The organism is Streptomyces sp. DI166 (assembly GCF_900091315.1).
Classification (GTDB): Bacteria; Actinomycetota; Actinomycetes; order Streptomycetales; family Streptomycetaceae; genus Streptomyces; species Streptomyces fuscus.
Map to the genome: position 1 here is coordinate 1 of NZ_FLSP01000027.1, position 92,083 is coordinate 92,083.

Genomic DNA, 92,083 nt, shown 5'->3' on the forward strand with positions numbered 1-92,083 from the left:
GGCCCTGTCCGGGCCGCAGTCGGCACCGGCGGCCCCGGCGCAGCCCGGCCCGCGGCCCGCGCCGCAGGTCCCCGCCCAGGGCGTCGCCTCCACCCCGCTCACCAGTGGCCCCGGCGGCGGTCAGCCCTCCTGGGCCCAGCAGGTGCACCGGCTGGCCGGTGAGGACCAGCCGGTCGCCCCCTGGAAGCCGCCGGTCGAGGACCCCTTCCAGGCCGCCGCCCGGCGCCAGGCGTCCGCCCGGCCCGCCTCCCTGGGCAGGCGGTTCGCCGCGCGGCTGCTGGACACCGTCGTCGTGCTCGGCGTGACCGGGGCGGCCGCCGTGCCGCTCGGCACCAAGGCGCTCGACCACATCGACCAGAAGATCGACGCGGCCCGCTTCTCCGGCGAGACGGTCACCGTGTGGCTGCTGGACTCCACGACCTCCGTCTACCTCGGCATCGTGCTGGGCGTCCTGCTGGTCTTCGGCGCGCTCTACGAGGCGCTGCCCACCGCCAAGTGGGGCCGCACGCTGGGCAAGAAGCTGTTCGGGCTCGAAGTGCGCGACATCGAGGCCCACGAACCGCCCACCATGGGCGGGGCGCTGCGCCGCTGGCTCGTCTACAGCGTCCCCGGACTGCTGGTGATCGGGGTCGTGGGTGTTCTGTGGTGTCTGTTCGACAAGCCGTGGCGGCAGTGCTGGCACGACAAGGCCGCGGGTACGTTCGTGGCGGGATGACCCGGTACGGCGAGCGGCGCGGATGATTCCGTACTCCGGACGGCCGCTCGCCGGATGCGGGAACCGGGGGTTCGCGGTCGACTCGGGCCATGAGCAGTGAACCGCCTCCCGGCCCCGGCGGACAGCCGCCCGAGGACGACCCGTTCAGGAAACAGCCCCCGCCCGGGGACTCCGGCGCGGGCTCGCCGTACGACAGCCAGCCGCCGCCGTACCAGGGCGGTCCCTACGGTGGTGACCCCTACGGCTCCGGCGGCTACCCGGCCGATCCGCTGGCCGGGATGCCGCCGCTCGCGGACGGCGGCCGGCGCACCCTGGCCCGGATCATCGACATGATCATGGTGGCCGTGGTGGTGTGGCTGCTCACCTGGGCGTTCCGGGTCAACGAGCTGGACATGAGCGCCGACAACGTCAACTACGGCAAGTCGCTCGTGCAGTCCGTGATCGCGGCCGTCCTCTACATCGGCTACGACACCTTCATGATGTCCCGGACCGGCCAGACGCTCGGCAAGAAGTGGCTGGGCATGCGGGTGGCCAATCTGGACAACGGAGCCACGCCCTCCGTGCAGACCTCGTTCGTGCGCGCGCTGGTGCTGTGGATCCCGTTCGCCTTCTGCTGCGCCTGCATCTGGACCGCGATCTGCGGCGGCTGGAGCTTCTTCGACAAGCCCTACCGGCAGGGCCTGCACGACAAGGCGGCCAAGACGGTGGTGGTCAGCACGCGTTGAGGCGGTGCTGCGGCGCGGGTCAGGCGGCGCGCTCGGGAACCGGTGCCGGGGCCGGCGCGTCCTCCGCCACGGCGGGGCCGGGCGGCGGATCGCGATGACGCGCGCCTTCGGCCTGGGTGCCGTCAGCGCCACCAGCAGTCCGAGGGCAACTGCCGCGACGGCGATGAGCGCGATGGCCGCACCCGAACTCGCCTGTGACAGCAGCAGCATGGCGAAGGTCGACAGAAGCACGGTGCACGAACCGTAGGCGAGCTGTGCGGCGGTCGGACGAGGCATGGTGATCGTGTCCTCGGAATCGGGGGTACACGGGGGTGTGGGCCTGGCATTCCGCCAACTTCTGGGCGTTCCGCCAGTCGACTCTAATCGCGTGCATGCCCGAGCGGAACGAACAGTAAGCGTGACCTAACCAACAGTACCGGTGCACGGGGGGCGCACGGAGTCATGGTGTCCACGAACTGGACGCTGTCACGCGCCTGTCGAGTATGCCGCGGGTGTCCGTAAAGCGGATCGCGACTCCGCATAGTGCAATTGACCTGCTCAAGTCAAGGTCTGTCTTTTCTGCTGAACCTCTAGTCAAATGTCGTCACTTGACTACACGCGTTGATCACGCGCGCGCGAATCTCCATGACCAGGAACCCTCCCGTCGCGCGCGCACAACGCGGGGGAGGATCTCAAGTGACCAGCAGACCCTGGACGTTCAGAGCGGCGGCCACCGCTGTCGCGCTCGCGGCGGCCGCCGCCACGCTGTCCGCCGCCGGCGTGGCACAGGCGGACTCGCCGGCCCGGCCGGAGGCCGTGGACCGCCACGACCCGCACCCTGGGAAGGGTACGGACTCGCACGACCTCAAAGGCCCCCTGAGCGACACTCAGGCCGCCCAGCGCGAGGAGGCCCTGAACCAGGTTCTCTCCGGCAAGGCTTCGGTGAAGGACCGCAAGGGCTCGAAGGTCGTCCAGCTGAAGAGCAAGAAGGGCGACAGCAAGTACGTCGAGCTCGGCCGTGAGAAGACCGACAAGATCTTCACCATCCTGGTGGAGTTCGGGGACCAGATAGACAGCCGCTACGGCGGCACCCCCGGTCCCCTGCACAACCAGATCGCCAAGCCGAACCGGAAGAAGGACAACTCCACGGCCTGGCGCGAGGACTACGACCAGCAGTACTTCGACGACCTGTACTTCGGCCACGGCAAGAACGTGGACTCGGTCAAGACGTACTACGAGAAGCAGTCCTCGGGCCGTTACTCGGTCGAGGGCGAGGTCTCCGACTGGGTGAAGGTCCCCTACAACGAGGCCCGTTACGGCAACAACGCCTGCGGTGACAGCAACTGCCCGAGCGTGTGGAACGTCGTCAGCGACGGTCTGAACGCCTGGGTCGCCCAGCAGAAGGCGGCCGGCCGCACCGACGCCCAGATCAAGGCGGACGTCGCTCGCTACGACGAGTGGGACCGCTACGACTTCGACGGCGACGGCGACTTCAACGAGCCGGACGGCTACATCGACCACTTCCAGATCGTGCACGCCGGTGAGGACGAGTCCGCCGGCGGCGGCGTCCAGGGCGAGGACGCGATCTGGGCGCACCGCTGGTACGCCTTCGGCACCGACGCCGGCGCCACCGGCCCCGAGCAGAACAAGCTCGGCGGTGCGAAGATCGGCGACACCGGTATCTGGGTCGGCGACTACACCATCCAGCCGGAGAACGGCGGCCTCGGTGTCTTCGCCCACGAGTACGGCCACGACCTCGGTCTGCCGGACCTCTACGACACCAACGGCGGCGAGAACTCCACCGGCTTCTGGACGCTGATGTCGTCCGGCTCCTGGCTCGGCCAGGGCAAGAAGGAGATCGGTGACCTGCCCGGCGACATGACCGCCTGGGACAAGCTCCAGCTCGGCTGGCTGAACTACGACACCGCCAAGGCCGGGGTCAACTCCTGGCACAAGCTGGGCGTTGCCGAGTACAACACCAAGCACAAGCAGGCGCTGGTCGTCAATCTGCCGAAGAAGGCCGTCACCACTGAGATCGTCACTCCCGCCGAGGGCCAGACCCAGTGGTGGAGCGGCAGCGGTGACAACCTCAAGAACACGCTGACGCGTTCGGTGGACCTCACCGGCAAGTCGAAGGCCGAGCTGACCTTCGACGGCTGGTACGACATCGAGGCCAACTACGACTACCTCTACACCGAGGTGTCGACCGACGGCGGCGCCAACTGGACCGCGATCGACGGCACGGTGGACGGTCAGCCGGTCCCGCGCGACGGCAGCGACAAGCCCGCGCTGCACGGCACGCTCGACGGCTACAAGAAGTTCGCGTTCAACCTGGACGCCTACGCGGGTCAGAAGATCGACCTGCGCTTCCGCTACCAGACCGACGGCGGCGTGGCCCAGAAGGGCTTCGCGGCCGACGCGATCTCGGTGACCGCGGACGGTGCGGCGGTGTTCACCGACAACGCCGAGACCGCGGACGCCGCTTGGAAGGCGACCGGCTTCTCCCGTATCGGCGCGTCCTTCACCAAGGACTACGCGCAGTACTACATCGCCGAGAACCGGCAGTACGTGTCGTACGACAAGACCCTCAAGGTCGGCCCGTACAACTTCGGCTTCGCCGACCGCCCGGACTGGGTCGAGCACTACGCGTACCAGAACGGTCTGCTGATCTGGAAGTGGGACACCTCCCAGGCGGACAACAACACCAGCCAGCACCCGGGTACCGGTCTGATCCTGCCGATCGACTCCCACCCGACCGCGCTGAAGTGGACCGACGGCACGCTGATGCGCAACCGCATCCAGGCCTACGACTCGCCGTTCAGCACCTTCCGCAGCGACGGCATGACGCTGCACAAGGCGGGCGTCGCGAAGTGGATTCCGGGCTCGAAGGGTGTTTCGGTCTTCAACGACCGGAAGAACGACTACTACGACGAGTCGAACCCGACCGGTGGCGTCAAGATCACTGACACCAACACCAAGATCAAGATCACCAAGGAGGCCAAGAACGGCTCCACGATCGAGCTTGAGGTTGGCAAAGCGGGCCGGTAATTAGCATCTGCCCAGGTCAGAGCGTGATCGGCGGTGACCCCCTGGCGGGTTGCCGCCGATCCGTGTTTAGGTGCGTCCTGTGGCTCTCTTATTGACACCGACGCACACGGGGGTGTGACCGCATGGCCGCAGGAGGTTTCTGCAAGCTGCCGACCGGCAGCGTGGTGGTGGCGCTGAACCTGCCCTCGCCGTCCGCCGACGGCACGGGCTCGGTCCGCGTCCTCGTCCACGCCCGCAACCGGGCCCGGGCCCTGACCAGGCTCCGGAATCTGGGTCTGCGGGCCGTCTACCTGCGCGGCAACCTGGCTCCTCCGACCCCGGACGAGATCACCGCGGTCCTGCACCATCCGGACGGACTGATATGGCGTACGGCCCCCGACCTGGGCGTCACCCCGGCCGCGGATCTGGAGCAGGAGCTGTGGCGCCCGATCAGATCCCTGCTCAGACGCCCGGCGGCACCGGCGTAGGGGCGGATGCCCGACGGCACCGGCGTGGGGCGGCTCGGGCGTGGGGCGGCACCGGCGCAGGTCGGCTCAGGCCACGACCGGCTTGCCGGTGAGCTCCACGCCCGCCTGCCGCAGCTCCTCCAGGGCCCGGTCCGTCGTCTCCGCCGCGACCCCCGCCGTCAGGTCCAGCAGGACCTGGGTGCGGAAGCCCTCGCGGGCCGCGTCCAGGGCGGTGGCCCGGACGCAGTGGTCGGTGGCGATACCGACCACGTCGACCTCGGTGACCTGCCGGGCGCGCAGCCAGTCGGCCAGCTTCACGCCGTTCTCGTCCGTGCCCTCGAAGCCGCTGTACGCCGCCGCGTACGCGCCCTTGTCGAAGACCGCGTCGACGGCGCCGGAGGCCACCGCGGGGGCGAAGTTCGGGTGGAAGCCCACTCCCTCGGTGCCCGCGACACAGTGCGCGGGCCAGGAGCGGACGTAGTCGGGGTTGTCGGCGAAGTGGCCGCCGGGCGCGATGTGGTGGTCCCGGGTGGCGACCACGTGCTGGTAGCCCGAACCGGCGGCCTGCCCCACCAGCTCGGTGATGGCGGCGGCGACATCGGCCCCGCCGGCCACCGCGAGGCTGCCCCCCTCGCAGAAGTCGTTCTGCACGTCTACGACGATCAAGGCGCGGCGCATGGTGGGTGTCCTTCGACGGAGTGTGAACTTACGAGCCTAGAGACTGGGACGGCACTGCGGGAGGGCGCACCCGCATTGGCTACCCGGGCACCCTCAGAGGTACTCCGTCGGAATGACCGGTTCCCCCCGCGACAACTGCGTCGCCGACAGCGGCAGCCCCGCCCGCGCGGCGATGTGCCGGTCCCGTACGACGTCCAGCGGCTCACGCGTCACCACGTCACCGCCCTTGACCAGCTCCACGAGCAACTGCCGGTCCGCCAGTCCGGCCGGAACCGGTCCGGTTCCGATGACCTCGGCCTCCGCGGTGCCCTCCGCGTCCACCCGCCGCGCCGCCCACTTGCGGCCGCCGATGGAGGTCTTGCCCCCGGTCGACTTCTTCGCCACCGGCACCAGCGGTGCCGCCGGATCGGCGGAGGCGGCACGGGCGACCAGCTTGTAGACCATCGAGCAGGTCGGGTGCCCGGAGCCGGTCACCAGCTGGGTGCCCACGCCGTACGCGTCCACCGGCGCGGCGGCCAGCGAGGCGATGGCGTACTCGTCCAGGTCCGAGGTCACGATGATCTTCGTGTCCCGCGCCCCCAGCTCGTCCAGCTGCTGCCGCACCCGGTGCGCCACCAGCAGCAGATCACCGGAGTCGATGCGGACCGCGCCCAGCTCGGGCCCGGCCACCTCCACGGCCGTACGGACCGCCTCGGCGACGTCGTAGGTGTCCACCAGCAGGGTGGTGCCCCGGCCGAGCGAGTCCACCTGGGCCCGGAACGCGTCCCGTTCGGTGTCGTGCAGCAGGGTGAAGGCGTGCGCGGAGGTGCCGACGGTCGGGATGCCGTAGCGGAAGCCCGCCGCCAGGTCGGAGGTGGAGGTGAAACCGCCCAGGTAGGCGGCGCGCGAGGCGGCGACCGCGGACAGCTCGTGGGTGCGCCGGGCCCCCATCTCGATCAGTGGCCGGTCCCCGGCGGCCGAGGACATCCGGGAGGCCGCGGCGGCGATCGCGGAGTCGTGGTTGAGGATGGAGAGGATCACCGTCTCCAGCAGCACGCACTCGGCGAAGGAGCCCTCGACCCGCATGATCGGCGAGCCGGGGAAGTACACCTCGCCCTCGGGGTAGCCCCAGATGTCCCCGCTGAAGCGGTAGTCCGCCAGCCAGTCGAGCGTCCGCCCGTCGACCACGGCACGCTCGCGCAGGAAGCCGAGGACGCCCTCGTCGAACCGGAAGTTCTCCACCGCGTCCAGCACCCGTCCGGTGCCCGCGACCACCCCGTACCGCCGCCCGTTGGGCAGCCGGCGGGTGAAGACCTCGAACACGCTCCGCCGTTCGGCGGTACCCGCCTTGAGCGCCGCCTGGAGCATCGTCAGCTCGTACTGGTCCGTGAAGAGCGCCGTCGACGGAACTTCCACCGGCAGCCCAAGGTCCGCTGTGTTCATGGCAACGACCATACCGCACTTCGCGTCAGTGTGACGATTTATGGGGGGCGTGGCAGCATGGGCTGTGTGACGTCACCCGCTCCCGTAGAGATCGAACGCACCGAGTCGGCGGAAGAGGTCTTCGCCGTCCCCGAGCCCGACGTCCCCTGGGTCACGATCGTCCACAATGACCCGGTCAACCTCATGAGCTACGTGACGTACGTCTTCCAGACGTACTTCGGCTATCCCAAGGACAAGGCCACCAAGCTCATGCTCGACGTCCACCACAAGGGCCGGGCGGTCGTCTCCAGCGGAACCCGCGAGGAGATGGAACGCGACGTGCAGGCGATGCACGGATACGGACTGTGGGCCACCCTCCAGCAGGACCGGAAGTAGCGACCAGCGCTGATGCCAGGAACCTTCGAACCGCTCCCCGGCGGCGGCGCGGCCGTCGCCCTCGACGACGTCGAGATCTCCATCATCCGGTCGCTGGCCGTGCAGCTCCTGGAGCTGATCGGCCCGGGCCCCGGCGCGGAGACCTCCGACGACCCGCTCGCCGAACTCTTCACCGACGGCCCGAGCGAGCCGCCCGCCGACCCCGTCCTGCGCCGCCTCTTCCCGGACGCCTACAGCGACCCCGAGGGCACCCCCGGCCCCGAGCAGGCCGAGGAACAGCGCGCCTACTCCGCCGAGTTCCGCCGCTACACCGAGAACGACCTGCGCGCGGGCAAGCGGGAGAACGCGCTCGCGGTGATCCGCACCCTGGACGGGCTCAGCGCCGAGTCCGCCGGTGACGGTGGAGCGGTGCTGAAGCTGGACCCGGACGAGTCCCGGCAGTGGCTCGGCGCCCTCAACGACCTGCGCCTGGCGATCGGCTCCCGCCTCGACATCACCGACGAGGACGACACCGAGCTGCTCTACCGCCTGCCGGACGAGGACCCGCGCAAGCCGATGGTGATGGCCTACCTCTGGCTGGGCGGCCTCCAGGAGACCCTCGTCTCCACGCTCATGCCCTGAACGTGACGGTTGTGACCGTTGTGCGGACTCGCTCAGCGGACGCTCAAATCCGGATAACGATCACGTCAACCCCTCGGCACCCTGTGCCCCTTTTATGTCCCCTTTGCGCCCTTTTCTCTGTGGAGTGCGCCACATTCGCGCCCTGAATTCCGCCGTGCGGCCGTGATAGACCTTCAACCCGCTCGGCGCGAACACCACCCGCATGTTCGGCCGGGTGCGCCACCGAGCCGACCATCGTCGGCCAGGCACCGCTCCATCATCCGGGGGGATCGAGATCCGGTCCGCGGCCGCACACACGGCCCGGGTCGGCATGGAGAAAGGCGCACGAACACATATGACCTCCGCTCAGGTCGACACGGAGAAAACACCGGAAGAGGGCTACGAGCGCGGACTCGGCAGCCGCCAGGTCCAGATGATCGCCATCGGCGGCGCCATCGGCGTCGGCCTCTTCCTGGGCGCCGGGGCGAACATCGCCAAGGCCGGCCCCAGCCTCATCGTCATGTACGCCCTCGCGGGCGTGATCATCTTCTTCATCATGCGGGCGCTCGGCGAGCTGCTCCTGTACCGCCCGGTCTCGGGCTCGTTCGCGGAGTACTCCCGCGAGTTCCTCGGCCCGTTCTTCGGCTACTTCACCGGCTGGACGTACTGGCTGATGTGGGTGGTCACCGGTATGGCGGAACTGACCGCCGCCGCGATCTACATCAACTACTGGTTCCCGGAGGTCCCGCAGTGGACGTCCGCGCTGGTGTTCCTGGTCATCCTGTTCGGCGCCAACCTGATCTCGGTGAAGCTCTTCGGCGAGATCGAGTTCTGGTTCTCGATGGTCAAGGTCACCGCCATCATCGGCATGATCGTGATCGGCCTCGGTGTCCTCACCTTCGGCTTCAGCAACGCCGGTGACAGCGCCGCCGTCTCCAACCTGTGGGCCTTCGACGGCTTCTTCCCCAAGGGCATCGGCTCGTCCCTGATGACCCTCCAGGGAGTCATGTTCGCCTACCTCGCCGTCGAGCTCGTCGGCGTCACCGCGGGTGAGTCGGAGAACCCCGAGAAGACCCTCCCCAAGGCGATCAACACCCTGCCCTGGCGTATCGCCCTGTTCTACGTCGGCGCCCTCACCGTCATCCTCTGCGTGGTGAAGTGGACCGAGTTCGCGGAGGGCGTCAGCCCCTTCGTGAAGGCGTTCGCCGTCATCGGCATCCCGGCCGGCGCGGGCATCGTCAACTTCGTGGTGCTCACCGCCGCCCTGTCCTCCTGCAACTCGGGCATGTACTCCACCGGCCGCATGCTGCGCACGCTCGCGGACAACGGCGAGGCCCCGAAGGTCTTCAGCAAGCTGTCCTCCACCAAGACGCCCGCCTTCGGCATCACCATCTCGGTGCTGTTCATGGGCATCGGTGTGGTCCTGAACTACATCGTCCCGGAGAAGGCCTTCGGCTACGTCGTCTCCGTCGCCACCGCGGCCGGCATCTGGACCTGGCTCATGATCCTCATCAGCCACGTCCTGTACCGCCGCGCGGTCGACGCGGGCCGCCTGCCCGCCTCGTCCTTCCCCGCCCCGGGCGGCGCGAAGTGCAGCTGGATCGCCATCGTCTTCCTGCTCTTCGTCACCGGCCTCATCGCCTACGACGCCGACTCCCGGGTCTGCCTCTACGTGATGGCCGGCTGGGCCGCCGCCCTCGGCATCGGCTGGCTGGTGCTGAAGTCCCGCAGCCCGGAGGTCACCCAGCGCCGCGACCCGGAATTTGAGAAGGTCGGCTGACCCCATCCCAGCCGTCCGGCATTCGGGCCGCCCCGTACCACCCATCGGTACAGGGCGGCCTGTTTGCTTATCCTGGCCAGATGCTGACCATCACCCAGGCCCTCGTCGACCAGATCGTCGCGCACGCGCGCAAGGACCACCCCGACGAGGCGTGCGGCGTCATCGCGGGCCCGGCCGGAAGCGACCGCCCCGAGCGTTTCATCCCGATGCTCAACGCGGCGATGTCGCCCACCTTCTACGAGTTCGACTCCGGCGACCTGCTGAAGCTCTACCGCGAGATGGACGACCGCGACGAGGAGCCGGTGGTCATCTACCACTCGCACACCGCGACCGAGGCCTACCCCTCGCGCACCGACATCTCCTACGCCAACGAGCCCGGCGCCCACTACGTCCTGGTCTCCACCGCCGACACCGACGGCCTCGGCGAGTTCCAGTTCCGCTCCTTCCGGATCCTGGAAGGCGAGGTCACGGAGGAGGAAGTGAAGATCGTCGAGGCGTACTGAGCGCCTGCCGATCTCGCACTGATCGCGTACTGATTGCGTACTGATCGCGTACTGATCAGTAGGACGCCCGCGCCCCGATCTCACACCCCGGATGATTCATGTCCGCCCTGTGAGATCACACTCCAGGAGCCGGTCCGGGAATCGATACGATGACCCCATGGTTCTTCTCGACGTGGGCGACAAAGCGCCGGGCACGCTGCTCGTTGCGCGGCTGCACGTCGACCTGTGCAGGCTGAACAGCGCCATCTGTTGACCCGCCCGCTGTAGCCGTACGGCCGCGCAGCCGCGGCGCGCCGATGCGCGCCCACCGAGACCAGACCACTTTTTCCGACAGGAGCCCCTTGCCATGGCCATCGAGGTCCGCATCCCCACCATCCTCCGCACGTACACCGACGGTCAGAAGGCGGTGGAGGGCAGCGGAGACACCCTCGCCGAGCTGTTCCAGGACCTGGAGACCCGGCATGCGGGCATCAAGGCCCGCATCGTGGACGGCGAGCAGCTGCGCCGGTTCGTCAACGTCTACCTGAACGACGAGGACGTCCGCTTCCTCGAAGGCATCAACACCAAGCTCACCGACGGCGACAACGTCACGATCCTGCCGGCCGTGGCCGGCGGCATGGCCTGATCCGCATGCGCTACGACTCCCCGCTGGCCGCGGTGGGCAACACCCCTCTGGTGCGCCTGCCGCGGCTGTCGCCGTCCGCCGACGTCCGGATCTGGGCCAAGCTGGAGGACCGCAACCCCACCGGCTCGGTCAAGGACCGCCCGGCCCTGCACATGATCGAGCAGGCGGAGAAGGACGGCCGACTCACCCCCGGCTGCACCATCCTGGAGCCGACCAGCGGCAACACCGGCATCTCCCTGGCCATGGCGGCCAAGCTCAAGGGCTACCGCATGGTCTGCGTGATGCCCGAGAACACCTCCCAGGAGCGCCGGGAACTGCTCGCCATGTGGGGCGCGGAGATCATCCCCTCCCCGGCCGCGGGCGGCTCCAACACCGCCGTGCGCGTCGCCAAGGAGCTGGCCGCCGAGCACCCCGACTGGGTGATGCTCTACCAGTACGGCAACCCGGACAACGCGGGCGCCCACTACGCCACCACCGGCCCCGAGATCCTCGCCGACCTGCCCTCCGTCACCCACTTCGTGGCGGGCCTGGGCACCACCGGCACCCTCATGGGCGTCGGCCGCTACCTGCGCGAGCACAAGCCGGACGTGAAGATCGTCGCCGCCGAGCCGCGCTACGACGACCTCGTCTACGGCCTGCGCAACCTCGACGAGGGCTTCGTGCCCGAGCTGTACGACGCCTCCGTGCTCACCTCCCGCTTCTCCGTCGGCTCCGCCGACGCGGTCACCCGCACCCGGGAACTGCTCCAGCAGGAGGGCATCTTCGCGGGCGTCTCCACCGGCGCCGCCCTGCACGCGGCGATCGGCGTCGGAAAGAAGGCCGTCAAGGCGGGGGAGTCCGCCGACATCGTCTTCGTCGTCGCCGACGGCGGCTGGAAGTACCTGTCGACCGGCGTCTACACCGCGGCGACGACCGAAGAGGCCATCGAGGCACTCCAGGGCCAGCTCTGGGCGTGAGCGTCCCTTACGACGCCAGGTGACGGACCTGGTCCCACAGGACCGGGTCCACCACCCCCACCTTCTTCCGGAAGCCCCACACCGGCACCTCGCGCAGCTCGTCCGTCTCCAGGAAGCTCGCCCGGCCCTGTGCGTCGCTCACCGCGCCCGGCGGCAGCGGGATCACCCCGGACCGCTCGTCGTGGTAGCGGCTGGTGATCTTCGCGACCCGGACCCGCCTGCCGTGCACCGCCAGCACCAGACACGGCCGGTCCTTCGCACCGGGCCGGTCCTCGAAGGGCACACTCGCCCACCAGATCTCCGTGGGCCGCGGCCGCACCGCCGGCCGGCGCCGGGCCGACCGCGCCGAGGACCTGCGCCCCCACCCGTCCACCAGCGCGGCGACCAGCGCCAGCAGCACCACCGCCGCGAGCGCCAGCCACCAGGACGTGTCCATACGACGACATTACCGGCGCGCGCCAAGCCGTGCGCGCCCTTCTCGCGCCTCCTGCGCCCCACTGCCAGCCGAACCGGTGACACCACAGGTGAGTTCGCCCACAACAGCCCTTGGCGGAGGAGCGACCGGGCGTTTCGCGCCTTACGCTCGACAAACCGCACGACCCCCGTCGCCCCCCATCCGGATTTCCCGCCAGCGGAGGTTTCTGCTTCATGAAGCTCACCGTCGTCGGCTGCTCGGGGTCGTTCCCGTCCGCGGAATCGGCCTGTTCGAGCTACCTCGTCGAGGCCGACGGCTTCCGGCTGCTCCTCGACATGGGCAACGGCGCCCTTGGCGAGCTGCAGCGCCACTGCGGTCTCTACGACCTCGACGCGATCTTCCTGAGCCATCTGCACGCCGACCACTGCATCGACATGTGCGGCTATTTCGTCGCGCGCTACTACCGGCACGACGGCGGCCGCTGCGACCCCATCCCGGTCTACGGACCCGAGGGCACCGAGCACCGCCTGACCACGGCCTACGCCGACACCCCGTCGGCCTCCTCGATGAGCGAGGTCTTCGACTTCCACACCGTCAAGCCGTCCACCTTCGAGGTCGGCCCGTTCACCGTGCACACCGAGCGGGTGGCGCACCCGGTGGAGGCGTACGGCATCCGGGTCGAGCACGGCGGGAGGTCCCTGACGTACTCCGGCGACACGGGTGTGACGGCGACCCTCGACGAACTGGCCCGGGACACGGACCTGTTCCTGTGCGAGGCGGCGTTCACGCACGGCAAGGAGAACATCCCCGACCTGCACCTCAACGGCCGTGAGGCGGGCGAGACGGCGGCCCGCGCGGGCGCCCGCCGCCTGGTGCTGACCCACATCCCGCCGTGGACCGACCCCGCCACCAACCTCGCGGACGCCCGCGCGGTCTACGATGGTCCGGTGACGCTGGCGGCGCCGCGGCAGACGTACGAGATCTGACGCCGCGGTGGCCGGCCGAGGTTCAGGCGGCGCTGTCCGGTACCTCGGCCAGTACCCGGGCGAGCATCTCGAAGTCCTCGGACACGCTCCGGCCGGCGCCCCGCGCGACGGACTTGCGATATGCCGGTACGACCGTCTCGTAGCGGCCGCTGGCGAGGGCCAGCGTGGCCTGCACCTCGAACAGGCGGGCCATGAGATGGCGATTGGACAGTTCCTCGTCCGCCTCGGCCGAGGTGATGGCGTCGACGAGGGCGGACAGCCGGCCCAGGAGGCGGCTCGACTCAAGGAGCGTGCCGTAGTACGTGGCCTCCACCGTCCGTCCGGCCGCCGCCAGCAGGTCCGCATACCTGCGCAGGTGCTCGGCCTCGCCGAGCTGGAGGGCCAGCTCGCACAACAGGCTCCAGGAGTCGACGATCCGTTCGCAGCGGTAGCCGGGCGGGCCCGCGGGCACAGCGTCCCCCGCCGAGGCCGCCAGCCTCGTGAAGGCATCCCTCAACTCGTTCTGGGACGGGGGCTGGCGATCGAGGGCGTCACGGATCTCGTAGTACACCCACTTCGGGTTGTCCGGTTCCTCGGCTCGGGCCTGCCGTGCCAGCCGGACGTACAGCTCGCGCTTCCCCCTCTTCTCGATCACCTCCGGCAGATAGCCGAAGTGCTCGAAGCGGACATCGACCTCGACGCGTGCCGGGGCCTGGCCCTGCGGGTCGTAGGGGTGTTCGTGGACGCGGCCACGGAAGCGGAGCGGGCCGTCCGCGCGCAGGACACGCTGCGTATTGGTGTACGCCCGGCCGCCGCCGGTGTCGGCAACGACAGGGGAGACGACAAGGGCGGAGCCGTCCAACAGAGGGTCCAGATAGTCGAGCACGGACAGGGCGCGCCTGAGCCGTCCGGCGTGCGACGGCATGAGGACCTCGTCGGCGTCCACATGGCACAGCCAGCCGTCGGTGACCTCGGTGAATGCCAGATTGCGCTGGTGGGCGAAATCGTCGGCCCACGGCGCGGACCGGATCCGGGTGCTGTCGCGAGCCCGGAGTGCCTGTTCGACGGTGTCGTCGGTGGACGCGGAGTCGATTACCAGGCAGTGGTCGACGTCGTCGGCCAGTGCAGTCAGGCACCGGGCGATGCGTTCCTCCTCGTTGAGGGTGAGCACAACCGCGGTCACCGGGCGGGGGCGGTGCGCGGCGTATCCGGCGGCCAGTTCCACGAGGTCCGGGCAGGACAGCTCCGTGGCCGCGAGATCGGGCGACAGGGAGGTGATCAGCCTCAGGTCGGCGGCGAGCGGGGAACCGGCGAGGGCTCCGTTCCCATGGGCGAGATCGAGCAGGTTGGAGAGGTTCATGGCGGGGGCGGGCTTCCCTTGTGGAGGGCGGTCGGGGAGTCGAGGGAGTGTTCCAGGTCGAAGGCGAGGTCCCGGACATGGCCGTGCGAGACCATGACCTTCGTTCCCTTGACAGTGCGCAGCGCGTCCCAGATCCGGGCGACGGTATCCCGGTCGATGCCGCTGAAGGTCTCGTCGAAGAGGTACACCCGAGGGCCGTGCAGGACCGCGCGGGCGATCGACAGCCGCTGTATCTGGCCGCGCGACAGGCCCGTGCCCGTTTCCCTTATCGGTTCGTCGAGACCCTCGGGGAGGCTGTCGAGCACCTCCAGGAAACAGGCAATCCGACAGGCATGAAGGATGTCGGCCTCGCTGCGCCGGGTGCCGAGGGTCAGGTTCTCGCGCAGCGAGGCGGTCAGCAGGACCGGGTGCTCGGGGACGTACAGGACATGGCGTGGCAGCTCGGCCGAGGGGATGCGGTTGATCTCGGCGCTGCCGAGGGTGATGCTGCCGCCGTAGTCGGGGTGTACTCCGGCGAGCAGGGCGAGGAGTGTGCTCTTACCGGAGCCGTTCGCGCCTCGCAGGAGCATGGACGTGCCGTCCGGGATGTCCAGGTCGAGGCCGTTGAGTGTGTCGTGCCCGGCGCCGGGGTGGCAAAAGCGAAGTGACCTGACGGTGATATCGGCCGGTTCGAGCGGGGACTCGGCCTCCTCGGCCGACAGGGTGAGCCGGGCGTCGTCGCGCTGGAGGACCACGTCGCGGTACCGGCCGAGGGCGGCGGACGTGCGCTGGACGGTGACCTGGAGGGACGCCACGGAGTCCATGGCACCGAGGAAATAGCCGGCCATGGTAAGGAAGCCGAAGACCTGGCCGACGGTGAGTGAACCGGAGAGCATGCGGCTCAGCGCCGCCCAGGCCGCCACCACCGTGAAAACGGTCTGGCTGGCCGTCTTGATCACCGAGTTGATGTTCTCCAGACGGCCGAGACGGGTTTCGGAGGCGATCCTGCGATCCAGTGCCCGGTTCATTCGGGAGAAGGCGAAATCCCGTTTTCCGTATCCTGTCAATTCGGTTTGTCCGCGCAGCGAGTTGAGTGTTTCGGATTTGAGTGTGGCATCCCGCTGCAGGGCCTCCTGGGAGGCATTTCTGATATGCGGGAAGAGCAGGATGGAGCTCAGTACGTTGACTGCAGCGGGCGGAATCAGAAAAAGGAAAAGAGTCGGCCCTGTGGCGAGCAGATAGCCGCCCACGGAAAGGATGACGCAGAGGTCGATGGCTGCTCGTACGGAGGCCGCGGTGACCAGTGACTGGATCTCTTGCACATCGTCGATCCGGCTGACCAGATCACCGGCCCTGCGGCTTTTGAAATAGCCGGCGGGTAGCCGCAGAAGTTTGCGCAGATAGCGTTCCGACAACTGCCGCTGGAGGGACTGGCTGAGTGCCACGACGGCGCGGCCCCGTAGGTACTGGATGCCCGCCGCCACCAGGGCGATGCCGATGAACTGGGCGGACATGACGGCCAGCGCCCGTCGGGAGCCGTCCCGCATGACGTGGTCAACGGCCAGCTGGACGAAGAGGCTGTTCAGCAGCGCCACCAGCGCCACCACGGCTGTCGCCACCAGGACGAGGGAGAGCTGTCCCCGGTGGGCACGCAGGGCCTGCCACACCAGGCTTTGGGCATGTGACGCCCGGAGCCTGGCCCCCAGTGGCAGCCGTGCCGTCGGCCGGTCGGTGACCAACGCCTCCCCATGAAACACCTCGGCGAGCACGTCGGGCGACAGCCGCATCGGACGCTGCGTCAGGGGGTCACCGATGATGAAGTGGCCGCTGTCGGTGACCTCGTGGACGACCACGAAGTGCCGATCACCGTCCTCGTCCAGCAGGATGATCGTCGGCCCCGCGAGTCGTACGGCCTGTCCGAGTTGTTCGGTGTCCAGCCTGAGCGGTTCGCTGTCGACGCCGTAGCCGCGCAGGACCTCGCGGAGCCTGAGCAGGTTGGAGCCCCGCTCGCCCAGCCCCGTGGACTCACGCAGGACCGCCGCGTCGGCCACCATGCCGTGCCGCAAGAGCACCGAGCGCACGCACGCGGGGCCGCAGTCGGTGTCTCCCGACTGCTGGGTGTGGTATCTCTGCCACTTCACCGAAGAACTCCAGGGCGAGGAAAGGAGCGCGCCCGCCTCCGAAATGAGGCGGGCGCTGATCCGTACTACAGCTTGTCGCAGCCCAGCGACTTCCAGAGCCCGTAGTAGTCCCCGTGACTGCAGGACATCGGATTGCCGATCTGAGCGAAAATCCACTCGCACCGGGCGCGGCTCGGCTTGCCCTCACCCGAGGCCGCGGCGGCCTCCTCATCGGTCAGTGCGGCGAACTTCAGGTCACGCAGAGCTTGCAGGCTCATTTCTTTCCCCACTTCTTTTGGTCGCGGCCGCTTTCGGCCTGGTCTAGACCATAGTTGGGGGTCTTCTTGGTGATCAAGGTGCGACCCTGTGATCATGATCATAGGATCCTCCGGGCTGGAATTCCCGTCTGATGAAGCGGGGGGTGTCGACCCGTTTTCCTGGGTGGACATGCAAAACTCCCCGGTCCGTCGGGCAGACCGGGGAATTTAGAGTGAAGCGGTTTTGGGGGTCTTACTTGGCCTCGGCCTTCTGTATTTCCGCCAACTCCTCGTCCGACTCCCGGCCGGGCGTGGGCAGGTTGAACTTGGTGATGGCGAAGCGGAAGACGGCGTAGTAGAGGACGCCGAAGCCCAGCCCCACCAGTGCCAGGCCGAACGGATTATTGGCGATACCCAGATTCAGGGCCCAGTCGATCGCGCCCGCCGAGAAGCCGAAGCCGTCGCGCATGCCCAGTGCCCAGGTCAGTGCCATGGAGATGCCGGTGAGAACCGCATGGACGGCGTACAGGACCGGCGCGATGAACATGAAGGTGAACTCGATCGGCTCCGTGACACCGGTGACGAAGCTGGTCAGCGCGAGCGAGAACATCATGCCGCCGATCACCTTGCGGCGCTCCGGGCGGGCGCAGTGCACGATGGCGAGACAGGCGGCCGGGAGGCCGAACATCATGATCGGGAAGAAGCCGGTCATGAACTGGCCCGCGGTCGGGTCACCGGCCAGGAAGCGGGCGATGTCGCCGCTCTTGCCCTCGTAGTCACCGGCCTGCAGCCAAGGGAACGAGTTGAGCAGGTGGTGCATGCCGATCGGGATCAGCGCACGGTTGGCGACGCCGAAGATGCCGGCACCGACCGCACCTGAACCCACCAGCCACTCACCGAAGTTGTGCAGACCCGCACCGAGGACCGGCCAGATGTAGCCGAAGGCGATACCGATGACCACGCCCGCCAGCGCCGCCAGAATCGGCACGAGTCGGCGGCCGCCGAAGAAGCCTGCCCAGTCCGGCAGCTTGGTGCGGTAGAAGCGCTGGTAGAGCAGCGCGACGACGAGGCCCATCACCACGCCGCCGAGGACCTTGGCATCCGCCGGGGCGTCCACCATGACGACCTTGCCGTCGACGGCCGTCGCCACCTTGGGCAGGTTCTCGTCGGTGAACGTGGCGAGCACGTTCTTGAAGACCAGGTAGCCGACGACGGCGGCGAGCGCCGTGGAGCCGTCCGACTTCTTCGCGAAGCCGATCGCGATGCCCACGGCGAACAGCAGCGCCATGTTGTCGAGAATCGCGTTGCCGCCGGCTGCCATGAACGAAGCGATCTTCGTCAGGAATCCGGGAAACTCCGGGCGGCCGAGCATGTCGGTGTTGCCGAGACGCACCAGCAGTGCGGCGGCGGGCAGGACGGCCACCGGCAGCATCAGGCTGCGGCCGATACGCTGCAGCACAGCCATCACGCCGGGGCCCTTCTTCTTGTCGGCCGCAGGAGCGGCGCTGGCCGTGGACACAACTTCCTCCATGGAGCATGGCGCCGCCCGGGGGTAGATGAAGGGGAGGGCGACGCAGGTGGTCTACACCACTCAGTGGTGTAGACCTGTTGTAGCACGATGAAGGCGGCATAAGGAACCCGCGATTCCTGTGCGGGAACCGCGGGTTGCGCAACCGTTATTCGGGCCGAAAAGTCAGACCTTTGTGACGTCCTCGACCTCGTCCTCCGGCTCCCGTCCGGGGGTCTTCAGATCGAACTTCGTGATCGCGAAACGGAAGATCGCGTAGTACACGACTGCGAAGCACAGACCGATCGGAATGATCGCCCACGGCTTGGTCGCCAGATTCCAGTTGATGATGTAGTCGATGAGACCGGCGGAGAAGCTGAACCCGTCGTGCACCCCGAGCCCCCACGTCACCGCCATCGACACACCCGTCAGCAGCGCGTGGATCGCGTACAGCACCGGCGCCACGAACAGGAACGAGTACTCGATCGGCTCGGTGATACCGGTGACGAACGACGTCAGCGCCACCGACAGCATCAGACCGCCGACCTCCTTGCGGCGGTGCGGCTTCGCGGTGTGCGTGATCGCCAGCGCCGCGGCCGGAAGCGCAAACATCATGATCGGGAAGAACCCGGAGAGGAACTGCCCCGCGTCCGGGTCGCCCGCCAGGAACATATTGATGTCACCGTGCACCTCGGTGCCGTCCGGCTTGGTGTACGTGCCGAACTGGAACCAGATGGGCACGTTCAGGAACTGGTGCAGCCCGATCACCAGCAGCGCCCGGTTCGCGACACCGAAGATGCCGGCGCCCCACGAACCCGCGTCGCTCAGCCAGTCGCTGAAGTCCTCCAGCGCGTCACCGATCGGCGGCCAGATCCACAGACACAGCGCCGCGAAACCGATCGCGACGAACGCCATGATGATCGGCACCAGCCGGCGGCCGTTGAAGAAGCCCAGCCAGTCCACCAGCTTGGTGCGGTGGTAGCGGGCCCAGAAGAAGGCCGTGAGCAGCCCGATGACGATGCCGCCGAACACGCCCGGGTTCTGGTAGGTGAACGCCTGCACCGTCCCGTCCGCCGTCCCCTGGCAGCCGATCCCCGGCACCGCCTCGGTGCCGCTCGGGCAGTCCTCCGGGAACTGGCGCAGCACATTGAAGTAGACGAGGAACCCCGCCACCGCCGCCAGCGCCGTCGAACCGTCCGCCTTCTTCGCCATGCCGATCGCGACACCGACGCAGAACAGCAGCGGCAGGCCGAGCGAGCCGTCCAGCAGCGCACCGCCCGCGCCGTTCATCACCTTGGCGACGTTGTCCCAGCCGAGCCCGTCGTCACCGAACACATCGGGCTGACCCAGCCGGTTCAGGATGCCCGCGGCCGGCAGCACGGCGATCGGCAGCTGGAGGCTGCGGCCCATCTTCTGCAGGCCCTGGAACGCCGTGTGCCAGCGCTGTCGTGCCGGGGAGATCTCGGAGGGCGCATTCATCAGTTGGCGACCGCCTGTCAGGTGGTGTAGACCAGTTATCCGACGATTGGGTTGCTGTGACGTCATCTTTCGGTACGTACGGCGCAATCGCTCGTAAAGTTGGGCCAACTGTGCGTAAGGAGACCGAAATGGCCAGCAAGGCGGAGAAGATCGTCGCGGGGCTCGGCGGCATCGACAACATCGAAGAGGTCGAAGGCTGCATCACCCGCCTGCGTACCGAGGTCAGCGACGCCTCCCTCGTCGACGAGGCGGCACTGAAGGCGGCCGGCGCCCACGGCGTCGTCAAGATGGGCACCGCGATCCAGGTCGTCATCGGCACCGACGCCGACCCCATCGCCGCGGAGATCGAAGACATGATGTGACCCGGCGCTCCCCGCGGAGCCCGGACCCACACGAAAGGGGCCCTTTCCCACCAGGGGAAGGGCCCCTTCCGTACGAGGACTAGGCTCATCGGCATGTCACGCATCGACGGCCGCACCCCCGAACAGCTCCGCCCGGTCACCATCGAACGAGGCTGGAGCAAGCACGCCGAGGGCTCCGTCCTCGTCTCCTTCGGCGACACCAAGGTCCTCTGCACCGCCTCCGTCACCGAAGGCGTCCCGCGCTGGCGCAAGGGCAGCGGCGAGGGCTGGGTCACCGCCGAGTACTCCATGCTGCCCCGCGCCACCAACACCCGCGGCGACCGCGAATCCGTCCGGGGCAAGATCGGCGGGCGCACCCACGAGATCAGCCGCCTCATCGGCCGCTCCCTGCGCGCGGTCATCGACTACAAGGCGCTCGGCGAGAACACCATCGTCCTCGACTGCGACGTCCTCCAGGCCGACGGCGGCACCCGCACCGCCGCCATCACCGGCGCCTACGTCGCCCTCGCCGACGCCGTCGCCTGGGCCCAGGGCAAGAAGCTCATCAAGCCCGGCCGCCAGCCCCTCACCGGCACCGTCTCCGCCGTCTCCGTCGGCATCGTCGGCGGCGTCCCCCTGCTCGACCTCTGCTATGAGGAGGACGTCCGCGCCGACACCGACATGAACGTCGTCTGCACCGGCGACGGACGCTTCGTCGAGGTCCAGGGCACCGCGGAGGCCGAGCCGTTCGCCCGCGACGAGCTCAACTCCCTTCTGGACCTGGCGGTTTCGGGCTGCACGGAACTCGCTGTCCATCAGCGCGAGGCCCTTGGTACCGTCCTGGAAAAGTAAAGGACGCGCCAAGAACAGCGTCCGGCACGGGCAACCACGCCGACCGCCCCCGCGTCATCAGGGGTACGGGCGTACGAAACCTCGTACGCCCGGCCAGGCACGGGGGCCTGACACAGGGCCTGAGCACGGGAGGGACACCAGCATGGGCGCGAGCCGACGCCGTCGGAGCCGTATCACCGTTGTCGCCGCGGTGGCGGCCGTAGGGCTGACGGTGGGGCTGACCACCGGCTGCGACGCCGTCAGCAAGGCGCTGGACTGCGTCCAGACCGCCGAGGCGGTCGCCGACAGCGTCACCGACCTCCAGCAGGCGGTGGAGAACGCCTCCAACGACCCGACGCAGATCGACGAGTCCCTCAACGCCATCGACGACAACCTCGACGAGGTCACCGACAAGACCGACAACGCCGACGTCAGCAAGGCCGTCGACGACCTCGCCAAGGCGGTCGACAACGTCCGCACCGCCATCAAGAACGGCGACGAGACGCCCGACCTGTCCCCGGTCACCGACGCGGCCGGCGAACTCACCAAGGTCTGCACCCCCTGATACTGGGGGCATGACCCGCCTGATCCTCGCCACACGCAACGCCGGAAAGATCACCGAGCTGAGGGCGATCCTCGCCGACGCAGGACTCGACCACGACCTCGTCGGCGCGGACGCCTACCCGGACATCCCCGACGTCAAGGAAACCGGGGTGACGTTCGCCGAGAACGCCCTCCTCAAGGCCCACGCCCTCGCCCGCGCCACCGGCCTGCCCGCCGTCGCCGACGACTCCGGCCTCTGCGTGGACGTCCTCAACGGCGCCCCCGGCATCTTCTCGGCCCGCTGGGCCGGCACCCACGGCGACGACAAGGCCAACCTGAACCTGCTCCTGGCCCAGCTCTCCGACATCCCCGACGCCCACCGAGGCGCCCACTTCGCCTGCGCGGCAGCCCTGGCGCTCCCGGACGGCCGCGAGCAAGTGGTCGAGGGCCAACTCCGAGGCACCCTCCGCCACACCCCCACCGGCACGAACGGCTTCGGCTACGACCCCATCCTCCAGCCGGACGGCGAAACCCGAACCTGCGCGGAACTGACCCCGGAGGAGAAGAACGCCATCAGCCATCGGGGGAAGGCGTTCCGGGCGTTGGTGCCGGTGGTGCGGGAGCTGTTGGGCTGACAAAGAGCCCGACGCCTTCGTATCGGGGCGTCGGGCTTCCTTCCTGTGGGCCCGGTGGGACTCGAACCCACGACACACCGGACCTAAACCGGCGCCCTCTAGCCAGCTGGGGTACGGGCCCGCAGCGCTGCCTACTCTACTGGTCCCCGGGGAGCCGATGTACGGCGAGATCGATTCGCGTAGGTGCCCGTCTGGCTGTGGCAGGAAGGGCAGAGATACCGGAGGTTCTCGCGACGGTTGTCCAGACGGTCACCGTTGATGTGGTCGATCTCCAGGACCAGACGCTTGCCTTGCCACATGTCGCCGATTCCGCACTCGGCGCAGATGTGCGGGACGCCGAGGTCGTCGAGGGCGCGTCGTAACAGGGCGGTCTTGGTGCGGTTCGAACCCGGCTCCTTGCGACGCAGAATCTCGTCGGGGGACTTCCGGTGCCGTGACGCCGAGCCGCGAAAGTGTCCCTGCCCGGTGAAGTGATCAGTGGGGATGCCATGTGCCTCCAGACTGCGCTTCACGCGTGCCCGAGCGGCGCCGTCGGTCTCTTGGTAACCGAGGGTTCTGAGCACACCGGCGTAACTGGTGGCTTGGGCGGCCGCCGCTGCGAGGGCGTCCCGTGGATGGGTATCAAGGCTGCGTCCATGACCACGGTTGAAGTGCGATGTGTCGATGCCGAATTCGTCCAGCCGCTTTCTGACGAGCCCGTAAGGGCTGTCCTCGGGCGGATACCCCAGGTACTCGAACATTTCCCGGATGCTGTGCGAGCAGGCTGCCGCCTCCTCCAGCAGCTCGCGTGCGTAGGACCGTTTCTCCCGGGGCGGGAGCGGCTCTTCGACGAAGTGCGAGGTGTCGATCGCGTAGTGCTCAAGTCTCCGGCGCAGGTAGCGCCGAGGACCGCTGCCCAGGGGCGTGCCCAGCCGTCGCATCAGATCCACCAGGCTGGTCGAGACGGCTGCGGTCGCCACCAGTACATCCTTGGGATACCTGGGTGCTCTCATGCCTCCCTCCGCTTCCGGCGTCCTCGATAGGTGTCGGTCGTGGCATGGCAGTTGGGGCACAACAACCGCAGGTTCTCGGGGCGGTTGTCCCACCAGTCCCCGCTGATGTGGTCGACTTCGAGACGGAGCGGTTTGCTGTTCCACTCCGGCCCTGTTCCGCACGCCGCGCAGACTTCGAGGACCCCGGTGCGCAGGAGTTCTCGGAGCAGCCGCTCGCCAGGGACCCTTCCGTCCTCAGGGCTGCGCAGGGTGAGCAGGCCGCCCAGGGATCCCTTCGGGCGTCCCTTGCGGGATGGGGTGAAGTGGGACGTGTCGATGCCGAGCGCGGCGATCCGGCGACTCACATGCGTCTGGTTGCCGCCGACCTGACTGATTCCGAGGTGGCGCACGACGTCCTTGAAGCTGGTCGAGGCCGCCACCGCCGCGCGCAGGCGTTCCTCTGTGTACCGCACTTGGTTTGTGGCCAAGTGCGAGATATCCACGCCGGCCTCGGCCATCTTCTCGCGCAGGTAGCGCCTGCTGCCCGGAGTCGGCTTGCCGCCGCACCACCGGACCGCCTCGTCGATGTGCCTCGTATTGCGGGCTGCTTCCTCAAGCAGCCCGCGGGTGTATCTGGCAGCCATGTCCCCTCCGTCCCCACCACCCGTTCGTGGCTCGTACGGAGTAACGAACCGTTTATCGGACAGTCACGCACGAAATGCGGAACGGCCCGTACCGGGGATGCCGGTGCGGGCCGTTCCGTAGAGGTGGGGGTGTGGGGTCAGATGCCCAGGTCCTTGATGATCTTGGCTACGTGGCCCGTCGCTCGGACGTTGTACAGGGCGCGTTCCACCTTGCCCTCCTCGTCCACGACGATCGTGGAGCGGATGACGCCCATGTAGGTCTTGCCGTAGTTCTTCTTCTCGCCGTAGGCGGCGTAGGACTCGGTGACCTTCTTGTCGGGGTCGGCCAGGAGGGTGACCTTCAGGGACTCCTTCTCGCGGAACTTCGCCAGCTTCTCCGGGGGGTCGGGGGAGATGCCGATGACGTCGTAGCCGGCGCCGGCCAGCAGGTCGAGGTTGTCCGTGAAGTCGCAGGCCTGCTTCGTGCAGCCGGGGGTCAGGGCCGCCGGGTAGAAGTAGACGATGACCTTGCGGCCCTTGTGGTCGGCCAGGGAGACCTCGTTGCCGTCGGCGTCGGGGAGGGTGAAGGCGGGGGCTACGTCCCCGGGCTGGAGTCGCTCGCTCATCTCGCTAGCGTAACCGGGGGTCCTGACAGTGCGGCGCGGCGCAGAGCTGACAGACTGTCCGCATCAGTATCAGCGGACTTCGGAGGCCGAACGGTGGCGGAAACGTCGGACACCAGAACCCCGGCGCAGATCGAGGCGGACATCAGGCGCCGCCGCGAGCTGCTGGCCGAGACCCTGGACGAGATCGGGGTGCGGGTCCACCCGAAGACGATCGTCGGGGATGCGAAGGCCAAGGTCGTCTCCAACATCGACCACACGCTCGGCCGAGCCTATGTGCACGTCAATCACGTCGTCAGCGACGTCAAGGCGCGGTTCGTGAACGAGGACGGCGCACCGCGTCTGGAGCGGGTCGTCCCGGCCGCGCTGCTCGTCGTGGGCGTGGTGGGGCTGCTGACCGTCGGCACGCGGCGCCGCAAGCGCTGACCCGGCGGCGTACGGACGCGGCGAAGGCAGGTAGGTTCGAGGCGTGAGCGCCAACAGAAACGACACCACCCCACACGACAAGCTGCCCATCCGGATGCTGCACGACCGGGTACTGGTGCGGCAGGACACCAACGAGGGCGAGCGGCGTTCCGGTGGCGGGATCCTGATTCCGGCCACCGCGGCGGTCGGCCGTCGGCTGGCCTGGGCCGAGGTCGTGGCGGTGGGGCAGAACGTACGGACGGTGGAGCCCGGTGACCGGGTGCTGTTCGACCCGGAGGACCGGGCCGAGGTGGAGGTCCGGGGGGTCGCGTATGTGCTGATGCGCGAGCGCGACCTGCACGCCGTGGCCGCGGACCGGTTCGAGGGGTCCGAGGACTCGACTGGCTTGTACCTGTGATTGTTCGCTTCCAAGGGGCTGGTGACCATCGTCACCGGCCCCTTTCGGCTTCCCTTTGCTAGTTTTGAAGGCAGCCCCGACGAGACGCGCCGTACCGGGTGAAGGCAAAGACGACGCACCCGTGTCCGTTCGCACGCCGTCTCGCGGAGGTTTCCATGGCCTGGGTGCTGCTTGTCGTCGCCGGTCTGCTCGAAGTCGCCTGGTCGGTCGGGATGAAGTACACCGACGGCTTCACCCGCCTCGTCCCCAGCCTGTTCACCGGTGCCGGGATCGTCGCCAGCATGCTGCTGCTGTCCTACGCCGCCCGTTCCCTGCCGATCGGTACCGCCTACGGCGTGTGGGTGGGCATCGGCGCGGCCGGTGCGGCGGTGGTCGGCATGGTCGTGCTGGGGGAGCCGGTCACCGCCGCGCGGATCTTCTTCGTCTGTCTGCTGCTGGTCGCCGTGGTGGGCCTGAAGGCGACCAGCGGCCACTGACCGGGGGCCGCTCAGTCGCGGCGGCTCGATCCCAGCGTGCCGAGGGTCGTCCCGGTGGTGACCCCGCCGCCCGTGTCGCCGCCCCCGTTGGTGGCGCCGCCGTCGGTGGTGCCCCCGTCCCCCGTACCGCCGCCGGTGGGGGTGCCGCCTCCGGTGGTGGCGCCCCCGTCGACGGTCCCGCCGTCCGTGGTGCCGCCCTCGGTGCCGCCGTCCGTCGTGCCGCCGGTGGTGGTGTCCCCGCCGGTCTGGCCCTGGGTCTGGCCCTCGTCGGCGCCCGGGGTCTGGCCGCCGGTCTCGTCGCCGCCGGTCGTGCTGTCGCCCTCGTCCTCGTCCTCGTCGGGGTCCGTGCCGGTGTCCGGCTGGGTGGGCGGGGCCTGGACGATGTCGGCGCCCTCCTGGAGTTCCAGGTCGAACTCGGTGACCGGCTTGCCCTTGAGGGCGGCCTTGGTGAACTGCGCCCAGATCTGGGTGGGTGCCCCGCCGCCGTTGACGCGTACCTGGCCCATCGCGCCGTACAGCGGCTTGTGCTCGGCGGTGACCGGGTCCTGGCCCATCACCGCGACGACGGTGGCCAGTTCCGGGGTGTAGCCGGCGAACCAGGCGGCCTTGTCCTTCTCCGCGGTGCCGGTCTTGCCCGCGACGGGCCTGCCCGCGGACTGCGCGGCGGTGGCGGTACCGGACTGCACGACGCTCTGCAGCATCGAGGTGGTGGTGTCGGCGGCGGCCCGGCTGACGGCCTGCGAGGTCTTGCGCTTGGGCAGGTCGATGACGTCGGAGCCGTCCTTGGTGATCCGTTCGATCATGGTGTACGTGCCGCGCTTGCCGTGGTTGGCGAGGGTCGCGTAGGCCTCCGCCATGTCGAGGACGCTGGCGGTGGCGGTGCCGAGCGCGATCGACGGGTAGGGGGCCATGTTCGGGGTGTCGCGGGGCACGCCGAGCTGGATCGCGGTCTGCTCGACCTTGTCGGGGCCGACGTCCACGGCCATCTGCGCGTACACCGAGTTCACCGACCTGTTGGTGGCCTCGCGGACGGTGATGTCGCCGTAGGAGTACTGGTCCTCGTTCTCCGGGTTGTAGGGGTCGCCGGGCCAGCCCTCGACGTAGCGCTTGTTGGTGCCGTCGTAGATCGTGTTGGGGGTGATCGTGCGGCCGTCCTGGGTGGTGGACTCGTTCTCGACGGCCGAGGTGAAGACGAACGGCTTGAAGGTGGAGCCGACCTGGAAGTCCCGGCGGGTGGCGTTCGGGGTGTACTGCTTGATGTAGTCGATGCCGTTGTAGAGGGCGACGACCTTGCCGGTCTTCGGGTCGACGGAGGCGCCGCCCGCGCGGACGTAGGAGTCGACCTTGCGGGCCTTGGGGTCGAGCTTGTCCATCAGCTGGTCGTTGACGGCCTTGACGAAGGCGTCCTGCTTGGACTTGCTGAGCGTGGTGGTGATGCGGTAGCCGCCGCGCTCCAGCTCCTTCTCGTCGACGATCCGGTTGTCGATCAGGTAGTCCTTGACGATCTGCACGATGTAACCGCGCTGCCCGGACAGGTTGGTGGGGACCGTCGCCTCCCTGGGCACGGGGAACTTCGCCTCGGCCCGCTGGGACTCGCTCAGCCAGCCCTCCTTGACCATGCCGTCCAGGACGTAGTCCCAACGGGCCTTGGCGGCGGCCTTGTTCTGCGGGTGGGCGGCCACGTCGTACTGGCTGGGCGCGTTGAGCAGCGTGGCCAGGTAGGCGCCCTGGGCGGCGGTGAGTTCGGAGGCGTCGATGCCGTAGTAGGCCTGTGCGGCGGCCTGGATGCCGTAGGCGTTGCGGCCGAAGTAGCTGGTGTTGAGGTAGCCCTCAAGGATGTCGTCCTTGGACTTCTCGCGGTCCAGCTTGATGGAGATGAAGAACTCCTTCACCTTGCGGGTGACGGTCTGTTCCTGTGCCAGGTAGTAGTTCTTCACGTACTGCTGGGTGATCGTGGAGCCGGACTGCTTGCCCTTGCCGGTGGCGGTGTTCCAGCCGGCGCGCACCATCGCCTTGGGGTCGATGGCGGACTCGCTGTAGAAGTCGCGGTCCTCGGCGGCCAGTACGGCGTACCGGGCCTCCTTGGAGATCTGCGAGAGGTCGACGTTCTCCCGGTTGATCTTGCCGTCCCGGGCGAGTTGGGAGCCGTCGGCGTACAGGAAGACGTTGGCCTGCTTGGTGGCGAGCGCGTTGGCCGGCGGGATCTTGACCATCGAGTAGCCGAGGAAGAAGAGGCCGACCAGGAGCAGTGTGCCGGTCACGAAGGTGCCGAGCACCATGCGCCAGGTCGGGACCAGCCGTCGCCAGCCGGTCCGCTTGGGCCGCTTGGGCTTCTCGGTCGGCTGCTCTGCCTGCGGCTGCGGCTCGTCGCTCATGTAGTGCCTGGACTCCTGTTTCGCGTCGTACGTTCCCGTACGACCTCGTACGCGTTCTGCGCCCCCCGTTGAAGACTCTCGCACCATGCGTTCCGTTCCCGGATCCACGGCACGCTTCGGCAACGGAAAACGCGTGGCGTGCGTCACTGCCTGGGCGTTAGGCTCCTGCGTTTTGACGCGCGGCGGCCTGGGAGGGTTGTGGTGGTGGGCTCCGGACGGTTGTACGGGACCGTCGCGGTGGGGGGATTCAGACGATACGCGACGTATCGGGCGGCGACCGCCGCCGGGGTGTTCACCAACACCGTCTTCGGTGTGATCCTCGTCTACACCTACCTGGCGCTGTGGGACGAGCGGCCGCGCCTGGGCGGGTACGACCAGGCGCAGGCCGTCACGTACGCCTGGCTGGGCCAGGCCCTGTACGCGACGCTGGCGATCCAGGGCGGCGGTGCCGAGAAGGAGTTGATGTCCCGGATCCGCACCGGCGAGATCGCGGTCGATCTGTACCGTCCGGCCGATCTCCAACTGTGGTGGCTGGCGGGTGACTTGGGCCGTTCGGTGTTCCAGCTGCTGGGCCGTGGTGTGATTCCTTTCACGTTCGGGGCGGTGTTCTTCACCATGGCGCTGCCCCGGTCGGCCGCCACCTGGGCGGCGTTCGTGGTCGCGGTGGCGCTGGCGATGGTGGTGAGCTTCGCCATCCGCTACCTGGCCGCGCTGGCGATGTTCTGGCTGATGGACGACCGGGGCATCAACCAGACGGTGATGATCGCGGGCGTCTTCTGCTCCGGCATGGTCCTGCCGCTGAACGCCTTCCCGGAGGAGATCGGGTCCGTGGTGCGGGCGCTGCCGTGGGCGGCGCAGCTTCAGGTGCCGGCGGATGTGCTGATGGGGGAGACCTCGCTGTGGACGGCGTACGCCTTCCAGGCGGGCTGGGCGGTGGCGCTGCTGGCGCTGGGGCGGCTGCTGCAGGCGGCGGCGACGCGGCGGGTGGTGGTGCAGGGTGGCTGAGCCGATGCGGCGGGTGGTGGTGCGGCGTGCCGAGCCGGCGCGGCTGGGGGAGGGGCTGCGTGCGTACCGGCTGATCGCGGGGATGTGGATCCGGTCGACGACGGCCTACCGCACCTCCTTCGCGCTGACCGTGGTCGGCAACCTGCTGATCACCGTCCTGGACTTCGTCGGGATCCTGCTGATGTTCTCGCAGGTCGACACGCTCGGCGGCTGGACGCTGCCCGAGGTCGCCCTGCTGTACGGCCTGGTCGCGACCGCGTTCGGCCTGGCGGACCTGCTGCTCGGCTCGATGGACGCGCTCGGCGCCCGGATCCGGGACGGCTCCTTCGACACGCTGCTGGTGCGGCCGGTGCCGGTGCTGGCGCAGGTCGGCGCCGACCGGTTCGCGCTGCGCCGCCTGGGCAGGATCACCCAGGGCACGCTGGTGCTGTGCTGGGCGCTGCTCACGGTCGAGGTGTCGTGGACGGCGGCGAAGGTGCTGCTGGTGCCGGTGGCGGTGGTCAGCGGTGCGGTGATCTTCGGCGCGGTGTTCGTGGGGGGCGCGGCCTTCCAGATCGTGGCGCAGGACGCGGCGGAGGTGCAGAACGCGTTCACCTACGGCGGCAGCACGCTGCTCCAGTACCCGCCGACGGTGTTCGGGACGGAGCTGGTGCGCGGGGTGACGTACATGCTGCCGCTGGCCTTCGTGAACTGGGTGCCGGCCGCGTATGTGCTGGGGCGGCCGTATCCGCTGGGGCTGCCGGAGTGGGCGGCGTTCGCTCCGCCGCTGGTGGCGGCGGGGTTCGCGGTGGCGGCGGGGCTGGTGTGGCGGGCGGGGCTGAGGGCGTATCGGAGCACGGGGAGCTGAGGGCGGATGTTCATCGAGGTGGACGGGGTCGAGAAGGTCTTCGAGGTGCGCCGCAGGACCGGGTTCCTGAAGCGGGAGCGGCGGCAGGTGCGGGCGGTGGACTCGATCTCCTTCACCGTGGCGCGCGGCGAGATGGTGGGGTACATCGGGCCTAACGGCGCGGGCAAGTCGACGACGATCAAGATGCTGACGGGGATCCTGACGCCGAGCGGGGGGCGGCTCAGGGTCGCCGGGATCGATCCCTCGCGCGAGCGCAGGCGGCTGGCGCACCGGATCGGGGTGGTCTTCGGCCAGCGCACCACCCTGTGGTGGGACCTGCCGCTGATCGACTCCTACCGGCTGATGCACCGCATGTACCGGATCCCGGACGGCCGTTACCGGGAGAACCTGGACCGCTGTGTGGAACTCCTGGAGCTGGGCGGCCTGTTGGACGTCCCCGTACGTCAACTCTCCCTCGGTCAGCGGATGCGCGGCGACATCGCGGCGGCGCTGCTGCACGATCCGGAGGTGCTGTACCTGGACGAGCCGACGATCGGCCTGGATGTGATCTCGAAGGCCAAGGTCCGTGAATTCCTGCGGGAGTTGAACCACGACCGCGGCACCACGGTCCTGCTGACCACCCACGACCTCCAGGACATCGAGCAGCTCTGCTCCCGGGTGATGGTCATCGACCACGGCCGCATGGTCTACGACGGCCCGCTCGCCGGACTGCACGAGGCGGGCGGCAGCGAGCGGATCCTGGTGGTGGACCTGGAGCGCGAACTGCCGCCGATCGAGGTGGGCGGCGCGGCCCGGGTGGTACGGACGGAGGGGCCCCGGCAGTGGCTGGCGTTCCCGGCGGGCGAGCCCGCGGCGGGCCTGGTGTCACAGATCGCGGCGGACTACCCGCTGGTCGACCTCTCCGTACGCGAGCCGGACATCGAGGCCGTCATCGCACGGATGTACGCGGACAAGGCGAGCGCGTAGGGGGAAGTGCGTGGATCGGGCCATCGCGTGGGGGTGGATGTACGTGGACACGGCCACCGGGTGGGGGTGGATGTACGTGGACACGGCCACCGGGTGGGGGTGGATGTACGTGGACACGGCCACCGCGTGGGGTGGATGTACCTGGACCTGGCCACTGCATAGTGCGGGGCCGGTGGAACTCGTAGTCTGAACGCATGACCGAGGAACTCCCTGAGCTTCGAGCATCCGACGCCGATCGTGAGCGGGTCGCCGAGATCCTGCGGGAAGCCCTGGCCGAGGGGCGGCTCGACATGGAGGAGTTCGGGGAGCGGCTGGACGCCACGTACAAGGCGCGTACGTACGGGGAACTCACCCCGATCACCCGGGACCTGCCGGTCGCGGGGACCGTGAACCTGGTGAAGGGGCCGGAGCCGGACGGCAGTTGGGCGAGCCGTATCACCGGCGGCGAGGGCACGTCCTCGCTGGGCGTGGCGGTCATGTCCGGCTTCGAGCGCAAGGGCCGCTGGACCGTGCCGCGCCGCTTCAACTGCTTCGCCTTCTGGGGCGGCGGCGAGATCGACCTGCGGGAGGCGAACTTCGCGGACCGCGAGGTCGTGATCAACTGTGTCGCGATCATGGGCGGTATCAACGTCGTCGTCCCGCCCGGTGTCGAGGTCTCCACCCGCGGCATCGGCGTCATGGGCGGCTTCGACCAGCGTGAGGACGGCATCCCGGGCGACCCCGGCGCGCCCCGCGTCATCATCACCGGCTTCGCCTTCTGGGGCGGCGTGGGCGTGGAACGCAAACTCCCCAGGGCCGAACGCCGCCGCCTGCGCGAGGAACGCCGCCAGGAGAAGCTCCAGGGCAAGCAGCGACAGGCCCTGGACAAGCACGGGTCGCACCACCGGCCGTACGGGGACGACGACTGAGGGAGACTGAGGGGATCCCCTCTGGGGGTTCCCCTTACAGCCGTGCCGGTGCCGAGCCCTTCAGGGACTTCAGGTCCACCGTCTCCGCCATCCGCTCGTAGCCGCGGTCGCTCATGTGGAGGTGGTCGCCGGAGTCGTACTCGGGGCGGAGTTTGCGGGGGTCGTACGGGTCGCGCAGGGCCTTGTCGAAGTCGACGACCGCGTCGAAGACCTCGCCCGAGCGGATCCGGGAGTTGATCTGCTGGCGGACCGACTCGCGGGCGTCCGTGTAACCGGGGTGGCCGCCGAAGGGCATCAGGGTCGCGCCGATGACCTTCAGACCGCGGGCGTGGGCCTGCCCGACCATCGTGCGCAGGCCGCCGACGACGCGGTCGGGGTCGGCGAGCTGCGGGTCGCGCAGGATGTCGTTGATGCCGAGGACGATGATGACGACCTTGACGTTCGTACGGTCCAGCACGTCACGCCCGAAGCGGTCCAGGCCGCTGGGGTTGTCCGCGGGGCGGCCGAGGCCCCCGGTGAGGATGCGGTTGCCGCTGATCCCCTGGTTGGCCACGCCGTAGCGCGGCACGTCCTCCCCGGCCGCCTGCGCCGCGCGCAGCCGCCGGACCAGGCCGTCGGTCCAGCGCCGGTTGGCCCCCGAGGTGGAGGTGATGCCGTCGGTCAGCGAGTCCCCGAGGACCACGACCGTGCCGTCGGCGTCCTTGGACAGCACGTCCAGCGCGGTCAGGTACCGCCAGACGCCCACCTTCTCCGTGTACGCCGTCCCGGTCGCGTCCTCGGTCCGGTCGCCCTGGGCGACGTAGGACGTCTGGCGGGCGTGCCGGTGGTAGGTGACCGGCCCGGACGGGGTCGGGGAGTACGTGGTGACCAGCACGTCCGCGTCCGCGGGCACCGCCACCCGCACGGCGTCGCTGAGCACCTGCCCGCCCGGCGGGATGACGACGGTGGTGTCGCCGCCGAAGGTGAGCCGCCGCATGGTGTCGGTCAGCGCCTGGGCCGTGTCCGAACCGGACGCGACGGCCAGCGAGGCGTGTGTGATCGTCAGCGGGGACTGGCCGTAGAGGTTGGACAGCGTCACCCGGGCGCTCGTACCGCCGACCGAGGTGTGGACGACATTGCGCACCGAGCGGCCCGCCATCCCCTCGACCTCGGTGCCCGGCTCCGCGGCGCCCGGCGAGGCCGACCAGGTGCCGACCCAGGTGCCGGTGGAGACCGGAGCGGCCTGGTTGCGCGGGCTGTTCCCCTTGGCCAGTGCGGTCCCGCGGGAGCTGCCGGAATCGGCGCCGACGGTGACGTAGATCGCCGCGGACAGCCCCACGATCAGGGCGACGACGGCGGACAACAGGGCGCGGTGTCTTGTGGGGGACACCCCCACACCCCCAGCAACACGCCTGGTCATGCGGTGTGTGTCTCCTCGGGCGAAGGGAGCCCGAGGCTCCGTTGTGATCATCTCATGATGCGTCATGAGATCAGGGGGGCATGAACTGACCCCCCATTGGGCCGTGGAGTTCCCCAGTGTGCTCCCCCCACCGGACAGACGTCGGGAACTCTCGTTTCGTTCCAGGAGTCGGTCAGGAAGGGACAATGTGTACGGGGACGGTGAACGGGTGGAGCGGATGGAACGATCGGAAACGGACGAAACAGCGGCTTCGGATCTTTCGGGCGTAGAGGATCATGCCCGGCGGGACGGCCCGGCCAATCCCGCCGGCGTCCCCGCCTCGGCCGTCCGTGCGATGACGACCTTCAGCGCCGCCGACCGCGAGAAGCAGCGCGGCGTGCGCCGGATGAAGCTCACCGCGACCGGCCTGCTCCTCTTCGTCGCCCTCGTCTACGTCCTCGCCACCTGGGCCGAGCACCAGGGCGCCGGCGCCTGGGCGGGCTACGTCGCCGCCGCCGCGGAGGCCGGCATGGTCGGCGCGCTGGCCGACTGGTTCGCCGTCACCGCCCTCTTCCGCCACCCCCTCGGCATCCCCATCCCGCACACCGCGATCATCCCCACCAAGAAGGACCAGCTCGGCATCTCCCTCGGCGAGTTCGTCGGCGAGAACTTCCTCTCCGAGGACGTCGTGCGCCAGCGCCTGCGTTCCGTCGGCATCGGCAGCAGACTCGGCGCCTGGCTGGCCGTCCCCGACCACGCCGACCGGGTCACCGCCGAACTCTCCGCCGCCCTCAGGGGCGCGCTCACCGTGCTGCGGGACTCCGACGTCCAGGCGGTCGTCGGGGAGGCGATCACCCGGCGGGCCGACGCCCAGGAGATCGGCCCCGGAATCGGCAAGATGCTGGAGAAGGTGGTGGCCGACGGCGGACACCGGCGCGTGGTCGACCTCGTCGTCTCCCGGGCCCACGACTGGCTGGTCCTGCACGACGAGCAGGTCATGGCGGCCGTCCAGGGCGGCGCTCCCGGCTGGACCCCCCGCTTCGTCGACAAGCGGGTCGGTGAGCGCGTCTACAAGGAACTGCTGCGCTTCGTCACCGAGATGCGCGACATGCCCTCGCACCCGGCGCGCGGCGCCCTGGACCGCTTCCTCACCGACTTCGCCTCCGACCTCCAGTCCGACACCGACACCCGGGCCCGGGTGGAGCGGCTCAAGGGCGAGGTGCTCGGCCGGGGCGAGGTGCAGGACCTGATCGCCTCCGCCTGGACGGCCGTAAGATCCATGATCGTCTCGGCGGCCGAGGACGAGCGCAGCGAACTGCGGCTGCGGGTGCGCGCCTCGCTGCTGTCGCTGGGCGCCCGGATGGCCGTGGAGCCCAAACTCCAGGGCAAGGTGGACAGCTGGGTGGAGGGCGCCGCGGTCTACGTCGTCACCACCTACCGCAAGGAGATCACCTCCCTCATCACGGACACCGTGGCGGGCTGGGACGCCGAGCACACCACCCGGAAGATCGAGGCGCACATCGGCCGCGACCTCCAGTTCATCCGGATCAACGGCACGGTGGTCGGCTCCCTCGCCGGACTGCTCATCTACACGGTGTCCCGGGCGTTCGGGGCGTGACGCCGGGTCGCTGCTGACGACTTCGGGCGCATAAGCGCCGGTCGGCGGGGCACTCGGGCCGGGCCAAGGTGTCCGGAAGGAGCCGTTCCGATGACTGCAGCAGCGTCCGCCCCCGTGCCCAAAGAGGCCGGCACCGTCACCACCGCCGTACCGGCCCGGCTGGACCGGCTGCCGTGGTCGCGCTGGCACTGGATGATCGTGATCGGCCTGGGTACCGTCTGGATCCTCGACGGGCTTGAGGTCACCATCGTCGGCAACGTCGCCGGCCGGATCGCCGAGGAGGGCAGCGGCCTCGACATCTCCTCCGCGCAGATCACCGGCACCGCGGCCGCCCTCTACGTGGCCGGTGCCTGCTCCGGCGCCCTGTTCTTCGGCCGGCTGACCGACCGCTACGGGCGTAAGAAGCTGTTCATGGTCACCCTCGCCGTGTATCTGGCGGCGACCGCGATGACCGCCCTGTCCTTCGAGTCCTGGTGGTTCTTCCTCTTCCGGTTCCTGACCGGCTTCGGCATCGGCGGCGAGTACGCGGCCATCAACTCCGCCATCGACGAACTGATCCCCTCCCTCTACCGGGGCCGGGTCGACCTGATCATCAACGGCAGCTACTGGCTCGGCGCGATCGGCGGTTCCCTGCTGTCCATCGTGATGCTGGACACCGCGATCTTCCCCAAGGACCTCGGCTGGCGGCTCAGCTTCGCCCTCGGCGTCGTCCTGGGCCTGGTCATCCTGCTGGTACGACGACACGTCCCGGAAAGCCCACGATGGCAGTACATCCACGGCCACGGTGAGGACGCGGACGAACTCGTCGACGAGGTGGAACGCCAGATCGAGCAGGAGAAGGGCGAGCCGCTGCCGCCGCCCGCCGGTGAGATCACCATCCACCAGCGCAAGAGCATCAGCTTCGTGGAGATCGGCCGCACGGTCTTCGCCCGCTACCCGCGCCGCGCCGTGCTCGGCCTGTCCCTCTTCATCGGCCAGGCGTTCCTCTACAACGCCATCACCTTCGGCTTCGGCGCCATCCTCATCACCTTCTACGACGTCCCGACCGGCAGCACCGGCTACTACTTCGCCGTCATCGCGGCCGGCAACTTCCTCGGCCCGCTGCTGCTCGGCAAGCTCTTCGACACCGTCGGCCGCCGCATCATGATCAGCTCGACCTACATCCTCTCCGGTCTGCTGCTGTTCGCCACGGCCTGGCTCTTCGACCAGGAGGTCCTCACCGCCACCTCCCTGACGGCCTGCTGGTGCGTGGTCCTCTTCTTCGCCTCCGCGGGCGCCTCCAGCGCCTACCTGACCGTCTCCGAGGTCTTCCCGATGGAGACCAGGGCGATGGCCATTGCCTTCTTCTACGCGCTCGGCACCGCGGCCGGCGGTATCAGCGGCCCGCTGATCTTCGCCAAGCTCACCGAGTCCGGCGTGGTCGGCGACACCGTGCTCGCCTTCCAGATCGGCGCGGGCCTGATGACGGCGGCCGGCCTGGTCGCGGCGTTCCTCGCGGTGCGCGCGGAACGGCAGTCGCTGGAGGACATCGCGCGTCCGCTGTCGGAGGTGGGGGACCGGGCCTCGCAGCAGGTGGCGTAAGTACCGATACTGGCAGGGTGGTTGAGACTCCCGAGTCTCCTCGCGCTGTCGAGACTTCCGAGTCTCCCGAAGCTGCCGAGACTTCCGAACTTGGAGGCGCGCCGCCCGATGACCATCCGCAGAATCGTCCCGAACATCCAGGTCGACTCCGAGAAGGCGCTGACCGAGTCCAGTGCCTTCTACGGCCTGCTCGGCTTCGAGGAAGCCATGGACATGGGCTGGGTGAGAACCCTCGCCTCACCGTCCAACCCCACCGCCCAGATCAGCCTGTTCACCGAGGAACGCACCGCCCCGCTCGTCCCCGACCTCAGCGTGGAGGTCGAGGACGTGGACGCGGTGTACGCCGAGGTCGTGGCCTCGGGCGCGGAGATCGTACGGGAGCTGCGGGACGAGGAGTGGGGCGTGCGCCGCTTCTTCGTCCGCGACCCGACGGGCCGTGTGGTGAACGTCCTGATGCACCGCGCGGCTTAGCTCTTCAGCTGTTGCGGTCGGCGACCGCCCAGGAGGCGAGGGCGACGGCCCCGGCCACGCCTATCACGGAGGGCCAGGCGCCGACCTTCTTGGCGAGCGGGTGGGACCCGGCGAAGGCGGCGACATAGGCGGCCGTGAGCGCACCGGCCGCCTTGCCACCGGCCCGGTGCTGCCACTGCTTGGCGGCGACGGCTCCGGCCGCGGCGAGCACGGCCCCGCCGAGCGGCCGCTTCTTCGTCCACCGGGCCACGCCGTACCCGCCGACCAGCCCGCCCGCGGCGATCGCGGCGCTGGGAATCTTCGCCATGTGTGTAGGCCTCCTGACTGTACGACTGATCGACTCGACTACTGGTAAAGAGGCTAATCGCCCGGCTCGACGATCACTCGAACCCCCCGAACTCACCCGAATGGAGCAGCGTGTGCGGCTTGTGACCGCCGACGGCACGGAGATCGCGCACGAGGACCACGAGGCTCCGGGCTCCCCAGTACTCCTCCTCCACGGCCTGGCGGGCCACCGGGGTGAGTGGGACGACCTGACGGCCCGCCTCCGGTCCGACGGCCACCGCGTGGTGACGTACGACGCCCGGGGCCACGGCGAGAGCACGCGCCGCCCGGTCTCGGTCACACGGGAGTCGTGCGTGGCGGACGCGGCGGCGCTGATGGACCACCTGTCACTGTCGCCCGCCGCCGTGACCGTGGTGGGCCAGTCCCTGGGCGGCCACACCGCGCTCCTGCTGGCGGCGACCCGCCCCGAGCTGCTGTCGTCCCTGGTCCTGATAGAGGCGGGCCCGGGCCCGATCCCCGTAGAGATGCCGGAACGCATAGGCACCTGGCTGGACAGCTGGCCGAAGCCGTTCCCGACCTCCGAGGCGGCCCGCGACTTCCTGGGCCACGAGGCATGGGCACGGGGCCTGGAGAAGAGGCCGGACGGCTGGTGGCCGCGCGTCGACCGGAACGTCATGGTCGACATGATCACCGACGCCGCAGGCCGGGACTACTGGCCGCAATGGCGCCGGACGACGGCGCGGGCGCTGGTGATCAGGGGCGGGAAGGGCTGGATGCCGGAGGAGGAGTTCCGGGCGATGGGGGTGGTACGCCCCGAGGCCGAACTGCGCACGATCGCCACGGCGGGGCATGACGTGCACCTGGAGGCGCCGGAGGCGCTGTACGGGGCGCTGAGGGCCTTCCTGACCCGGTAACCCTTCGCGGCCCCGTCCTGGGCCCCGGCCGGGGCGACAGCTCGCCCCGGCCGTGCCACTTACAACTGATGTGCGCCGATCAGAGCTGACCGGAAGCCGCGATCGTGATCTTCGCCGAGGTGGAGCCGCTGCGGGAGCCCAGGGCCTCGATCTTCTTCACGACCTCCATGCTGCTCTCGTCCGCGACCTCGCCGAAGACGACGTGCTTGCCGTCCAGCCAGTCCGTCACGACGGTCGTGATGAAGAACTGCGAGCCGTTGGTGTTCGGACCGGCGTTGGCCATGGAGAGCAGGCCCGGGCGGTCGTGCTTGAGCTGGAAGTTCTCGTCGGCGAACTTCTCGCCGTAGATGCTCTTGCCACCCGTACCGTTGCCGGCGGTGAAGTCGCCGCCCTGGAGCATGAAGGCCGGGATGACCCGGTGGAAGGAGGACCCGGCGTAGCCGAAGCCCTTCTCGCCGGTGGCGAGCGCGCGGAAGTTCTCCGCGGTCTTCGGGACGACGTCGTCGAAGAGGTTGAAGTTGATCCGCCCGGCGGGCTGGTCATTGATGGTGATGTCGAAGTAGACCTTGGTCGTCATACCCCCCATCCTGCACCCTCCACTCCCGTCCCACAGTCACAGGGGGTTTTCACGGACTTCGTGGTGGGGGTGGGGCATTCTTTGGGAGGAGTGCGGTGTCGGCCGTCCGGCGGGGTGTTCGCCCTGCGACGTGGGTGATTTGAGGCGGCGGGGCGGTGGCTCAGGGCGCCGGTCATGAGGGTGCGGTGGTTCGCGAAGAGCGAACCGAGGCCGAGTCCGAGGAGTTCCCGTGATCAGGGAGGCGTGCGATGTGCCGTCGAACGTGCCGACGAGCTTCACTGATCTGCTGGCCGCGTGTACCCGGTCGGCCGTGCACCTGGAAATGCGCGACTCCTGCGCAGTCGACTACGAGAAGGGCCCTTTCACCGAGTGGCGAGCCGGGCACCGCCCTAACCCCGACGACCGGGCCTCGTCGAGGCGGTCTGGGAAAGAGCGATTCCGCACGGTCAGTACGAGATCCAGTGACTTCTGTAGATCAGGCGTGCTGTGAGAGGTCAGACCTCCGCAGAGCGCTTGTGAAGTGGCGCCAAGCGTCGGGCGTGACAGAGATGACGGGGCCGTCAGAGTGCTTGGAGTCGCGCACGAAGGTGTGACCGTTACTCGTTGCGCACTCGACGCATTCACCGCCGGCGCCGTTGCTGTACGACGAGGTGAACCAGCCGCGGCCGGGCCCGGGACTGCTGAACTCTGGAACCTTCACTGGGCGAATTCCTTCAGGATCGACTTGACCAGCTGGGCGGAGCGCTGCGGACTCAGGGCCGCTGCCCGCAGTCCGTCAAATGCCCTGGTGTATTCACGGACATGATGCTCGCCCTCCAGGTACACGGCATCGGTGATGCCGTCCCGGTACACGATGTCGGGGTCTTCTGGGGCGGGGAAGCCCAGCATGGTGAAGGGGCCCGTCACCGGTCGCGTGCCGCAATCGAAAGGCAGGACTTGCAAGGTCACTGTGGGCAACGCGGCGGATTCCAGGACCCGTTCGAGCTGTTCGCGCATCACACCCCGATCGCCGATGACGTGGCGCAGTGCGCCTTCATTCACGATGAACCAGGCGTCGGGTGCGTCGGGCTGGGACAACATGACCTGGCGCTCAAGCCGCACACGTACGGCCCTGTCGATGTCCTCCGCGGACATGTGGGCGCCGGTGGTGTGGAGCTCGCGGGCGTATGACTCGGACTGCATGAGACCGGGGACCAGCTCGCACTGGTACTGGCGAATCGCCGTGGCGTCCTGTTCCAGACCGATGTAGATGTTGAACCACTCGGGCACGCCCGTCCCATGTGCTTGCCACCAGCCTCGGACTTTGGCCTGCCGGGCCAGTGACTTGAGGAAGTCGCGCAGTTCGTCGCTGGTGCCGTAGAACCGGCACAGTGCGTCGATGTCGGACGGCTGGATACGGCCGCTGCCCGTCTCCATCCGGTTGACCTTCGACCCGCTCCAGTCCAGGGCCGCGCCGACCTGGGCGCAGGTGAGTGCGCTCTTCTCGCGGAGCTTCTTCAGTTCGATGGACAGCCGCCGTCGACGTGCCGTCGGGGAACCGGACATCCCAACCCTCTTTCGGATAACGGACGTTCAGTCTCGCGCCAAGGGGCGCGCACGCCAATCACTCAAACGTGGGAATCCCTTTGTGCACATTGCACAGCGGGATGGGATTCCTTCACTCTGAGTGCAATACGACTCAGCGTGAGTGTCCATAACACTCCGCGACCATCCGGAGCCGACTGCAACGAGAGGGGCCTCTGTGAGCCACGGAGCATGCATGTCGCGAAAGCCGTGGGATCTGGCATTCCTGGCCGAGCCTGCGGAGGTGGCAGCCCTGCGCTGCGCGATGCGGCTGCAGTTGGGGATGTGGGGACTGCACGGCATTTCCGACCAGGCGCAGCTGTGCGTGAGTGAGTTAGTGACCAACGTCATCCGTCACGCGGGCGCCGGGACGCCGGCCAGACTGGCCGTCTCGATGAGCGGCACCGACCTGCGTATCGAGGTGCATGATCCCGACACCCGTGCGCTGCCCACTCTTCTCGATGTCAACGCCGAGTCGGAGGGCGGCAGGGGCATGGCCCTCGTGGACGCCGTCGCCGACCGGTGGGGTGTCCTGCTCCGGCCTGATCAAAAGATCACGTGGTGCGAGCTGAGTACGGGGCTCACCGCGCCGGACGGGCATGTGGAGGACCCCGGCGTGCTGCGGGCCGAGGCCCTGCTCAGCCTCTATGCCGCGGGCATGCGGCCTCGCTGCGCAGAGGACTCGGGCCGCCTTGCCGCTGCGGTGGCGGAGGAAGTCGCTACTGCGGCGATCACGGACTTCCTCCACTGGCTTCGGGCCCACGGCTGTGACGTGGACGATGCTTTGGACCGTGCGCAGACCCGCTTTGAGGCCGAAGCTGAGGCTGCCTAGTGGGCAGTCGCTTCACGGGACTTGCGCATCCACTCCCTCAGATCCGCCGGCGTGCGCCAGGATTCTCCGGGACGACTCCTGTGGCACATGCGGTGGCAGTTGGCACACAGGCAGGCAAGGTCGTCGAGCTTGGTCTCGCGAGTGCCGGAGACGTGGAGAGGGGTGACGTGGTGCACTTCGATGTAGCCGTCTCCGAGGTCTCCGTAGGTATGGGAGAAATCGAAGGCGCAGACCTCACACTGCAGCTTTCGCCCACGGCTGCGAACCTGCTTGATCTTCAGCGAGCGCAATTTGGGGTCGCGCTCCCGGGCCAGGGCGCGGCGGACCAGGAGGCGGCCTTCGATGGCCGTGGCTCCCGTTTCGTCCACTTCGTCAGGCTGTCGGGGGAGGAGGTGCAGTTCCCCAGAGGCGATGCCTTCCTCGATGGCCGCAGCGGCCTGGAGCATCTCAGCCTCACGCTGGGTGAACGCCTCGATCATGAGCAGCGTGGGCTTGCCGCACCGGGTGGCCTTGCCCTCATACCGCGGATGATTCGTCATGAAGTCGGTGGTCTTGCGGCTCACGCTGTCCGGCGAGCGGAAACTGGGCAGGGCCAACGCTTCCGGGCTGTGAATCGGCAGCGACCGAAGCAGCTCCGAGAGCTCCTGGACCTCCGGGTCTCCTGTCCGCAGCTCGCGCCACCCGTTCTTCACCACGAGCGCCCCTGCGAGCACAAGTTCATCCTCGGTCCAGGCAGGTATCCGCATGGGCCATATCGTATGAGTGTTCGGCGTGCCGGAAGGGGCGTTCAGTGAACCCCGGGGTGTGCTGCACACTTGGTTGGTCTCGTTGTCAGTGGGGTCTGTCACCCTCAGTGATGGTGGATTGCAAGATGTGTCTGCCGCTGTACGGCTGTAAGGAGGGGGCATGACCCGGACGAAGGAAGTCGGCGACGCCAGTACGGGGTCGGCGGGATCCGAGTTCACCTCGATCGAGATCTGCGCGGGGGCCGGCGGACAGGCCATCGGCCTGCACCAGGCGGGCTTCCGTCATCTGGCGCTCGTAGAGATCGATGAGCACGCGGTGAAAACACTGAAGCTCAACATTGAGGATCATGAGCTGTGGGCTTGGGAGAGGGACAACTGCGACATCCTTGCGGCTGACGTCAAGGAGTTCGACCCATACCGTGACGTCACCAAGAGCGGTCAGCTGCTGACGCCTCGCTCGCTGGATCTCTTGGCCGGTGGCGTGCCATGCCCCCCGTTCTCACACGCGGGCAAGCAACTGGGCAAGGATGACGAGCGAGACCTGTTCCCGCGCATGCTGGAGCTGGTCGAGGCCCTGGAGCCATGTGCGGTCATGATCGAGAACGTGCGCGGGATCATGGACCCCAAGTTCTCCGATTACCGTGACTGGATCAAGGCGCGGCTTGAGGGCGGTTCCTATCGCGGGGACGACGGTCAGCTGGCCTACGACGAGGGCCTCGGCTACACCGTGACCAGGTGGGATGTCCTGGAGGCCAGCGACTTCGGGGTACCGCAGCTCCGTCCACGCGCCATTCTCGTGGCGTTCCGCAACGACGTGATCAAGGATCTCAAGCACGAGTGGCCCTCGGCCACGCATGAGGAGCCGGTCAGTGTGGCCGAAAGCCTTGAGGAGTCCATGCGCGAGCGCTTCCGGGAGTGCTGCCAGGGGGCTCTGGCGGGGCTGGGCCAAGAGAAGTTCGACCGCTGGTTTGAGCAGGCTCGCCTCCGCGACGCTGAACTCAAAGGCAAGGGCGGCGGCATCGCCCCGACGCTCGTCGGCGGGTCAAAGAAGCACGGCGGCGCGGACCTCGGACCCAGCCGAGCCAAGGCCGCTTGGAAGCTGCTGGGCATCTCTGGGATGGGCGTTGCCAACGACATCGACACCTGCAAGGCAAAGGGCACCCAGGGGCGAGACCTCCTCGGCGACGACGGCCCCATGCTCACCGTGAAGCAGGCCGCCATCATCCAGGGGTTCCCGACAAACTGGGACTTCTCCGGGGGGAAGACCGCGCAGTACCGGCAGGTGGGTAACGCCTTCCCGCCGCCAGTCGCCTGTGCGGTCGGAAAGTCGATCATCGAGGTCCTGAAGGCGGCGAGGGAGCGCGACAAGAAGAAGGCAGCTTGATCAGCTCTCTGGCTTGCCTTTGCCAGTCATGGATCGCCGCAGCTTCACCTCGGCGGCGATCCGCTCGGCACAGACCCCCGACGGTTCGTGCTCCCAGAACCGAAGTACCGTCCAGCCCGCCGCTTCCAGGCGCTGATCCGTGTCCCGGTCGCGGGCTATGTTCCGGGCGACCTTGTCGGACCAATAGCCGGGGTTGGTCTTCGGGGGCACATAGTGATCCGGGCAGCCATGCCAGTAGCAGCCGTCGATGAAGACGGCCACCTTCGCCGGGCCGAAGACCATGTCAGCGGTCCGGCGAAGATCAGGCAGCGGGCGAGCGGCCACTCGGTAGCGCAGTCCCTGAGCGTGGACGAGCCTGCGGATCATCCGCTCGGGGGTCGTGTCACGACTTCGGATGGCCTGCATGTTCCGGCGGCGAGCGGCCGACGAGGCCCACGAACCCTCAGGCGGGGTCCAGTTGTCAGACACGCCCACTCTCCTTGGGAGAGATCAGTAAGCTCTGATCTGCGCTGCGGATGTTCCATGGATGGCCCGGAGTTTAGCCAACACGGGTGTGCGGTGCGGGCCGCTGGCTGACATCCAGCGCAGGGGAGATGCCGAGGCCGGGTTGGACTTGAAGTGCAGGAACTCGTTCCCGTGCCCAACCTTATTACCGGTCTCGTTTCGGGACGAGAAGGGAAGCAGTTCTGTATGGCTGCGGTGCTTACTGAGGCCAGGAGTAATTTCCATCAGGGCCTTGTCGACAGGAAGACGCTTTCCCTGTCGCCCGACGATGTGGCTTCGAATGCTGACAAGAGCCAGAGGACGAGCGTCAGTATCGCACTGAGCATCGCGCGTGCCCTGTCCGCTGAGTGCATCCCGAAGAAGCTCGACGGGCAGCGTGCTGGCAAGCAGTTCGAAGAGGCAGTAGAACAGTTCCTGAAGGACACCTTTCCGCTTCTCCAGTCCCTGCGGCCTGGACAATGGTCCATTGAAAACGTGGGCGGATCGCGGGCGGAATACCAGATCGCGCGGTACGAGCCGTACAGTCACCTGGCTGAGCTGGCCCGCGCGATTGAAGGTGACCGCAACCTGGCCTCGGTCCTGGGCAACTCATATGAGATTAGCCCTGATGTGCTGGTCCTCAGGAACCCGGAGCCAGACGAGGTCATTAACCGCGACCAGGAACTGGTTGATGAAGACTCCGGTCAGCGTGCCATCATCCGGAAATCGAACCAAGAGCGCTCCATCGTGCATGCCATAGTCTCGTGCAAATGGACTCTTCGCAGCGACCGAGCCCAGAATGCGCGCTCCGAGGCACTGAATGTGATCCGGAACAGGAAGGGCCGGACTCCGCATATCGCGGTGGTCACCGGTGAGCCCTCCCCGTCGCGGCTGGCGTCTTTGGCCCTTGGGACTGGTGACATCGATACCGTGTATCACTTTGCGCTGCCCGAACTGATTGACGCCGTTAATGCCACCGATAACGACGAGGCTGTGAGCATGCTCAGCACGCTTATCGATGGCAAGCGCCTGCGAGACATCAGCGATTTGCCGCTTGACCTGGCTATCTAGCGCATGAGCCGCTCAGGCCGGATCGACCGGGATCGTAGCGTCGTCGCGGTGCCGCGAGTCCTTGGCCCGGAACCGGACGAGCCTTCGGTCCGTGCTCGCCGCGGATGCTGGGGGAATGAGGGTGAAGGCCATCACGATCCTGGACGGGTCAGCCGCCCCGTTGCGGACGACTGCGGTCACGTCATCGTGCGCCTTGCCCTCGACCACCGGATAGAGCAGGACGACTCCCGTCGTGGGGCCCAAGGCGGACTTTCCGGGGGCGGAGGCGGCTTCGTCGATGAGTCGCTGGGCCGCCAGCCGGTGCTCGACGCCGGCAATGCGGCCGAAGACCGTCTTGCCGGCCTGCAAGCGCCGTCGGACCAGAGACAGCGGGACCGAGCCGAGGATGCCTGCCTCTACGCGAGCACCGGAGGTGAGGCGTGGAGAGATGAGCAGCCAGTTGTCGACCTTTGCCAGCGTTCCGTCGAGCTGGCGCAGATACGTGAGGTGTGGGTCGAAGTACTGTGGCCGCTCCCACTCAAGCTGGGACAGCACCTTGACGAGATCAGTGTGGCTGACGGTGCCGGTCAGGGCCTCGAACTTGCGGTCAAGGGCGCTGGAGGCGTCCGGGGGGTTGGTGAACAGCCTCGGCGTCGCGTCGAGGACGTCCAGCAGGGGGCGCCAACGCTCGGTGTTCCGCTTCAGTGCGGCGCGGTCCAGCGGGTATGAGGCAGGCTCGATGGGACGGCCCGGCGAACGGATCTCCACGAGCTCGGCGTTGAACATCTTGTTGCGAGCTGAGGGCTTGATCCACGGAAGGTGCTGTGCCACCAGAGGAGGCACGTCCCGGGGTGTGATCTGCGGTACGCCGTCCACCATCTCGGCATACCGGGCGAGCTGGTCCCGGAAGGTCTCCTCGTCCCGGCAGATACCTTCGTACGCTTCGTAGAGGTCCACCGACTTGTCCCGGCCGAACTGCTCCTCGCGGCCGATGTAGAGCCGCACGAGGTCCCGGTAGCCGGGCCGGAACCCGAACCAGCGCCCCATCTGCATGAGCGTGTCCGCCTGCTGCGTGGTCCGCCGGTAGTAGGTGACGGTGAGGCCCTCCACAGTGAAGCCCCGGGAGAGCTTCGTGCCGCCCACGAGGATCTTCCAGACGTGCGGGGTCCGGTCGAAGTCGAGGTCGAGCTGGTCGAAGTAGAGGTCGGTGTCCCCGTTCACGACGACTACCGGCTGGCCGCCCGAACCGATGCGCTGCCGCGAGGCGTTCACATACGGACGCAGTTCCTCGTACGAGGACGGCGTCGGCAGGTCGGAGGCGCGAGCCTCGCTCACCGGGGCGAAGTCCGATTCCCACAGGTCAGCGAGACGGGCGTGGCCCGCCGTGGAGCTGTAACCGGCCTGGTGCCACATGGAGTTGATACGCAGCGCCAGTTCGGCGTGATCGTCCTTCCGCACGGACTGATGCACCAGCATCGTGTGGTGACGGAAGGGGCCGTCGGGTACTCCGTGATCAGCGCGGTAGAGCTTCAGGGCGCCGGAGAGGACGAAAGAGTCCATGGCTTCTTGCAGGCGGTCACCCGTGGACTCGTAGATACCCCGGACATGGGCCTTCTCCTGCGAGTTGGCGTAAGTCCGTTCGTTGAGCGGGATCGCGGAGTCCAGGTCGTGGAAGTCCTGGGCGCCCATGTATCCGGAGGGACGGGGCAGGGAGATGAGGAAGTCGCTCGGGAAGATGTCCTGGTCGTCTCCGGGGTCGACGAAGACGTTGGCGAACGGCGTCGCCGTGTACCCGACGTACTGGGCGCGTGGCAGCAGGCCCAGGAGGTCGGATATCAGCTTGTTGATCGCGGTGCGGTCAGTGCTGCCGCGCTCCCACTTCTTCGGGTCCGAGGTGTTGATGGATGCCTGGTCGGACTCGTCGTCAATGATCAGGGCCGGGAGTTCCCCGAGCAGCCCATGAATCTGCTTGAGGTCCTTCACCAGCTTCTGAAGTACCGACTTGTTCTTCTTCACCACCAGGACCCGGGCGGCTGCGTGATGAAGGTTCGCCGGGTCGCAGAGCGGGAGCGTCGGCTCACGCTTCTCGAACTCCAGGGCCCGGATGCCCTGAGCCAGGCTCTTGTAGTCCTTGTCGCGGGTGGTCAGACGCTCAATGTCGAAGGCGCCCAGCACAGACGGCCGGCCTCCGTGCCGCACGAAATCGGGCCAGTCCTCGTCTCCGTCGCCGACGTAGTCGACACCCACCAGGGAGTCGAGGTCGTCGGGGTCCGCGCCGCGCAGGATGTTCTCCTGGCCGATCAGCTCCATGTCGATGCGGCGCTGTGTCTGGGCGCGCAGAAGATTGAGCGTTCCGCCGAGGACGATGACGAGGCGGTAGCCGGCGTCGATCGCCTTGGCGGTGACACCAGTGAAGTTGGCCGTCTTGCCGGACTGTACGTAACCGACGACCAGGCCCTTCGCCTGCCGGGCCTCGGCCTGCTCCGGATCGGCGAGCCGCTCGACGACCGCCCGGCTGGCCTCATCCAGGCTCGCGACCGCGGAATCCGACCAGCCCTTCGCGCGGAGCTTGCGCTCGTAGGCGGTCCAGTAGAAGGACCGGGCCGCCGCGCGCTCAGGCGTGTACCACGGGGTGAACTCCTTGGTGATGACCGTGGGGCCGGGCAGCTTCGCGACGGGTACGGCGTTGTCGAGCGCCTTGCGCAGATCGCTGCCGAACCGGAGCCGCTCATAGATCGCGAGGCGGCGTTCGTCAGTGCGCGCAGGACTGTCCTGCGCCCACTTCGGGCCCTCCGCGAAATCCCAGGCAGTCAGATGTCGGCTCCACAAGGTGATCAGAGCCGGGTCCCCGCTGATGAGGGCCGCCCGGAAGTGCTCCTCGCTGAGGTCGGCGTCTGGGTAGTCCTCGTCCGCGGCCAGGGCAGCCCAGCGCGCGAAGTGCTTGGGAACACTGCCCATGCCAGCCAGTGCGGACGTGTGGATGTCCAGGAGCACATTGGCCGGGGTGTAGCTCATGCGAAATCCTCAATCACGGATCGTGAAGCCAGTTCCTGTTGCCCCGACTTGGTCAGGACCCTGCCTGGGCGCGACGTGCGCGGTGTGCCTCGGCGGAGGCGAGAAGGATGGTGTTCCAGTAGTCGACGCGGTCCTGTCGGCTGCGTTCCCAGCGCCCTAGGCCGAAGCAGTCCTCAAGGAGCAGGTAGAGCAGCGTCTTGGTGACGGGCGCGTCGTTGGCTCCACCGCGCCTGCCGTCGTTGAAGTCCTCCCGGAACTCCTTGTTCAGTACGACGCTGTTGTTCTCCCGGTCCAGCTCGAAGAACCGGTCGCGGGGAAGCGAGCCCCAGCTGAAGGAGATCGGCTCCTCGCCGGGCTTCTCGGGCAGCTCTTCCTTGATGACCCTCTTGACCTTGGGGTCCAGGCCCTTGCCAGGCGGGGTGACCGCCTTGCGGACGATTTCCGTGCGCTTGGAGCCGTCCCGGTACGCGTTCTCCGCGTCAGACAGGTACTGGTGGAAGGTGTGCCCGTCCGCGTCGACCGCCTTCTCGACGCCCAGCGTGAAGGCCGGCGTGACGGTGACGTTCTCCTTCTTGACGTCGAGGCTCAGCACACTGTTCTCCTGAGCCGGGAGGTCCACCGCCACCCGGGCCAGGACCAGGTGTCCCTCGGGGTTACGCAGACCGTTCCAGCCTCCCGCCTGGACCAGGCGGTTATGACGGTAGAAGTAGAAGCCCTGCCGGTCCGCCAGGGAACCGATCTGACGGAAGCCGGCCTGCTTGGACTTGGCGGGCCAGATGTGGGCCGTGAGCCGCATCTCGCCAAGCCCCTCGACCGGCGCCGTGAAGACTTTCGGATACCCCTTCTTGCCGGGGACCTTGTATCCGAAGGGGTCCAGGGCTTCCACAGCGATGTGGTCTACCTCCTCGCCGATGCCGCCCTCGCCGCCACTGCTTATGTCCCACACGGCGATGTCCAGCTTCAGTCCCTGCTGGAGGAAACGGTGCAGGTAGAGGCCCAGGTGGGTCTCCAGGCGGGAGATCGCCTTGGACAGGTAGTGATCGCTCTGGCCCCGGGTGACCGTCTCGAAGGCGCGTACGCCGTCCCACCGGACGATCGTGCCCTGCCACTCGATGACTCCGTCGTACCGGTCGACGAGGTCCTGGGCGTAGCGCGCGTCGACCGTGTCACAGCGGAAACCGTCCGCGATGCCCTCCGCCGTCAGGCGGCGGCCCGCGGCACGGCTGCGCTTGGTGCGGCTGACGACAGTGAGGGAAGAGGCGTGCGAGAGCGACGCTGCTTTGAGGCCGGTGCCGTACATGCCAAGGGCACTGTCGTCGTACTCCCGGCGCCGTCCCACGGTCATCGCCGCATCAAGGCCGGCATCGTCCATGCCCCGGCCGTTGTCGATGATCAGGAGCGTGAGGATCCGCTCCGAATCCCGCAGGAAGTGCACAACGATCTTGTCGGCGCCCGCGTCGATGGAGTTGTCGATCAAGTCGGCGACGGCGACCTCGAACCCGTAGCCCTGGTTGGTCAGGGCCCTTCCGTAGCCGGCGTCTGGTGGAAGATGCGTGCTTCCGGTCGTGGGTACGTCGTACTGCCAGACGGAGCCGGGCTGGTAGGGCATCACATTCCTCAAATGCACAGCTCAGGGTGCCAACGCGCAGTGGCAGCCCATCAGGTCAAACGGGTGAATGTGACCGTACTGCAAAGGTTGGACATACGGGAGCGCGGATTGTGAAGTGGGTTGATTATTCCCTTATTTACCAGCTCTGATCGGGTGTACCGCAGCGTCAGCGAGCGGCCACCCTGTCCTGCTGCTTACATGGACCCATGACCACCAATTCCGTCACCGCAGAGCGTCGTATCGCCGCAGCTCAGGGCGTTGTGTGGGAGGTCGTGACCGATCTGCGGGGGATGGAGCGGACGCTGAGTGGGGTGTCGAAGGTCGAGGTGTTGGCCGGGGAACAGTTCGGGGTGGGGAGCCGGTGGCGGGAGACTCGGCGGATGTTCGGGAAGGACGCCACCGAGGAGATGTGGGTGACCGAGTGCGAGGCGCCCGAGCGGTATGTCGTGGAGGCCGAGTCGCACGGGACTCACTACGTCTCCGAGTGGGTCCTGCGTGCGGACGGGCCGATCACGACTACCGTCCGCATGACCTTCTCGGGGACTCCTACGGGCGGGGCCGCGGGGTTCCTGGCCAAGGTGATGGGGCGGCTGGGGGCGGGCGCGGTCAGGAAGGCCATCGCCAAGGATCTGGAGGACGTGGCCGCTGCCGCCGAGGGAAGGTGACTTCCCGTAGCCCCTGCTACTCCGACCCGTGGCAGTCCCCGTACGTCCCGCCCGAGCCGCACCAGCACGCCGACCCCCGCTGCGGCGGCCACTGCACCGCTCGGCCCCTCGCCGCCAGCGTCGTCGCGTACTGGGGGAGGAGGGACACCTCGCCGGGGGACGCGGCCTCCGACGCCGCGAAGGCCTCGTAGGAGGGGACCGTGCCGGTCACGATGCCCAGGTTCGGGGTGCCGGAGGCGGCCAGTTCGCGGAGGGAGGACTCTATGGTCGCCAGGTGTGCCTCGTGGGAGGGGTACTCCGCCGACAGGGACGGGTACGCCTCCAGGAGTTCGGTCAGTTCCGCCTCCGGCCAGTGCAGGACCGCCACCGGGAACGGGCGGGACAGGGCCTCCCGGTACGCGCCCAGTTCCGCGCGCAGGCGGCTGATCTCCGCCTCCAGTTCCGCCGGGTTGTTCGAGCCCAGGGACCACACGCGCTTCGGGTCGTGGAGTTCGTCCAGGGAGACGTGCGAGGACGGGGGCGCCTGGGAGAGGTGCACCGTGTCCGCCAGGGTGTCCCAGTCGTCGTGCGGCGCGCCCAGCATGCGGCGCACCCGGTGGCGGCCGTAGAGGAGGGGGTGGGTCGCGTACGGCGGTTCCGGTACGTCGGTCAGCAGCAGCCGTACCCCCTGCGTGAACGTCTCGTGCGCCGTCTCCAGCTCGTCGTGGGACTCCAGGGCCTCCGCCACGATCACCCAGGGCGCCGGGTCCCGGGGGGCCGCCGCCCGGACTCCGTCGATGATCGCGCGGGCCTCCGCCTCGTGGCCGTACTCCCACAGGTTCGACGCCTTCAGGGCGCGTACCAGGTGCGGGTTGTCCAGGGAGGAGACGGAGGACAGCAGGCGGTCGTAGAGCGTGCTCGCGGCGGGGCGGTCGCCGGCGAGTTCCAGGTGGGCCGCCGCCTGGAGGAGCAGGGCCTCGGCGTCCTCGGGATACAGGCCGGCGGTCCGCTCCAGGCGTGCCGCTTCGGCGGTGTGGTCGACGTTCTCGGCAGGCGTGTCGGGGCGCATGAGGGACACCGTACTGCGGGGGCCCGGCGAGCGTGAGGTATGCGCAGGCCAGGCCGCCCGCAGGAGATCAGATCGTCACCCCGTCCACGTGCAGTGTCTGCACCGCGCCCGCCGCGAACGGCACGCTCACCGTTTTTCCGCTCAACCGGGTGTCCGTGTAGGCCCGGTACATGTCGCCGCCGCCCGTCACCGTGTTCCAGCGCGGGACCACCCCACCCGATCCGCCCGTCACCGTCGTGAAGCGGGAGAGGTCGAAGGTCAGGGTCTGGGGGGAGGACGAGGTGTTCACGGCTACGAGCACGAGGCGGCGCGCACCCGCGTCGTACGCCGCCGCCGCGTAGCTCACGCCCGTGTCCAGGATTGTCATCCCCGGGCGGATGTGGCGGCTGAACTGGGCCATCACGTAGTACTTCGGCTGTACCGTCGTCGGCTGGAGCGTGTTCGCGTCGTACGCGATCATCGCCCAGCCCGTCGACGGGTCCATCACCTGCCAGTAGCACCAGGCCGTCGGGTGCAGCCAGCGGAAGTCGTAGCAGAGGTTGCGGGCCATGCTCAGGCCGCTGCCGTCGCTGTCGCCCGTCTCGGAGTTCCACAGTCTCTTGCCCGCCGTGGTCACCACGTCCGTGTGGAGGAGGTCCCGTCGGCCGCCCGTGCCCTGGTAGCCGTGCACGTTCACCTGGGACACCAGTGCCCTGGTCGACGCGCCGAAACTCGCCCATGTGCTGCGCGCCGTGTCGTAGTTCGTCTCGTCCGAGGCGGAGATACGTACGGCGTTCAGGCCACGTTTGTCCAACTCGCTGCGCAGGTACGGGAGTACGGCCGCCTGTACCGCCGGGTCCAGGTGGCAGCCCTCCTGTGTGCCGGTCGCCGTCCACCACGTCGACGCAGGTTCGTTGAAGGGGTCCACCGTCGCGAAGTTCACGCCCCAGTCGGTACGGGCGCGCAGGGCGACCGCGGCCAGGTGGGAGGCGTGCTGGCGGTAGTTCCAGCTCTGGAGGTTGTTGCCGCCGTCCGCGGCGCCGGACGGGTTGTGGTTGTAACACATCCACCACATCGGGGAGTTGGCGAAGAGTTCGGTGACCGCGCCCCGCTGCACCGCCTTCGTCAGCATCGCGCGCTGTGTCGCGTCCGCCGTCCAGTTCCAGGCCGAGGACGTGGGGTCCTCGTTGTTCCAGTCCTGCCAGTAGCCCTCGATCTGCTTGAACGCGGGGATGTTCGGCGATGCCACCATCCGCTCGCCGTTGACGCTGTTCCAGCCGCACGCGCCCAGGTTGTAGCGGGCGATGTTCAGGCCCAGGCCGGGCAGTGGCGTGCCGTTGTACGTGACCGACCTGGTGGTGAAGAACAGGTCGGCGAAGTCGTCCCGGGTACCGAAGACATTGCCCCACCAGGCCAGCGATGTGCCCCAGCCTTCCCAAGTGCCGTAGGTGGTGCCCGGGTTGACGGCGATCGTCGCGTCCGCGTGCGCGGTGCCCGTGGCCAGGACGCCGCCGCCGAGGACCGCTCCGGCCGTTGCTCCCAGCAGAGTTCTGCGTCGGATCATGATGCCTGTCCCCGCCCTCGCCGCTTCGACTGTCCCGTACATGCCATGAGGAAGCATCGGGGTGCCCCGCAGGGCTTGTCGAGGGTTGTGACACCCCTTTCTCAAACCGCTGTACGAAGCATCGAACGGGCCCGAAAACCTGGTGACTTCAGGCCGCCGCGCCTATCGTGCGGGCCCGCGGCCAAGGAGGCGTACGACATGCGCGGACCCCGCGTCGAGCGGCACGGCACGCGGCGCCGACGCGCCCTGCTCCGGCGTGCCCTGTGGACCGGCGGTGAACTCCTCGTCACCGTCGGCCTCGTCCTGCTCCTCCTCGTCGTCCACCAGCTCTGGTGGACCGACCGGGAGGCCAAGGCGGAGGCGCGGAGGGGGGTCGCGGCCCTTGAGCGGGAGTGGGAGCGCCGTCCGGAGACCCCAGCCCAAACACCCCGGGAACCCCAGGAATCCCCGAAGCCCACCCGTTCCCCACCGAAACAGCCCCGCCGAGCCCCCGCCTACGCCATCCTCTCCATCCCCGCCCTCCACCTCCGCGTCCCCGTCGCCGAAGGCGTCGACAAGGCCGGCGTACTCGACAAGGGCTACGCCGGCCACTATCCCCACACCCAACAGCCCGGCCGCCCCGGCAACTTCGCCCTCGCCGGGCACCGCAACACCCACGGCGAGCCCTTCCGGCGGCTCGACCGGCTCAGGGCCGGGGACGAGATCCTGGTGGAGACGGAGAGCGCGGTGTACACGTACGCCGTCGACCGGACCCTCGCGCAGACCTCCGCGCACGACACCGGTGTCATCGAGGCCGTGCCCCGCAGTCTCGTCCACCCCGGACGTGGGTACCGCGAGCCCGGGTACTACCTCACCCTCACCACCTGCACGCCCGAGTACACCTCCCGGTACCGCCTGGTGGTGTGGGGGACGTTGCGGGCCGTGCGACCGCGCTGAGGTATAACAAAGGGCAGAGCAACTGTTCGGCCAGGAGGGGGGATTGCGATGGCCACGCTGGCCGGGCGCACCGCGCGCCGCACCGCCCTCGTCCTTCTCGTCCTCCTCCTCGACGTCCTGCTCCTGGACTCGGGCAGCCTCTTCGCCACCGTCGCCCTCGCCGCGACGGCCGCCGCCGGTGCCGCGCTCCTCGTCTGCTCGGTCATCGCCGCGCGCTGCGCCCCCGCCGTACCGCCCACCCGGGTCCGTACGGCCATCCGCGACCGGGACCGGCGTACCGCCTTCCTGCCGCAGCGCGACCCCGACGCCAGGGGCCGCACCCGGCCACGGGCCCCCGGACTCGCCCTCCCGGCGACCGCCGCGTAGGGGCGCACCCTCAGCTGTGACCCCGCGCGGGTCGTCATGCCGCCATGTCCTCATCCCGGCACGACGAGACCCCCGGAGGGCTCACCCATGTCAGCTTTCGCCCGCCTTGTCGAGCAGCTCGCCGAGCTGCTCCAGCCCCTCTTCCACGGTTCCGCGGCCGCCGCCGCGATCGTCCTGTTCACCCTGCTCGTACGGTTGCTGGTGCACCCGCTCTCCCGCGCCGCCGCCCGCGGCCAGAAGGCCCGCGCCGAGCTCCAGCCGCGGATCGCCGAGCTGCGCCGCAGGCACGGGCGCAACCCCGAGAAGCTCCAGCGGGCCGTGCTGGAACTGCACGCCGAGCACAAGGTGTCGCCGCTGGCGGGATGCCTGCCGAGCATGCTCCAGCTGCCCGCGTTCTTCCTGCTCTACCACCTCTTCTCCAGCTCCGAGATCGGCGGCCGGGCCAATGGGCTCCTGGAGCACGAGCTGTTCGGCGCGCCCCTCGGAGGGCGGCTCGCCGGGGCGCTGAGCGACGGCGGTACCGCCCTGTTCGTCTACGGAGTGCTGTTCGCGCTCGTCGTGGTCGTCGCCCTCTTCACCTGCCGCCGCACCAAGGCGCAGCTCGCCGACAGCATGCCGCTGGACACCCCGGGCGCCGGGGCGATCAGCGCGGTCATGCCGTACGTCTCCTTCTTCACGCTGATCACCGTCGCCGTCGTCCCGCTCGCCGCCGGGCTGTACATGGTGACCAGCTCGACCTGGAGTGCCGTGGAGCGGGCGGTGCTCCACCGGAGCTGAGGCCTACGGTCCAGTACGTGAACCGGGTCTTGCGGAGTGGACCTCGGCCTTGGAGGATCGGCCAAGTCCTCCGGCAGCCGCACGCGTCGGCGGGCGCCCCCGCTATCGAGGGAGATGGTGACCATGAAGCTGCTGCGAGTCGGTACGGCCGGTGCCGAGAGGCCCGCGCTGCTCGACGCCGAAGGCGTGCTTCGGGATCTGTCGGGCGTCGTGCCGGACATCGACGGCGCGCTGCTCGCCGACGACGAGGCGCTCGCGCGGATCCGTGCCGCGGCCGGGGAGCTGCCGGTGCTGGACCCGGCCGGACTGCGGATCGGGCCGCCGCTCGGGCGGATCGGCAAGATCGTGTGCATCGGGCTGAACTACCACGACCACGCCCGCGAGACCGGCGCCGAGCCGCCCGCCGAGCCGGTCGTCTTCTTCAAGGCCCCGGACACGGTCGTCGGCCCGAACGACACCGTGCTGGTGCCGCGCGGCTCCACCAAGACCGACTGGGAGGTGGAGCTGGCCGTCGTCATCGGCCGGACCGCCCGCTATGTGGAGTCCGCCGAGGCGGCGCTCGGCCATGTCGCCGGGTACGCCGTCGCGCACGACGTCTCCGAGCGGGAGTTCCAGATCGAGCGGGGCGGGACCTGGGACAAGGGGAAGAACTGCGAGACGTTCAACCCGCTGGGTCCGTGGCTGGTCACCGCCGACGAGGTGCCCGATCCGCAGAACCTGTCGCTGCGGCTCTGGGTCAACGGCGAGCTGAAGCAGAACGGCACGACCGCCGACCAGATCTTCCCGGTCGGCGAAGTCGTGCGCTACGTCAGCCAGTTCATGACCCTCTACCCCGGTGACGTCATCAACACGGGCACGCCCGCGGGTGTGGCCCTCGGGCAGCCCGAGCCGAAGCCGTTCCTGCGGCCCGGGGACGTCGTGGAGCTGGAGGTCGAGGGGCTGGGCCGCCAGCGGCAGGAGCTCAAGAGCGCCTGACCCCTCGACATCCGGGTTCCTACTGGGACTTGCTGAGGTACTCCTCCAGCGCCTCCACCACGAAGCGGTGGTCCTCCAGTTGGGGCAGACCGCTCACCGTCACCGCGCCGATGACGCCGACCCCCTCCACCGTGAGGGGGAAGGAGCCGCCGTGCGCGGCGTAGACGTCGGGGTCGAGGCGGGAGGACTCCTCGAACGTCGTGCCCTTGGCCCGGGCCTTCGCGCCGACCAGGTACGACGAGGAGTGGTAGCGCTCCACCACCCGGCGCTTGCGGGCGATCCACGCGTCGTTGTCCGGAGTGGCACCGGGCAGCGCGGCGTGGAAGAGCTGCTGGCCCGCGCGGTGGATGTCGACGGCCACCGGGGCCTGGCGCTCCCGGGCCAGTTCCACCAGGAGGGAGCCGAGTCGCCAGGCGTCCTCGGCGGTGAACTCCCGGAAGACCAGGCGGCGTTCCTGCGCCTGGAGCTCTTCGATGGTCGGGGTGATCTCCGGGGTGAACCCGTTCTTGACCGTCACAGCGTCACCGTCACTCCGTCACGGGCCGAACGGCGCGCCGCCTCCAGCACATCGAGGGCGGCGGCCGCCTCCAGAGCGGTCACCGGGTTGGTGCCGCCCTCGGCGATGGCCCTGGCCACGGCCGCATAGTACGCGGGGTAGTCGCCGGGGAGGGTCGGTTCGGGGCGCCCGCCGCCGGTCAGCGGGGACTCTCCGGCGCCGACCCGGCCCCACAGCTCCTCCGGCTCGGTGCCCCAGCCCTCGCCGGGCAGCTCGCCGTCGCGCAGGGCCGCCTCCTGGGGGTCGAGGCCGTACTTGACGTAGCCGGCCCTGGAGCCGAGGACCCGGAAGCGGGGGCCGAGCTGGGCGGTGGTGGCGGAGACGTAGAGGTGGGAGCGGACCCCGTTGGTGTGGGTGATCGCGATGAAGGTGTCGTCGTCGGTCTCGGCGCCCGGACGGCGGACGTCGGACTCGGCGTACACGCTGGCGGCGGGGCCGAAGAGGACCAGGGCCTGGTCGACGACATGGCTGCCGAGGTCGTAGAGGAGACCGCCGATCTCCGCCGGGTCGCCGGACTCGCGCCAGCCGCCCTTGAGCTGGGGCCGCCAGCGCTCGAAGCGGGACTCGAAGCGCTGGACGTCGCCCAGCTCGCCCTCGGCGATCAGCTTGCGCAGGGTGAGGAAGTCGTTGTCCCAGCGGCGGTTCTGGAAGACCGACAGCAGCACCCCGCGCTCCTCGGCCAGCGCCGCCAGCTCACGGGCCTCGGCGGCGGTCCCGGCGACCGGCTTGTCCACGACGACCGGGAGGCCCGCCTTCAGGGCGGCGGTGGCCAGCGGGACGTGCGTCTTGTTCGGGGAGGCGATGACGATCAGGTCGAGCTCGTCGGCGCGCGCGAACAGCTCGTCGGGGCCGGTGGCGATCCGGACGTCCGGGTGCCCGGCGCGGGCCTGCTGCTGCCGCTCCGGGTTGGCGGTGACCACCGTGTCGAGGACCAGGCCCTCGGTGGCGGTGATCAGCGGGGCGTGGAAGACGGAGCCGGCGAGGCCGTAGCCGATCAGGCCGGTGCGCAGAGGTGTGCCAGTCATGGCTCCTACTTTCGCAACGCTGTTGCCAAAGTGCAAGCGGTGGGGAGAATGGGGGCGTGAGCAGGACAAGGGGAATCAGTGGCACGGGGGCGGGCGGCGCGGCGGCCGGGGTGAATCTGCCGGGGCTGCGCAGCCACAACGCCGCGCTGGTGCTGGATCTGCTGCGCACCGCCGGTCCGGACGGGATCAGCAGGCTGGAGCTGGCCGAGCGGATCGGACTGACCCCGCAGGCCGTCAGCAAGATCACCGCACGGCTGCGGGCCGAGGGCATGGCGACCGAGGCCGGGCAACGGGCGTCCACCGGCGGCAAGCCGCGTACCGTCCTGCGCCTGGTCCCGGAGGCCGGGCACGCGGTCGGCGTGCACCTGGACCGGGACGCGCTGCGGGCGGTGCTGGTGGACCTGACGGGGGCGGTGGTGGCCGAGCGGACGGCGCCGCTCGGGCTCGGCGCGGGCCGTGCGGCGGTCGTGGACGGTGTCACCCGGGAGGTGACGGCGCTGCTCGGGGAGCGGGCGGTCGGCGCGCTGCTCGGGGTGGGCGTGGGCCTGCCCGGCCCGCTGGACCACGCCCAGGGCGTGCTGCACAAGGTCACCGGATACCCCGAGTTCGACCGCTTCCCGCTCAGACAGGCCCTGGAGGGCGGGCTCGGGGTGCCCGTGGTGGTCGACAAGGACACCAACGCGGCCGCCCTCGGGCTCGCGGCCGGCGGTGCGGGGGAGTCCTTCGCCTATCTGCACTTCGGCGCGGGCCTCGGCGGCGGACTGGTGCTCGGGGGCGTGGTGCACCGGGGCGCGCGGACCGGGGCCGGGGAGTTCGGGCACCAGGTGATCCAGCTCGACGGACCGGTGTGCGAGTGCGGCAACCGCGGGTGCGTGGAGGCGCTGTGCCTGGCGGCCGTGGCCCGCGGCGACTTCGAGGAGGCGGCCCGGGTACTCGGCACGGGCGCCCAGAACCTGGTCGCGCTCCTCGACATCGACACGGTCCTGCTGGGCGGCCGTACGGTCGCGGCCCGCCCGGAGTGCTTCGTACGGGGCGTCGCGGACGTGCTCACGGAACGCGGCCGGAGAGTCGGCGAGGAGCCGGTCCCGGTACGGGTGGCACCCGGCGCGGGACGGGAGGTCGCGGAGGGGGCGGCGCAGCTGCTGCTGGGGCCGGTGTTCGGGCGGGGGGTCGGCTGAGGGTGAGGGGTGTTCGTTCGGGCGGGGGGTCGGCTGAGGCCGACCAGGCCGGGGGATCGGCTGAGGGGCCGACCCGCCGGGGGATCGCCTGAAGGGGAGGGGCGTCCGATCGGGCGGTTACGGAGGCGCGCCCGGTGTGGCGTACCCGAGCCCGGCCAGTCGTACGACATGGTCATGTGTCCATGCGACTGTTCACTCCCGCCTCCCTCGCCCGCTGCCGTTTACTGTCCCTGCCCGTCGCCCTCGCCGGTGCCGCGGGCCTGCTCCTGACGCCCGGAGCCGCCCACGCCGCCGACGCGGAGGACGCCTGTGCCGCGTCCGACGGGCGGGCCTTCCCGCTGAGCACCCGCATCCGGGGCGGGCCCAGGTCCTACGAGGCCGGGGGAGGGTACGGCACCTGGCAGTTGGAGCTGACCAACCGGACCGGCCGCACCTGCCGCAACGTCCACCCCGTCGTCGTGCTCGTCGACGAACGCCGGGCCCTCACACCCGCCCAGCCCCGGCTGGAGTTCTACGCCGGTGACGAGGTCCACCCCGTCCGCTTCGAACTCACCGACGAGCACGAACTCGTCGGCGCCTTCGACGACTTCCCCGGGTTCACCGTCGGCCCCCGCGACACCGTCACCGTGAAGGTGCGGCTCGCCGTCACCTCCGACGCCCGGCCCAACCGCGTCACCGTGAACGCCGCGATCGTCCAGCGCCACGACGACGACGGCGAGTGGATCGGGCAGTCCAACGACTACCGCTTCGGCATCGACACCGACCCGGAGACCCCGCTCGACCCGGAGGACACGGCGAGCCCGGCGGCCTCCACCGGGGCCACCCCGCCCCCGCGCTCCTTCGCCAACGAGCTTGCCAGCACCGGAAGTCCCACCGCGGCCGTCGCCGCCACCCTGGCCGCCGCGCTGCTGGCCGGCGGCGGCCTGCTGCTGCTCCTGCGTAAACGCCGCTGACCGCCGTGCGGCCTGCGAACTGTGTGATCGACGGGGTCAGGACGGCGACTTCCTGACTAGGCTGAGGGCGTCGGTACGCCGTGGTTCCGGCGCCTCTCGCCCATCCCGTACGTATGCCAGGAGTCCCGCACATGGCAGACCGCAAGCCGATCGAGTCATGGCTCACCGACATGGACGGTGTGCTGATCCACGAGGGCGTACCGATCCCCGGCGCCGACGCCTTCATCAAGAAGCTCCGCGAGTCCGGCAAGCCGTTCCTGGTGCTGACCAACAACTCCATCTACACCCCGCGCGATCTGCACGCCCGGCTCAACCGCATGGGCCTGGAAGTCCCGATCGAGAACATCTGGACCTCCGCGCTGGCCACCGCCAAGTTCCTGGCCGACCAGCGGCCCGGCGGTTCCGCGTACGTCATCGGCGAGGCCGGTCTGACCACGGCGCTGCACGACATCGGCTACGTCCTCACCGACCACGAGCCGGACTACGTGGTGCTCGGCGAGACCCGCACCTACTCCTTCGAGGCCATGACCAAGGCGGTCCGGCTCATCAACGGCGGCGCCCGCTTCATCGCCACCAACCCCGACGAGACCGGACCGTCCACCGAGGGCCCCCTCCCCGCCACCGGTGCCGTGGCCGCGCTGATCACCAAGGCGACCGGCAAGCAGCCCTACTTCGCGGGCAAGCCGAACCCCCTGATGATGCGCACCGGCCTGAACGCCATCGGCGCCCACTCCGAGACCAGCGCGATGATCGGCGACCGCATGGACACCGACGTGCTGGCCGGCATCGAGGCCGGGATGCAGACCTTCCTGGTGCTCACCGGGCTGACCCGGCCGGAGCAGGTGGAGAACTTCCCGTACCGGCCCTCCCAGGTCGTCGACTCCATCGCGGACCTCGTCGAGCGGATCTGAAACCTCCCTCCCGCGGAAAACAACCCGGACGGAGCAGTCGGGCCCCGCTGCGGATGCGGGGCCCGTGGCCCGGGAGGACGCTCCAGGTAACTGGAGGTTCACGATGGGCTCAATAAAAGTCACTCTCTGTGCAGGTGCTGCGGTAGTCGCCGCGGCGCTCACCCCGGTGGCGTACGCGGCGGACGGGGGAGGGGGCATCTCCGTGAACCCCGCCTCGCCCGCCCCGGGCTCCGATGTGGCACTGCGCCTGACGGGCTGCTCCGAGAAGACCGCGAGCGCGGTGTCGGAGGTGTTCGTCTCGGACATCAAGCTCACCGCCACCGACGAGGACGGCACGCTGGTCGGCGAGAGCCGCATCCAGTCCTCCGTCGAGGTCGGCTCCTACGACGTCAAGGTCACCTGCGGCAACACCGAGTACAAGGTCACGCTGCCGGTCGACAACGAACCCGACGCCCCGGCCTCCCCGGTCGCCCCGGTGAAGGCGGGCGGCGGTGGCTCCGCGGCGCACTTCGCCGGTGAGGAGACACCGTCCGCCGCGACCGGCCCCGGCGCGCCACACGCTGTGGTCGGCCTGGTTCTCGCCGGTGTCGCGGCGACGGCCGTGGCGCTCAGGAGCGCCCGCCGGAGCCGCGGGACGGAGTGACCGCGGTGTCCGGCCGGGTCCTGACCTGCACGGCCTGGGCGGTGCTGCTGCTCGCCCTGTGGCTGTGGGGGCGGGAGGTCACCGACGTACGGCCCGGGATGTCGACGCCCACCACCGGCGACATGGCGGCGGTGGGCCGCCCGCCCGACGTCGACCTGCCGCCCGCCGCCAGCCCGCTCGGCGAGGCCGGTCCGCAGCGCGTCGACATCCCCGCGCTCGGCGTCCAGGCGCCCGTGGTCGCCCGCGGCCTCGATCCGCAGGGCGCGGTCGACCCGCCACCCTTCGACCAGCCCGGCCTGGTCGGCTGGTACGCGGGAGGCGCGGCGCCCGGCGCGAAGGGGGCGGCGGTGCTGGTCGGGCACGTCGACACCGAGACCCGGCCGGCCGTCTTCTACAAGATCAGCGCGATGAAGCCCGGGGAGACGGTCCGGGTGCTCCGGGACGACGGGCGGGTCGCGGAGTTCACCGTCGACGACGTCCGCGTCGTCACCCGCGAACGCTTCGACGCCCGCCAGGCGTACGGCGCCCGCGAGCCGGGCCGCGCCGAACTGCGGCTCATCACCTGCGGCGGCGCCTTCGACCGGATCACCCGCAGCTACACCGCGAACGTGGTGGTCTCGGCGTACCTCACCGGCACCGGCCTGTGACCCACCTGACCCGGTCGACGACCCGCTCCCCTCGAAGCCGCCGACCGGGCTGGGTCCTCGACCGCGCGCGCACGGGCTGCGGGAGTAACCCGGCGACAGGCGCGGGAGGCTGGGGTGGCCATCCCAACGGGAGGCGACAGACCGGGGGCTGGGGCCGTCAGACACGACTCTAGAACGGACGTACGCCCCTGGCCTAGAGCCCGTCCGGCCCGACACGGCGCCGACGCCCACGCCCGGAATGCCGGGTCCCGGCGGCGGGACCGCACCCGCCCGGACAGGAACCGGCGCCACACGGTGCGCGGCGCGTGCGGAGGGGCAGTTCGCCGGGTGGGGATTCGGCGGGTTCGGGCCGCCAATGGCCGGCCGGGCACCGGCGCCGCACATCCCCCTACGACCTTCCGCCCGGCCCCTCCCCGGGCTCCGGCCCCCGGCGGAGCCGCGTCGCCTCCTCCGTGCGGTCGGTCACCCAGCGGGCCACCGTGTCCAGGGGGAGTTGGTGACGGCGGGCATGGCCGCGCAGGGTCAGGAAGGCCGTGTCCGGGGTCGTGTTCCAGCGTTCCGCCAGCATTCCCTTGGCCTGTTCTATGCGGACCCGGCTGGAGAGGGCCTGCTGGAGCTGGGTGGCCAGGGTGCGGCAGTGGGCGTAGGCGTGGTGGTTGGCCAGGCCCAGGGCCGTGGCGTCGGCCAGGGTCTGGGCCAGGACCAGCTGGGCGTCGGACGGGAGGGCGGCGGTGAAGACGTTCAGGGCGCCCAGCAGGGATCCGCGACCGCGCACCGGGACCGCGAACGTCACCGCCACCCCGTGCCGCAGCGCCAGCTCGGTGAAGACCGGCCAGCGGGCACCGGCATGCGCTGTGCCGAGGGACACCGGCGGCACCGGGCGGCCCGTACCGCAGCTGTCCAGGCAGGGCCCGCCGCCGGACTGGGCCCGCAGGAGGTCCAGCGCGAGGTCGCACGGCTCGCCGCTGCCCGCCAGCGAGGCCGTACGGCCCCCGTCGATCAGCATGAACCCGGCGGCCCGGGCGCCGAGCAGCTCCACGCAGCGGTCGCTGACCCGCCGTAAGTGGGCCGTGGTCTCGAACCCGTCCGTCAGTGTGTCCGCCGCCTCCACCAGAGCCGCCGCCAGGAGTGCCTCCCGGTTCTCGCACCGCATGTTTCCCCACGTCCCTTCGCCCGTCGCCCGCCTGCCCAGCGGCGCACCTACCCTCGCCCCCCTGCCTGTAACAGCTCACGGACAAGGCTCGGTCGACCTCGTTGGCCCCGGCGGGGGTGTGTCAGGATTGGGGCTTGGAACAGTGCACCCAAGGGGGAGTGGATGTACGGCAGGAGGGGGGCCCACAGGGGGGCCACCGCGATGGTGCTGGGGGCGGCGCTGCTGATCGCGGGGTGCTCTTCGTCGGACGGCGGGGGTGACGAGCCGGAGAACGCGGCCGGGATTACCCAGCAGCCGAAGGAGATAGACCCGTTCTGGGTCAACCCGGACGGCAACGCGGCCCAGCAGGTCGCCGCGTACGAGAAGGACGGCAAGGACGCCCAGGCCGACCAGATCCGCAAGATCGCCGAGCAGCCGACCGGCGAGTGGATCGGGCCGGACAATCCGGAGGACGAGGCGCGCGGCTACACCGAGGCCGCCGACAAGGCGGGCCGTACGGCGCTGCTGGTCCTCTACAACATCCCGCACCGCGACTGCGGCCAGTACTCCCAGGGCGGCGCCGCCGACGGCGACGCCTACCGCGAGTGGGTCGACGGCGTCGTCGCGGGCATCGGCGAGCGCTCGGCGACCGTCATCCTCGAACCGGACGCCGTACTGCACCTGGTCGACGGCTGCACCCCGGACGAGTTCCACGAGGAGCGCTACGACCTGCTCAAGGGCGCGATCGAGAAGCTCAAGTCGCTGAAGAACACCAAGGTGTACCTGGACGCGGGCAACGCGGGCTGGGGCAACCCGGACCAGATCTTCGAGCCGCTGCAGTGGGCGGGCATCGACAAGGCCGACGGCTTCGCGGTGAACGTCTCGAACTTCTACACCACCGAGGACTCCATCAAGTACGGCAAGACCCTCTCGGCGAAGATCGGCAACAAGCCGTTCGTGATCGACACCAGCCGCAACGGCAACGGCCCCTACCAGGAGGGCGACGCCGGCGAGCGCTGGTGCAACCCGCCCGGCCGCGCCCTCGGCGAGACCCCGACCACGAAGACCGCCGACCCGCTGGTCGACGCCTACGTCTGGGTCAAGCGCCCCGGCGAGTCCGACGGCGAGTGCAAGGGCGGCCCCAAGGCCGGCGAGTGGTGGCCGGAGTACGCGCTGAACCTGGCCAAGGCCAGCAAGTGACAGCGGGCCGAGGAGGCCGGTAAGCGAAAATCCCCGCGCCCCGGGAGGGGCGCGGGGATTTCCCGTGAGTGACCGCCGCTACGGCACGTGCACCCACTGTGCCTCGGACGGCACGCCCTGGTCGTCGACCGCGAACAGCATGTACCAGCCGGACTGAACAAGGTTCTTGTTCTTCGGCATGGTCACCGTCAGCTCGTTGCCGTCCTTCTCGAAGTCCAGCGCGATGGACCGCTGGTCGACGTCCGTGACGTGCGTGGTGGCGCTCGGCCGCATCAGCCGCATCTTCTTGATGGACGAGGCGTGCTGCGAGGTGAACGTGCCCGTCTCACCGCGCGCGATCTCCTCCGTCCCCTTGGACAGCGACGGACGCGAACCCTGGTACAGGTACGGCGGCGTGTAGATCTCGATCCGCTGCTCGAACTTGCCCGGCTTGGTGTTCGCCTTGTCCGCGAACAGCGAGTCCGAACCGAAGAACATCACACGCCCGTCGGGCAGCAGGATCGACCCGGAGTGGTAGTTGCGGCCCACCAGCGGATCGGCGACCCGGCGCATGTCGTTCTTCTCGGTGTCGTAGATCCGCGCCTGAAGGATGTTGGAGTCGCCGCGGCCGCGGTAGTCCTCCGAACCGCCGGAGATCAGCACCTCGTCGTTGGGCAGGATCGACGCCTGCGGGTAACGGGTGCCCTTCTCCAGCGAAGGACCGTCCACGAACTTCGGGTTGTCGGCCTTCAGGTCCACCAGCCGGGTCTTCTCGCTGGACTCCTTCGACTCACCGACCCCGCCGCCGCCGATGACCATGTACTTCTCGTTCTGCGCCGGAGGCAGCAGCACGGTGCCGGAGGTCTCCAGCCGGTCGGCGTCGCTCATCCCGGGAATCTTGGTGAACTTGTTGGTCTCCACGTCCCAGACACCGGGGTCGCGCCCGACGTCGTCGGGGCCGTAGCCCGCGTTGGACCCGGAGTAGAAGATCTTCCCGTTCTGCATCAGGAACAGCGCCGGATACGTCGGGAACTGGCGGACCTTGTCGGTGTAGGTCCACTTCTTGGTCTTCGGGTCGTAGACCTCGTTCTTGCCCGGCACCAACTGGCCGATGTCGTCGAGCCCGGAGACGCTGAGGATCTTGCCGTCGCTCAGTGTGGTGAGCGTCGGGTACCAGCGGGCCTCCTTCATCGGGTCGACCTTGATGTACTTCTCGGCGACCGGATCGAACTCGTAGGCGTCCCGGATGCCCTGGAAGTCCTTCTTGTCCAGGGCGAGCTTCTGCGCTATGCCGTACGTGTTACGCGCGTCCGCTCCGGACAGGCCCTGCACCTTGTAGTTGTCCTCGGTGCCGGTCTCGTACTTGGAGCCGCTCTTCTGCGCCTCGACGTAGATCCGGCCCAGACCGGGGTCGTTGCGCAGGAACTCGCCGGTCTGCTTGTCGAAGACCTTCTTCGCGCGCGGCACCAGCACCGGGTCCTTGGAGACGAACGTCTTGCCGTTCTCCTTGCCGGTGAACTTCGTGCCCGCGGGCAGCGTGATCGGCTTGTCCGGGTTCTCGTTGTGGACGATCATCAGGCCGCCGGCCTTGGTGACGTCACCCTGGAGCTTCTCGTACCGCTTGGTGCCGCCCGCGATCAGCAGGTTGCCGTTGGCGAGCTGGGTGTGGCCCGTGCAGAAGAGGTCGTTGGGTGTCGGCACCTTCTTGATCGTGCCCTTGACCGGGTCCCAGATCCTGGTGTCGAACTTCTTCGCGTCGAAGTTCTCCTGGTTGTTGCCGGAGCCCGCGACGAGCAGCACCTTGCCGGTGCGCAGCAGCGCCGCGTGGATGGTGTTCTGCCGGTACTCCTCCGGGAAGTCGACGATCTCCCAGTGGCCGTTGTCGGCTTTGTACTCCGGTCGGTTGATCTGGTACTGGTGGTATTTCTCGGTGCCGAAGCGGTAGAGCCACGGACCGTTCATCCCGGCCAGCGCGAGCACCACCGCCGTGCCTATCGCGAGTCGACGGACACGGCGGCGGCCGGCCTGGTCTTTCATTCCTTACGTCCCCCAAGTCCACCCAGAGCGATCTGCATGGTCTGGTCGTTGCCGTCCTGTGAGGCGGCCCAACTCGGCTTGTGCTGCGGGCTGTGGTGGCCGGCCGACTGGGTCGGCAGCGGCTGAGCCTGGTGCGGCGTCGTCGGCGCGACCGGTTCCGGCGTGGCCGGGACCCGCGGCTTCTTCTTCTCCTGGCGCAGCATGTGCCGCCAGGCAAAGATCGGTGTGGCGGTGATCAGCATCGCGAACGTCGCCCAGGTGACCATCGCGGGGTGCGCGTGCCCGTAGACGAAGCCGGCCGCGATGGACGCGCCGAAGATCACGATGAAGTACCAGTGGTAGCGGAAGGTTCCGAACCAGCGGTCGGGGCTGGCCGAGTCACCCTTCGGGGTCACCACGAACTTGCTCTTGCGACGCAGCAGCGAGTCGATCAGCGCCTTGGCGTACAGCGGCGCCGACAGCGCGGACATCACCATGCCGGCCACACCGCCGGAGCCCTCCGGCTCGTGCGGCGAGACGTTGTGGCGGCGGTTCCAGACGTACAGGCCGATCTGCAGGGCGGAGGCGTTGCCGTAGAGCATCAGCCAGACCACCGGGTCGATGTTCACACCCGAGGCACCCAGACCCATGAACAGCGCACAGCTGATCGCGGCCAGGATCCAGTTCATGGCCGCCATCGGGTAGAAGATGATCATCATCGTGTAGTTGAAGAGCTTGCTCGGCGGGAGCGAGTACCAGCCCTTCCAGTACTGCTTGAGGATCGTCTCGTACGTACCGCGCGACCAGCGCATCTGCTGGGTGAAGAAGTCCGTCCAGGCGCTCGGGCCCTCACCGACGGCGAGCACGTCGGGGGTGTAGACCGAGCGCCACTTCTTGCCGGTGGCCGGGTTCTTGTGGCGGTGGATCTCGAAACCGGTCGCCATGTCCTCGGTGATCGAGTCGTACAGACCGCCGATCTGCTTGAGCGCCTTGATGCGCACGGCGTTGGAGGTGCCGACGAACATCGGGGCGCCGTACTTGTTGCCCGCGCGCTGGATCAGGGCGTGGAAGAGGAACTGCTGGGACTCGGCGGCCTTGGTGACGAAGTTGTCGTAGTTGCCGTAGACCTGCGGGCCGATGACGAAGCCGACGTTCGGGTCGCGGAAGAAGCCGAGCATGCGCTCCAGGTAGTTGGGGAGCGGGACATGGTCGGTGTCGACGGAGGCGAAGAAGTCGTAGTCGTCGCCGTGCGCGTCCAGCCAGGCGTTGTAGTTGCCGTGCTTGGTCTTGGCGCGGTGCGGGCCCTTGGGCCGGTTCCACTTGGCGATGCCCTTGCGGGAGAAGTGGTGCACGCCGAGCCGGGCGCACACCTCCTTGACCTCGGGGTCGTCGCCCTCGTCCAGCAGCCACACGTGCAGCAGGCCCCGGTGGCGCAGCTTGACCGCGGCCTCCAGGGTCTTGGTGACCATCTCCAGCGGTTCTTTGCCGGGCACGAAGGAGGTCAGGAAGGCGACCCGGGTGCCGGTCTCGGGCACCACCGGGATCGGGTCACGGGCGACCAGCGTGGCGTGCGCGTTCGACAGGACGTTCATGCAGCGGAAGAACTCGATCAGACCGATCGAGACGAGCATGACTATGTCGAGCGCCGGGAGGAAGTCGTAGGCGGGGTAGTCGCGCTCGGTCCAGTGCTCGGGCTGGAGCAGCCAGGCCAGCAGCACGAGCGAGAGCAGCGGCGCCGCCGCGAGCATCAGCGCGACCCGGATGCGGTGCGGCTCCTGGGAGATCAGCGAGCGGTACTGCACGCGGTACGGCTTGTTCGGATCGGGCTGGGTGAGGGGACCCGCCAGCCGGCTGTAGTGCTCGTAGTCGTACTTCGGTAGCGTCTTCTTGATGCGCCTGAACGCTCCGGTCCGATGAGATGGCACTCTGAGCTGAGTGGTCTGTGACGGGTCGGAGTTCGGCCGGGCGCCCGTCGGCGTCGACGTCATGAGTCATCCCCCCACACGCAGGGTCACCGCGTGTCTGTCGGTTCCTTCGGCTGCTTAGGTCCCCCTCGACCTTCACAGACGTATCAGTGGTGGGTCACCGTCACCACATCTTCCACTTCTTAGACATGGAAACGCGACCTTCCGGTTGCATGATGCCCCCCTCGGCATCACCTCATGAAACGGGGCCCCCTCTCCCCGTCGATCCGGCAACCGGTTTCTTGCCCCCCAAGTGCCGCAAACCAGTAGCAGCTTGAAGCAACCAGGGTTCTACGGCGTTCAGCATGATCGCAAGATGCGAAACGCGGTGTTTACCGGTCATACGCGTTCATTGGGGTGCGTGTGGGGGAACTGTGTGCCCTTGGTGGACACCCAGTCAGGGCGGTCGATATCCGGATATACGGGAAGCCCCCCGCGTTGGCAGGGGGCTTCCCGGTCTGTGCGCCGCCAGGGACTCGAACCCCGGACCCGCTGATTAAGAGTCAGCTGCTCTAACCAACTGAGCTAGCGGCGCCTGCTGACACCATCACTCTACCGGACCCCGGGAGGTGCTTCCGACCACTCCAGCCCCACCGCGGCCCCGCTCGGCGGGGTGACGTACATCATTCGGACCGTCAGCATGCGGGCCCGGAAGACAGTTGAGAAACTGACGAATGTGTACACACGCGGACATTTCCACACGGAATGTGAGGGGTATCGCATGGAGACTCCGGTCTTCGAGGAGATCGAACCCGCGAGCGACTGCGACTGCCCCGGATGCGTTCACTGGCGGCGCGTCCTGCCCTACGCCGCCACCGGCCGCACCGGTATCCACCCCGCCCACCGGACGGTGATCGTGGCGGCCGCCGCCTCGGCGGCGCTCGGCGCGGGCCACGCCGTACCGGCGCTGGCGGCCCCGCAGGCACCCGGGCCGGCCGGTCTGCCCCGTCTCCCGGGGGCCGACGAGCCCGACACCCCGCAGGGCGGCAAGGCCCCGCTGCACGGTCCGGGCGGGGCTCCGGCCAAGCCCGCCAAGACGCCCGCCACCACCCGGGCGGAGATCATCAACCGGGCCAAGGAGTGGGTCGCGGCGAAGGTGCCGTACAGCATGTACCGCTACTGGACGGACGGATACCGGCAGGACTGCTCGGGGTTCGTCTCGATGGCCTGGGGGCTGCCCGGCAACGAGTGGACGGGCTCGCTCGACCAGTACGGCGTGCGCATCACCAAGGAGGAGCTCCAGCCCGGCGACATGCTGCTGTTCCACAACCCGGCGGACCCCCAGAAGGGCTCCCACGTGGTGATCTTCGGCGGCTGGACCGACCACACGCACACCTACTACATCGCCTACGAGCAGACACCCCCGCACGCCCGCAGGCAGTCCACCCCGTACGCCTACTGGAGCGACTCCGACCGGTACGTCCCCTACCGCTACAAGGGGCTGGTCAGTGGCGGTACGGGCGGTGCGGAACCGGCCGAGCCCGTGCCGGAGACCAAGGCGCCGTTCCCCGGGCGCGCCTACTTCGGTCCCGGCGCCAACAACAAGTACGTCACCGAACTGGGCCGCATGCTCGTGGCGCGCGGCGCGGCCCGCTTCTACACCACCGGACCCGGCCCGCGCTGGACGGACGCGGACCGGAGGGCCACCCAGGCGTTCCAGCAGGCGCAGGGCTGGCGGGGCGCCGAGGCGGACGGGCTGCCGGGGCCGCACACCTGGGAGCTGCTGGTCAGCGGCAAGGGCAAGGACATCGTCCCCGGCGCGGCCGGACCGCCCGCGCCCCCCTCCTCGCACGGGGTGCCCGGGTATCCGGGGCGGGCGATGTTCCGGCCCGGGGCGAACAACGCCTACGTCACCCGGCTCGGACAGCAACTCGTGAAGAAAGGGTTCGGCAAGTACTACACGACCGGTCCCGGGCCCCGCTGGAGCGAGGCGGACCGGCGCAATGTCGAGGCGTTCCAGCGGGCCCAGGGCTGGCGGGGCGGCGCGGCGGACGGCTACCCGGGGCCGGAGACCTGGCGGCGGCTGTTCCTCTGAGCGGCCGGACGGCCGCCCTTCTCCCGAGACCGGCCCGCCCATCCCGGCGACCGGTCCGGACCCCTTGTTGTGACGCATCTGGCGCGGAGGCTGGAGGCACGCATGAGCACGACCACTTCACCGACACCGGAGTCCGAGGGGCCGTCCCGGCCCGCGCGGCTGATCCAGAACGAGGTCACCACCGAGATCCCCGTCCACCTGCTCTTCCGTGACGACCCCGACCCGGTGACGGTCCCGCTGGCGCCCGCCGTGGTGGGCCGCCGCCAGGGCACCGGGGAGCAGCCGCGCCTGCGCCGCCCCGGCCCGGTGCAGGCCAGAGCCCTGCCCGAGGTCGACCCGGATCTGGCCGAGCGCCCGGCCGGGGTGCTGCCCGGCGCGGCCGGTGTCCTCGCCGGGGCCTGCGGGATCGCGGGCTGCGCGGTCACCTCCTGGTGGGCGGGGACCCTGCCGCACCTCGCGACGGAGGCGCTCGGGCTGCCCCTGTCCACCGCGGCGGGCCTCGGCCCCGCCCAGTGGGCGGCCTACGCCGGAGCCGGCGCCCTCGGTCTGGTCGGCTTCGGCGGACTGGCCCGCGGCCGGACCGGACGGGCCTGGGTGCTCGGCCTGTTCGGCCGCTACCGGGGGACGGTCCGGCGCACCGGGCTGATGTGGGTCAACCCGCTGCTGCTGCGCCGCCGGGTGGACGTACGGCTGCGGCACTGGCGCAGCGAACCGATGCCGGCGGCGGACGCGAGCGGGGTGGCGCTCAGGGTGGTGGTGCTCGCGGTGTGGCGGGTGCGGGACACCGCGAAGGCCACCCTCGGGGTGGAGGACCACGAGGCGTACCTGCGCGAGTGCGTGGAGGCGGCGCTGGCCCGGGTGTCGGTGGAGGCGCCGGGTTCGGGGCGGGGTTCGGTGACCGCGGCCGGGGAGGCGCTGACCCGGCTGGTCGCGGCGGAGGCGGCGCCGGTCGGGGTCGAGGTGTTCTCGGTGCAGCCGGTCCGGGTCGAGTACGCGCCGGAGGTCGCGGCGGCGATGCACCGGCGGCGGATCGCGGCGCTGGACGCCCAGCACCGGGCCTCGGTGCTCAGCTCGGTGGTGGACTCGGTGGAGGACACGGTGACCCGGCTGACCATGCGGGGGCTGGTCGAACTCGACGACTACGAGCGCAAGGCGCTGGTGAAGGACCTGACGGTCGCCTTCTGCTCCGGGCGCGGAGAAACAACCGGTTGATTGGTATGGACATGCTCAACTAACGGCAATACGCTCGAACTTGGTCTAGACCTACCTGCACAGCTCACAGAACCTCCCCCACGTTCCCAGGAGCGGCAGCATGCACAGAAAGACCAAGTTGTCCGCTGCCGTGGTGGGCCTCGCCACCACCGGAGCCTTCGTGCTCTCGTCCGGCGGGGCCACCGGCCACGGCTACACCGACCTCCCCATCAGCAGGCAGAAGCTCTGCCAGAACGGCACCGTGACCAACTGCGGCCCCATCCAGTGGGAACCGCAGAGCGTCGAGGGGCCCAAGGGCTTCCCGGGCGGCGGCCCGGCCGACGGCACGATATGCAACGCCGGGCTCGGCCAGTTCAGCCAGCTCAGCTCCCCGCGCACACCGAACGGCGGCGCCTGGCCGGCCACCAAGGTGACGGGCGGTCAGAGCTACACCTTCCGCTGGCAGTTCACGGCCATGCACGCCACGACCGACTTCAAGTACTACGTGACCAAGCCGGGCTGGAACCAGAACCACAACCTCGCCCGGTCCGACCTCAACCTCACCCCGTTCCTGACGGTGCCGTACAACGGCCAGCGGCCACCGCAGACCCTCTCGCACAGCGGAAGACTGCCGTCCGGGCTCAGCGGACGGCACGTGATCCTGGCGGTGTGGACGATCGCGGACACCGGCAACGCGTTCTACGCGTGCTCGGACGTCACGTTCTGAGCATCGCTTGAGCGAACACGGTTTCCCCCGCGGGTAGGTCCCCCGTGCGCACCGGCCCGGCCGGACGCACGGGGGACCAAGACCGCGGCACGGGGGACCGACCATGAACCTGCTCGTCCTCGCACCACTCCTCGTCATCGCCGGCGTTCTCTACGCCGCCCACGACGTCCTGCGCGACTGGCTGCGGCTGCACAGGGCGTGGGGCAGCGGGCTGGTGGCCGAGGGTCGCTGTCTGCGGACGTACACCTCGACCCGCTGCGTCGGTGAGCAGGGCATGGACCATACGGTGCGGCACCACGTCTACGAGTTCATGACCGCCGACGGCCAGGTCGTCCGGTTCGAGGAGCGGGGCGGACCCGTATGCAGGATCGCCGGGGACTTCGTGACCGTGTACTACAGCGCCGGTGCCACGGTGGCCGCCACGGCCGTGCCGCCGCGCCCCGTCCGGCAGGCCGTGAGCACGCTCGGCATGCTCGGCTTCCTCGGGGTGGTGGCCGTGTTCGCGGTGTTCATCCTGGCCCGGTGACGAACGGCCCTGGGAATCTGACGGTACGTCAATTACCCTGCGCGCCCATGGAGTCCACGAGTATCGCCGAACTCGTCGCGGCGCGCTGGGGGGACCACCGGCCGGGGCTGTGGTGCGAGGGGCGGGTGCTGACGCAGCACGAGGTGGCCGCCGGTGCGGCCGTGCGGGCGGCGCTGCTGGGGGAGCTGTTGCCGCCGGGGGCGGAGCCGCATGTCGGGGTGCTTCTCGACAACACCTTGGAGTTCCCGCTCTGGCTCGCCGGGGCGGCGCTCGCGGGCGCGGCGGTGGCCGGAATCAATCCCACCCGGCGGGGAGCGGAACTCGCGCGGGACATCCTGCACACCGAGTGCCGCGTCCTGGTCACCGAGCCGGTCCACCTGCCGTTGCTGCGCGGCCTCGCACTGCCGGGCGTGCGGGTCCTGGTCACCGGTACGCCGGAGTACGACGCCCTGCTCGCGCCCTACGCGGGCGCCCGCCCCGACGCCTCCCGCGCCACCGCGCGCGACCGGCTGCTGCTCTACTTCACCTCCGGTTCAACGGGCGCCCCCAAGGCCGCGATCTGCACGCAGGGTCGGCTGGCCGCCGCCGGGCGCTCGCTGGCCGAGCAGTTCCGGGTGCGGCCGGACGACGTGCACTACATCTGCATGCCGATGTTCCACGGCAACGCCGTCATCGCCGACTGGGCCCCCGCCCTCGTCGCCGGGGCGGGCGTGGCGCTGCGGCGGCGGTTCTCGGCGTCCGGGTTCCTGGACGACGTACGGGCGTACGGGGCGACGTACTTCACCTACGTGGGCCGGGCGATCCAGTACGTCCTCGCCACCGAGTCGCGCCCCGACGACCGGGACAACCCGCTGCGGCTCGGCTTCGGCACCGAGGCGGGGGCGGCGGACGCGGCGGCCTTCGAGCGGCGGTTCGGGGTGCGGCTGGTGGAGGGGTACGGGTCCTCCGAGGGCGGGGCGGCGGTGCAGTGGTCGCCCGGGACGCCGGCGGGGGCGGTGGGGCGGGCGACGCCCGGTCTTGTCGTACTCGATCCGGAGACGGGGCGGGAGCGGCCGGTCGCGCGGTTCGACGCGGGCGGGCGGCTGCTGAACGGGGACGAGGCGATCGGGGAGCTGGTGAACCGTGGGCCGAACCCCTTCGAGGGGTACTGGCGCAATCCCGGGGCGGAGGCCGAGCGGCGGCGGGACGGGGCGTACTGGACCGGGGACCTGTTCTGCAAGGACGCCGAGGGCTATCTGTACTTCGCGGGGCGGGCGGACGACCGGCTCCGGGTGGACGGGGAGAACCTGGCCGCCGCGATGATCGAGAACATCCTCGCCCGGTACGAGGGCGCCCGCGCGGTGGCCGTGTACGCCGTACCGGACCCGGTGACCGGGGACCAGGTGATGGCGGCCCTGTCCGGCACGTTCGACCCGGACACGTTCTCGGCCTTTCTCCGGGCCCAGCCGGATCTGGGTACGAAGATGGCGCCCAGGTTTGTCCGGGTTGTCCACCGGATGCCGGTCACCGCTACGAACAAGATTCACCGGGCGCTGCTGAGGCGGGAGGGGGTCCATTGTCCGGACCCGGTCTGGTGGCGCCCACCAGACGAACCGACGTACCGCCCCTTTACTACCAGGGACGCCGAAGGGCCCCTCGCTCCCACGAGAGGCCCTTCCAGTGTGCGCCGCCAGGGACTCGAACCCCGGACCCGCTGATGCTGCACTATCCGGGGGATGACCCCCGGACCCCCAGCAGTCTCGCGGATGCCGCAGGAACCCCTGGAAAAAGCGAAGACCCCTCGCTCCCACGAGAGGTCTTCGCTACCGTGCGCCGCCAGGGACTCGAACCCCGGACCCGCTGATTAAGAGTCAGCTGCTCTAACCAACTGAGCTAGCGGCGCATGACTCGCGCCAACCTTGCGATCCGATGTCTCGCGGCTGGCGACGAGAAAAATACTACCTGGTCCTCGGGGGTGCTCCGTACCACCGAGGAGGACCTAGATCGCCAGGGAGAGGAGGACCGGTGCCGCGTTGCGGTTCAGGGTGTCCGCCGCCTGGCGGAGGCGGTGGGCGTGTTCGACCGGGAGGGACAGCGCCAGGCAGCCCACGGAGGAGCCCGCGGTTATCGGCACCGCCGCGCACACCGTGCCGATCGCGTACTCCTGGAGGTCGAGGACCGGCACCGTCGCGGGCTGGGCCTCAAGCCGGGAGAGCAGGAGCTTGTCGCTGGTGATGGTGCGGGAGGTGAGCCGCGCCATCTTGTGCCGGGACAGATGGTCCCGGCGGCCGTTGTGGTCGAGCTGGGTCAGCAGGCTCTTGCCGACCGCCGTCGCGTGTGCCGAGAAGCGGAAGTCCACCCACTCGTTCACGGCGGGCGTGGCCGGGCTGTCCGCGTACTGTGTGACCTTCACCTCACCGTCGACGTAGCGGCTGATGTACACCGCCGCGCCGACCGAGTCGCGCAGCCGGTTCAGGGTGCGCTGGAGCTTTTCGCGCAGTGCCTCCTCGCGGTCCCGGGCGGAGCCCAGGCGGGTCAGTGCCTCGCCGGTGACATAGCCGCCGTCGGCGACCTGCTCGACGTATCCCTCGCGGCGCAGCATCCTCAGGAGGCTGGTCAGGCGCTCCGGGTTGAGGGCGGTGTGCCGGGCGAGCTCGGTGTCGTTGATTCCGGTGGTGTGCCGCGCCACGGTTTCCAGGACGCGCAGCGCGTCCTGGGCCGAGTGGTACGGCGCGGTCGGCTCGTGCTTCAGCGCCACGGTTCCCCCTGGGCCGGATTCCGGTCAGCCAATCGTGTCCACGATAGCCGCCAAAGCGCTTTCAGTGAGCGGCTGTTGACAAGTTTCCACCCCCGCCATCTGCGGTGATAACCCTCTGGCATATGACACGGCCATGACCTGGACACCCCTCACAGCACCGCGCTGAGAAATTCCCGGGTCCGGTCGTGCTCCGGCTCGCTGAAGATCTTTTCCGGCGTCCCCGCCTCGATGACCCGGCCGGAGTCGAACATCAGGACCTGGTCGGAGATGTCCCGGGCGAAGTTCATCTCGTGGGTCACGCACAGCATCGTGATGTCGGTGGAGCGGGCGATGTCCCGCAGCACGTCCAGTACGCCCGCCACCAGCTCCGGGTCCAGCGCCGAGGTCACCTCGTCCAGCAGCAGTACCTGCGGGCGCATGGCGAGGGCGCGGGCGATGGCCACCCGCTGCTGCTGGCCGCCGGAGAGCTGCGCCGGGTGCTTGTCGACGTGGTCGGTGAGCCCGACCAGTTCCAGCAGGTCACGGGCCCGCTCCTCGGCCTCGTCCTTGGACAGGCCGAGCACGGTGACGGGGGCCTCGGTGATGTTTCTCAGCACCGTCATGTTCGGGAACAGGTTGAACTGCTGGAAGACCATCCCGATCTTCTTGCGGACCTCGCGGACCTGCTTCTCCGGCGCCGGGAACAACTGGTCCCCGTCGACCGTGATCGTGCCCTCGTCCGGCTTGATCAGGGTCATCAGCAGCCGCAGGATCGTCGTCTTGCCCGAGCCGGACGGACCGATCAGCGTCACGTGCTTCCCGGCCTCGACGGAGAAGTCGAGATGGTCGAGGACGGTGTGGTCCCCGAACCGCTTGGTGACCCGCTCCAGCCGGATCAGCTCGCCGTTCGCGCTCTTGCGGGCGGGGTCGTTCATGTCGGGGCTGTGCTGCACGTCAGTGGACAAGGCGTCGCTCCAGGGCTCGCAGAAGAAGGGAGGCCAGATAGGAAATGACGATGAAGGCCACGCCGATCACCGTCAGCGGCTCGGTGAACTGGAAGTGCTCCTGGGAGAACAGCCGCGCCTGCCCGAGCATGTCGAGCACGGTGATCACCATCAGCATCGGCGTGTCCTTGAGCATCGCGATCACGTAGTTGCCGAGCGCCGGCACCACCCGGCGGATCGCCTGCGGCAGGATCACCGCGGTCCAGGTCCGCCGCAGCGGCAGGTTCAGCGCCGTCGCGGCCTCCCACTGGCCGACCGGCACCGCCTCGATACCGGCCCGGTAGACCTGCATCGTGTACGTCGAGTAGTGCAGCCCGATACCGACCACGCCGGTGGTCAGGGCGGAGAAGGTCACGCCCCACTCGGGCAGCACGTAGAAGAGGAAGACCAGTTGGACGAGGAGCGGGGTGTTGCGCACGAACTCCGTGAGCACCCCCACCGGCCAGGTCACCCAGCGGCTCGGCACGCGCATCAGCAGCGCCCACACCAGGCCCAGCGTGAAGGAGATCAGCGAGCCGAGCACCAACGCCTGGAGCGTGACCAGCAGTCCGTCCCAGAACTGCGGCATGAAGTCGGATACCGCCTGCCAGTCCCAGTTCACTTGACACCACCGCCCACCGGCTCGGACACCACGATCTTCTGCTCCGGCCGCTTGCCGACACCCGCCTTGAGTTTCTTCTCAAGGCCGCGCATCCCCCGGGTCAGGACGAACGCGATCACGAAGTAGATGACCAGCACATACGCGTAGATCTCCGCGCTCTCCTGGAGCGCCAGCCGCACCAGGTTGGCGCTGAAGGCGAGGTCGCCCATGCCCATCACCGACACCAGCGCGGTTCCCTTGAGCAGTTCGATCAGCAGGTTGGAGAAGGGCGGGATCATCTCCGGCACCGCCTGCGGCAGCAGGATCAGCCGCAGTCGCTGCCAGGGCGTGAAGCTGAGCGCGATACCGCCCTCCGCCTGCGCCGGGTCCACCGCGTTCAGCGCGCCGCGCACGATCTCGGAGCCGTAGGCGCCGTAGGTCAGGCCGAGGGCGAGCGTGCCCGCCCACAGGGGAACGAGCTGCCAGCCGAAGGCGAGGGGCAGCACGAAGAACACCCAGAAGATCATCACCAGTGCCGAGGTACCGCGGAACACCTCGGTGTAGAAGCCCGCGAGGAAGCGGACGATCCACAGCCGGTGGGTACGCGCGACGCCCACCACGAAGGAGACCGCCGCGGCCAGCAGCGCGCTGCACACGAGGAGTTGGAGGGTGACCCAGACGCCTTTGAGTACCAGTTCCCACAGTCCCGAAGTCATCCGCCGCACAGCTCCTTCGCGGTCAGATCGGTCATCTCGGCCTCGGTGAACCCGAACGGCTTGAGAATGCGCAGCAGTTCGCCGCTCTTCTTCAGCTTGTGCAGCTCGGTGTTGAAGGCGTCCCGCAGCTTGGTCTCGGTCGGGCGGAACGCGAACGCGCCGCCGTCCACATGGGGTTCGCCGTCCACCAGCGGCTTGAACGGCTCGGTCGACTCCGCCTTCGAGGACTTCTTCACCACCTCACGGGTGGTCAGCGCGGTCCCCGCGAACACATCGGCCCGGCCCGCCTCCACCGCGTTCAGCCCGGCGACCTGGTCCGGCACGATCAGGATGTCGCCCTCGGGGTACCCGGCGTCGACCGCGTACTGGATCTCCGCGTACCCGGTGCCGGTGGCGAACCTCGCCTTCTTCTCCACCACGTCCTGGTAGTTGCGCAGGCCCTTGGGGTTGCCCTTGCGCACGATGAACGAGTCGAGCATCTGGTAGTCCGGGTCGGCGAAGATGACCTGCTCGCAGCGCTCGGGATTGACGTACATCCCGGCCGCGACGACGTCGAACTGCTGGGAGTTCAGACCCGGGATCAGTGAGCCGAACTCGGTCGGCACCGGCTGCACCTTGTCCACCCCGAGCCGTTTGAAGATGACCTTCGCCAGCTCGGGCGCCTCACCGGTCAGCTCACCGTCCTTGTCGATGTAGCCGAACGGGATCTCGCCCGCGATACCGAGCCGTACCACGCCCGCGGCGCGCAGCCGTTCCAGCAGGTCGCCGCCGTCCTCGGTGGAGGCGGTGGCCACCCGGGAGCAGCCCGCCGCGCCCAGCGCACCGAGCGCCGCCACCCCCGCGAGCAGCGTTCGGCGGGTGGGGGCGGGCGTGTGTTCTCTGTGTTTGCTGCGTTCCAGTGCTGGAGCCATGGCGGCGCGGCTACCCGACTCCATGCGATGTATGCACCCTGGATTTCATGACCGAACGGTTCATTGAGATCTCGCTCGTGAAGCGGGACATCCACTGCACGGCGCGGCTGCTCGCCGACCGCGCCCCGCTGACCTGCGCCGCCGTCTGGGACGCGCTCCCGCTCGGCAGTGACGTCTACCACGCCAAATACGCCCGCAACGAGATCTACGCCCTCTTCCCGCCGTTCGCCCACGCGGAGCCGCCCCTGGAGAACCCGACCGTCACCCCGATCCCCGGCGACCTGTGCTACTTCGCCTTCGCGGGCGCCGAACTGGGCACCAAGGCCTACGGCTACGACCGTGAGGTGCGCCCCGGCGCCACCCTGATCGACCTGGCCCTGTTCTACGAGCGCAACAACCTGCTCCTCAACGGCGATGTCGGCTGGGTGCCGGGCACCGTGTGGGGCGAGGTCGTGGACGGGCTGGACCGGATGGCGGAGGCCTGCAACGACCTGTGGCGCTCGGGCGCCGCGGGGGAGACCCTCAGCTTCCGTCGGACATGAGCGCGTGCGCCGCCCGCAGCACCAGATCGTCCCGGTGCCGGGCGGCCACGATCTGAAGCCCCACCGGAAGCCCGTCGCCGTCCGTGCCCACGGGGACGGTGGCGGCGGGCTGCTGGGTCATGTTGAAGGGGTACGTGAAGGGCGTCCACCCCGTCCAGCGGCGGTGCCCGGAGCCCTTGGGCACCTCGGCGCCCGCCTCGAAGGCCGTGATCGGCAGGGTGGGCGTGAGCAGCAGGTCGTAGGTGTCGTGGAAGCGGCCCATCCGGCGGCCGAGGTCCATGCGGACGTCGACGGCGGCCAGGTAGTCCAGGGCGGTGTACCGGGCGCCGAGCGCGCGGATCTCGCGCAGTCCGGGGTCGAGCAGTTCCCGCTGGTGCGGGCCGAGGTGCTGGGTGACGCGGGCGGCACCGCCGAACCACAGGGTGTGGAAGGCGTCCACCGGGTCGGTGAGGTCGGGGTCGGTCTCCTCCACGAACGCGCCGAGTCCCGCGAGCCGTTCCACCGCCCGCCGTACCGCGGAGGCCACCGCAGGGCGTACCGCCACCTGGCCGCCGAAGGAGGGCGAGTACGCCACCCGCAGCCCGCGCACCCCGCCGGACAGCGCCCCGGTGAAGGAACCGGCGGCCGGTCCGAGGGCGGACCAGTCGCGGGAGTCCGGCACGCCGATGACGTCCAGCATCAGCGCCGCGTCGGCGGCGTCCCGGGTCATCGGCCCGACGTGCGCCAGCGTCCCGAACGCGCTCGCCGGATACAGCGGCACCCTTCCGTACGTCGGCTTGAGCCCGAAGATCCCGCAGAACGCGGCCGGGATACGGACGCTGCCGCCGCCGTCCGTGCCGAGCGCCAGCGGGCCCGCGCCGAGGGCCACCGCCGCGGCGGCGCCGCCGCTGGAGCCGCCCGCCGTGCGCGTCGGGTCCAGCGGATGCCGGGTGATCCCGGTGAGCGGCGAGTCGGTGACGCCCTTCCATCCGAACTCGGGGGTGGTGGTCTTGCCGAGGAACACCGCCCCGTGCTCGCGCAGCCGGGCCACGGAGGGCGCGTCCTCCTCCCAGGGGCCCTCGGCCGCGATGGTCCTCGACCCCTTCAGGGTGGGCGCCCCGCGCATCAGCAGGATGTCCTTCACGGTGACCGGCACCCCGTCCAGCAGCCCGGCCGGCTCCCCGCGCCGCCACCGCTCCGCCGACTCCCGGGCCTGCCGGAGCGCCTGCTCGGCGGTGATCCGCACGAACGCGTTCACCTCCGGCTGGATCAGCTCGGCCCGCTCCAGCGCCGCGCGCGTGGCCTCCACGGGGCTGAAGGCGCCCGTGCGGTAGCCGTCGAGGAGCTGTACGGCGGTCAGTCCGGTCAGATCGGTCATACGCCCTCCAGCGGTGGGAAGTTCAGCGTCCGGGCACGTATCCGCGTTCCTTGTCGACCACGTTCGGCAGAGTCCTGCCCGCTTCCCAGCGCTCGTACAACTCCACGAACTGCGCGCTGAGTTCGTCCCGCCAGCCGACGGTGTCGCCGCTCATGTGCGGAGAGACGATCAGCCCCGGCAGCTCCCACAACGGGCTGTCCGCGCCCAGGGGTTCGTGCCGGAAGACGTCCAGCGCCGCGCCCGCGATCCACCGCTTGGACAGCGCCTCCGCCAGGGCTTCCTCGACCACCAGCCCGCCGCGCCCCACGTTGATGAAGCAGGCGGAGGGCTGCATCATTCCGAACCGGCGGGCGTCGAACATGCCGGTCGTCTGCTCGGTGAGCGGCGCGGCGGCGATGACCCAGTCCGCGCGGGCGATCAGCCGGTCCAGGTCCTCGGCGCCGTGGATACCGGTGCGGGGCACCCGCCCGACCAGGGCGCAGATCACCCCGAGCGCCTTCAGCGTGGCGACGATCGCCCGCCCGATCGGCCCGGAACCGACCACGCACGCGCGCGTGCCCTTCAGCCGCCGCGACTCGCGGTGCCGCCAGGTCCGCTGCCCCTGGAACTCCAGGGTGCGCGGCAGGTCCTTCGCCATCGCCAGCACCAGGGCGGCGACGTACTCGGCGATCGGCTCGTCGAAGACACCGCGCGCGTTGGTGACGACGGTGTCGGAGGCGGTGAGTTCGGGGCACATCAGATGGTCGACACCGGCGCTCGCGGTGTGCACCCAGCGCGGCCGGGGCCCCTCACCGGGCCAGGCGTCCCGTACCGCCCGCGAGGTGAAGTCCCACACCAGCAGGACATCGGCACGGGGGAGTTTCTCCGCGAGCGACGCCTCGTCCGTGTGCTCGATCCGCGCCCGGCCGGTGAGTTTCCCGAGCCGGGGGAGGGGCTCGGCGTCCAGGACGAGCAGGGTGGGCGTGGTCATGCCGTTCCTTCGGTCGGGAGCGGGCGTCTGACATGCGCGGATTGACCACGCTCGCACCCGAATCTACCTTCGTCAACACGGACGCCTGCACCGTCCGCGGTTCCCACAATTCCTCGGTGAGGGCGGTGCCTGCGATGGACGTGTCCTTCCTCGGCGGACCCCGGCCGCAGCGCGGTGTCGGAGTGGTCGCCCCCTTCGACTTCGCCCTGGACCGGGAGCTGTGGCGCTGGGTGCCGGACGAGGTGTCGCTGCACCTGACGCGCACGCCGTACGTCCCGGTCGAGGTGAGCCTGGACCTGGCCCGGCTGGTGAGCGAGCACGAGACCCTCACCGAGGGCGTCCGCGCGCTGATCGCGGTCAGCCCCGAGGTGGTCGCCTACGCCTGCACCTCCGGCAGCTTCGTCGGCGGCATCGCGGGCGAGCGGGCCATGTGCGCGGCGATGACCCGGGCGGGCGCGGTGCCCGCGGTGACCACCTCCGGGGCGCTGCTGGAGGCGCTGACCGCCCTCGGGGCGCGCCGGGTGGCACTGGTGACGCCGTACACGGTCTCGGTGACCCGCTCGCTTGAGGAGTACGTGGCCGAGGCGGGCGTCAGGGTGACGGGGTGTGCGTTCATGGGGCTGACGCGGCACATATGGAAAGTGCCGTACCGCGATGTGGTGGACATGGCGCGCAGGGCGGTGCGCCGCGGCACGGACTGTCTGTTCATCAGCTGCACCAACCTGCCGACGTACGACGTGATCCCGCAACTGGAGGCGGAACTGCGCATACCGGTGATCTCGGCCAACCAGGTGACGATGTGGGCGGCGCTGCGGCGGCTGGGTACCCGAGCGGTGGGGCCGTACCAGTCGCTGACCGACCCGGCGGCCCGCAGCGGCCCCGCACTTCCGGACGTGGAACAGCAGCAGGAAGGTTCGACATGACGGCACTCGGATTCCTCTACCCGGGCCACTCCGCCGAGGACGACTATCCACGCATCGAGCAGCTCCTGGGCAGCGACATCCGGGTGGACCTGGTGCACACGGAGGTCGGTGAGGACGCGCACCGGGTCGACGCGCTGAAGGAGCTGGGCACCCCCGAGCGCCTGGCGGCCGGGGTGGAGCAGCTCAGGCTGGCCGGCGCCGAGGCCGTGGTGTGGGCCTGCACCAGCGGCGGCTTCGTGCACGGCTGGGAGGGCGCCCACGAGCAGGTGCGCACACTGGCGCTCACGGCGGGCATGCCGGCCTCCTCCACCTCCTTCGCCTTCGTGCACGCGGCGGCCGAGCTGGGGGTGCGCCGGGTGGCGGTGGGCGCGACCTACCCCGACGACGTGGCGGAGCTGTTCGCCGACTTCCTGCGCAGGGGCGGCCTGGACGTCCTCTCGGTCGAGGGCGCCGGGATCGTCATGGCGGCGGAGGTCGGCCGCTGGACCGAGGAGGACGTACTGGCCCTGGCCCGCCGCGCGGACCGCGAGTCGGCCGAGGCCGTCCTCCTTCCGGACACCGCCCTGCACACGGCGGCCCTGCTCCCCGCCCTGGAGAAGGAGCTGTCGAAACCGGTCCTCACCGCCAACCAGGTCACCGTCTGGGAGGCCCTGCGCCTGACGGACCGCAGGGTGAACGCCCCGTCGCTGGGGACCCTGTTCACCAGGGAGCCGATCGTGCAGGTCTGAGCGGTTCGCACGGGCCTCCGGGAATAAACCGGAGACACCCTCCTGTTATCGCCGGTCGGACAGGCGTACGGCACACCAGCAGGAGGCAGGCACCGATGGCGGCAGATGAGATCCGGGGCGCGGCACACGGCACCGCCCCCGTCCCGCTCTCCGTACTCGATCTGGTCACCGTCGGCTCGGGCAGCACCGCGAGCGACGCCCTGCGCACCAGCGTCGCGCTGGCCCGGTTCACCGAGGCCCGCGGCTTCCACCGGTACTGGGTCGCCGAGCACCACTCCATGCCCGGTGTGGCCTCCTCCTCACCGGCCGTGATCCTCGCCCACCTCGCCGCCCACACCGAGCGCATCCGCCTCGGCTCCGGCGGCGTCATGCTGCCCAACCACGCCCCGCTGGTCATCGCCGAGCAGTTCGGCACCCTGGAGGCGCTCGCCCCGGGCCGGATCGACCTCGGCCTCGGCCGGGCGCCGGGCACCGACGGGGCCACCGCCGCCGCCCTGCGCCGCACCGACCGGCTGAACGAGGGCGCCGACGACTTCCCGCAGCAGCTCGCCGAGCTGACCCGGTTCCTCGACGACGACTTCCCCGACGGCCACCCCTACCGGCGGATCCACGCCGTCCCCGGCCCGGTCCAGGCGACCGCGCCCGGCGGGGTGCAGTCACCGCACCGCCCGCCGGTCTGGCTGCTCGGCTCCTCCGGGTTCAGCGCGCGCCTGGCCGGGACGCTCGGCCTGCCCTTCGCCTTCGCGCACCACTTCTCCGCGCACAACACCATTCCCGCGCTGGAGCTGTACCGGGAGTCCTTCCGGCCCTCGGAGGTGCTGGCCGAGCCCTACGCCCTCATCGGCGTCTCCGCGCTCGCCACCGACGACGAGAAGGAGGCCGCGCGGCAGGTACGGGCCACCGGCCTGAACATGGTCCGGCTGCGCACCGGCCGCCCCGGGCTCTTCCCCACCCCCGAGGAGGCCGAGGCGCACCGGTTCAGCGCCATGGAGGAGGAGTTCATCGCCTCCTGGGGCGCCAACATCGTGCACGGCACCGCCGAGGAGGTCCGCGCCGGACTCGACGAGCTCCACAAGCGCACCGGCGCCGACGAGTTGATGCTCACCAGCCACGCCCACAGCGGCGAACTGCGCCTGCGCTCGTACGAACTCATCGCCGACGCCTACGAATTGCCCGCGTCGGCCTGAACACCGGGCCGACGCCTGAGGATTGCGCGCATTGGCCTGAACCCGAAGCCGGCGCCTACGGGTTGCCCGCGACCGCCTGAACCCGAAGCCGGCGCCTACGGGTTGCCCGCGACCGCCTGAACCCCCGGCGTGCGCAGCAGCTCGGAGATACGATCCGCCGTCACCGGCCGGGAGTACAGCCACCCCTGGCCGGTGTCGCAGCCGATCCGCCGCAGCCGGGACGCCTGCGCCGAGGTCTCCACGCACTCCGCGGTCACGGTGAGCCCGAGCCGGTGCGCGAGCTGGATCATCGCCTCGACCACCACCTCGTCGGCCGGATTGGGCGCGATGCCCTCGCCGTCGTACTGGAAGCCCTTGACGAAGGACCCGTCCAGTTTCAGTACGGAGACCGGGAGGCGGCTGAGGTAGGCCAGGTTGGAGTAGCCGGTGCCGAAGTCGTCGATGGCGATGCGCACGCCCATGTCGCTGAGCGCCTGCAGGGCCTGCTGGGGGCGGCCGCCGGAGCCCATCACGGCGGACTCGGTCAGCTCCAACTGGAGGAGATGCGGGGCGAGTCCGGTCTCGGCGAGGGTCTGCGCCACGTCCGCGACCAGGTCGGAGTCCCAGACCTGGCGGACCGCCACATTGACGCTGACGAAGATCGGAGGCTCGTCCGGATGGGCGAGCTGCCAGTCACGGGCCTGGCGGCAGGCGGTGGTCAGCGCCCAGCGGCCGAGCGGCACGATCGAGCCGTCCTCCTCCGCCAGTCCGATGAACCGATTCGGCGTCAGCAGTCCGAACTGCGGATGATTCCACCGGATGAGCGCCTCCACGCCGCGCAGCCGCCCGTCCTCCATGCACACCAGCGGCTGGTACTCCAGCACGAACTCCCCGCGGTCGATGGCGGGCCGGAGGGTGGAGGCCAGGGCCTGGCGGGTCATGCGGTGCGCGTTGCGCTCGGGGTCGAAGAGGGTCCAGCGGTCCTTGCCGTCGGCCTTCGCCCAGTACAGCGTGGTGTCGGCGGCCTGCATCAGCGCGGTGGGTCCGGTCCCGGCCGCGTGCCGCTCGACCACGCCGATCGAGGCGGACACCGACAGCCGGCGTCCGGAGATGTCGAACGGCGCGCGGAGCGCGGCCAGTACGGACTCGGCGAGGTCCGCGAGCTGCTCGGTGCCGGTGGAGTCCTCGACCAGCAGCGCGAATTCGTCACCGCCGAGCCGGGCCACCAGCGGGGTGCCGGCCCGGGCGTACCCGGCCTCGTCCGCGCACCGCGTCAGCCGTTCCGCGACCGCCGCCAGCAGCCGGTCGCCGACCCGGTGCCCGAGTGTGTCGTTGATGGCCTTGAAGCCGTCGAGGTCCAGGTAGCACAGCCCGATCCGCCCGGTGCCCTCCTCGTACGACTCCGCCTCCAGCGCGGCCGACAGCCGCTCGAAGAACAGGGTGCGGTTGGGCAGCCGGGTCACCGGGTCGTGGTTCTGCAAGTGCCGTAGCTGGGCCTGGAGTTCACGCCGGGCGCTGATGTCGGCGACCGACATCAGTACCCCGCCGCGCTGCGCGGCGGGCAGCGGGGCGATGGAGACCTGCGCCCAAAGGCAGTGCCCGTCGGGGTGCTTGAGCCGGCGGGTGCAGCGCAGCCGGGCCTGCCGTCCGCGCAGCACCTCGCGGTAGGCGTGCCAGGTGCGGGCGTCCGAGGTCAGGTCCACCAGATCCGCGGCGACCGCCCCGGTCAGCTCCTTCGGCGAGCTGCCGAGCAGCGCGCCGAGGGCGGGGTTGGCGCCGGTGACCAGGCCCTCCCGGTCGACGACGGCCATCGCCAGGGGCGAGGCGTCGAAGGCGGACCGGAAGGGGGTGGACTCGGAGGACGCTTCTTCGTAACTCTCTGTGACGACCGGCCCGATGAGGTCTGCCGCGGGCGCCGGCCCTTCGGACGTTCCGCTCACCGCTCGCTCCCGCAGTGCACTCGATCTTCGGATGGGTCTCGTCGGAGTTGGCCGACCGACCTGACGGCCGCCGGGCCGGACCGTGCAGGAAAGGGATCAGACAGTACAGGAAAGGTCAGGAAAGTGTGCCGATCATAGAGGCTGGGTTCGGGGCCTTCCAGCCACTCTCCAGTGTCCTGGACCGGGCCGTCGATCTGACAATTCGTTTCTGCCCGCCACTGGACGGGTTCAGCGCCCCCTCGACCACTTGTGACGGTCCGTGAGCGTTTCGGGGGTGTCGCGCGCGGATCGCGCACGTCACGGATGCGCCTCTCCTGCCCCCTCTCACCCGTCCGGTGCAGACAAACAGGGCGTAGTACGACAATCTCCACAAGGCTGGGTGCGGTGTCCCGCGAACCGCTCCCGGAGGTCCACGTGCCGCGTCAGCTCCCGCTCAGGGAACTCACCCGTGCGACGTTCCGGGGGATCGGCGACCGGCTGCGCGAGCGGCCCCGACTGCGCACCACCGCGGCCCTGTTCACCACCATGTCCGCGCTCGCGGCGACCTCCCTGCTCTCCGCGCCCTCGGTAGCCGAGCCGTTCGCGGCGGCGCCCTGCGCCCTCAAACGCACCGACGCCCACCACTCGGAGGGCCTGGACACCTGGAACGCCGCCTACCCGCGCCCGGACACCTCGCTGAACGCGGTCATGGTGTTCCTGTCCTTCCCCGACTCCGTCCCGCTGACCAGCCCCGCCGAGCTGACCGCCGACCACTTCCCGGCCACCGGCCGCTTCTTCGAACGGGCCTCCTACGGACGGTTCTCCCTGCGGGCGCATCCGCTGCGGACGTGGATCCGGATGCCGCGCCCCTCCACGGCGTACGCCATACAGCGCGACTGGCGCGCGGCGGACCGCGCCGCCTACCTCCGCGACGCCCTCGCGGTGACCGACCCCCGGGTGGACTTCTCGCGCTACGACATCGTGTACTTCGTCGCCGATCCAGACGCGCCCGGGGTGGACTCCGACGCCACGAAGGTCGTCAACCTGGAGACTCCGCTGCGCGCCGACGGCACCTCGATCCGGCGGGTGGTCACGGTCTTCGAGCAGCATCCGCCGGACCGGCTGGTGCTCGCGCACGAGACGGGGCACGTCTTCGACCTGCCGGACCTCTACCACCGGCCGCTGGACGGCAAGGGGGACTGGGACACCTACGTCGGGGACTGGGACCTGATGGGCAGCCAGTTCGGGCTGGCGCCGGACCTGTTCGCCTGGCACAAGTGGAAGCTCGGCTGGCTGGACCCGGACCAGGTGCACTGCGTGCAGGAGCGGGGCGGCGCGCGGCTGACCCTGGAACCGCTCGGCGCCGGGCCGGGCGCGGTACTGGCCGGCGTCGCGGGCGCCGCCGGGGCCCCTGCCTTCGGCCTCGGCGGCGGCACCAAGCTGGCAGTGGTCCGCACCGGCGCCGACAGCGCCCTCGCCTTCGAGGCGCGCGGCCGCGTCGGCAACGACACGGAGGCGTGCCGGGACGGCATCCTCGTCTACCGCGTCAGCAGCGCGGCGGAGTCGGGCCGCGGCCCGGTCGAGGTCATCGACGCCCACCCGCGCACGGAGGCGTGCTGGGAGAACTCGGTCTATCCACCGCTGGCAGACGCGCCGGTGTCCTTGGGAGAAACCTTCACGATCCCCGGCGAGAACGTCCGGGTGGAGGTCGAGGGGAGGACGGGGGCGGGGGCTTGGACGGTGCGGATTGTTACCGGGTAGGTCGTGTTGGGGGACGCCGCACTGGGGGCAGCGGCGGTTTTCGGACACGCACGAGGGGCCTCTCGCCATCGCGAGAGGCCCCTCGTTGTCTGTGCGCCGCCAGGGACTCGAACCCCGGACCCGCTGATGCTGGATCATCCGGGGGCAACCCCCGGACCCCCGGCCGGGCCGGTGGCGTCGAGGACCGGTTGCCCGTATGGCGAAAGGCCCCCCGCGCTTGCGGAGGGCCTTTCGTTGTCTGTGCGCCGCCAGGGACTCGAACCCCGGACCCGCTGATTAAGAGTCAGCTGCTCTAACCAACTGAGCTAGCGGCGCCTGCTGACGTCGTAGACCTTAGCATCCTGGTCGGCGGGAGGAAAAATCGATATCCGCACGGCCGCGCGGGCCGCCCGGACGGCCGCCCAGAGCAGGATCTCGGGGCCCGGCAGCCACGGGTGGCGGGTGTCCGGGGCCACCAGCCAGCGGGCGCCCGCCGGCGCGGACTCGGGGGCGCCGCCCGGCGCCGGGACGGTCACCGCGTCGCCGTTGCCGTGGCACAGCAGTGGCGGGATGTGCTCGGTGCGGCCGAACTCCTCCCAGCCCAGCAGCGACGGCAGCCGCTGGGCCGTGCCCGGCGCGGCGAACAGCAGCATGCGGCCCCGGAAGACCGCCACCGGCCCGGAGCCCGGCCCCTCGTCCCAGAGCCGGTCGAGTATCCGGCGTCCGAACATCGAGGGTGCGTTGACCACGTCGAAGACCGAGCCGCAGGGCAGCACGACGGGGGCGCCGGGCTGTTCCTCCCAGAGCGCCAGGGTGGTGCGCGGATACGTTCCTGCCGAGGCCAGCCAGGCGGCTCCGTCCGGGGTGACGCCCGCGGCGTCGAGGCAACTGCTCATGTCAGTAGGTGTACCGATCGTGAGCGGTCGGTTTCCGAGGGTTGTCGGAAACCGGGACAGGAGCGCGGGCGGGGGAGTATCTTGCCCGCCTCTTGCCCACCTGGCATATGCCGCGACGGCGGTTCCCCGGCTCCTGCGGCCCTACACGGGGTCGACGTGCTCCCGGCCCTCGACCGCTCCCCGCAGCAGGTCTCTGCCGAACTCGACCATCTTCTTGGCGTAGTCCTCGGTCCACTCCGCCCGCTCGGCGATGTCCGCCGTGGTGAGCCGGTCGAACCGGCGCGGGTCGGCGAGCTGGGCCGCCGCGATGGCCTGGAACTCCACGGCGCGGTCGGCCGCCGCGCGGAACGCCAGCGTCAGCTCGGTGGCCCTGGACAGCAGCGCCCGCGGGTCCTCGATGGACTCCAGGTCGAAGAAGTGCTCCGGGTCGGCCGCCGCCTGAGTGGGCTCGAAGAGCAGGGGCGCGGGGCGTAGCCGCGGTTCGTTCCGACGCGGCGTGGGCTCCGCCATGTCTTCTCCTTCGTACGTAAGGGCGACCCCCTGGGAAAGCGGGCCACCGTCCATTGTCCCGCGCCCACGCAAGAGGGCCTCGAACCGCAGGTCAGCGCTCAGGGCTTCCACGCCACCCGGTGCTCCCCCAGCCGCGCCAGCACCGCGTGGTTGGCCTCCCAGCCGTCCGGGAACTTCACCACCGTTCCGAGCTGGACCGGTTCCGTGGACGGGTAGTCGTCCAGGAGGTCCGTCACGCCCGCTCGGCAGATCATGATGCAGGCGTGGCGGTGGCGGGAGGCGAGGACGCACAGGCGGCCCGTCTCCAGGTGGAAGGCGGTGGCGTCGGGACGGCCGGAGAGCGGGTGCAGGACGACCGTGACGTCGTACTCGCGGCCCTGGAGACGGTTCGCCGTGTCCACCGTGACGTCCCGCACGCCCACGGCTTCCAGCGCCGCGCGGACCGCCGCCGCCTGGTCCCGGTGCGCGGTGCCGACCGCGATCCGGTCGGCGGTCAGCGGGACGGGGTCCGGTGAGCGCTCCGACGTGGCCGCGCCGCCCCGGTCCAGCAGCCGGCGTACCACCGCGGCCACGGCCCCCACCGCCTCCGGGTCCGTGCGCGGGGTCAGCCTCGCGGGCAGTTCCAGCAGGCCCCAGCCGGCCTCGGCCGCCTCGTCGATGACCCGGTCGGGGCCGGAGCCGTCGGACGGGACGGCGAAGGTGAGGCGGCGGTCGCCGTGGCCGGTGCCGCTGCGGAAGGGCGTGTACGGGTAGAAGGCGTCCGAGACCAGGGGCGCCGCCGATGCCGGGAGCCGCCAGGACACCGGCAGGCGGTGCTGGGGCAGTTCCGGGTTGTGGGCCAGGAGGGTGGTCACGGCGGACGCCGACGGGTCGTAGGACAGGCCCGCCCACTGGTCGCCGCCCACGATCGAGAACGGGTCCAGCTGGCCGGGATCGCCCACGAACAGCGCCCGCTCGAACAGCCCGGCCACGGCCAGCAGCGCGTCCGAGCGCATCTGGTACGCCTCGTCCACGATCGCGTGCCGCCACGGCTCGTCGACCTTCACATGCGCCCACTTCGCGGCCGTGGAGATGGTCACGGGCAGCCCGGTGAGGTCGGCGACCTTCGCCGACTTCCGTACGTTCGGCAGGTTGTCCAGCGCCTTGTCGTACGGGTCGGAGTCGCTGCTGTGCAGGCGGCCCACCGGCAGGTCGGGGTTCTTCTCGGCGAGGCGGATCACCAGGTCGTCGACCTGCGCGTTGGTCTGCGCCACCACCATCAGCGGGCGGCCCGCGTCGGCCAGCTCCAGCGCCGCGCGCACCACCAGCGTGGACTTCCCGGCGCCGGGCGGGGAGTCGACCACCACACCGCGGTGGGTGCTGTGCAGGGTGTCCGCGAGGATCGCGTCGGTGGCCCGCGCGGCTGCCGCGCCCGGGTCGAACACGGCGGTCACAGGATGTCCTCCTCGGTGGGCCGGTCGGCGGGTTCGGGTACGGCCTCACCGGGCGGCCCGCCGTGCGTCCACGGCGTCTGCTCCGGGTCCGGCAGCTTCGGCCCGCCGCGCTGGTCGTGCTCGAACAGCGTGAAACAGAGCCGGTCGCCCTTCTCCGGCACGGAACCCGGCTCGGGCTCCTTGCCGCGGCCCATCTTGTCCAGGATCCGCAGCGTCAGCTGGTCGCCGTCCGCCTCGACGAACTCCGCGGACTGCGGCTTGCCGCCCAGCGCGCGGTACACCTTCACCCGCTCGGCGAGCTGCGGGGTGTCGTCGGTGCGGACCGTCACCAGCGGGCGCGGGCTCGGCCGCTTGCCCTCGCTGTACGCCATCACCACGTCCGTGACCTCGCCCGCGAACGCCTCCCCGGACAGCCGCCGCGCCGCCATGACCAGCGGGTCGTCCAGCGCCTCCTGCGCGTCCAGGCGGGCCTGTTCGCGCTCGCGCGAGGCCAGCTTGTTCGCCGCGGTCACCGCGTCGTCGCGGCGCGGCTGCGGGGGCTCGCCCGCGGTGATCCGGTCCCGGTGGGCGGTGAACGACCAGCGGTCGCGCGTCCAGCGCTCCTCGACGTGCGCGCCCTCCTCGGGCAGGTGCGCGCGCAGCAGGTCCAGGCCCTGCCACACCGCGTCCCAGGTGGGCCGGGTGCACGCCTCGACCAGCGCGCGGATCTCCTGCTCGGCGGCGGTGAGGATGCCGAGCCGGGTGTCCGCCTCCAGGCCGTCCTCGGCGGCGGCCAGCGCGGTGCGCGCCCGGTCGTAGCGCTCCAGGGCGGGGGCGAGCAGCTTGTTGTCGAACGCCGGGTCGGTGGCCGGTCCGGCGGGCGGCCACAGCAGTTGGCCGCGCTCGTCGCGGGTCAGTTCCCGGCGCAGGGCGGCCTCGGCGCCGGTCTCGCCCTCGGGCGGGGCGATCCAGGCGAGCAGCGCGCCCAGGTGCTGGTCCTCCAGCGTGGACTGGCCGGTCGCCCAGTGCCGGGACAGTACGTCGGTCATGGCCAGCAGCAGCGAGGAGCCGGGCACGCGGGAGCGTTCGCCGTAGTGGGTCAGCCAGCGGCCCAGCAGCGGCACTCTCGGTGGGGCCGGGTAGGGGGTGTCCGGGTCCTGTTCCGCCGTACGGCGGAAGCGCATGGAGCGGCCGAGCAGGCGTACGTACTCCAGGCCCGCGCGGCTCGGCACGATCAGCTGGGCGGCGTCCGCGCACAGGTCGACCTCGACCTTGACCCGCTTGCCGGTCTCCGGGTCGGTGTCGGTGCGCTCGGCCGCCTCGACGACCTCGGTGTACCCCTCGATGTACGGCAGCACCACGTCCGCGAGGTCGGCCAGGAACTGGAACCGCAGGTCACGGTCGCGCGGCTGCGGCACCACCAGCAGCCGCGGCGCGTCCCGGTCGGTCCCGACCAGCGCCCCCAGCGGCGCCCCGGTCTCACCGGCGGTGGTGAGCGGCACGAACACCAGCGGCCGTGCGGACAGGTGCCGGTGGCGCACGGTGGCCGCGGGCTGCGCACGCCCGGCGTGGACGGCTTCCAGCCGGGCGAGG

92 protein-coding genes, 4 tRNA genes and 1 riboswitch are annotated in these 92,083 nt (G+C 69.7%); of the genes, 52 read left to right on the forward strand and 44 right to left on the reverse strand.

Going from position 1 to position 92,083, the window contains the following annotated elements; genetic code table 11:
• The 4 genes from GA0115233_RS15480 to GA0115233_RS15500 form a co-directional block, all read left to right on the forward strand.
• Positions 1-715 (forward strand): RDD family protein (locus GA0115233_RS15480; protein ID WP_255310207.1); only part of this gene is annotated, 715 nt, incomplete at its 5' end.
• 89 nt (positions 716-804) lie between these two features.
• Positions 805-1,440, forward strand: coding sequence for an RDD family protein (locus tag GA0115233_RS15485; RefSeq protein WP_093720797.1), 636 nt, complete (start codon positions 805-807; stop codon positions 1,438-1,440).
• Between the two features lie 675 nt (positions 1,441-2,115).
• A complete protein-coding gene (locus tag GA0115233_RS15495) occupies positions 2,116-4,467 on the forward strand; it encodes an immune inhibitor A domain-containing protein (RefSeq protein ID WP_093720798.1) in 2,352 nt (783 codons plus the stop codon).
• A gap of 122 nt (positions 4,468-4,589) precedes the next feature.
• Positions 4,590-4,934: a hypothetical protein gene (locus GA0115233_RS15500; protein ID WP_093720799.1), complete on the forward strand. Its 345-nt coding sequence runs from the start codon at positions 4,590-4,592 to the stop codon at positions 4,932-4,934.
• Between the two features lie 66 nt (positions 4,935-5,000).
• Here GA0115233_RS15500 and GA0115233_RS15505 read toward each other — a convergent pair whose 3' ends face one another.
• Together GA0115233_RS15505 and GA0115233_RS15510 are read right to left on the reverse strand one after the other, a co-directional pair.
• Entirely contained in the window at positions 5,001-5,591 is a 591-nt protein-coding gene (locus GA0115233_RS15505; protein ID WP_093720800.1) for an isochorismatase family protein, read from the reverse strand.
• Between the two features lie 93 nt (positions 5,592-5,684).
• A complete protein-coding gene (locus tag GA0115233_RS15510) occupies positions 5,685-7,013 on the reverse strand; it encodes a nicotinate phosphoribosyltransferase (protein WP_093720881.1) in 1,329 nt (442 codons plus the stop codon).
• A 57-nt stretch (positions 7,014-7,070) separates the two neighbouring features.
• Here GA0115233_RS15510 and clpS point away from each other — a divergent pair, with 57 nt between their 5' ends.
• The 7 genes from clpS to GA0115233_RS15545 all read left to right on the forward strand — a co-directional run bounded on the left by clpS (position 7,071) and on the right by GA0115233_RS15545 (position 11,852).
• Complete coding sequence (clpS, locus tag GA0115233_RS15515) at positions 7,071-7,388, forward strand: ATP-dependent Clp protease adapter ClpS (protein ID WP_093720801.1); 318 nt, start codon at positions 7,071-7,073, stop codon at positions 7,386-7,388.
• Between the two features lie 12 nt (positions 7,389-7,400).
• Positions 7,401-8,009 (forward strand): DUF2017 domain-containing protein, encoded by a 609-nt coding sequence (locus GA0115233_RS15520; protein ID WP_093720802.1) that lies wholly within the window; start codon positions 7,401-7,403, stop codon positions 8,007-8,009.
• A gap of 334 nt (positions 8,010-8,343) precedes the next feature.
• Complete coding sequence (locus GA0115233_RS15525; protein WP_093720803.1) at positions 8,344-9,768, forward strand: amino acid permease; 1,425 nt, start codon at positions 8,344-8,346, stop codon at positions 9,766-9,768.
• Between the two features lie 80 nt (positions 9,769-9,848).
• A complete protein-coding gene (locus GA0115233_RS15530; protein ID WP_093720804.1) occupies positions 9,849-10,271 on the forward strand; it encodes a Mov34/MPN/PAD-1 family protein in 423 nt (140 codons plus the stop codon).
• A gap of 157 nt (positions 10,272-10,428) precedes the next feature.
• Positions 10,429-10,524 carry a putative leader peptide gene (locus tag GA0115233_RS42345; protein ID WP_313895875.1) on the forward strand — a complete coding sequence of 32 codons (96 nt, stop codon included), beginning with the start codon at positions 10,429-10,431 and terminating at the stop codon, positions 10,522-10,524.
• 93 nt (positions 10,525-10,617) lie between these two features.
• Positions 10,618-10,896, forward strand: coding sequence for a MoaD/ThiS family protein (locus GA0115233_RS15540; RefSeq protein ID WP_093720805.1), 279 nt, complete (start codon positions 10,618-10,620; stop codon positions 10,894-10,896).
• Between the two features lie 5 nt (positions 10,897-10,901).
• Entirely contained in the window at positions 10,902-11,852 is a 951-nt protein-coding gene (locus GA0115233_RS15545; RefSeq protein WP_093720806.1) for a PLP-dependent cysteine synthase family protein, read from the forward strand.
• 7 nt (positions 11,853-11,859) lie between these two features.
• Here the strand turns inward: GA0115233_RS15545 and GA0115233_RS15550 are convergent, their stop codons facing one another.
• Entirely contained in the window at positions 11,860-12,288 is a 429-nt protein-coding gene (locus GA0115233_RS15550) for a type II toxin-antitoxin system PemK/MazF family toxin (RefSeq protein ID WP_093720807.1), read from the reverse strand.
• 212 nt (positions 12,289-12,500) lie between these two features.
• Between GA0115233_RS15550 and GA0115233_RS15555 the strand changes: the two genes are divergently transcribed.
• Entirely contained in the window at positions 12,501-13,253 is a 753-nt protein-coding gene (locus GA0115233_RS15555; protein WP_093720808.1) for an MBL fold metallo-hydrolase, read from the forward strand.
• A 22-nt stretch (positions 13,254-13,275) separates the two neighbouring features.
• Here the strand turns inward: GA0115233_RS15555 and GA0115233_RS15560 are convergent, their stop codons facing one another.
• From GA0115233_RS15560 to GA0115233_RS15575, 5 genes are all read right to left on the reverse strand, one after another.
• Positions 13,276-14,592 (reverse strand): glycosyltransferase, encoded by a 1,317-nt coding sequence (locus GA0115233_RS15560; protein ID WP_093720809.1) that lies wholly within the window; start codon positions 14,590-14,592, stop codon positions 13,276-13,278.
• The gene (locus GA0115233_RS15565) at positions 14,589-16,712 is read right to left on the reverse strand and encodes a peptidase domain-containing ABC transporter (protein WP_176711794.1); all 2,124 of its coding nucleotides are present in this window, start codon (positions 16,710-16,712) and stop codon (positions 14,589-14,591) included. Before GA0115233_RS15565 ends, GA0115233_RS15560 begins: the two co-directional genes overlap by 4 nt.
• A 65-nt stretch (positions 16,713-16,777) precedes the next feature.
• A complete protein-coding gene (locus tag GA0115233_RS41015; protein WP_176711795.1) occupies positions 16,778-16,969 on the reverse strand; it encodes a hypothetical protein in 192 nt (63 codons plus the stop codon).
• A gap of 232 nt (positions 16,970-17,201) precedes the next feature.
• Complete coding sequence (locus GA0115233_RS15570; RefSeq protein WP_093720811.1) at positions 17,202-18,467, reverse strand: PTS transporter subunit EIIC; 1,266 nt, start codon at positions 18,465-18,467, stop codon at positions 17,202-17,204.
• 174 nt (positions 18,468-18,641) lie between these two features.
• Positions 18,642-19,934 carry a PTS transporter subunit EIIC gene (locus GA0115233_RS15575; RefSeq protein ID WP_093720812.1) on the reverse strand — a complete coding sequence of 431 codons (1,293 nt, stop codon included), beginning with the start codon at positions 19,932-19,934 and terminating at the stop codon, positions 18,642-18,644.
• A 128-nt stretch (positions 19,935-20,062) separates the two neighbouring features.
• Between GA0115233_RS15575 and GA0115233_RS15580 the strand changes: the two genes are divergently transcribed.
• From GA0115233_RS15580 to rdgB, 4 genes are all read left to right on the forward strand, one after another.
• The gene (locus tag GA0115233_RS15580; protein ID WP_093720813.1) at positions 20,063-20,296 is read left to right on the forward strand and encodes a glucose PTS transporter subunit EIIB; all 234 of its coding nucleotides are present in this window, start codon (positions 20,063-20,065) and stop codon (positions 20,294-20,296) included.
• Between the two features lie 93 nt (positions 20,297-20,389).
• Entirely contained in the window at positions 20,390-21,127 is a 738-nt protein-coding gene (gene rph, locus GA0115233_RS15585) for a ribonuclease PH (RefSeq protein WP_093720814.1), read from the forward strand.
• 142 nt (positions 21,128-21,269) lie between these two features.
• A complete protein-coding gene (locus tag GA0115233_RS15590) occupies positions 21,270-21,671 on the forward strand; it encodes a hypothetical protein (RefSeq protein WP_093720815.1) in 402 nt (133 codons plus the stop codon).
• 10 nt (positions 21,672-21,681) lie between these two features.
• Entirely contained in the window at positions 21,682-22,284 is a 603-nt protein-coding gene (rdgB, locus tag GA0115233_RS15595; protein WP_093720816.1) for an RdgB/HAM1 family non-canonical purine NTP pyrophosphatase, read from the forward strand.
• A gap of 46 nt (positions 22,285-22,330) precedes the next feature.
• Here the strand turns inward: rdgB and GA0115233_RS15600 are convergent.
• The 4 genes from GA0115233_RS15600 to bcp all read right to left on the reverse strand — a co-directional run bounded on the left by GA0115233_RS15600 (position 22,331) and on the right by bcp (position 24,504).
• Positions 22,331-22,405, reverse strand: a tRNA-Leu gene (locus tag GA0115233_RS15600).
• Between the two features lie 10 nt (positions 22,406-22,415).
• Positions 22,416-23,276 (reverse strand): HNH endonuclease, encoded by an 861-nt coding sequence (locus GA0115233_RS15605; protein ID WP_093720817.1) that lies wholly within the window; start codon positions 23,274-23,276, stop codon positions 22,416-22,418.
• Entirely contained in the window at positions 23,273-23,899 is a 627-nt protein-coding gene (locus GA0115233_RS15610) for an HNH endonuclease (protein WP_093720818.1), read from the reverse strand. The genes GA0115233_RS15605 and GA0115233_RS15610 overlap by 4 nt, the downstream gene beginning before the upstream one ends.
• 137 nt (positions 23,900-24,036) lie before the next feature.
• Positions 24,037-24,504 carry a thioredoxin-dependent thiol peroxidase gene (gene bcp, locus GA0115233_RS15615; RefSeq protein WP_093720819.1) on the reverse strand — a complete coding sequence of 156 codons (468 nt, stop codon included), beginning with the start codon at positions 24,502-24,504 and terminating at the stop codon, positions 24,037-24,039.
• 93 nt (positions 24,505-24,597) lie between these two features.
• On the opposite strand from bcp, the gene GA0115233_RS15620 reads away from it, so the two are divergent.
• The 3 genes from GA0115233_RS15620 to GA0115233_RS15630 all read left to right on the forward strand — a co-directional run bounded on the left by GA0115233_RS15620 (position 24,598) and on the right by GA0115233_RS15630 (position 25,800).
• Positions 24,598-24,927 carry a DUF3618 domain-containing protein gene (locus GA0115233_RS15620; RefSeq protein WP_093720820.1) on the forward strand — a complete coding sequence of 110 codons (330 nt, stop codon included), beginning with the start codon at positions 24,598-24,600 and terminating at the stop codon, positions 24,925-24,927.
• Between the two features lie 43 nt (positions 24,928-24,970).
• Positions 24,971-25,324 (forward strand): GroES family chaperonin, encoded by a 354-nt coding sequence (locus GA0115233_RS15625; RefSeq protein ID WP_093720821.1) that lies wholly within the window; start codon positions 24,971-24,973, stop codon positions 25,322-25,324.
• A 47-nt stretch (positions 25,325-25,371) separates the two neighbouring features.
• Positions 25,372-25,444: riboswitch (guanidine-III (ykkC-III) riboswitch) on the forward strand.
• A 35-nt stretch (positions 25,445-25,479) separates the two neighbouring features.
• Positions 25,480-25,800, forward strand: coding sequence for a quaternary ammonium compound efflux SMR transporter SugE (locus GA0115233_RS15630; protein ID WP_093720822.1), 321 nt, complete (start codon positions 25,480-25,482; stop codon positions 25,798-25,800).
• Positions 25,801-25,811: 11 nt separating this feature from the next.
• Here GA0115233_RS15630 and GA0115233_RS15635 read toward each other — a convergent pair whose 3' ends face one another.
• Complete coding sequence (locus GA0115233_RS15635; RefSeq protein WP_093720823.1) at positions 25,812-28,175, reverse strand: transglycosylase domain-containing protein; 2,364 nt, start codon at positions 28,173-28,175, stop codon at positions 25,812-25,814.
• Between the two features lie 204 nt (positions 28,176-28,379).
• Here GA0115233_RS15635 and GA0115233_RS15640 point away from each other — a divergent pair, with 204 nt between their 5' ends.
• From GA0115233_RS15640 to GA0115233_RS15660, 4 genes are all read left to right on the forward strand, one after another.
• The gene (locus GA0115233_RS15640; RefSeq protein ID WP_093720883.1) at positions 28,380-29,180 is read left to right on the forward strand and encodes an ABC transporter permease; all 801 of its coding nucleotides are present in this window, start codon (positions 28,380-28,382) and stop codon (positions 29,178-29,180) included.
• Between the two features lie 4 nt (positions 29,181-29,184).
• The gene (locus tag GA0115233_RS15645) at positions 29,185-30,027 is read left to right on the forward strand and encodes an ABC transporter permease (protein WP_093720824.1); all 843 of its coding nucleotides are present in this window, start codon (positions 29,185-29,187) and stop codon (positions 30,025-30,027) included.
• Positions 30,028-30,033: 6 nt separating this feature from the next.
• The gene (locus GA0115233_RS15650) at positions 30,034-30,993 is read left to right on the forward strand and encodes an ABC transporter ATP-binding protein (RefSeq protein ID WP_093720825.1); all 960 of its coding nucleotides are present in this window, start codon (positions 30,034-30,036) and stop codon (positions 30,991-30,993) included.
• A 194-nt stretch (positions 30,994-31,187) separates the two neighbouring features.
• Positions 31,188-31,901, forward strand: coding sequence for a DUF1707 SHOCT-like domain-containing protein (locus tag GA0115233_RS15660; protein ID WP_093720827.1), 714 nt, complete (start codon positions 31,188-31,190; stop codon positions 31,899-31,901).
• A gap of 34 nt (positions 31,902-31,935) precedes the next feature.
• Here GA0115233_RS15660 and GA0115233_RS15665 read toward each other — a convergent pair whose 3' ends face one another.
• A complete protein-coding gene (locus GA0115233_RS15665) occupies positions 31,936-33,300 on the reverse strand; it encodes an SGNH/GDSL hydrolase family protein (protein WP_093720828.1) in 1,365 nt (454 codons plus the stop codon).
• A gap of 187 nt (positions 33,301-33,487) precedes the next feature.
• Between GA0115233_RS15665 and GA0115233_RS15670 the strand changes: the two genes are divergently transcribed.
• The 3 genes from GA0115233_RS15670 to GA0115233_RS15680 all read left to right on the forward strand — a co-directional run bounded on the left by GA0115233_RS15670 (position 33,488) and on the right by GA0115233_RS15680 (position 36,949).
• Positions 33,488-34,897: a DUF445 domain-containing protein gene (locus GA0115233_RS15670; RefSeq protein WP_093720829.1), complete on the forward strand. Its 1,410-nt coding sequence runs from the start codon at positions 33,488-33,490 to the stop codon at positions 34,895-34,897.
• A 90-nt stretch (positions 34,898-34,987) separates the two neighbouring features.
• Positions 34,988-36,478: an MFS transporter gene (locus GA0115233_RS15675; RefSeq protein ID WP_093720830.1), complete on the forward strand. Its 1,491-nt coding sequence runs from the start codon at positions 34,988-34,990 to the stop codon at positions 36,476-36,478.
• Positions 36,479-36,586: 108 nt separating this feature from the next.
• The gene (locus tag GA0115233_RS15680; protein ID WP_093720831.1) at positions 36,587-36,949 is read left to right on the forward strand and encodes a VOC family protein; all 363 of its coding nucleotides are present in this window, start codon (positions 36,587-36,589) and stop codon (positions 36,947-36,949) included.
• A gap of 4 nt (positions 36,950-36,953) precedes the next feature.
• On the opposite strand, the gene GA0115233_RS15685 is transcribed toward GA0115233_RS15680, so the two are convergent.
• Positions 36,954-37,256, reverse strand: coding sequence for a hypothetical protein (locus GA0115233_RS15685; protein ID WP_093720832.1), 303 nt, complete (start codon positions 37,254-37,256; stop codon positions 36,954-36,956).
• A 112-nt stretch (positions 37,257-37,368) separates the two neighbouring features.
• Here GA0115233_RS15685 and GA0115233_RS15690 point away from each other — a divergent pair, with 112 nt between their 5' ends.
• Complete coding sequence (locus GA0115233_RS15690) at positions 37,369-38,148, forward strand: alpha/beta fold hydrolase (protein ID WP_255310208.1); 780 nt, start codon at positions 37,369-37,371, stop codon at positions 38,146-38,148.
• A gap of 79 nt (positions 38,149-38,227) precedes the next feature.
• On the opposite strand, the gene GA0115233_RS15695 is transcribed toward GA0115233_RS15690, so the two are convergent.
• Positions 38,228-38,725: a peptidylprolyl isomerase gene (locus tag GA0115233_RS15695; RefSeq protein WP_093720834.1), complete on the reverse strand. Its 498-nt coding sequence runs from the start codon at positions 38,723-38,725 to the stop codon at positions 38,228-38,230.
• A 250-nt stretch (positions 38,726-38,975) separates the two neighbouring features.
• On the opposite strand from GA0115233_RS15695, the gene GA0115233_RS42350 reads away from it, so the two are divergent.
• Complete coding sequence (locus tag GA0115233_RS42350; protein WP_336622585.1) at positions 38,976-39,215, forward strand: DUF6879 family protein; 240 nt, start codon at positions 38,976-38,978, stop codon at positions 39,213-39,215.
• Here the strand turns inward: GA0115233_RS42350 and GA0115233_RS15705 are convergent.
• Complete coding sequence (locus GA0115233_RS15705) at positions 39,201-39,425, reverse strand: DUF397 domain-containing protein (protein WP_093720835.1); 225 nt, start codon at positions 39,423-39,425, stop codon at positions 39,201-39,203. The genes GA0115233_RS42350 and GA0115233_RS15705 overlap by 15 nt on opposite strands.
• Positions 39,422-40,270, reverse strand: a complete 849-nt coding sequence (locus GA0115233_RS15710; RefSeq protein WP_176711796.1) for a helix-turn-helix domain-containing protein — start codon at positions 40,268-40,270, stop codon at positions 39,422-39,424. Before GA0115233_RS15710 ends, GA0115233_RS15705 begins: the two co-directional genes overlap by 4 nt.
• 214 nt (positions 40,271-40,484) lie before the next feature.
• Between GA0115233_RS15710 and GA0115233_RS15715 the strand changes: the two genes are divergently transcribed.
• Positions 40,485-41,120 (forward strand): ATP-binding protein, encoded by a 636-nt coding sequence (locus GA0115233_RS15715; RefSeq protein WP_093720837.1) that lies wholly within the window; start codon positions 40,485-40,487, stop codon positions 41,118-41,120.
• On the opposite strand, the gene GA0115233_RS15720 is transcribed toward GA0115233_RS15715, so the two are convergent.
• Positions 41,117-41,866 carry an HNH endonuclease gene (locus tag GA0115233_RS15720; protein WP_093720838.1) on the reverse strand — a complete coding sequence of 250 codons (750 nt, stop codon included), beginning with the start codon at positions 41,864-41,866 and terminating at the stop codon, positions 41,117-41,119. The genes GA0115233_RS15715 and GA0115233_RS15720 overlap by 4 nt on opposite strands.
• A gap of 160 nt (positions 41,867-42,026) precedes the next feature.
• Here GA0115233_RS15720 and GA0115233_RS15725 point away from each other — a divergent pair, with 160 nt between their 5' ends.
• A complete protein-coding gene (locus tag GA0115233_RS15725; protein WP_093720839.1) occupies positions 42,027-43,250 on the forward strand; it encodes a DNA cytosine methyltransferase in 1,224 nt (407 codons plus the stop codon).
• On the opposite strand, the gene GA0115233_RS15730 is transcribed toward GA0115233_RS15725, so the two are convergent.
• Positions 43,251-43,718 (reverse strand): very short patch repair endonuclease, encoded by a 468-nt coding sequence (locus tag GA0115233_RS15730; RefSeq protein WP_255310209.1) that lies wholly within the window; start codon positions 43,716-43,718, stop codon positions 43,251-43,253.
• A 222-nt stretch (positions 43,719-43,940) separates the two neighbouring features.
• Between GA0115233_RS15730 and GA0115233_RS15735 the strand changes: the two genes are divergently transcribed.
• The gene (locus GA0115233_RS15735) at positions 43,941-44,804 is read left to right on the forward strand and encodes an NgoMIV family type II restriction endonuclease (RefSeq protein WP_093720841.1); all 864 of its coding nucleotides are present in this window, start codon (positions 43,941-43,943) and stop codon (positions 44,802-44,804) included.
• A 12-nt stretch (positions 44,805-44,816) separates the two neighbouring features.
• Here the strand turns inward: GA0115233_RS15735 and GA0115233_RS15740 are convergent, their stop codons facing one another.
• Both GA0115233_RS15740 and GA0115233_RS15745 read right to left on the reverse strand, forming a co-directional pair.
• Positions 44,817-47,798 carry a Z1 domain-containing protein gene (locus GA0115233_RS15740; RefSeq protein WP_093720842.1) on the reverse strand — a complete coding sequence of 994 codons (2,982 nt, stop codon included), beginning with the start codon at positions 47,796-47,798 and terminating at the stop codon, positions 44,817-44,819.
• Positions 47,799-47,850: 52 nt separating this feature from the next.
• Entirely contained in the window at positions 47,851-49,407 is a 1,557-nt protein-coding gene (locus GA0115233_RS15745) for an ATP-binding protein (protein WP_093720843.1), read from the reverse strand.
• A 206-nt stretch (positions 49,408-49,613) separates the two neighbouring features.
• Between GA0115233_RS15745 and GA0115233_RS15750 the strand changes: the two genes are divergently transcribed.
• Complete coding sequence (locus GA0115233_RS15750; protein ID WP_093720844.1) at positions 49,614-50,072, forward strand: SRPBCC family protein; 459 nt, start codon at positions 49,614-49,616, stop codon at positions 50,070-50,072.
• Positions 50,073-50,088: 16 nt separating this feature from the next.
• On the opposite strand, the gene GA0115233_RS15755 is transcribed toward GA0115233_RS15750, so the two are convergent.
• Positions 50,089-51,120 (reverse strand): SEC-C domain-containing protein, encoded by a 1,032-nt coding sequence (locus tag GA0115233_RS15755; protein WP_093720845.1) that lies wholly within the window; start codon positions 51,118-51,120, stop codon positions 50,089-50,091.
• A 67-nt stretch (positions 51,121-51,187) separates the two neighbouring features.
• The gene (locus GA0115233_RS15760; RefSeq protein WP_093720846.1) at positions 51,188-52,663 is read right to left on the reverse strand and encodes a glycoside hydrolase; all 1,476 of its coding nucleotides are present in this window, start codon (positions 52,661-52,663) and stop codon (positions 51,188-51,190) included.
• A gap of 198 nt (positions 52,664-52,861) precedes the next feature.
• On the opposite strand from GA0115233_RS15760, the gene GA0115233_RS15765 reads away from it, so the two are divergent.
• The 4 genes from GA0115233_RS15765 (at position 52,862) to GA0115233_RS15780 (ending at position 55,717) form a co-directional block, all read left to right on the forward strand.
• Entirely contained in the window at positions 52,862-53,599 is a 738-nt protein-coding gene (locus GA0115233_RS15765) for a class E sortase (RefSeq protein ID WP_093720847.1), read from the forward strand.
• A 48-nt stretch (positions 53,600-53,647) separates the two neighbouring features.
• On the forward strand, positions 53,648-53,965 hold the full coding sequence (locus GA0115233_RS15770) for a DUF6412 domain-containing protein (RefSeq protein ID WP_093720848.1): 318 nt from the start codon (positions 53,648-53,650) through the stop codon (positions 53,963-53,965).
• Between the two features lie 87 nt (positions 53,966-54,052).
• A complete protein-coding gene (locus GA0115233_RS15775) occupies positions 54,053-54,742 on the forward strand; it encodes a YidC/Oxa1 family membrane protein insertase (RefSeq protein ID WP_093720849.1) in 690 nt (229 codons plus the stop codon).
• A gap of 123 nt (positions 54,743-54,865) precedes the next feature.
• Positions 54,866-55,717: a fumarylacetoacetate hydrolase family protein gene (locus GA0115233_RS15780; RefSeq protein WP_093720884.1), complete on the forward strand. Its 852-nt coding sequence runs from the start codon at positions 54,866-54,868 to the stop codon at positions 55,715-55,717.
• A gap of 19 nt (positions 55,718-55,736) precedes the next feature.
• Here GA0115233_RS15780 and GA0115233_RS15785 read toward each other — a convergent pair whose 3' ends face one another.
• Both GA0115233_RS15785 and GA0115233_RS15790 read right to left on the reverse strand, forming a co-directional pair.
• Positions 55,737-56,234, reverse strand: a complete 498-nt coding sequence (locus GA0115233_RS15785) for a heme-degrading domain-containing protein (RefSeq protein WP_093720850.1) — start codon at positions 56,232-56,234, stop codon at positions 55,737-55,739.
• On the reverse strand, positions 56,231-57,298 hold the full coding sequence (locus GA0115233_RS15790; RefSeq protein WP_093720851.1) for a Gfo/Idh/MocA family oxidoreductase: 1,068 nt from the start codon (positions 57,296-57,298) through the stop codon (positions 56,231-56,233). The genes GA0115233_RS15785 and GA0115233_RS15790 overlap by 4 nt, the downstream gene beginning before the upstream one ends.
• Before the next feature lie 56 nt (positions 57,299-57,354).
• Between GA0115233_RS15790 and GA0115233_RS15795 the strand changes: the two genes are divergently transcribed.
• The 5 genes from GA0115233_RS15795 (at position 57,355) to GA0115233_RS15815 (ending at position 61,630) form a co-directional block, all read left to right on the forward strand.
• Entirely contained in the window at positions 57,355-58,476 is a 1,122-nt protein-coding gene (locus GA0115233_RS15795; RefSeq protein ID WP_093720852.1) for an ROK family transcriptional regulator, read from the forward strand.
• Positions 58,477-58,658: 182 nt separating this feature from the next.
• Positions 58,659-59,429: an LPXTG cell wall anchor domain-containing protein gene (locus GA0115233_RS15800; RefSeq protein WP_093720885.1), complete on the forward strand. Its 771-nt coding sequence runs from the start codon at positions 58,659-58,661 to the stop codon at positions 59,427-59,429.
• A 131-nt stretch (positions 59,430-59,560) separates the two neighbouring features.
• On the forward strand, positions 59,561-60,340 hold the full coding sequence (locus GA0115233_RS15805) for an HAD-IIA family hydrolase (RefSeq protein ID WP_093720853.1): 780 nt from the start codon (positions 59,561-59,563) through the stop codon (positions 60,338-60,340).
• Positions 60,341-60,443: 103 nt separating this feature from the next.
• Positions 60,444-60,983: a hypothetical protein gene (locus GA0115233_RS15810; RefSeq protein ID WP_093720854.1), complete on the forward strand. Its 540-nt coding sequence runs from the start codon at positions 60,444-60,446 to the stop codon at positions 60,981-60,983.
• Positions 60,984-60,988: 5 nt separating this feature from the next.
• Positions 60,989-61,630, forward strand: a complete 642-nt coding sequence (locus GA0115233_RS15815) for a class F sortase (protein WP_255310210.1) — start codon at positions 60,989-60,991, stop codon at positions 61,628-61,630.
• A gap of 388 nt (positions 61,631-62,018) precedes the next feature.
• Here the strand turns inward: GA0115233_RS15815 and GA0115233_RS15820 are convergent, their stop codons facing one another.
• Positions 62,019-62,783, reverse strand: coding sequence for a GAF and ANTAR domain-containing protein (locus GA0115233_RS15820; RefSeq protein ID WP_093720856.1), 765 nt, complete (start codon positions 62,781-62,783; stop codon positions 62,019-62,021).
• A 162-nt stretch (positions 62,784-62,945) separates the two neighbouring features.
• Here GA0115233_RS15820 and GA0115233_RS15825 point away from each other — a divergent pair, with 162 nt between their 5' ends.
• Positions 62,946-63,962: a glycoside hydrolase family 6 protein gene (locus GA0115233_RS15825; protein ID WP_093720857.1), complete on the forward strand. Its 1,017-nt coding sequence runs from the start codon at positions 62,946-62,948 to the stop codon at positions 63,960-63,962.
• Positions 63,963-64,040: 78 nt separating this feature from the next.
• On the opposite strand, the gene GA0115233_RS15830 is transcribed toward GA0115233_RS15825, so the two are convergent.
• The 3 genes from GA0115233_RS15830 to GA0115233_RS15840 all read right to left on the reverse strand — a co-directional run bounded on the left by GA0115233_RS15830 (position 64,041) and on the right by GA0115233_RS15840 (position 68,456).
• The gene (locus GA0115233_RS15830; protein WP_093720858.1) at positions 64,041-65,978 is read right to left on the reverse strand and encodes a kelch motif-containing protein; all 1,938 of its coding nucleotides are present in this window, start codon (positions 65,976-65,978) and stop codon (positions 64,041-64,043) included.
• The gene (locus GA0115233_RS15835) at positions 65,975-67,945 is read right to left on the reverse strand and encodes a glycosyltransferase family 2 protein (protein ID WP_093720859.1); all 1,971 of its coding nucleotides are present in this window, start codon (positions 67,943-67,945) and stop codon (positions 65,975-65,977) included. Before GA0115233_RS15835 ends, GA0115233_RS15830 begins: the two co-directional genes overlap by 4 nt.
• A gap of 437 nt (positions 67,946-68,382) precedes the next feature.
• A tRNA-Lys gene (locus tag GA0115233_RS15840) sits at positions 68,383-68,456 on the reverse strand.
• 186 nt (positions 68,457-68,642) lie between these two features.
• On the opposite strand from GA0115233_RS15840, the gene GA0115233_RS15845 reads away from it, so the two are divergent.
• The 5 genes from GA0115233_RS15845 (at position 68,643) to GA0115233_RS15865 (ending at position 74,097) form a co-directional block, all read left to right on the forward strand.
• Entirely contained in the window at positions 68,643-69,956 is a 1,314-nt protein-coding gene (locus GA0115233_RS15845) for a peptidoglycan-binding protein (RefSeq protein WP_093720860.1), read from the forward strand.
• A gap of 102 nt (positions 69,957-70,058) precedes the next feature.
• Positions 70,059-71,168 carry an SPFH domain-containing protein gene (locus GA0115233_RS15850; protein ID WP_093720861.1) on the forward strand — a complete coding sequence of 370 codons (1,110 nt, stop codon included), beginning with the start codon at positions 70,059-70,061 and terminating at the stop codon, positions 71,166-71,168.
• 100 nt (positions 71,169-71,268) lie between these two features.
• Positions 71,269-71,874: a lytic polysaccharide monooxygenase auxiliary activity family 9 protein gene (locus GA0115233_RS15855; protein WP_093720862.1), complete on the forward strand. Its 606-nt coding sequence runs from the start codon at positions 71,269-71,271 to the stop codon at positions 71,872-71,874.
• Between the two features lie 103 nt (positions 71,875-71,977).
• Positions 71,978-72,400, forward strand: coding sequence for a hypothetical protein (locus GA0115233_RS15860; RefSeq protein WP_093720863.1), 423 nt, complete (start codon positions 71,978-71,980; stop codon positions 72,398-72,400).
• A gap of 47 nt (positions 72,401-72,447) precedes the next feature.
• Positions 72,448-74,097, forward strand: coding sequence for a long-chain-fatty-acid--CoA ligase (locus GA0115233_RS15865; protein WP_093720864.1), 1,650 nt, complete (start codon positions 72,448-72,450; stop codon positions 74,095-74,097).
• Between the two features lie 111 nt (positions 74,098-74,208).
• On the opposite strand, the gene GA0115233_RS15870 is transcribed toward GA0115233_RS15865, so the two are convergent.
• The 6 genes from GA0115233_RS15870 to ehuB form a co-directional block, all read right to left on the reverse strand.
• A tRNA-Lys gene (locus tag GA0115233_RS15870) sits at positions 74,209-74,282 on the reverse strand.
• 96 nt (positions 74,283-74,378) lie between these two features.
• The gene (locus tag GA0115233_RS15875) at positions 74,379-75,137 is read right to left on the reverse strand and encodes an IclR family transcriptional regulator (RefSeq protein WP_093720865.1); all 759 of its coding nucleotides are present in this window, start codon (positions 75,135-75,137) and stop codon (positions 74,379-74,381) included.
• A gap of 149 nt (positions 75,138-75,286) precedes the next feature.
• Positions 75,287-76,051: an ectoine/hydroxyectoine ABC transporter ATP-binding protein EhuA gene (ehuA, locus tag GA0115233_RS15880; protein ID WP_093720886.1), complete on the reverse strand. Its 765-nt coding sequence runs from the start codon at positions 76,049-76,051 to the stop codon at positions 75,287-75,289.
• A 19-nt stretch (positions 76,052-76,070) separates the two neighbouring features.
• A complete protein-coding gene (gene ehuD / locus GA0115233_RS15885; protein WP_093720866.1) occupies positions 76,071-76,721 on the reverse strand; it encodes an ectoine/hydroxyectoine ABC transporter permease subunit EhuD in 651 nt (216 codons plus the stop codon).
• On the reverse strand, positions 76,718-77,416 hold the full coding sequence (gene ehuC / locus GA0115233_RS15890; protein ID WP_093720867.1) for an ectoine/hydroxyectoine ABC transporter permease subunit EhuC: 699 nt from the start codon (positions 77,414-77,416) through the stop codon (positions 76,718-76,720). The genes ehuD and ehuC overlap by 4 nt, the downstream gene beginning before the upstream one ends.
• Positions 77,413-78,327: an ectoine/hydroxyectoine ABC transporter substrate-binding protein EhuB gene (ehuB, locus tag GA0115233_RS15895; RefSeq protein ID WP_176711797.1), complete on the reverse strand. Its 915-nt coding sequence runs from the start codon at positions 78,325-78,327 to the stop codon at positions 77,413-77,415. Before ehuB ends, ehuC begins: the two co-directional genes overlap by 4 nt.
• Before the next feature lie 47 nt (positions 78,328-78,374).
• Here ehuB and GA0115233_RS15900 point away from each other — a divergent pair, with 47 nt between their 5' ends.
• On the forward strand, positions 78,375-78,869 hold the full coding sequence (locus GA0115233_RS15900; protein WP_176711798.1) for a DUF3830 family protein: 495 nt from the start codon (positions 78,375-78,377) through the stop codon (positions 78,867-78,869).
• Here GA0115233_RS15900 and GA0115233_RS15905 read toward each other — a convergent pair.
• The gene (locus GA0115233_RS15905) at positions 78,850-80,226 is read right to left on the reverse strand and encodes an amidase (protein ID WP_093720869.1); all 1,377 of its coding nucleotides are present in this window, start codon (positions 80,224-80,226) and stop codon (positions 78,850-78,852) included. The genes GA0115233_RS15900 and GA0115233_RS15905 overlap by 20 nt on opposite strands.
• A gap of 22 nt (positions 80,227-80,248) precedes the next feature.
• Positions 80,249-81,196, reverse strand: a complete 948-nt coding sequence (locus GA0115233_RS15910) for a D-2-hydroxyacid dehydrogenase (RefSeq protein WP_093720870.1) — start codon at positions 81,194-81,196, stop codon at positions 80,249-80,251.
• Positions 81,197-81,330: 134 nt separating this feature from the next.
• Between GA0115233_RS15910 and GA0115233_RS15915 the strand changes: the two genes are divergently transcribed.
• The 3 genes from GA0115233_RS15915 (at position 81,331) to GA0115233_RS15925 (ending at position 84,034) form a co-directional block, all read left to right on the forward strand.
• Complete coding sequence (locus GA0115233_RS15915; protein WP_093720871.1) at positions 81,331-82,119, forward strand: maleate cis-trans isomerase family protein; 789 nt, start codon at positions 81,331-81,333, stop codon at positions 82,117-82,119.
• Positions 82,116-82,847, forward strand: a complete 732-nt coding sequence (locus GA0115233_RS15920) for a maleate cis-trans isomerase family protein (protein ID WP_093720872.1) — start codon at positions 82,116-82,118, stop codon at positions 82,845-82,847. Before GA0115233_RS15915 ends, GA0115233_RS15920 begins: the two co-directional genes overlap by 4 nt.
• Before the next feature lie 95 nt (positions 82,848-82,942).
• Positions 82,943-84,034 (forward strand): LLM class flavin-dependent oxidoreductase, encoded by a 1,092-nt coding sequence (locus tag GA0115233_RS15925; protein WP_093720873.1) that lies wholly within the window; start codon positions 82,943-82,945, stop codon positions 84,032-84,034.
• Between the two features lie 95 nt (positions 84,035-84,129).
• Here GA0115233_RS15925 and GA0115233_RS15930 read toward each other — a convergent pair whose 3' ends face one another.
• Complete coding sequence (locus GA0115233_RS15930; protein ID WP_093720874.1) at positions 84,130-85,953, reverse strand: putative bifunctional diguanylate cyclase/phosphodiesterase; 1,824 nt, start codon at positions 85,951-85,953, stop codon at positions 84,130-84,132.
• 384 nt (positions 85,954-86,337) lie between these two features.
• On the opposite strand from GA0115233_RS15930, the gene GA0115233_RS15935 reads away from it, so the two are divergent.
• Positions 86,338-87,693 carry a M6 family metalloprotease domain-containing protein gene (locus GA0115233_RS15935; protein WP_255310211.1) on the forward strand — a complete coding sequence of 452 codons (1,356 nt, stop codon included), beginning with the start codon at positions 86,338-86,340 and terminating at the stop codon, positions 87,691-87,693.
• A gap of 241 nt (positions 87,694-87,934) precedes the next feature.
• On the opposite strand, the gene GA0115233_RS15940 is transcribed toward GA0115233_RS15935, so the two are convergent.
• The 5 genes from GA0115233_RS15940 to GA0115233_RS15960 all read right to left on the reverse strand — a co-directional run.
• Positions 87,935-88,008, reverse strand: a tRNA-Lys gene (locus tag GA0115233_RS15940).
• The gene (locus GA0115233_RS15945; RefSeq protein ID WP_093720876.1) at positions 87,999-88,568 is read right to left on the reverse strand and encodes a bifunctional DNA primase/polymerase; all 570 of its coding nucleotides are present in this window, start codon (positions 88,566-88,568) and stop codon (positions 87,999-88,001) included. The genes GA0115233_RS15940 and GA0115233_RS15945 overlap by 10 nt, the downstream gene beginning before the upstream one ends.
• Positions 88,569-88,709: 141 nt before the next feature.
• Positions 88,710-89,078 (reverse strand): hypothetical protein, encoded by a 369-nt coding sequence (locus GA0115233_RS15950; protein ID WP_093720877.1) that lies wholly within the window; start codon positions 89,076-89,078, stop codon positions 88,710-88,712.
• A 98-nt stretch (positions 89,079-89,176) separates the two neighbouring features.
• Complete coding sequence (locus GA0115233_RS15955) at positions 89,177-90,511, reverse strand: AAA domain-containing protein (RefSeq protein WP_093720878.1); 1,335 nt, start codon at positions 90,509-90,511, stop codon at positions 89,177-89,179.
• The coding region (locus GA0115233_RS15960; protein ID WP_093720879.1) for a hypothetical protein at positions 90,508-92,083 on the reverse strand (1,576 nt) is incomplete at its 5' end. The genes GA0115233_RS15955 and GA0115233_RS15960, both read right to left, overlap by 4 nt.

Excerpts from the sequence above, each read along its gene's own strand:
- GA0115233_RS15485 (WP_093720797.1), top strand. The coding sequence starts at position 805 with ATGAGCAGTGAACCGCCTCCCGGCCCCGGCGGACAGCCGCCCGAGGAC.
- GA0115233_RS15500 (WP_093720799.1), top strand. The coding sequence starts at position 4,590 with ATGGCCGCAGGAGGTTTCTGCAAGCTGCCGACCGGCAGCGTGGTGGTG.
- GA0115233_RS15505 (WP_093720800.1), bottom strand. The coding sequence starts at position 5,591 with ATGCGCCGCGCCTTGATCGTCGTAGACGTGCAGAACGACTTCTGCGAG.
- GA0115233_RS15510 (WP_093720881.1), bottom strand. The coding sequence starts at position 7,013 with ATGAACACAGCGGACCTTGGGCTGCCGGTGGAAGTTCCGTCGACGGCG.
- clpS (WP_093720801.1), top strand. The coding sequence starts at position 7,071 with ATGGGCTGTGTGACGTCACCCGCTCCCGTAGAGATCGAACGCACCGAG.
- GA0115233_RS15520 (WP_093720802.1), top strand. The coding sequence starts at position 7,401 with ATGCCAGGAACCTTCGAACCGCTCCCCGGCGGCGGCGCGGCCGTCGCC.
- GA0115233_RS15525 (WP_093720803.1), top strand. The coding sequence starts at position 8,344 with ATGACCTCCGCTCAGGTCGACACGGAGAAAACACCGGAAGAGGGCTAC.
- GA0115233_RS15530 (WP_093720804.1), top strand. The coding sequence starts at position 9,849 with ATGCTGACCATCACCCAGGCCCTCGTCGACCAGATCGTCGCGCACGCG.
- GA0115233_RS42345 (WP_313895875.1), top strand. The coding sequence starts at position 10,429 with ATGGTTCTTCTCGACGTGGGCGACAAAGCGCCGGGCACGCTGCTCGTT.
- GA0115233_RS15540 (WP_093720805.1), top strand. The coding sequence starts at position 10,618 with ATGGCCATCGAGGTCCGCATCCCCACCATCCTCCGCACGTACACCGAC.
- GA0115233_RS15545 (WP_093720806.1), top strand. The coding sequence starts at position 10,902 with ATGCGCTACGACTCCCCGCTGGCCGCGGTGGGCAACACCCCTCTGGTG.
- GA0115233_RS15550 (WP_093720807.1), bottom strand. The coding sequence starts at position 12,288 with ATGGACACGTCCTGGTGGCTGGCGCTCGCGGCGGTGGTGCTGCTGGCG.
- GA0115233_RS15555 (WP_093720808.1), top strand. The coding sequence starts at position 12,501 with ATGAAGCTCACCGTCGTCGGCTGCTCGGGGTCGTTCCCGTCCGCGGAA.
- GA0115233_RS15560 (WP_093720809.1), bottom strand. The coding sequence starts at position 14,592 with ATGAACCTCTCCAACCTGCTCGATCTCGCCCATGGGAACGGAGCCCTC.
- GA0115233_RS41015 (WP_176711795.1), bottom strand. The coding sequence starts at position 16,969 with ATGAGCCTGCAAGCTCTGCGTGACCTGAAGTTCGCCGCACTGACCGAT.
- GA0115233_RS15575 (WP_093720812.1), bottom strand. The coding sequence starts at position 19,934 with ATGAATGCGCCCTCCGAGATCTCCCCGGCACGACAGCGCTGGCACACG.
- GA0115233_RS15580 (WP_093720813.1), top strand. The coding sequence starts at position 20,063 with ATGGCCAGCAAGGCGGAGAAGATCGTCGCGGGGCTCGGCGGCATCGAC.
- rph (WP_093720814.1), top strand. The coding sequence starts at position 20,390 with ATGTCACGCATCGACGGCCGCACCCCCGAACAGCTCCGCCCGGTCACC.
- GA0115233_RS15590 (WP_093720815.1), top strand. The coding sequence starts at position 21,270 with ATGGGCGCGAGCCGACGCCGTCGGAGCCGTATCACCGTTGTCGCCGCG.
- rdgB (WP_093720816.1), top strand. The coding sequence starts at position 21,682 with ATGACCCGCCTGATCCTCGCCACACGCAACGCCGGAAAGATCACCGAG.
- GA0115233_RS15605 (WP_093720817.1), bottom strand. The coding sequence starts at position 23,276 with ATGAGAGCACCCAGGTATCCCAAGGATGTACTGGTGGCGACCGCAGCC.
- GA0115233_RS15610 (WP_093720818.1), bottom strand. The coding sequence starts at position 23,899 with ATGGCTGCCAGATACACCCGCGGGCTGCTTGAGGAAGCAGCCCGCAAT.
- bcp (WP_093720819.1), bottom strand. The coding sequence starts at position 24,504 with ATGAGCGAGCGACTCCAGCCCGGGGACGTAGCCCCCGCCTTCACCCTC.
- GA0115233_RS15630 (WP_093720822.1), top strand. The coding sequence starts at position 25,480 with ATGGCCTGGGTGCTGCTTGTCGTCGCCGGTCTGCTCGAAGTCGCCTGG.
- GA0115233_RS15635 (WP_093720823.1), bottom strand. The coding sequence starts at position 28,175 with ATGAGCGACGAGCCGCAGCCGCAGGCAGAGCAGCCGACCGAGAAGCCC.
- GA0115233_RS15645 (WP_093720824.1), top strand. The coding sequence starts at position 29,185 with ATGCGGCGGGTGGTGGTGCGGCGTGCCGAGCCGGCGCGGCTGGGGGAG.
- GA0115233_RS15650 (WP_093720825.1), top strand. The coding sequence starts at position 30,034 with ATGTTCATCGAGGTGGACGGGGTCGAGAAGGTCTTCGAGGTGCGCCGC.
- GA0115233_RS15660 (WP_093720827.1), top strand. The coding sequence starts at position 31,188 with ATGACCGAGGAACTCCCTGAGCTTCGAGCATCCGACGCCGATCGTGAG.
- GA0115233_RS15665 (WP_093720828.1), bottom strand. The coding sequence starts at position 33,300 with ATGACCAGGCGTGTTGCTGGGGGTGTGGGGGTGTCCCCCACAAGACAC.
- GA0115233_RS15675 (WP_093720830.1), top strand. The coding sequence starts at position 34,988 with ATGACTGCAGCAGCGTCCGCCCCCGTGCCCAAAGAGGCCGGCACCGTC.
- GA0115233_RS15680 (WP_093720831.1), top strand. The coding sequence starts at position 36,587 with ATGACCATCCGCAGAATCGTCCCGAACATCCAGGTCGACTCCGAGAAG.
- GA0115233_RS15685 (WP_093720832.1), bottom strand. The coding sequence starts at position 37,256 with ATGGCGAAGATTCCCAGCGCCGCGATCGCCGCGGGCGGGCTGGTCGGC.
- GA0115233_RS15695 (WP_093720834.1), bottom strand. The coding sequence starts at position 38,725 with ATGACGACCAAGGTCTACTTCGACATCACCATCAATGACCAGCCCGCC.
- GA0115233_RS15710 (WP_176711796.1), bottom strand. The coding sequence starts at position 40,270 with ATGTCCGGTTCCCCGACGGCACGTCGACGGCGGCTGTCCATCGAACTG.
- GA0115233_RS15715 (WP_093720837.1), top strand. The coding sequence starts at position 40,485 with ATGTCGCGAAAGCCGTGGGATCTGGCATTCCTGGCCGAGCCTGCGGAG.
- GA0115233_RS15720 (WP_093720838.1), bottom strand. The coding sequence starts at position 41,866 with ATGCGGATACCTGCCTGGACCGAGGATGAACTTGTGCTCGCAGGGGCG.
- GA0115233_RS15725 (WP_093720839.1), top strand. The coding sequence starts at position 42,027 with ATGACCCGGACGAAGGAAGTCGGCGACGCCAGTACGGGGTCGGCGGGA.
- GA0115233_RS15735 (WP_093720841.1), top strand. The coding sequence starts at position 43,941 with ATGGCTGCGGTGCTTACTGAGGCCAGGAGTAATTTCCATCAGGGCCTT.
- GA0115233_RS15740 (WP_093720842.1), bottom strand. The coding sequence starts at position 47,798 with ATGAGCTACACCCCGGCCAATGTGCTCCTGGACATCCACACGTCCGCA.
- GA0115233_RS15745 (WP_093720843.1), bottom strand. The coding sequence starts at position 49,407 with ATGCCCTACCAGCCCGGCTCCGTCTGGCAGTACGACGTACCCACGACC.
- GA0115233_RS15750 (WP_093720844.1), top strand. The coding sequence starts at position 49,614 with ATGACCACCAATTCCGTCACCGCAGAGCGTCGTATCGCCGCAGCTCAG.
- GA0115233_RS15755 (WP_093720845.1), bottom strand. The coding sequence starts at position 51,120 with ATGCGCCCCGACACGCCTGCCGAGAACGTCGACCACACCGCCGAAGCG.
- GA0115233_RS15760 (WP_093720846.1), bottom strand. The coding sequence starts at position 52,663 with ATGATCCGACGCAGAACTCTGCTGGGAGCAACGGCCGGAGCGGTCCTC.
- GA0115233_RS15765 (WP_093720847.1), top strand. The coding sequence starts at position 52,862 with ATGCGCGGACCCCGCGTCGAGCGGCACGGCACGCGGCGCCGACGCGCC.
- GA0115233_RS15770 (WP_093720848.1), top strand. The coding sequence starts at position 53,648 with ATGGCCACGCTGGCCGGGCGCACCGCGCGCCGCACCGCCCTCGTCCTT.
- GA0115233_RS15775 (WP_093720849.1), top strand. The coding sequence starts at position 54,053 with ATGTCAGCTTTCGCCCGCCTTGTCGAGCAGCTCGCCGAGCTGCTCCAG.
- GA0115233_RS15780 (WP_093720884.1), top strand. The coding sequence starts at position 54,866 with ATGAAGCTGCTGCGAGTCGGTACGGCCGGTGCCGAGAGGCCCGCGCTG.
- GA0115233_RS15790 (WP_093720851.1), bottom strand. The coding sequence starts at position 57,298 with ATGACTGGCACACCTCTGCGCACCGGCCTGATCGGCTACGGCCTCGCC.
- GA0115233_RS15800 (WP_093720885.1), top strand. The coding sequence starts at position 58,659 with ATGCGACTGTTCACTCCCGCCTCCCTCGCCCGCTGCCGTTTACTGTCC.
- GA0115233_RS15805 (WP_093720853.1), top strand. The coding sequence starts at position 59,561 with ATGGCAGACCGCAAGCCGATCGAGTCATGGCTCACCGACATGGACGGT.
- GA0115233_RS15810 (WP_093720854.1), top strand. The coding sequence starts at position 60,444 with ATGGGCTCAATAAAAGTCACTCTCTGTGCAGGTGCTGCGGTAGTCGCC.
- GA0115233_RS15820 (WP_093720856.1), bottom strand. The coding sequence starts at position 62,783 with ATGCGGTGCGAGAACCGGGAGGCACTCCTGGCGGCGGCTCTGGTGGAG.
- GA0115233_RS15825 (WP_093720857.1), top strand. The coding sequence starts at position 62,946 with ATGTACGGCAGGAGGGGGGCCCACAGGGGGGCCACCGCGATGGTGCTG.
- GA0115233_RS15830 (WP_093720858.1), bottom strand. The coding sequence starts at position 65,978 with ATGAAAGACCAGGCCGGCCGCCGCCGTGTCCGTCGACTCGCGATAGGC.
- GA0115233_RS15835 (WP_093720859.1), bottom strand. The coding sequence starts at position 67,945 with ATGACGTCGACGCCGACGGGCGCCCGGCCGAACTCCGACCCGTCACAG.
- GA0115233_RS15845 (WP_093720860.1), top strand. The coding sequence starts at position 68,643 with ATGGAGACTCCGGTCTTCGAGGAGATCGAACCCGCGAGCGACTGCGAC.
- GA0115233_RS15850 (WP_093720861.1), top strand. The coding sequence starts at position 70,059 with ATGAGCACGACCACTTCACCGACACCGGAGTCCGAGGGGCCGTCCCGG.
- GA0115233_RS15855 (WP_093720862.1), top strand. The coding sequence starts at position 71,269 with ATGCACAGAAAGACCAAGTTGTCCGCTGCCGTGGTGGGCCTCGCCACC.
- GA0115233_RS15860 (WP_093720863.1), top strand. The coding sequence starts at position 71,978 with ATGAACCTGCTCGTCCTCGCACCACTCCTCGTCATCGCCGGCGTTCTC.
- GA0115233_RS15865 (WP_093720864.1), top strand. The coding sequence starts at position 72,448 with ATGGAGTCCACGAGTATCGCCGAACTCGTCGCGGCGCGCTGGGGGGAC.
- ehuA (WP_093720886.1), bottom strand. The coding sequence starts at position 76,051 with ATGAACGACCCCGCCCGCAAGAGCGCGAACGGCGAGCTGATCCGGCTG.
- ehuC (WP_093720867.1), bottom strand. The coding sequence starts at position 77,416 with ATGACTTCGGGACTGTGGGAACTGGTACTCAAAGGCGTCTGGGTCACC.
- ehuB (WP_176711797.1), bottom strand. The coding sequence starts at position 78,327 with ATGGCTCCAGCACTGGAACGCAGCAAACACAGAGAACACACGCCCGCC.
- GA0115233_RS15900 (WP_176711798.1), top strand. The coding sequence starts at position 78,375 with ATGACCGAACGGTTCATTGAGATCTCGCTCGTGAAGCGGGACATCCAC.
- GA0115233_RS15905 (WP_093720869.1), bottom strand. The coding sequence starts at position 80,226 with ATGACCGATCTGACCGGACTGACCGCCGTACAGCTCCTCGACGGCTAC.
- GA0115233_RS15910 (WP_093720870.1), bottom strand. The coding sequence starts at position 81,196 with ATGACCACGCCCACCCTGCTCGTCCTGGACGCCGAGCCCCTCCCCCGG.
- GA0115233_RS15915 (WP_093720871.1), top strand. The coding sequence starts at position 81,331 with ATGGACGTGTCCTTCCTCGGCGGACCCCGGCCGCAGCGCGGTGTCGGA.
- GA0115233_RS15920 (WP_093720872.1), top strand. The coding sequence starts at position 82,116 with ATGACGGCACTCGGATTCCTCTACCCGGGCCACTCCGCCGAGGACGAC.
- GA0115233_RS15925 (WP_093720873.1), top strand. The coding sequence starts at position 82,943 with ATGGCGGCAGATGAGATCCGGGGCGCGGCACACGGCACCGCCCCCGTC.
- GA0115233_RS15945 (WP_093720876.1), bottom strand. The coding sequence starts at position 88,568 with ATGAGCAGTTGCCTCGACGCCGCGGGCGTCACCCCGGACGGAGCCGCC.
- GA0115233_RS15950 (WP_093720877.1), bottom strand. The coding sequence starts at position 89,078 with ATGGCGGAGCCCACGCCGCGTCGGAACGAACCGCGGCTACGCCCCGCG.